Annotated in this window: 90 protein-coding genes and 3 pseudogenes (2 of these 93 only partly in view); 45 read left to right on the forward strand and 48 right to left on the reverse strand. The window is 75.5% G+C overall.

Annotation, left to right across the window (positions count from 1 at the left end):
- The 3 genes from GTY84_RS00265 to GTY84_RS00275 form a co-directional block, all read right to left on the reverse strand.
- Nucleotides 1-3: the 5' end (the start) of a hypothetical protein gene (locus GTY84_RS00265; protein ID WP_161223947.1), read on the reverse strand. Its footprint begins 561 nt before the window's first position; the window shows 3 of its 564 coding nt (coding positions 1-3); the start codon lies at nucleotides 1-3; the stop codon falls past the left edge of the window.
- A gap of 35 nt (nucleotides 4-38) precedes the next feature.
- The gene (gene murQ / locus GTY84_RS00270; RefSeq protein WP_161223948.1) at nucleotides 39-989 is read right to left on the reverse strand and encodes an N-acetylmuramic acid 6-phosphate etherase; all 951 of its coding nucleotides are present in this window, start codon (nucleotides 987-989) and stop codon (nucleotides 39-41) included.
- Between the two features lie 224 nt (nucleotides 990-1,213).
- Nucleotides 1,214-2,173: a MurR/RpiR family transcriptional regulator gene (locus tag GTY84_RS00275; protein WP_161223949.1), complete on the reverse strand. Its 960-nt coding sequence runs from the start codon at nucleotides 2,171-2,173 to the stop codon at nucleotides 1,214-1,216.
- Between the two features lie 54 nt (nucleotides 2,174-2,227).
- On the opposite strand from GTY84_RS00275, the gene GTY84_RS00280 reads away from it, so the two are divergent.
- Together GTY84_RS00280 and GTY84_RS00285 are read left to right on the forward strand one after the other, a co-directional pair.
- On the forward strand, nucleotides 2,228-2,611 hold the full coding sequence (locus tag GTY84_RS00280; RefSeq protein WP_161223950.1) for a hypothetical protein: 384 nt from the start codon (nucleotides 2,228-2,230) through the stop codon (nucleotides 2,609-2,611).
- Between the two features lie 9 nt (nucleotides 2,612-2,620).
- A pseudogene (locus GTY84_RS00285) lies at nucleotides 2,621-2,878 on the forward strand (DUF4031 domain-containing protein); the annotation flags it as partial.
- A 182-nt stretch (nucleotides 2,879-3,060) separates the two neighbouring features.
- Here the strand turns inward: GTY84_RS00285 and GTY84_RS00290 are convergent.
- Both GTY84_RS00290 and GTY84_RS00295 read right to left on the reverse strand, forming a co-directional pair.
- Nucleotides 3,061-4,110: a GNAT family N-acetyltransferase gene (locus tag GTY84_RS00290; RefSeq protein ID WP_161224050.1), complete on the reverse strand. Its 1,050-nt coding sequence runs from the start codon at nucleotides 4,108-4,110 to the stop codon at nucleotides 3,061-3,063.
- 106 nt (nucleotides 4,111-4,216) lie between these two features.
- Nucleotides 4,217-4,879: a hypothetical protein gene (locus tag GTY84_RS00295; RefSeq protein WP_161223951.1), complete on the reverse strand. Its 663-nt coding sequence runs from the start codon at nucleotides 4,877-4,879 to the stop codon at nucleotides 4,217-4,219.
- A gap of 461 nt (nucleotides 4,880-5,340) precedes the next feature.
- Between GTY84_RS00295 and GTY84_RS00300 the strand changes: the two genes are divergently transcribed.
- Nucleotides 5,341-6,021, forward strand: coding sequence for a maleylpyruvate isomerase family mycothiol-dependent enzyme (locus GTY84_RS00300; protein ID WP_161223952.1), 681 nt, complete (start codon nucleotides 5,341-5,343; stop codon nucleotides 6,019-6,021).
- 439 nt (nucleotides 6,022-6,460) lie between these two features.
- Entirely contained in the window at nucleotides 6,461-7,156 is a 696-nt protein-coding gene (locus tag GTY84_RS00305; RefSeq protein ID WP_161223953.1) for a copper homeostasis protein CutC, read from the forward strand.
- Between the two features lie 783 nt (nucleotides 7,157-7,939).
- Here the strand turns inward: GTY84_RS00305 and GTY84_RS00310 are convergent.
- Nucleotides 7,940-9,994 (reverse strand): AAA family ATPase, encoded by a 2,055-nt coding sequence (locus GTY84_RS00310; RefSeq protein ID WP_161223954.1) that lies wholly within the window; start codon nucleotides 9,992-9,994, stop codon nucleotides 7,940-7,942.
- Nucleotides 9,995-10,878: 884 nt separating this feature from the next.
- Between GTY84_RS00310 and GTY84_RS00315 the strand changes: the two genes are divergently transcribed.
- On the forward strand, nucleotides 10,879-11,064 hold the full coding sequence (locus GTY84_RS00315) for a hypothetical protein (RefSeq protein WP_161223955.1): 186 nt from the start codon (nucleotides 10,879-10,881) through the stop codon (nucleotides 11,062-11,064).
- Between the two features lie 403 nt (nucleotides 11,065-11,467).
- Here GTY84_RS00315 and GTY84_RS00320 read toward each other — a convergent pair whose 3' ends face one another.
- The 3 genes from GTY84_RS00320 to GTY84_RS00330 form a co-directional block, all read right to left on the reverse strand.
- The gene (locus GTY84_RS00320) at nucleotides 11,468-13,111 is read right to left on the reverse strand and encodes a DNA repair helicase XPB (RefSeq protein WP_161223956.1); all 1,644 of its coding nucleotides are present in this window, start codon (nucleotides 13,109-13,111) and stop codon (nucleotides 11,468-11,470) included.
- 87 nt (nucleotides 13,112-13,198) lie between these two features.
- Nucleotides 13,199-13,369 carry a hypothetical protein gene (locus GTY84_RS00325; RefSeq protein WP_161223957.1) on the reverse strand — a complete coding sequence of 57 codons (171 nt, stop codon included), beginning with the start codon at nucleotides 13,367-13,369 and terminating at the stop codon, nucleotides 13,199-13,201.
- A 714-nt stretch (nucleotides 13,370-14,083) separates the two neighbouring features.
- The gene (locus GTY84_RS00330; protein ID WP_161223958.1) at nucleotides 14,084-16,861 is read right to left on the reverse strand and encodes a helicase C-terminal domain-containing protein; all 2,778 of its coding nucleotides are present in this window, start codon (nucleotides 16,859-16,861) and stop codon (nucleotides 14,084-14,086) included.
- A 118-nt stretch (nucleotides 16,862-16,979) separates the two neighbouring features.
- On the opposite strand from GTY84_RS00330, the gene GTY84_RS00335 reads away from it, so the two are divergent.
- On the forward strand, nucleotides 16,980-17,996 hold the full coding sequence (locus GTY84_RS00335) for a hypothetical protein (protein ID WP_161223959.1): 1,017 nt from the start codon (nucleotides 16,980-16,982) through the stop codon (nucleotides 17,994-17,996).
- A gap of 199 nt (nucleotides 17,997-18,195) precedes the next feature.
- Here the strand turns inward: GTY84_RS00335 and GTY84_RS00340 are convergent, their stop codons facing one another.
- The gene (locus tag GTY84_RS00340) at nucleotides 18,196-18,468 is read right to left on the reverse strand and encodes a hypothetical protein (protein ID WP_161223960.1); all 273 of its coding nucleotides are present in this window, start codon (nucleotides 18,466-18,468) and stop codon (nucleotides 18,196-18,198) included.
- Between the two features lie 151 nt (nucleotides 18,469-18,619).
- Between GTY84_RS00340 and GTY84_RS00345 the strand changes: the two genes are divergently transcribed.
- Nucleotides 18,620-19,003 carry a cold-shock protein gene (locus GTY84_RS00345; RefSeq protein ID WP_161223961.1) on the forward strand — a complete coding sequence of 128 codons (384 nt, stop codon included), beginning with the start codon at nucleotides 18,620-18,622 and terminating at the stop codon, nucleotides 19,001-19,003.
- Between the two features lie 100 nt (nucleotides 19,004-19,103).
- Here GTY84_RS00345 and GTY84_RS00350 read toward each other — a convergent pair whose 3' ends face one another.
- From GTY84_RS00350 to GTY84_RS00365, 4 genes are read right to left on the reverse strand one after another with little or no spacing between them, the layout of a single operon-like run.
- Nucleotides 19,104-19,955: a 1,4-dihydroxy-6-naphthoate synthase gene (locus tag GTY84_RS00350; protein ID WP_161223962.1), complete on the reverse strand. Its 852-nt coding sequence runs from the start codon at nucleotides 19,953-19,955 to the stop codon at nucleotides 19,104-19,106.
- Nucleotides 19,942-20,706, reverse strand: a complete 765-nt coding sequence (locus GTY84_RS00355) for a futalosine hydrolase (protein WP_345943293.1) — start codon at nucleotides 20,704-20,706, stop codon at nucleotides 19,942-19,944. Before GTY84_RS00355 ends, GTY84_RS00350 begins: the two co-directional genes overlap by 14 nt.
- Nucleotides 20,707-20,753: 47 nt before the next feature.
- Nucleotides 20,754-21,266: a DUF2771 domain-containing protein gene (locus GTY84_RS00360; protein WP_202548912.1), complete on the reverse strand. Its 513-nt coding sequence runs from the start codon at nucleotides 21,264-21,266 to the stop codon at nucleotides 20,754-20,756.
- A gap of 58 nt (nucleotides 21,267-21,324) precedes the next feature.
- The gene (locus GTY84_RS00365; RefSeq protein ID WP_161223964.1) at nucleotides 21,325-22,713 is read right to left on the reverse strand and encodes an MFS transporter; all 1,389 of its coding nucleotides are present in this window, start codon (nucleotides 22,711-22,713) and stop codon (nucleotides 21,325-21,327) included.
- A gap of 532 nt (nucleotides 22,714-23,245) precedes the next feature.
- On the opposite strand from GTY84_RS00365, the gene GTY84_RS00370 reads away from it, so the two are divergent.
- Complete coding sequence (locus tag GTY84_RS00370) at nucleotides 23,246-24,172, forward strand: DUF3027 domain-containing protein (RefSeq protein ID WP_161223965.1); 927 nt, start codon at nucleotides 23,246-23,248, stop codon at nucleotides 24,170-24,172.
- Nucleotides 24,173-24,223: 51 nt separating this feature from the next.
- Here GTY84_RS00370 and GTY84_RS00375 read toward each other — a convergent pair whose 3' ends face one another.
- From GTY84_RS00375 to GTY84_RS00390, 4 genes are all read right to left on the reverse strand, one after another.
- Entirely contained in the window at nucleotides 24,224-24,955 is a 732-nt protein-coding gene (locus GTY84_RS00375; RefSeq protein ID WP_161223966.1) for a DUF5825 family protein, read from the reverse strand.
- A 25-nt stretch (nucleotides 24,956-24,980) separates the two neighbouring features.
- On the reverse strand, nucleotides 24,981-26,894 hold the full coding sequence (locus GTY84_RS00380) for a RiPP maturation radical SAM C-methyltransferase (protein WP_161223967.1): 1,914 nt from the start codon (nucleotides 26,892-26,894) through the stop codon (nucleotides 24,981-24,983).
- A 143-nt stretch (nucleotides 26,895-27,037) separates the two neighbouring features.
- On the reverse strand, nucleotides 27,038-28,831 hold the full coding sequence (locus GTY84_RS00385) for an alpha/beta fold hydrolase (RefSeq protein WP_161224052.1): 1,794 nt from the start codon (nucleotides 28,829-28,831) through the stop codon (nucleotides 27,038-27,040).
- Nucleotides 28,832-28,893: 62 nt separating this feature from the next.
- On the reverse strand, nucleotides 28,894-30,276 hold the full coding sequence (locus GTY84_RS00390) for an MFS transporter (RefSeq protein WP_161223968.1): 1,383 nt from the start codon (nucleotides 30,274-30,276) through the stop codon (nucleotides 28,894-28,896).
- Between the two features lie 456 nt (nucleotides 30,277-30,732).
- On the opposite strand from GTY84_RS00390, the gene GTY84_RS00395 reads away from it, so the two are divergent.
- A complete protein-coding gene (locus GTY84_RS00395) occupies nucleotides 30,733-33,981 on the forward strand; it encodes a molecular chaperone Hsp90 (RefSeq protein ID WP_161223969.1) in 3,249 nt (1,082 codons plus the stop codon).
- 137 nt (nucleotides 33,982-34,118) lie between these two features.
- On the opposite strand, the gene GTY84_RS00400 is transcribed toward GTY84_RS00395, so the two are convergent.
- Together GTY84_RS00400 and GTY84_RS00405 are read right to left on the reverse strand one after the other, a co-directional pair.
- Nucleotides 34,119-36,530, reverse strand: a complete 2,412-nt coding sequence (locus GTY84_RS00400) for an HAD-IC family P-type ATPase (RefSeq protein WP_161223970.1) — start codon at nucleotides 36,528-36,530, stop codon at nucleotides 34,119-34,121.
- A 98-nt stretch (nucleotides 36,531-36,628) separates the two neighbouring features.
- The gene (locus GTY84_RS00405; RefSeq protein ID WP_161223971.1) at nucleotides 36,629-36,898 is read right to left on the reverse strand and encodes a DUF2530 domain-containing protein; all 270 of its coding nucleotides are present in this window, start codon (nucleotides 36,896-36,898) and stop codon (nucleotides 36,629-36,631) included.
- A gap of 375 nt (nucleotides 36,899-37,273) precedes the next feature.
- Here GTY84_RS00405 and GTY84_RS00410 point away from each other — a divergent pair, with 375 nt between their 5' ends.
- Complete coding sequence (locus tag GTY84_RS00410; protein ID WP_161224053.1) at nucleotides 37,274-38,731, forward strand: NCS2 family permease; 1,458 nt, start codon at nucleotides 37,274-37,276, stop codon at nucleotides 38,729-38,731.
- 112 nt (nucleotides 38,732-38,843) lie between these two features.
- Here the strand turns inward: GTY84_RS00410 and GTY84_RS00415 are convergent, their stop codons facing one another.
- Nucleotides 38,844-39,056: a DUF397 domain-containing protein gene (locus GTY84_RS00415; RefSeq protein WP_161223972.1), complete on the reverse strand. Its 213-nt coding sequence runs from the start codon at nucleotides 39,054-39,056 to the stop codon at nucleotides 38,844-38,846.
- Nucleotides 39,053-39,883: a helix-turn-helix transcriptional regulator gene (locus GTY84_RS00420; protein WP_161223973.1), complete on the reverse strand. Its 831-nt coding sequence runs from the start codon at nucleotides 39,881-39,883 to the stop codon at nucleotides 39,053-39,055. Before GTY84_RS00420 ends, GTY84_RS00415 begins: the two co-directional genes overlap by 4 nt.
- A gap of 277 nt (nucleotides 39,884-40,160) precedes the next feature.
- Between GTY84_RS00420 and tgmA the strand changes: the two genes are divergently transcribed.
- From tgmA to tgmC, 3 genes are read left to right on the forward strand one after another with little or no spacing between them, the layout of a single operon-like run.
- Complete coding sequence (tgmA, locus tag GTY84_RS00425) at nucleotides 40,161-40,433, forward strand: putative ATP-grasp-modified RiPP (protein WP_237531933.1); 273 nt, start codon at nucleotides 40,161-40,163, stop codon at nucleotides 40,431-40,433.
- 14 nt (nucleotides 40,434-40,447) lie between these two features.
- On the forward strand, nucleotides 40,448-41,407 hold the full coding sequence (tgmB, locus tag GTY84_RS00430) for an ATP-grasp ribosomal peptide maturase (RefSeq protein ID WP_161223975.1): 960 nt from the start codon (nucleotides 40,448-40,450) through the stop codon (nucleotides 41,405-41,407).
- Nucleotides 41,400-42,521, forward strand: a complete 1,122-nt coding sequence (gene tgmC / locus GTY84_RS00435) for an ATP-grasp peptide maturase system methyltransferase (protein WP_161223976.1) — start codon at nucleotides 41,400-41,402, stop codon at nucleotides 42,519-42,521. The genes tgmB and tgmC overlap by 8 nt, the downstream gene beginning before the upstream one ends.
- A gap of 234 nt (nucleotides 42,522-42,755) precedes the next feature.
- Here the strand turns inward: tgmC and GTY84_RS00440 are convergent, their stop codons facing one another.
- A complete protein-coding gene (locus tag GTY84_RS00440) occupies nucleotides 42,756-42,938 on the reverse strand; it encodes a ribbon-helix-helix protein, CopG family (protein ID WP_202548914.1) in 183 nt (60 codons plus the stop codon).
- A gap of 158 nt (nucleotides 42,939-43,096) precedes the next feature.
- Between GTY84_RS00440 and GTY84_RS00445 the strand changes: the two genes are divergently transcribed.
- Complete coding sequence (locus GTY84_RS00445) at nucleotides 43,097-43,534, forward strand: MarR family transcriptional regulator (protein ID WP_161223978.1); 438 nt, start codon at nucleotides 43,097-43,099, stop codon at nucleotides 43,532-43,534.
- A gap of 26 nt (nucleotides 43,535-43,560) precedes the next feature.
- Nucleotides 43,561-44,925 (forward strand): MFS transporter, encoded by a 1,365-nt coding sequence (locus GTY84_RS00450; RefSeq protein ID WP_161223979.1) that lies wholly within the window; start codon nucleotides 43,561-43,563, stop codon nucleotides 44,923-44,925.
- A 175-nt stretch (nucleotides 44,926-45,100) separates the two neighbouring features.
- Here GTY84_RS00450 and GTY84_RS33275 read toward each other — a convergent pair.
- Nucleotides 45,101-45,594, reverse strand: a pseudogene (locus GTY84_RS33275) (GNAT family N-acetyltransferase).
- A gap of 312 nt (nucleotides 45,595-45,906) precedes the next feature.
- Here GTY84_RS33275 and thpR point away from each other — a divergent pair.
- Nucleotides 45,907-46,482: an RNA 2',3'-cyclic phosphodiesterase gene (gene thpR / locus GTY84_RS00455; RefSeq protein WP_161223980.1), complete on the forward strand. Its 576-nt coding sequence runs from the start codon at nucleotides 45,907-45,909 to the stop codon at nucleotides 46,480-46,482.
- 411 nt (nucleotides 46,483-46,893) lie between these two features.
- On the opposite strand, the gene GTY84_RS00460 is transcribed toward thpR, so the two are convergent.
- Nucleotides 46,894-47,616: a ScbR family autoregulator-binding transcription factor gene (locus GTY84_RS00460; RefSeq protein ID WP_161223981.1), complete on the reverse strand. Its 723-nt coding sequence runs from the start codon at nucleotides 47,614-47,616 to the stop codon at nucleotides 46,894-46,896.
- Between the two features lie 929 nt (nucleotides 47,617-48,545).
- On the opposite strand from GTY84_RS00460, the gene GTY84_RS00465 reads away from it, so the two are divergent.
- Nucleotides 48,546-49,499, forward strand: coding sequence for a ScbA/BarX family gamma-butyrolactone biosynthesis protein (locus tag GTY84_RS00465; protein WP_161223982.1), 954 nt, complete (start codon nucleotides 48,546-48,548; stop codon nucleotides 49,497-49,499).
- A gap of 612 nt (nucleotides 49,500-50,111) precedes the next feature.
- Nucleotides 50,112-50,810 (forward strand): N-acyl homoserine lactonase family protein, encoded by a 699-nt coding sequence (locus GTY84_RS00470; RefSeq protein WP_161223983.1) that lies wholly within the window; start codon nucleotides 50,112-50,114, stop codon nucleotides 50,808-50,810.
- Nucleotides 50,811-51,069: 259 nt separating this feature from the next.
- Here GTY84_RS00470 and GTY84_RS00475 read toward each other — a convergent pair whose 3' ends face one another.
- The gene (locus tag GTY84_RS00475) at nucleotides 51,070-51,747 is read right to left on the reverse strand and encodes a GDSL-type esterase/lipase family protein (RefSeq protein ID WP_161223984.1); all 678 of its coding nucleotides are present in this window, start codon (nucleotides 51,745-51,747) and stop codon (nucleotides 51,070-51,072) included.
- Between the two features lie 88 nt (nucleotides 51,748-51,835).
- On the opposite strand from GTY84_RS00475, the gene GTY84_RS00480 reads away from it, so the two are divergent.
- Nucleotides 51,836-52,858 (forward strand): esterase-like activity of phytase family protein, encoded by a 1,023-nt coding sequence (locus tag GTY84_RS00480; RefSeq protein WP_161223985.1) that lies wholly within the window; start codon nucleotides 51,836-51,838, stop codon nucleotides 52,856-52,858.
- Nucleotides 52,859-52,982: 124 nt separating this feature from the next.
- Here GTY84_RS00480 and GTY84_RS00485 read toward each other — a convergent pair whose 3' ends face one another.
- Nucleotides 52,983-53,957 carry a TetR/AcrR family transcriptional regulator gene (locus GTY84_RS00485; RefSeq protein WP_161223986.1) on the reverse strand — a complete coding sequence of 325 codons (975 nt, stop codon included), beginning with the start codon at nucleotides 53,955-53,957 and terminating at the stop codon, nucleotides 52,983-52,985.
- Between the two features lie 117 nt (nucleotides 53,958-54,074).
- Here GTY84_RS00485 and GTY84_RS00490 point away from each other — a divergent pair, with 117 nt between their 5' ends.
- The 7 genes from GTY84_RS00490 (at nucleotide 54,075) to GTY84_RS00525 (ending at nucleotide 59,550) form a co-directional block, all read left to right on the forward strand.
- On the forward strand, nucleotides 54,075-55,160 hold the full coding sequence (locus tag GTY84_RS00490) for an ATP-binding cassette domain-containing protein (RefSeq protein ID WP_161223987.1): 1,086 nt from the start codon (nucleotides 54,075-54,077) through the stop codon (nucleotides 55,158-55,160).
- Nucleotides 55,157-55,999, forward strand: coding sequence for an ABC transporter permease (locus GTY84_RS00495; protein WP_161223988.1), 843 nt, complete (start codon nucleotides 55,157-55,159; stop codon nucleotides 55,997-55,999). Before GTY84_RS00490 ends, GTY84_RS00495 begins: the two co-directional genes overlap by 4 nt.
- Nucleotides 56,000-56,246: 247 nt before the next feature.
- Nucleotides 56,247-56,990 (forward strand): DUF6879 family protein, encoded by a 744-nt coding sequence (locus GTY84_RS00500; protein WP_161223989.1) that lies wholly within the window; start codon nucleotides 56,247-56,249, stop codon nucleotides 56,988-56,990.
- Nucleotides 56,991-57,007: 17 nt separating this feature from the next.
- Nucleotides 57,008-57,856 carry a helix-turn-helix transcriptional regulator gene (locus GTY84_RS00505; protein ID WP_161223990.1) on the forward strand — a complete coding sequence of 283 codons (849 nt, stop codon included), beginning with the start codon at nucleotides 57,008-57,010 and terminating at the stop codon, nucleotides 57,854-57,856.
- A gap of 161 nt (nucleotides 57,857-58,017) precedes the next feature.
- Entirely contained in the window at nucleotides 58,018-58,392 is a 375-nt protein-coding gene (locus tag GTY84_RS00515; protein WP_345943291.1) for a Scr1 family TA system antitoxin-like transcriptional regulator, read from the forward strand.
- Entirely contained in the window at nucleotides 58,389-58,568 is a 180-nt protein-coding gene (locus tag GTY84_RS00520) for a DUF397 domain-containing protein (protein WP_161223993.1), read from the forward strand. The genes GTY84_RS00515 and GTY84_RS00520 overlap by 4 nt, the downstream gene beginning before the upstream one ends.
- Before the next feature lie 160 nt (nucleotides 58,569-58,728).
- Entirely contained in the window at nucleotides 58,729-59,550 is an 822-nt protein-coding gene (locus GTY84_RS00525) for a polysaccharide deacetylase family protein (RefSeq protein WP_161223994.1), read from the forward strand.
- Between the two features lie 76 nt (nucleotides 59,551-59,626).
- Here the strand turns inward: GTY84_RS00525 and serC are convergent, their stop codons facing one another.
- Complete coding sequence (gene serC, locus GTY84_RS00530) at nucleotides 59,627-60,745, reverse strand: phosphoserine transaminase (protein WP_161223995.1); 1,119 nt, start codon at nucleotides 60,743-60,745, stop codon at nucleotides 59,627-59,629.
- 173 nt (nucleotides 60,746-60,918) lie between these two features.
- On the opposite strand from serC, the gene GTY84_RS33280 reads away from it, so the two are divergent.
- Complete coding sequence (locus GTY84_RS33280; RefSeq protein WP_237531934.1) at nucleotides 60,919-64,146, forward strand: FAD-binding and (Fe-S)-binding domain-containing protein; 3,228 nt, start codon at nucleotides 60,919-60,921, stop codon at nucleotides 64,144-64,146.
- Nucleotides 64,147-64,638: 492 nt separating this feature from the next.
- Here GTY84_RS33280 and GTY84_RS00545 read toward each other — a convergent pair whose 3' ends face one another.
- Nucleotides 64,639-65,091, reverse strand: a complete 453-nt coding sequence (locus GTY84_RS00545) for an NUDIX domain-containing protein (protein ID WP_161223996.1) — start codon at nucleotides 65,089-65,091, stop codon at nucleotides 64,639-64,641.
- 304 nt (nucleotides 65,092-65,395) lie between these two features.
- On the opposite strand from GTY84_RS00545, the gene GTY84_RS00550 reads away from it, so the two are divergent.
- Complete coding sequence (locus GTY84_RS00550; protein WP_345943294.1) at nucleotides 65,396-66,292, forward strand: EamA family transporter; 897 nt, start codon at nucleotides 65,396-65,398, stop codon at nucleotides 66,290-66,292.
- A gap of 233 nt (nucleotides 66,293-66,525) precedes the next feature.
- Here GTY84_RS00550 and GTY84_RS00555 read toward each other — a convergent pair whose 3' ends face one another.
- Nucleotides 66,526-67,131 carry a hypothetical protein gene (locus tag GTY84_RS00555; protein WP_237531935.1) on the reverse strand — a complete coding sequence of 202 codons (606 nt, stop codon included), beginning with the start codon at nucleotides 67,129-67,131 and terminating at the stop codon, nucleotides 66,526-66,528.
- Between the two features lie 837 nt (nucleotides 67,132-67,968).
- Nucleotides 67,969-68,658, reverse strand: coding sequence for a pyridoxamine 5'-phosphate oxidase (pdxH, locus tag GTY84_RS00560; RefSeq protein WP_202548916.1), 690 nt, complete (start codon nucleotides 68,656-68,658; stop codon nucleotides 67,969-67,971).
- A 255-nt stretch (nucleotides 68,659-68,913) separates the two neighbouring features.
- On the opposite strand from pdxH, the gene GTY84_RS00565 reads away from it, so the two are divergent.
- The 3 genes from GTY84_RS00565 (at nucleotide 68,914) to GTY84_RS00575 (ending at nucleotide 72,861) form a co-directional block, all read left to right on the forward strand.
- The gene (locus tag GTY84_RS00565; protein ID WP_161223999.1) at nucleotides 68,914-70,014 is read left to right on the forward strand and encodes a citrate synthase 2; all 1,101 of its coding nucleotides are present in this window, start codon (nucleotides 68,914-68,916) and stop codon (nucleotides 70,012-70,014) included.
- Nucleotides 70,015-70,395: 381 nt separating this feature from the next.
- Nucleotides 70,396-71,283, forward strand: a complete 888-nt coding sequence (locus GTY84_RS00570; protein ID WP_161224000.1) for a GNAT family N-acetyltransferase — start codon at nucleotides 70,396-70,398, stop codon at nucleotides 71,281-71,283.
- Nucleotides 71,284-71,442: 159 nt separating this feature from the next.
- Nucleotides 71,443-72,861, forward strand: a complete 1,419-nt coding sequence (locus tag GTY84_RS00575; RefSeq protein WP_161224001.1) for a PAS domain-containing protein — start codon at nucleotides 71,443-71,445, stop codon at nucleotides 72,859-72,861.
- Between the two features lie 318 nt (nucleotides 72,862-73,179).
- On the opposite strand, the gene GTY84_RS00580 is transcribed toward GTY84_RS00575, so the two are convergent.
- The gene (locus tag GTY84_RS00580; protein WP_161224002.1) at nucleotides 73,180-73,935 is read right to left on the reverse strand and encodes an SIS domain-containing protein; all 756 of its coding nucleotides are present in this window, start codon (nucleotides 73,933-73,935) and stop codon (nucleotides 73,180-73,182) included.
- A gap of 285 nt (nucleotides 73,936-74,220) precedes the next feature.
- Here GTY84_RS00580 and GTY84_RS00585 point away from each other — a divergent pair, with 285 nt between their 5' ends.
- Together GTY84_RS00585 and GTY84_RS00590 are read left to right on the forward strand one after the other, a co-directional pair.
- Nucleotides 74,221-74,913 (forward strand): metal-dependent transcriptional regulator, encoded by a 693-nt coding sequence (locus GTY84_RS00585; protein ID WP_161224003.1) that lies wholly within the window; start codon nucleotides 74,221-74,223, stop codon nucleotides 74,911-74,913.
- A gap of 700 nt (nucleotides 74,914-75,613) precedes the next feature.
- Nucleotides 75,614-76,648, forward strand: a complete 1,035-nt coding sequence (locus tag GTY84_RS00590) for an alpha/beta hydrolase (protein WP_161224004.1) — start codon at nucleotides 75,614-75,616, stop codon at nucleotides 76,646-76,648.
- A gap of 690 nt (nucleotides 76,649-77,338) precedes the next feature.
- On the opposite strand, the pseudogene GTY84_RS00595 reads toward GTY84_RS00590, so the two are convergent.
- From GTY84_RS00595 to GTY84_RS00605, 3 genes and pseudogenes are all read right to left on the reverse strand, one after another.
- Nucleotides 77,339-78,903, reverse strand: a pseudogene (locus GTY84_RS00595) (transporter).
- Between the two features lie 86 nt (nucleotides 78,904-78,989).
- Nucleotides 78,990-79,766 (reverse strand): ABC transporter ATP-binding protein, encoded by a 777-nt coding sequence (locus GTY84_RS00600; RefSeq protein WP_161224005.1) that lies wholly within the window; start codon nucleotides 79,764-79,766, stop codon nucleotides 78,990-78,992.
- A gap of 178 nt (nucleotides 79,767-79,944) precedes the next feature.
- Nucleotides 79,945-80,607: a bifunctional DNA primase/polymerase gene (locus GTY84_RS00605; protein ID WP_265292889.1), complete on the reverse strand. Its 663-nt coding sequence runs from the start codon at nucleotides 80,605-80,607 to the stop codon at nucleotides 79,945-79,947.
- 275 nt (nucleotides 80,608-80,882) lie between these two features.
- Here GTY84_RS00605 and GTY84_RS00610 point away from each other — a divergent pair, with 275 nt between their 5' ends.
- Both GTY84_RS00610 and GTY84_RS00615 read left to right on the forward strand, forming a co-directional pair.
- Nucleotides 80,883-82,268, forward strand: coding sequence for a transcriptional regulator (locus GTY84_RS00610; protein ID WP_161224006.1), 1,386 nt, complete (start codon nucleotides 80,883-80,885; stop codon nucleotides 82,266-82,268).
- Nucleotides 82,269-82,469: 201 nt separating this feature from the next.
- Nucleotides 82,470-84,377, forward strand: coding sequence for a hypothetical protein (locus GTY84_RS00615; RefSeq protein ID WP_161224007.1), 1,908 nt, complete (start codon nucleotides 82,470-82,472; stop codon nucleotides 84,375-84,377).
- A 450-nt stretch (nucleotides 84,378-84,827) separates the two neighbouring features.
- Here GTY84_RS00615 and GTY84_RS00620 read toward each other — a convergent pair whose 3' ends face one another.
- Nucleotides 84,828-86,180: an ABC transporter substrate-binding protein gene (locus GTY84_RS00620; RefSeq protein ID WP_161224008.1), complete on the reverse strand. Its 1,353-nt coding sequence runs from the start codon at nucleotides 86,178-86,180 to the stop codon at nucleotides 84,828-84,830.
- 117 nt (nucleotides 86,181-86,297) lie between these two features.
- On the opposite strand from GTY84_RS00620, the gene GTY84_RS00625 reads away from it, so the two are divergent.
- Together GTY84_RS00625 and purU are read left to right on the forward strand one after the other, a co-directional pair.
- A complete protein-coding gene (locus GTY84_RS00625; RefSeq protein WP_161224009.1) occupies nucleotides 86,298-86,798 on the forward strand; it encodes a hypothetical protein in 501 nt (166 codons plus the stop codon).
- Nucleotides 86,799-86,844: 46 nt separating this feature from the next.
- Nucleotides 86,845-87,726, forward strand: a complete 882-nt coding sequence (purU, locus tag GTY84_RS00630; protein ID WP_161224010.1) for a formyltetrahydrofolate deformylase — start codon at nucleotides 86,845-86,847, stop codon at nucleotides 87,724-87,726.
- A 405-nt stretch (nucleotides 87,727-88,131) separates the two neighbouring features.
- Here the strand turns inward: purU and GTY84_RS00635 are convergent, their stop codons facing one another.
- Entirely contained in the window at nucleotides 88,132-89,523 is a 1,392-nt protein-coding gene (locus tag GTY84_RS00635; protein WP_161224011.1) for a zf-HC2 domain-containing protein, read from the reverse strand.
- A complete protein-coding gene (locus GTY84_RS00640) occupies nucleotides 89,520-90,062 on the reverse strand; it encodes a sigma-70 family RNA polymerase sigma factor (protein WP_161224012.1) in 543 nt (180 codons plus the stop codon). The genes GTY84_RS00635 and GTY84_RS00640 overlap by 4 nt, the downstream gene beginning before the upstream one ends.
- Before the next feature lie 469 nt (nucleotides 90,063-90,531).
- Here GTY84_RS00640 and GTY84_RS00645 point away from each other — a divergent pair, with 469 nt between their 5' ends.
- The 3 genes from GTY84_RS00645 to GTY84_RS00655 all read left to right on the forward strand — a co-directional run bounded on the left by GTY84_RS00645 (nucleotide 90,532) and on the right by GTY84_RS00655 (nucleotide 92,701).
- Nucleotides 90,532-90,912, forward strand: a complete 381-nt coding sequence (locus GTY84_RS00645; RefSeq protein WP_161224013.1) for an STAS domain-containing protein — start codon at nucleotides 90,532-90,534, stop codon at nucleotides 90,910-90,912.
- An 82-nt stretch (nucleotides 90,913-90,994) separates the two neighbouring features.
- On the forward strand, nucleotides 90,995-91,501 hold the full coding sequence (locus tag GTY84_RS00650) for an EF-hand domain-containing protein (protein WP_161224056.1): 507 nt from the start codon (nucleotides 90,995-90,997) through the stop codon (nucleotides 91,499-91,501).
- Between the two features lie 669 nt (nucleotides 91,502-92,170).
- Nucleotides 92,171-92,701, forward strand: a complete 531-nt coding sequence (locus GTY84_RS00655) for an ATP-binding protein (RefSeq protein WP_161224014.1) — start codon at nucleotides 92,171-92,173, stop codon at nucleotides 92,699-92,701.
- A gap of 807 nt (nucleotides 92,702-93,508) precedes the next feature.
- On the opposite strand, the gene GTY84_RS00660 is transcribed toward GTY84_RS00655, so the two are convergent.
- From GTY84_RS00660 to GTY84_RS00675, 4 genes are all read right to left on the reverse strand, one after another.
- Nucleotides 93,509-94,690, reverse strand: coding sequence for an NAD(P)/FAD-dependent oxidoreductase (locus tag GTY84_RS00660; RefSeq protein ID WP_161224015.1), 1,182 nt, complete (start codon nucleotides 94,688-94,690; stop codon nucleotides 93,509-93,511).
- Nucleotides 94,691-96,227: 1,537 nt separating this feature from the next.
- Nucleotides 96,228-96,893 (reverse strand): pyridoxal 5'-phosphate synthase, encoded by a 666-nt coding sequence (locus tag GTY84_RS00665; RefSeq protein ID WP_161224016.1) that lies wholly within the window; start codon nucleotides 96,891-96,893, stop codon nucleotides 96,228-96,230.
- 69 nt (nucleotides 96,894-96,962) lie between these two features.
- On the reverse strand, nucleotides 96,963-97,388 hold the full coding sequence (locus GTY84_RS00670; RefSeq protein WP_161224017.1) for a pyridoxamine 5'-phosphate oxidase family protein: 426 nt from the start codon (nucleotides 97,386-97,388) through the stop codon (nucleotides 96,963-96,965).
- 245 nt (nucleotides 97,389-97,633) lie between these two features.
- A complete protein-coding gene (locus tag GTY84_RS00675; protein ID WP_161224057.1) occupies nucleotides 97,634-98,269 on the reverse strand; it encodes a TetR family transcriptional regulator in 636 nt (211 codons plus the stop codon).
- A 134-nt stretch (nucleotides 98,270-98,403) separates the two neighbouring features.
- Here GTY84_RS00675 and GTY84_RS00680 point away from each other — a divergent pair, with 134 nt between their 5' ends.
- From GTY84_RS00680 to GTY84_RS00690, 3 genes are all read left to right on the forward strand, one after another.
- Complete coding sequence (locus tag GTY84_RS00680; protein ID WP_161224018.1) at nucleotides 98,404-99,159, forward strand: VOC family protein; 756 nt, start codon at nucleotides 98,404-98,406, stop codon at nucleotides 99,157-99,159.
- Nucleotides 99,160-99,705: 546 nt separating this feature from the next.
- Nucleotides 99,706-102,060, forward strand: a complete 2,355-nt coding sequence (locus tag GTY84_RS00685; RefSeq protein WP_161224019.1) for a serine/threonine-protein kinase — start codon at nucleotides 99,706-99,708, stop codon at nucleotides 102,058-102,060.
- 242 nt (nucleotides 102,061-102,302) lie between these two features.
- The gene (locus GTY84_RS00690; RefSeq protein WP_161224020.1) at nucleotides 102,303-102,887 is read left to right on the forward strand and encodes a hypothetical protein; all 585 of its coding nucleotides are present in this window, start codon (nucleotides 102,303-102,305) and stop codon (nucleotides 102,885-102,887) included.
- A 154-nt stretch (nucleotides 102,888-103,041) separates the two neighbouring features.
- Here GTY84_RS00690 and GTY84_RS00695 read toward each other — a convergent pair whose 3' ends face one another.
- From GTY84_RS00695 to GTY84_RS00715, 5 genes are all read right to left on the reverse strand, one after another.
- Complete coding sequence (locus tag GTY84_RS00695) at nucleotides 103,042-104,433, reverse strand: FAD-dependent monooxygenase (RefSeq protein WP_161224021.1); 1,392 nt, start codon at nucleotides 104,431-104,433, stop codon at nucleotides 103,042-103,044.
- Between the two features lie 6 nt (nucleotides 104,434-104,439).
- Nucleotides 104,440-105,615, reverse strand: a complete 1,176-nt coding sequence (locus GTY84_RS00700) for an MAB_1171c family putative transporter (RefSeq protein ID WP_161224022.1) — start codon at nucleotides 105,613-105,615, stop codon at nucleotides 104,440-104,442.
- Nucleotides 105,615-106,238 carry a toxin gene (locus GTY84_RS00705; protein ID WP_161224023.1) on the reverse strand — a complete coding sequence of 208 codons (624 nt, stop codon included), beginning with the start codon at nucleotides 106,236-106,238 and terminating at the stop codon, nucleotides 105,615-105,617. Before GTY84_RS00705 ends, GTY84_RS00700 begins: the two co-directional genes overlap by 1 nt.
- 393 nt (nucleotides 106,239-106,631) lie before the next feature.
- Nucleotides 106,632-106,835, reverse strand: coding sequence for a hypothetical protein (locus GTY84_RS00710; RefSeq protein ID WP_161224024.1), 204 nt, complete (start codon nucleotides 106,833-106,835; stop codon nucleotides 106,632-106,634).
- Between the two features lie 211 nt (nucleotides 106,836-107,046).
- On the reverse strand, nucleotides 107,047-109,998 hold the full coding sequence (locus GTY84_RS00715) for a BTAD domain-containing putative transcriptional regulator (protein ID WP_161224025.1): 2,952 nt from the start codon (nucleotides 109,996-109,998) through the stop codon (nucleotides 107,047-107,049).
- A 426-nt stretch (nucleotides 109,999-110,424) separates the two neighbouring features.
- On the opposite strand from GTY84_RS00715, the gene GTY84_RS00720 reads away from it, so the two are divergent.
- A complete protein-coding gene (locus GTY84_RS00720; protein WP_161224026.1) occupies nucleotides 110,425-113,028 on the forward strand; it encodes a bifunctional FO biosynthesis protein CofGH in 2,604 nt (867 codons plus the stop codon).
- Between the two features lie 256 nt (nucleotides 113,029-113,284).
- Entirely contained in the window at nucleotides 113,285-113,848 is a 564-nt protein-coding gene (locus GTY84_RS00725) for a hypothetical protein (RefSeq protein WP_161224027.1), read from the forward strand.
- 77 nt (nucleotides 113,849-113,925) lie between these two features.
- Here GTY84_RS00725 and GTY84_RS00730 read toward each other — a convergent pair whose 3' ends face one another.
- Nucleotides 113,926-114,102: the 3' portion of a DUF397 domain-containing protein gene (locus tag GTY84_RS00730; RefSeq protein ID WP_161224028.1), read on the reverse strand. Its footprint extends 12 nt past the window's final position; the window shows 177 of its 189 coding nt (coding positions 13-189); the start codon falls outside the window, past its right edge; it ends in the stop codon at nucleotides 113,926-113,928.

Below are 114,102 nucleotides of genomic sequence, written 5' to 3' on the forward strand. Positions count from 1 at the left end.
CATGTCCCTCAGGGTCGCACACGGCGGGGCCCCGCACCTCAGCCGTGCGCCGCCGCCAGGGCGGAGCGCAGCCGGCCCCGGGAGTCCTCCAGGAGGCGGGCGGCGGTGGCGGCGTCCACGTCGGCCAGCAGGGCGAGTATGGCGTGCTTGACCTCGCCGTCGGCGGCGTCCAGGGCGCGTTCGATGTCGTCGTCTGCCGCGCCGGTGGCGAGGGCGACGATGCGGTGGGAGCGGGCGCGCAGCTTCTCGTTGGAGGCGCGGACGTCGACCATCAGGTTCCCGTAGGTCTTGCCCAGCCGGACCATGGTGATCGTCGACAGCATGTTGAGGACGAGCTTCTGCGCCGTGCCGGACTTGAGCCGGGTGGAGCCGGTGATCAGCTCGGGGCCGACGACCACCTCGATGCCGTGGTCGGCGGCGGCGGCCAGCTCGCTGCCGGAGTTGCAGGCCAGGCCGACGGTGAGGGCGCCGAGCGACCGGGCGTACCGGACGGCGCCGACGGCGTAGGGGGTGCGGCCGGAGGCGGAGACGCCGACCACGGTGTCGTCGGCGGTCAGGGCGAGGGCGTCCAGGTCGGCGCGGGCCAGCTCGGGGGAGTCCTCGGCGCCCTCGACGGAGGTGACCACGGCCTCGGGGCCGCCCGCGATCAGGCCGACGACCTGGCCGGGGGCGGTGTTGAAGGTCGGCGGGCACTCGGAGGCGTCGAGCACGCCGAGCCGCCCGGCGGTGCCGGCGCCCGCGTAGACGAGCCGTCCGCCGCGGGACATCCGGGCGGCGACGGCGTCGACGGCGGCGGCGATTTCGGGCAGCCGCGCGGCCACGGCCGCGGGCACGGCGGTGTCCTCGCCGTTCATCAGCCGGGCGATCTCCAGCGTCGGCATCCGGTCGATCTCGGCCAGCTCGGGGCGGAACGCCTCGGTGGTGAGCGTCTCCAGCTGGTCGCGCAGGCCGGGATGCGGGTGGCGGGGGGTGCGGGAGGTGGAGGTCATACGGGGTGGCTCTCTCCGTGCGGTGCGGTGCGGTGCGAGGTGGAGCGGTGCTGTGCGAGGTGGTGCGGCGGGACGGGTCCCCCCGGTTCCGTCGTCACGTTCCCCCGTTCATCCGGAGGGCGGGCCGCCGGCGGACGGGAGGTGACGGCGGGGCCCAGGGTCTTTCGTTTGGACGAGGTGCGGCGCCAGGGCCCGCGAGCCCGGCATGATCCAAACGAGAGGCCCTAGCGGCCGGTGCCGCCGCGGGGGGCGTGGCGGTGGGCCAGGGCCTCGTAGGAGGCGGACAGGGCCGGGCCCGCCGTGTCGTAGGTGCGCTGGGCGACACCCACGAACAGGCAGTCCACGACCAGGAGCTGACTGGTCCGGGAGGACATCGCGGCGGGCCGCAGCTCGCTCTCCCGTGCGGTCGAGGTGGTCAGTACGTGGTCGGCGTACTGCGTGACCGGGCCGTCGGGGCGGCCGGTGACGGCGATGGTGGTCGCGCCGCGCTCGAAGGCGACCCGGAGCGGCTCGATCACGTCGCCCGTCGACCCGGAGTGGGTGATGGCGAGCGCGACGTCCCCGGCGCGGAGCTGCACGGCGTTGGTGACGGCGAGGTGCGGGTCGCCGGGGGAGTGCGCCAGCAGCCCGATGCGCAGCAGCTTCTGGGTGAGGTCCTGGGCGACCAGCCCGGAGGCGCCGATCCCGTAGGCGTCGATGCGGCGGGCGGTGGCGAGCGCGGTGACGGCGGCGCCGAGCTGCGCGGTGTCCAGCCCGGCGGCCGTGTCGGCGAGGGTCTGCTGCTCGTCGTGGGCGAGCTTGGCGACGACGTCGGCGATCGGGTCGTCGACGGCGATGTCGGTGGTGATGGCGGGCGCGCGGCCGGACTGCTGCTGGGCGGCGAGCCCGGCCAGCGCCAGGCGCAGGTCCCGGTAGCCCGGGTAGCCGAGCAGGCGGGCGGTGCGCACCACGGTCGCCTCGCTGGTGCCGGTCAGCTCCGCGAGGCCGGTGACCGTGAGGGCGGCGCAGCCCGCCGGGTCCTGGGCGACGGCCTCCGCGACGCGCTGCATGGAACGGGTCATCGACGGCGTCAGCGTGCGCACCTTGGCGGCGAGGGCGGCGGGAGCCGGGAGGGTGGCCCGGGAACCGCCGGGAACGGTGGCCGCGGCCGGTGGGGCGAAACTTTCCTTCAGGTCATCGGTCACTAATGAAAGATATTTTCGTTATGGTGCCGGGTCAAGAGTGCGCACAATGGAGGCATGGACCCGATCAGCCCCCTGGAACAGGCGCTGCACGCCGCCCGCGCCCTCGTCCTGGCCGATCTGGTCGCGGGACGGGTGGCGGAGGCGGACGTCGTCTCGCTGGTCGAGGCGGCCGTCGCCGGGCGCCGCTGGTGGGTCGAGCAGTGGCCGGAGGGCGCCGGGTTCGTGGCCGGACTGGTCGCCCAGGACGTGCAGGACGCCCTGCTTGAGCGGTACGGCCGCTGGCCGCTCTGCCCGGTCTGCGGTTCCGGCGACCCGCACGCCCTGGAGGTGGAGCCCGAGCTGGGCCCGGACCCGCGCTGGGTGTGCCACCGGGCCGGTGTCGTCGTCGCCCCCGTCGGCTCGCTGGGCGCCGCCCTCGGCGGCCCCCCGCCGTCGTAGGGGGTCCCGGTGGCGCTCTACATCGATCCGCCGACCTGGCCGGGGCACGGCCGCCTCTGGTCGCACCTCGTCAGCGACGTCTCCTACGCCGAGCTGCACCTGTTCGCGGCGGCCCTCGGCGTGCCGCGCCGCGCCTTCGAGCGCGACCACTACGACCTGCCCGAGCGGCGCTACGCGGACGCGGTCGCCGCCGGGGCCCTCCAGGTGAGCAGCCGCGAGGTGGTGCGGCTGCTGCACGGGGCGGGGCTGCGGCGGCGCAAGGGCGCGCCGGGGGCGGCGGGGCCGCCGGGCCGGGTACGGTCCGGGCCGCCGGGCCCGGTGCCGTCGGGGACGCCGGGTGGTCCCGTGCTCCCGTCGGCGCGTCCGGCGCCGGGGCCTTCGGCGGGGCCTTGGGCGGTCCCGGGCGGTCCGTACCCGTGGCCCCCGCCGGGCGGCGCGTGTCCGCCGGATCAGCCGGGGAGTTCGTAGACCAGCAGGCCCGTCTCCTCCTCGCGCCGGGTCAGGACGTATCCGGCGCGGGTGAGGACGGCCTGCGAGGCGGTGTTGCCCGGCTCGGTCATCGCCAGCAGGCGGGTGCCGCCCTCCCGGGCCGGCGGCCACGCCGACAGCGCGCGCAGCGCCTCGGTGGCGTACCCCCGGCCCCGGCCGTCCACGGCGAGGTCGTAGCCGATTTCGGCGCGGTTCTCCCCGTTCGGCGGGCCGTGGAAGCCGATGGCGCCGACCGCGCGCCCGTCCTCGGCGCGGACCAGGACGAAGACGCCCCACTCGGGTCGGTGGGCCCCCGCCTCGTACGCCGTGACCAGCATCCGCGAGGCGTCCCGGGTGCCCTGGAACGGCCCGCTCGCCACCCAGTCGAAGCCGCCGTCGCCGCCCGTGGCGAGGTCGAGGGCGGCGGCGGGGGTGAGGCCGTGGAGGCGGAGGCGCCCGGCGGGGAGGACGAGGTTGTTGCGCCACTCCCAGACGGCGGGCCGGGTCCGGCCGGGCAGCTCGCCGCGGCCGGTGGCCCACAGCAGCGTGCTCAGGGGGTCCGGGCCGGGCGGCACGTGCGGGAAGATCCGGGTCAGCGCGTACGCGCACAGCTCGGCGGACGGCTCGTGGACCAGTCCCAGGCCCGTCGCGATGTCATGGGTGTGCGCCAGCACCTCGGTGACGCCCATGGCCGCGAACCCCTCGCGGCCCGCGCTCCGGTGGGGGTGGGGGTGGAAGGCGCGGGCGTCGGCCGGTGCGGTGGCCGCGGCGGCGGCCAGCAGCGCCCCGGCGGTCTCCAGGACGTGCAGGACGTCCGCGGGTCCGGTGCCCTCGTCAAGGGTGATCCCGAAGGGGACGCGGGCGTCGGCGGCCCGCACGGCGAGCCGCCCGGCGTAGGCGAAGAGGGTCTCGGCCAGGTGCTCCGCCGTGGTGCGGCAGCTCCACTCCGGGCCCGCCGCCGGTGTGCCGTCCCAGTCCCGGTCCACCGCGGTGCGCAGCAGCGCCACGGAGCCCGCGACGGCCTCCGTCACCCGCGCCGCGGCCAGCTCCCCGCCCCTGCTGCGGGCCGGGTCCCCGCCCGCGCCGTGCCCCGCGGCTCCGTCCGTGTCCCGCCCCGTCGTCACCATGGCCGGGAGGCTACGGGGCGGACGCGTCCCCGGGCGAGAGGATTTCCAGTTCGGCGGCGAGGTTGTAGCGGGCGGTGGCCTCCCAGGCGTCCCGGCCCCGGGGGGTGTGGAACAGCCGGGGCAGGGCGAGGAGGCGGCGCAGGACGTCGGACCGCCCGGCGCGGAAGGCGTCGGGGGGCACGAAGTGGTACTCCTCGCGGACGGCCGCCGTGTACGCGGCGTACGCCGAGGGCGGCGAACCCAGAACGGCCAGGTCCGCGTCGCACAGCACCTGTCCGTCGCGGTCGTCGCCGGCCGGGTCGTGAGTGGCGGTGAGCAGCACCAGCCGGGCCACCTCGGCGGTCCGCCCCGCCCCCGCCCCGGCCTCGGTCAGCGCCCGCCGGGCGAGCCGCGCCGAGCGCTCCTCGTTCCCGGACAGCTCCGGCCGGTACACGGCGTCGTGGAACCAGGCGGCCAGCCGTACGGTGTCGGGGTCCGCGGCGTACTCGGCGAGGGCGTCCACGTGGTCGAGGACGGCGGTCAGGTGCGCGGTCGTGTGGTAGCGCCGCTGCGGTTCGCCCCATCGTCGCAGCAGGTCCTCGGCGTACGGCTCGGCCGCGGGTCCCGCCCCGGGCCCCCGCACGGCGTCCAGCACCCTGACGAACCGCCCCCGCAGGGCGTCGGCGTCGGTCATGGGCCCATTCTGGCGCCCGGGGGACGCCCGCACATCCCGGCGGGGGCCTCCGGCGGACGTGCGGCTCCGGCGGACGCGCGGCTCGGGCGGGGCCGTCCGCCGGGGGCTCGTCCGCCGGGGGGACCGGCCGCCGGGGGGACCGGCCGCCGGGGGGACCGGCCGCCGGGGGGACCGGTCCCTCCGGCGGTGCGGGTTCCGAGGGTGCGGGGCCCGGTGGCCGGGGGCCCGGAGGTGCCGGTTCCGGACGGCCCCGATCCCGGCGGTGCCGCGGCCGGTGCCCCGGGCCCCGGGTTCCTCGGGCCCGCGCCTCTCGGGTCCGGCGTTCCTCGGGTCCGGCGTCCCCCGTCCCGCGCCGGAGCGGCGTCCTCCGGTCCGGCGCCCCCTCCGGTCCGCGCGTCCGTGACGGGGCGGGAGCGCGGGACCTCCCCGCGCGGGGCGCCCCCCGCCCCTACCGTGGCCGCATGACGACTCCCGCTGATGTGCACGACGTACGCGATCCCGCCCTCCCCGGACGGCTCCTGGAGGCCGAACGGGACGAACTGCTCCCCCTGTTGCGCTCCCGCTCCGCGGACGACCTCGCGCTGCCGGTGGCGGCGTGCCCCGGCTGGACGGCGCGGGACCTGCTGGCGCACTGCGCGGCGGCGTTCACCCGGGTCCTGGAGGGGCGGCTGGAGAAGGGCGTGTTCACGGCGGAGTCCAACGAACGGGACATCGCCGAGCGGGCCGGCTGGGACGTCCCGCGCGTCCTCGACGAGTTGGAGCGCGGGATGACCGGGGTCGGTCCCCTGATCGCGCGGGCGGACGGGGTGCTGGACCTGCTCGCGCTGGGGGAGTGGGTGCACGCCGGTGATCTGCGCGAGACCTTCGGGGTGCCGGGGGCGTACGCGGGCGCGGGGCTGGTCCACGCCCTCCCGCTGCTCGCCCAGGTCACCCGCGTCCAGGACCATCTCCCGCTGCACGCCGACCTCGACGACACGGACGCCCCGCTGCGCCTCGGCGCCGCCCCGGGCGACCGGACCCCGGCCCGCTACATCGGCCCGGCCCCGGTCCTGGTCCGCCTCTACGGCGGACGCGCGACGGCGCCCTCCGGCTACGAGCTGGCGGGGGCGACGGCGGAGGAGCTGAGCCTCTTCGGCTGGTGAGGCACGGGCCCGGCGCGGGTGCGGGTGCGGGTGCGTGCCGGGCGCGGGTGCGGTGCGGTGCGGGTGCCGCGTGGTGCGGCGGGGCCGGGTGCGCGGCGCGGGCGCGGTGGCCGGGCCGGACCGGCACACGGATCGGCCACGGTCCGGACGGGGCCGGGCGACGGCCGGACGAGGTCCGGGTGACGGTCGGGCGAGGGGCGGGCGAGGGGCGGAAGCGGGTCCGGTGTGCCCCGGTTCCGCGTCCGGTGTGTCCCGGTCCCGTGCCCGGCCGTCGGCGGGGGCGGCGGCGCGGTGCCCGGGAGGGTGGCCGAAGGACGACGGAGGCGGTGGGAAACGGGGGCTGCGCGGTTTCCGAGGGGGCCCCTACGGGGCCTGTCGGGGTTTAGTCTTTGATTGGACTAGACCTATAGCAGCCCACGAAGCCGACGAATGGGGTCCCATGAGCAAGCGAGCAGTCCTGGAGGTGATCGCCCTCGACGTCGAGGACGCGGTCGCCGCCCAGGCCGGAGGCGCCGACCGCCTCGAACTGGTCACCGACATGGCCGCGGACGGTCTCACCCCGTCGACCGGGACCGTCGCCGCGATCCGCGCCGCCGTCGACATCGACCTCCGGGTGATGCTGCGGCTCGCCGACGGCTTCGCCGCCGGTGACGTCGACCGGCTCGCGGAGCTGGCCGGGGAGCTGCGGGAGACCGCCGGGGCCACCCAGTTCGTGCTCGGCTTCCTCGGCGCCGACGGCGATCTGGACGTCGACGCCGTGGAGCGTGTCGCCGGGGCCCTGGACGGCTGCCGGTGGACCTTCCACCGCGCCATCGACCGGGCCGCCGACCGCGACGCCCTGCGCAAGCGGCTCGCGGACTTCCCCGGCCTGGACACCTATCTGACGGCCGGTGCCGCCGACGGCGTCGACGAGGGACTGGCCACCCTGATCGCCGAGGCGGAGCGGCACGGCGAGCACGGCTACGAGCAGCAGCTCCTCGTCGGCGGCGGCCTGCGCCTGGACCACGTGCCCACGCTGCTGGAGGCCGGCATCGACGGTTTCCACATCGGCGGCGCGGCCCGTCCGGAGGGCTGGGACGGCCCGGTGTCGGCGGAGTCGGTCGCCCAGTGGCGGGCCGTGCTGGACGCGAAGTGACCCCCGGTGGGGAGGCACCGGGCGGCGTGCCCGGTGCCTCCCCACCGACGCGCCGTCCCCCGGAGACCCCGGGCGGACCGGGCAGGGCGAGCACGCGCCGCCCGGCGGCCGTGGGCGCCCGTCGTCCGGTGCGGGGCCGTGTCCGACGGGGCGCGGGCGGCCGTGGAGGCCGTGACGACCGGGTGCCGTTGAGGCCGCGCTGACGCTCGTGGCCGCGACCGGGCCCTCGTGACGGTCGTGGCCGCGGTTCGTACGGCCGGGCCGCCCGGGGTGGGGTTCCGCCACCCCTGCCCGGACTTCCGGGCCCTCGCCCGGCCACTGGTGCGTGCTCCGCGCGCTCCGCGTGGGCGCGGAGGCGGGCGGGGCGCGGCGGGGCACGACCTCCGGGGCGCCACGGGGGCTGTCGGGGTTCCGTACAGGTGGGCCGATCGTCCACCGGGGCCTCGGGAGCACCGTCGCGCCCACGGGAGCGCGCGAGCGGCGGCACGGGTGTGCCCGGACGGACCCGGCCTGGGCGGGGTGTGTCCGGTGCCCCGTGCGCGGACGGCCGCCGGGAGCGGCGGTGCGGCGGCGTCCACCGGGTCGGCCCGCACCGGACGGACCCGGCCCGCAGCGCGGCCCGGGACACCCGCCCCGGTGCCCACGGGCGGTCCGGGACGGCTCTGCGGGACCGTCCCACGGTGCCCGTCCCCCGGCGCCCGGCGGACCGGACCCGGACCGGCCCCGGGCGGGCACGGGGCGTCCGGGCGGGGAGGACGTCCGGACCGCCCGACTCCGTGCCGCTCAGCCCAGTTGGGCCGGCAGGGCCGCCGCGTGGGTGACGATCAGACCCGAGACGGCGCGGGTGAGGCAGACGTAGAGGCGGCGCAGGCCCGTGCGCTCGTCGGGTTCGCCGTCGACCACCGCGCCCGGCTCGTCCAGGACGACGTAGTCGTACTCCAGGCCCTTGGCCAGGGACGCCGGGACCAGGGTCAGCCGGGACTCGCGGGTGGTCTCCTCACCGGGGGCCAGGGGCGCCAGGCCCGCCGCGGCGAGCGCCCCGGCCAGCTCCGGCACGCGCGCGTCGGCGGCGATCAGGCCGACCGAGCCCTCCCGGGCCAGCAGCTCCCGGCAGGCACCGGTCACGTCGTCCGTCCCGGTGGCCGCGCGGACCTCGAAGAACCCCGGGTTCTCCCGCACCGACTCCACCGGAGCCAGCCCCGGCGCGATGTGCGGCAGCAGCCGGGAGGCATAGGCGATCACGTCCGTCGGCACCCGGAACCCGGCGGTCAGCTCCTCCACCACCGCGTCGGCCTTGCCCAGGTGGGCCAGCGCCTCCGCCCAGCTCCGGGTCGCCCACGGCGTGGTGCCCTGCGCCAGGTCGCCCAGCACGGTCGCGGAACCGGTGGTGCAGCGCCGCCCCACCGCGCGGTACTGCATGGGGGAGAGGTCCTGCGCCTCGTCGAGGACCACATGGCCGAGGGAGGGGGTGCGCTCGATCAGGTCGGCGGCCTCGTCGATCAGCACCGCGTCGGCGGGCGACCAGCGGGCCGACCGCACCGACCGGGCGGGCCGCGCCCACAGCAGCGCCTTCTGCTCGTCGGCGTCGAACACGCCCTCGGCGTGCTCCGCCAGGTGGTCCGGGTCGGAGAGCAGCCGGTGCACCAGCTTCGCCGGGTCGGCCTGCGGCCAGACGGTCTTCACCGCCGCCTTCACGGCGGTGTTGCGGGCCACCGCGTCCTGCACCCGGTCGTCCGGGGCCTCGCCCGCCCGCTCCATCCGCACCAGCACGGCGTGCGCGATCCGCTGCGGGAGGGCCTCGCGGGCGGCGCCGTAGCGGATGTCGCGCTCCAGCAGCCCGCCGACGATCTCCGCCACCTCGTGCGCGGGCAGCCGCCAGTGCCGCGAGCCGCGCACCACCACGACCGGCTCGGCGGGCGGTGTGATCCCCGCGTACAGGGCCCGGCGCAGCACCAGGGCCATCCGGGCGTCGCCCTTGACCGCGGCGGTCGCGGGGTCGTCGGTGCCGCGCACCTCGACGTGGGCGACCAGGTCGTCCACGGTGGCCTGCCGCACCGTCAGCTCGCCCAGCGCGGGCAGCACCTGCTCGATGTAGTGCAGGAAGGAGCGGTTCGGGCCGACGACCAGCGTGCCGGTGCGGGCCAGCCGCTCGCGGTGGGCGTAGAGGAGGTAGGCGACCCGGTGCAGGCCCACGGCGGTCTTCCCGGTCCCCGGGCCGCCCTGGACGCAGACGCTCCCGGAGAGTCCGGCGCGCACGATCTCGTCCTGCTCGGGCTGGATCGTCGCCACGATGTCCCGCATCGGGCCCACGCGCGGCCGCTCGATCTCCCGCTGGAGCAGTTTGCTGGTGGCCGCTGCCTCCGCCGGGTCGGACAGGCGCTCGTCCTCGTACGCCGTGAGGTCGCCGCCGGTGTAGCCGAAGCGGCGGCGGAGCCCGATGTCCATCGGGTCCTTGGCGGACGCCCGGTAGAACGGCTGCGACACGGGTGCCCGCCAGTCGATCACCATCGGGTCGCCCGCTGAGTCGTGCACATGGCGCCGCCCGATGTAGAAGCGCTCGCCCCCGGCACCCTCGGCCGCCTCCGCGCCCGGCGCGTGCAGGTAGTCGAGGCGGCCGAAGAACAGCGGGGTGCCGCTGAGGTCGGCGAGCGCCTTGACGCGGTCCTCGATCTGGCGTTGCAGCACGGCGGCGTTGACCCAGTTCGCGGTGACGTCGGCGATGTCCAGGGCCTCGGCGTCCTCCCGCATCGCGCGCAGCGCGGACCGGGAGGAGACGAGGTGGGCGCGCTCCCGGGCCAGCGGGTCGTCGGGGGCGGGCGGGGGCACGGGCGTGGACAAGGGGGCTCCTTCGGACGGCCTGCGGGGTGGACGGCGCGGGGGCGGCACGCGCTGCGGCGGCCCGGTGTCGCGCGGGAACCGGCCGGTTTCCGTCCGGACGGAGGCACTCCGTGGAGGAGGCGGGGAAGAGCGGGATTCTAGGCGACGGCGGTCGGCGGACGCCAACGGGTTTTCCCGGGGCGGGCGGGGAGGCGGCGGGTGCCGGCCGGGGGTGCCCGCAGACCCGGCGGGACACCGCCCGCCCCAGCCCGCCCCCGGCCCCGGCACGTGCGGCGCGCCGCGCATCCCGGCCCGGGGACGGTGCCGCGCCGCGCATCCCGGCCCGGGGACGGTGCCGCGCCGCCTCCTCGGGGCCCCGCCGTGGCCCCAGGGGCTGCCCCGTTCTCTCGCGCCGGAACCCGCGCGCCAGTCATGCGGCTCCGGGGCCCGCCGCCCGGTGCCGTGCCGTAGCCGCCCGTGCCGTAGCCGCAGGACCGTGCCGCCGCCGTCCGGGTCGGCCCGCCCTGCCCGGAGCCCCCGTCCTGGCGGACTCCGCTCCGCAGGCCCGGGCCCCGCCTCTCCGCCCGTTCCTCTCCCACCCCCCCTTCCTCCCCCAGGTGTCCCTTAGGGCCTCTCGTTTGGATCAGGCCGGGCTCGCGGGCCCCGGCACCGCACCTCGCCGCGTTGTCGTCGGTCGCCAGGGCTCCGCCCTGACTCCCTCCTCCGCCTTGCGATGCACGGCACCAGATCCCGCTCCCTGATCCGGCCCGATCCAAACGAAAGACCCTAGGGGACAGGGACGCCGGGGAGGGGGCCCTGGTCCGTCCGGGGGCGTACGCGGGGGCGGGTGGATTTCGGTCTGCGGACCGATGCCGGACGCATGCCCGGAATATCACCATGGAGGCATGAGCGCAGCAACCGTCTCCCCCGTCCCGGCCCCGGCCCGACCGGCCGGTGCCACGCCCGTGACCGGCAGCCACCGGCACCGCCTCGGCGATGCCTTGCGGGCCGCCAAGGTGCTCGTGGGCGCCGCCTTCGACGTGGTCCTCCTCGGGGAGTACGGCGAGGAGGCCGGCGTCCGCCGCCGCTGACCCGGCCCTTCGCCGTCACCCTCCGCCGTACCGCCGACCGTCCCGGACGCACCGACGTCCCGGCGTACCGCCCCGTTCCGGATACCGCCGTCCCGGCGCACCACTGCCCCGGCGCACCACCGCCCCGTTCCGCGCACCGCCGGTGCCGTCCCGTCCGGTGTGCACGGTCGCTCTGCCGCCCCGCGCGCACGGTCACCCCGGCGTCGGGCGTCCGGCGTCCGGCCCCGCGCGCGCCGCGCACCGGGTGGTGCCGGTGCCGGTGCCGGTGCCGACGCCCGCCCGGCGGCGCCCGTCCGGGCGCTCGGCCTCGCGTACCGCAGGCCCGCGGCCCCGCCGTGTGCGGGGCTCCTTGCCGGAGCCGGAGCCGGAGCCGGAGCCGGAGCCGGAGCCGGAGCCGGAGCCCTCAGCCTTCGGTCAGGAGTTCGTCCGCGTCCATGATCCGGTAGGCGTAGCCCTGTTCCGCCAGGAAGCGCTGGCGGTGGGCGGCGAAGTCCTGGTCGATGGTGTCGCGGGCGACGACCGAGTAGAAGTGCGCCTGGTGGCCGTCGGCCTTGGGCCGCAGCACCCGGCCGAGCCGCTGGGCCTCCTCCTGCCGGGAGCCGAAGGTGCCCGAGACCTGGATGGCGACCGTCGCCTCCGGCAGGTCGATCGAGAAGTTCGCGACCTTGGAGACCACGAGCACCCCGATCTCCCCGCGCCGGAAGGCGTCGAAGAGCTTCTCCCGCTGGGCGTTGGTCGTCTCCCCCTTGATCACCGGCGCGCCCAGGTGCTCGCCCAGCTCGTCGAGCTGGTCGATGTACTGCCCGATGACGAGGATCTGCTGCCCGGCGAAGCGCCGCACGATCGCCTCGGTCACCCTCCGCTTGGTGGCGGTCGTCGCGCAGAACCGGTACTTCTCCTCCGGCTCGGCGGTGGCGTAGGCCAGCCGCTCGGGCTCGGTGAGGTTGACCCGGACCTCGACGCAGTCGGCGGGCGCGATGTAGCCCTGCGCCTCGATCTCCTTCCACGGCGCGTCGAACCGCTTCGGCCCGATGAGCGAGAAGACGTCCGACTCCCGCCCGTCCTCGCGCACCAGGGTCGCCGTCAGGCCGAGCCGCCGCCGCGCCTGGAGGTCGGCGGTGAACTTGAAGACCGGCGCGGGGAGCAGGTGCACCTCGTCGTAGATGATCAGCCCCCAGTCGCGGGAGTCGAACAGCTCCAGGTGCGGGTAGACGCCCTTCCGCCGGGTCGTGAGCACCTGGTACGTGGCGATGGTGACCGGGCGGATCTCCTTCTTCGTCCCGCTGTACTCGCCGATCTCGTCCTCGGTGAGCGAGGTGCGCCGCACCAGCTCGTGCTTCCACTGCCGGGCGGAGACGGTGTTGGTGACCAGGATCAGCGTCGTCGACCGGGCCTGCGCCATCGAACCGGCGCCGACCAGGGTCTTGCCCGCGCCGCAGGGCAGGACGACCACCCCGCTGCCGCCGTGCCAGAAGTTCTCCACGGCCTGCTTCTGGTACGGGCGCAGCGCCCAGCCGTCCTCGGCCAGCTCGATCGGGTGCGCCTCCCCGTCGACGTACCCGGCGAGGTCCTCCGCGGGCCAGCCCAGCTTCAGCAGGGTCTGCTTGATCTGCCCGCGCTCGGAGGGGTGCACCGCCACCGTGTCGGCGTCGATCCGGGCGCCGACCAGCGGGGCGATCCGCTTCGACTTCAGCACCTCCTCCAGCACCGGGCGGTCGGTGGTGGTCAGCACCAGCCCGTGCGCCGGGTGCTTGCTGAGGGTCAGCCTGCCGTAGCGGTCCATCGTCTCCGCGATGTCCACGAGCAGCGCGTGCGGCACCGGATAGCGGCTGTACTGCACCAGCGCGTCCACGACCTGCTCGGCGTCGTGCCCGGCAGCCCGCGCGTTCCACAGGCCGAGCGGGGTGACGCGATAGGTGTGGATGTGCTCCGGCGCCCGTTCCAGTTCCGCGAACGGAGCGATGACCCGGCGGCAGTCGTCGGCCTGCTCGTGGTCGACCTCGAGCAGCAGGGTCTTGTCGGACTGGACGATCAACGGACCATTCACGGGCGGCACACCTTTCGCACGCACAGACGGCCGGACGTCGGTTCGGCCAATCGTCCAGTGTGCCTGATCGCGGGGTGCGCGGTCCGGCTACGGCAACGTGACCTTGTCGGCTCCCGGTGTCCCGGAGGCCGCGGGGCCGGGCGGGGGCGGGCCGGTTGCGCCCGGGGCGAGGGCGCCGATCAGCGCGGCGGCGGTCACCACGGCGGCGACGGAGACGGCGACGGCGGAGCGGGTGGTGTCGGAGAGCTGCGCGCACATGGGGGGCCGGCCTTTCGGAGGGTGCGGAACGCGGTGCGTCCGGTGGCTGCCCGCGCCGAGCGGCGCCGATGCGCGGAGCGGGCGGAACTCCCCCGCGCGTGGGAACCGCGCGGCGTGGCGCGCATGGACCGGCGCGTACACCCGTACGGCGCAACGGCGGCCGGAGCCGAGCCCGCGACGCTCCGTGCGCCCGGAGCCGCGCCTGCCCCCGTGCCCCCGGAGCCGCGCCCCGGAGCCGCGCCCGTGCCGTGCGCCCGGAGCCGCGCCCGCCACACCCCGTGCGCCCGGAACCGCGCCGGAGCCGCGTCCGTTTCGTGTTCCCGGTGGCGCACCGTCCGTTCCGTGATCCGGGTGCGGGCCGCCCGGCCCGTGCTCCCGGCGGGACGTCGGCCCGTTCCGGCGTCGGCCGGTCGGGGCGAGTACCGCCCGGTGCCCCGTCGCGGCCGTGACCGTCCGGCCGGGGCCCGGCCCAGACCCGGCCGCCTGGCGGCGTACTTGCCGGCTCCGGGCTCTCGGCGGGGGATTCCGGCCGGTTCCGGTCCCCGGCCGGGGACCGGTCCCGGGCCTCCAGAGGGGCACGGGTCCCTCCCGGGCGCCCGGGAGGGACCGCAGTGAACTGCCGTCCCCGGCCCCGCGGGCCGGCCCGTCCCCGGCCTCGCCGCTCCGGCCGGCCCGTGCCCGGCCCCGTGGCCCGGCCCGCCTCGACCACCCCGGTCAGGGCACCTCGTCCGCGAGTTCCGCCACGCCCGTGATCCGGTGCAGCGGATAGGTGCGCACCTCGTCCGCCGTGTGGTCGTACGCCGTGACGAAGCCGCCCTCCACGCCGACCGGCGCGATGACCCGCTGGCTGGCGGCGCCCTCGGCGTTGACGTAGCCGATCCACAGCGTCCCGCCGGTCAGGACCGCGGCCTGCACCGTCGCGAGGGTCTCGGCGGCGCCGGTCCGGGGCAGCTCCCCCGGCCCGGTGGCGGCTCCCGAGCCGTCGGCGGCGGGCTTGCGCGGCGCGGTGGCCGCCAGGTCGCCCGCCCGGACGGCGCGGACCGCGGCGGCGAGCAGGACGTCGTCCGGCACCGGCGGCCCGTCCGGGACCGGCTCCGGCGGGGTGCGCGGCGGGGTGCGGCGGGCGTCGGCGCGGGTGATCAGCACATCGCCCGCGGCGGACTCGGCGGCCGGCGCGAACCCCATCGACCGCAGCCCCTCCAGCAGCGCCCCCGGGTCGGCCTGCGCGGCCAGCACGGTCGGCGCCAGGCGGCGCAGGCCCAGTGGGGCCGCCCGCTTGTCGGCCAGGATCTCGCTGAGCAGCGCGTCGTCGTCGCAGCGCACATACGCCGAGGCGGAGCCCACCCGCAGCCGCCCGTGCCGCCGGGCCACGTCGTCGATGAGGTACGTGAGGGGCTGCGGGACCGGCGTACGGGAGTGGGCGGCCAGGAAGGCGTGCAGGTCGGCGGCGGTGCGCCCGGAGTCCAGGGCGCGCCGGACGGAGCCGGGGGTGAACCGGTAGACCGTGGCCCCGCCCTTGGACTCCACGTCGGCCAGCACCCCGAGGACATCGGCCAGCGGCCGCTCCAGCGGGCCCGGCGCCACCGCCGTGAGGTCGGCCTGGAGCAGGACGTGGTCCAGCGGCTCGGGAAGCAGCGGGGCGAGCAGCCGGGCGGCGCGCACGGCGGCGGCCGCCCGCTCGGCCGCCGTCGGGGGCGCCGTCACCGGGGGCGTGCGGTGGTGCACGGGGAGCTTGTCACCGGGGCCCGCGGGCGCCCCGGGCTCCGGCGGCTGTCCGTCGGCGGGCGCCGGGTGGTGCGCTCCGGCGGCGACCGGCCCGCGCGCCCCGGACCGCGCGGAACCCCGGCCCCCGGCGCCCCCGGCCCCACCGCGCGTGCCCCCGGCCCCACTGCCCGCGCCCGCTCCGCCGCCCGACGCGCCTGTGCCCGACGCGCCCGCACCCGCGTCGCCCGCGCCGGAATCCCCGGCGCCGGTGCCCTCCGCGCCGGGTGCGGGGGCCTCGGGCGCGCCGGTCAGCGCGCGTCCCGGCGCCGACAGCGCCCCCCGCCCGGTGATCCCCAGCAGCTCCGCCTCCGACAGGGTCCACCGGGCCAGCAGGGTGCGCGGATCGTCGTCCGCCCGCTCCCGCCGGTCCCCGTGCGGCGGGCGCTCCCAGTCCAGCCGGGCCAGCAGCGAGCCCTCGTCCGGCGCGGAACCCTCGGGGAGCCGGGCCAGCAGGCCCAGCACCCGCCGGCGCACCTCGGGCGCCGCCGAGCGGTCCAGGCCGGGGCCGAGCGCGGAGAGCGTGCGGTCCTTGGCGTCCCGGCCGCCGACCAGCCCCGGCGCCCGGGTCGCCGTCAGCCAGGCCCCGGCCAGCCGCGCCCAGCGCTCGGCGGTCGGCAGCTCCCGCCACTCGTCGTAGGCCGGGGTCGCGGCGTACCGCTCGTCGGCCTCGCCGTCGGAGGCCAGCAGACCCGCCGCGTACGCCAGCTCGGCCCAGAAGGCGGCCACCGGTTCGGGCACGTCCAGCGCGGCGGCGGTGCGCTTGAGGTCGCGCACGCTCAGCCCGCCGGCCCGCAGCACCGTGGGACCGCCCTCGTCCCAGTCCTTCAGCAGCTCCTCCACCGTGGCCAGCGCCGTCAGCGCCTGGCCCGCCGCGGTGGCGTCCACCACCCGGGGCGGGTGCGCCGCGGCGGCCTCCACGGCGGGCGGCAGCGGCTCCGGCGCGCGGTGCGCCCGGCCGCCGCGCAGGTGCAGGGCGGCCTCGCGGGGCAGGACGACGGTGCCCGGCGCGGTCGGCAGCAGCAGCCCGCGCTCCAGCAGTCGGCGCAGATGGGGCGCCGGGTCATGGGTGACCTGCCCGTACGGCGGCCCCCACACCAGCCGGTCCAGCACCTGCCGGGACTCCTCGGGAAGTCCGGCGAGCACCCCCGCCATCCGGCGCCGGTCCGCGAACAGGGCGGCCAGGGCGGCCACCGCGGACACCGAGTCGTGCGTCGAGGCCAGCCCGACGGCGGCCAGGATCTCCTGCACCCGGCCCGGAGACATGCCCGCCGCGGCCTCCCGGACGGTGGGTCCGAGCCCCGTCGGCGAGGGGTGGCGGGCGGAGGGGGCGAGCAGCTCCCGGGCGGTGCGCACCAGGCGCAGCCGGTCGTCGCCGCCCCACACCAGGGCCTGCTCGCGCAGCCCGGCCAGGGCCCGGGGGAGCGCGGCGGTCACGGCCGGGTCGGCGTCGTCACCGGCCATCAGGGCGAGCAGTTCGGCGTACGGCGCCGGGTCGGCGGCCACGGCCAGCGCCTGCGCCGTCTGGAGCGCGAACCGGTCCAGCCGCTCCAGCGCCCGCACCACCGAGGCGCGGGTGCCGGCCCGGGTGGCGAGCTGGGTGAGGTCCGTGGGCACGGGGGTGACGAGGTCGGGCCGGCTGCGCAGGAGGGCGGCCAGGGAGGCGTCGTCCCTGCCGCGGAGCGCCTCCGCGAGGGACCGGGGGGCCGCGGGCTTCTCCTCGGTGCTCATCGGCCCAACTTAGCCGGTGTCCCGTGCGGCGAGCAGTCGTGCCGCCGGGCCGCCCCGGCGCGGTGAACCGGTACCTTCGTGCCTCGGAGCACCACAACGCACCGGCCCGGAGGGGTTCGTGGGGATCGAGAGCGACCAGGTCGTCTACGAGTATCTGAGCCGCGTCGGCGACGTGGCGCAGCAGCGGCAGCTGCCGTCCGCCGCCCGGATGCGGCTGGTCGCGGACCTGCGCGAGCGGATCGACCGGCACCGGTCCGGGGCCGCCGGGGACAGCCCCGCCGCCGTGCGGCGGATCCTGGACGGGCTGGGCAGCCCCGACGACCTGGTGGAGGCGGCCGGAGCGGCGGTGCCGGGGGCCGCGGGCGGGGCGCCCCCGACGCCGGCGCCCGCCGTGCCCGTGCAGCGGGCGGACGAGCCCTCCGCCGGGCGCCGGGACGCGGGCCCGCGCGGCGCCGCGCCGTCCCCGGGGGCCGCCGGGACCGGGGCGGCGGGGCCGGGGGCCATGGCGGGGGAACGCGCCGAACGACGGGAGTGGTGGCGGGTGGAGGGGCCCTCCGGCGGCGCCGGGGGACCGTTCGGCACCGTCGGGGGCCCGTTCGGGGCCGGTGACGGCGTGCCGGGGTTCGTCGGCGGCGTGGAGATCCCGGAACTGCTCAGGCCGCCGCCGTCCGGGGACCCGGACGAGGACGACGCCGAGGACGGCGGGGCGCCGGACGGCCCCGGGGCGGAGGCCGCGGGCGGCGAGCCCGGCGGGTCCGCCCGGCGGTTCGGGCTGCCGCGCCTCCGGTCGGCCGGAGGCGTGCGGAACCCCCTGCTGCTGACGGGGGCGGCTCTGCTGGCCGCCGGGGCGCTGCTCGGCTCGCTCGTCCCGCTGGGCCTGGGCTGGCTGATCGCCTACTGCTCGCGGCGGCTGACCCGGGAGCAGTCCCGGTGGGCGGTGCTGGGGCTGCCCGGCACGGTCGCCGCCGCGTCCGCCGTCTGGCTCTGGGGGCGCGCGGACGGCCGCTGGGGCGATCCGGTCGCGCAGGGAGCGATGCGGGACGCGGTCGCCGAGACCTGGCCCTGGACGCTGCGGGCCGCCGCCGTCGCCACGGCCCTCTACCTCCTCTGGCACGCCCGCCGCCAACAGGGCTGACCCGGAGGGGTCGCACCCGGCCCTCGGGGCCGGCCCCCAGGGGTTCGCACCCGGCCCCTCCTGGCCTGCCCCGAGGGCCCTCTCCGGGCAGACCTCGGAGCCCCTACGGAGGGTCCCCGAGGGGCCCGGGGGCGCTCCGGCCGGTCCCGGGGCAGCACGGGATGGGGGAGGGGGCGCTACGGGGTGGGCGAAGGGGTCGCTACGGGGTGGGCGAGGGCGCTCCTCCGGTCAGCGCGCGCGTCCGGCGGCGCCCCGCCGCGACGGACCGCAGGACGCCCGCGCCGGCGATGAGGAACCCGACGCCCATCAGCATGCTCAGGCCGAACATGTAGACCGGGAACGGCGTCGTCCCCATCAGCAGCGGGGCCACCGTGATCAGGGCGGCCACGGCGCCGACGAAGAAGACGACGGCTCCGGCGCGGACCAGCCGGTCGCCGGGCCCGGAGGGATTCGCTTGGGTTTTGTCAGCCACCCCACCAGGGTAGTTCCCACCCCGAGGGGACCGACCGGCGGACGTCTTGTCACCGGCCCCCGGAGCATTTGCCTGGACACCGGCGGGTCCCACGACCCGCCCGAGTGCTGTCATGAGCGGTTTTCCGACGAACACGAGGACGAGGACGGACGTGCCCACCGGCAAGGTTAAGTGGTTCAACAGTGAGAAGGGCTTCGGCTTTCTCTCCCGCGACGACGGCGGTGACGTCTTCGTGCATTCCTCGGTCCTCCCCGCCGGGGTCGAGGCGCTGAAGCCCGGCCAGCGCGTGGAATTCGGTGTCGTCGCAGGTCAGCGCGGTGACCAGGCGCTTTCCCTGACGCTGCTGGAACCGGCGCCGTCGGTCGCCGCGGCCCAGCGCCGGAAGCCCGACGAACTCGCCTCGATCGTGCAGGATTTGACGACCCTGCTCGAAAACATCACCCCGATGCTGGAAAAGGGCCGTTATCCCGACAAGGCGGCGGGAAAGCAGATCGCCGGTCTGCTGCGCGCGGTCGCGGACCAGTTGGACGTGTGAGCCGCTGTTCCGCGCCCGCGGCCCGGACGCGCTTTCTTCGGGGCCTCTCGTCTGGATCAGGCCGGGCTCGCGGGGTCCGGCCTGATCCAGACGGAAGACCCTAAGGGAATTCCAGCGCGTCCGGGCCGAGGGCCGGTACGAGTCCCTCGGCCGCCGCGCGGGTCAGCAGGTCCCGGACGGCCGCGTAGCCGTCCTCGCCGAGGTCGGCGGTGAACTCGTTGACGTACAGCCCGATGTGCTGGTCGGCGACGGACGGGTCCATCTCCTGGGCGTGCTCCATCACATAGGGCCGCGAGAGCGCGGGGTCGTCCCAGGCCGCGCGGACCGAGGCCCGGACGGAGTCCGCGAGCCGGGTCAGCGCCCCGGCCCCCAGCGACCGCTTGGCGATGATCGCGCCCAGCGGGATCGGCAGCCCGGTGGTGCTCTCCCAGTGCTCGCCCATGTCGGCGATCCGGTGCAGCCCGTAGTCCCGGTAGGTGAAGCGGGCCTCGTGGATGACGAGCCCGGCGTCGACCCGGCCGTCCCGCACGGCGGGCATGATCTCGTGGAACGGCATGACCACGATGCCGCCCACCCCGCCGGGCACCGCGTCCGCCGCCCACAGCCGGAACAGCAGGTACGCCGTCGACGTCTCGCTCGGCACCGCCACCGTGCGGCCGCGCAGGTCGGCGCCCTCCTCGCGGGCCAGCACCAGCGGCCCGCAGCCCCGGCCCAGGGCCCCGCCGCAGGGCAGCAGGGCGTACTCCCCGAGGACCCTCGGCAGCACGGCGTAGGAGACCTTCAGGACGTCGTACTCGCCGCGCTCGGCCATGCCGTTGGTGATGTCGATGTCCGCGAAGGTCACGTCGAGGGCGGGGGCGCCGGGGACCCGGCCGTGGGCGAGGGCGTCGAAGACGAAGGTGTCGTTCGGGCAGGGGGAGTAGGCGATCCGCAGGGCTTCACCGGTGGTCATGTGTGGTCCAACTCGTCAGGACGGTCCCGGGCTTCCCCGGCCGTCTCTCCGGTCCTCGGGGCCCGTCCGGCTCCCGGGCGTCCCCCGGCCCGCCGAGCGCGGCGAAGGCCGCCGTGAGGGCGGCGAGGGCGTCGCCCACCCGCCAGGCGGCGCGGTCGCGCGGGCCCACCGGGTTGGAGACCGCGCGCAGTTCCAGTACGGGCACCCCGTGGGCGGCGGCGGCCTCGGCGACGCCGAAGCCCTCCATGGCCTCCGCGAGGGCCCGCGGATGCCGGGAGCGCAGCAGGTCGGCGCGGGCGGCGGTGCCGGTCACCGTGGAGCCGGTCAGTACCGTGCCGGGGCGGGCCCCGGTGGCCGCGGCGACCGCGCGCACCAGGGCGGCCGGGGGGCGGTGGGTGACGGTGCCGAAGCCGAGGTCGGTGACCGGCAGGAAGCCGTCGGCCGTCTCGGCGCCCAGGTCGGCGGCGGTGATCTCGTCCGCGACCACCAGCGAGCCGACCGGCGCCCCGGGCGCGAAGCCGCCGGCGATGCCGGCCGAGACGACCAGCCCGTAGGAGGCGCCGCCCAGGGCCGCGGCGGTCAGCGCGGCGGCCGTGGAGGCGGCGGCGAGCGCGGGGCCCACCCCGGCGGCCAGCAGGTCCCAGCCGTGCGGCAGCCGGTGCAGCACGGCCCCGGGGCGGATCACCTCGGTGACCGGGCCCGGGAACGCGCGGGCCACCGCGTCCCGCTCCGCGGGGACCGCGGTGGCCACCAGGACGCGGGGCGGGGCCCCGGGGCCCCGCGCGGGGGCGGACCCGGTCAGTCCGCCTTCTTCAGCTTGAACACCCACACCGCGGTGATCTTCTCGCTGTCCGCCTTGCCGTCGCGGGCGGCGATGGCGACGTTGGTGGAGTTGCCCTGGGCGCCGTACTGGGCGTTGAAGAAGACGCTGCCGGGAACGGTGGTGTAGGTCTTCTTGAAGTCGTTGACCAGTTGCTGACCGTTCATCAGGATCGTCCAGCGCTTGTCCGCGATCTTCGGGTCGACGCCGAAGCGCACGGTCTCGTCCGGGTCGACCGTGATCGTCTTGGCGTCCTTGTCCTTCAGGCACGCGGTGATCTGCGCGTCGGAGAGGGCCTTGCCCTCCCAGCCGCAGGCGGCCTGGGAACTCACCGAGTCGGAGCCGACCGTGATCGTCGACACCGGGGTGGGCTCGTCACAGGCGGACAGCAGGAGCAGTCCTGCGGAGACGGCGCCGACGGTGGCGACGGCACGGCGGCGTCGCACAGCGCGGTGTCCGGTAGCGGCTGCGCCGCGGGGCAACGTGGTCATGGCGAAAGGCTATACGGCGCCCGGGGCCCGTTCCCCACCTGGGGGCGGCGTGCCGTGCTCACGCCACCCTCGGCCGCGCGGTGCCGCCGTGCCGTGCCGACGCGATCAGCCCCCGTACGGTCGTCAGCCAGCCGGCGGCCACGATGGTGGCGCCGACGGCCAGGCCCAGGGTGCCGTTGAGCGGCAGCGCGATGCCGACGGCGCCGCCGAGGACCCAGGAGACCTGGAGCAGTGTCTCCGAGCGGGCGAACGCCGAGGTGCGCACGTGCTCGGGCACGTCCCGCTGGATCAGCGCGTCCAGGGCCAGCTTGGCGAGGGCCTGGGCGAAACCGGCGACGGCGGCCAGGCAGGCCACCAGCACGGCGCCGAAGAACACGGCGGCCGTCACCGCCGCGCCGGCCAGGATCGCGACCACCGTCACGATGATGATCTCCGGCGCCCGCGACCTCAGCCACGCCCCGACCGCCGTGCCCAGGGCGTTCCCGGCCCCGGCGGCCACGCCCACGATGCCCAGCGAGACCGCCGCGCTCTGTCCCGTCATCGGGTGCACGCGCAGCAGGAAGGCGAGGAAGAAGATCAGGAAGCCGGTCAGGCAGCGGATGGCGGCGTTGGCGGCCAGCGCCAGGGTGACCGCCGGGCCGACCGTGCGCAGCCCGGGGCGCCTGTTCTCCGCGCGCCGCGGCCCGTGCAGCAGGTGCTCCTCGGCGGCGAGCAGGGCCCGGCCCTCGCCCCGCGCGGAGTCCACCTTGGGCGGCAGCGTGAACGACAGGAAGGTCCCCGCCGCGAAGATCACGAAGGCGCCGTAGAGCGGCCAGCGCGGGCCCACCTGCTGGAGCCCGGCCGCCACGGGCGCGGCGATCCCGGTGGCGAGCAGCCCGCAGAGCGTGACCCGGGAGTTCGCCTTGACCAGGGAGAAGCCGGGCGGCAGCAGTCGCGGCACGACCGCGCTGCGGACCACGCCGTACGCCTTGGAGGCGACCAGGACGCACAGGGCCGCCGGGTACATGCCGAGGCTGCCGGTGACGACCGCGCCGGACAGCACCAGGGCGAGCAGGGCGCGGGCGCCCATCGCGGTGGCCATGGCGGCGCGGCGGCCGTGCGGCACGCGGTCCAGGAGCGGGCCGATGACGGGGGCGAGGAGCGTGAACGGGGCCATGGTGATGGCCAGGTAGAGGGCGACCCGGCCGCGGGCCTCGTCGGTGGGGACGGAGAAGAAGACGGTGGAGGCGAGCGCGACGGTGATCATCACGTCGCCCGCGCCGTTCACCCCGTGCAGTTCGATCAGCTTGCCGAGGCCGGACTCGCCGGCGCCGTGCGCGTGGGTCGCCCGGCGGATGACGCGCGCCGTCGCGCTCACCGGCCGCCGCAGGGCACGGCCGACCGCGCGGAACCACCCGGGACCCCGTCCCCGGCTCCCGCCCTTGAACTCCGTCCGTGCGGCTGCCACTCCGACATAGTGCCCCGCCGGGAGCCGATCTAGCGCGGCCCGGACCCGGACGGACGCCCCGGGGGCCCCGCCGGGCGGGGTGCGGGGCTCTCGGGGGCGCCCCCAGGGGAGGCCGGGGCGCGCCGGGGGCGCACCGGGGGACGGACCCGGGGGGCGCTCCCCGGGGCTGCCCGGGGCCGCCCCCGGCGGGGCCGGGGGACACGCCCGGGCGCCACGGGGCCGTTTCCGTCAGGGGCGTGGGGGGTGTTCACCCCTGGGGCGGAGGAGCGTCCGGCGGTCCGGCGGGGGGAGCGGGGGGCGGTGGAAAAGCCCGTCGGTGTAGGCCCAGCGCAGATGAGCAGGTAGCGTGCGTAGCTGCGCCATGGCGAACGTTCTCGGCCGCGCGCCTTACGGTCATCCCGCAGAATGGATGACGTAGGCGCGCCCGAGGGCGACAGGGCGCGGACGTCGACGCGGTCCACAGGTCCGCTCCGTCCGCCCCTCGCGGACAGGGGCGCACTCGTGAGACGGCGTATGGAGAGAAGCGATACCTGTGAGCGCAGCGACAACGCGAAGCCGCACCCCCGACCGCCTGTGCGCCGAGGCGGTCGATCTCGCCCGCGCCGCCGCCGAGGAGGTCGCCGCGCCAGGAGTGGTCGGCGAACACGAGGGAATGGTGTCGGAGGGCGACCGTGTCGTCACCCACTACTTCGCCTCCAAGGAGATGGGCTACCGCGGCTGGCGCTGGGCCGTCACCGTCGCCCGCGCCTCCCGCGCCCGGATCGTCACCGTGGACGAGGCGGTCCTGCTGCCCGGCGCCGACGCCCTCCTCGCCCCCGAGTGGGTGCCGTGGAGCGAGCGGCTGCGCCCCGGGGACATGGGCCCCGGCGATCTGCTGCCCACCGACGCCGAGGACCTGCGGCTGGAGCCCGGCTGGTCCGGCGAGGACGAGCCGCCGCCGAACTCCGCCGTCTCCCACGAGATGGCCGACCTCGTGGAGGCCGAGGACGCCGAGCTGACGGCGGGTCCGCCGGCCGGTCTGACGACCACTCCGGCCCGCGGCACCATCGCCTCGGTGGCCGAGGAGCTGGGCCTGCGGCGCGCCCGCGTCCTGTCCCGCTACGGCCTGCTGGCCGCCGCCGAGCGCTGGGAGGAGGCCTTCGGCCCGAGGACCCCGATGGCCCAGGCGGCGCCCGCCCCCTGCGTCTCCTGCGGCTTCCTGGTCCGCATCGGCGGCTCGCTCGGCCAGGCCTTCGGCCTCTGCGCCAACGAGTTCTCCCCCGCGGACGGCAGGGTCGTCTCCCTCGCCTACGGCTGCGGCGGCCACTCCGAGGCCGCGGTCATGCCCCGGCCCCCGCAGCCCCCGCCGCCGGTGATCGACGAGACCCGGGTGGACCCGTTCCCGCTGCGCCCGGCCGCGGACTCCGGTTCGGTGCCGGAGGGCGAGGACGCGTTGGCGGCGGAGCTGGGCCACTCCTGAGGGCCGCCCCGCCGCTCCCGCCGCCCCCGGCGCCTCCGGCGGGCGCGCGGGTCAGATCGTCATGGACTCCTGGAGCCAGCGGTCCACCCGGTACGGCACCCACCAGGAGAGGACGCCGATGTCCAGGACGAGCCGCTCGCCCCGGAAGTCGTCGAGCACCGCGGGCCGCACGGAGCCGGCGGGCGCCCCGTACGCCAGGCGGTCGATGGCCGTCCGGTACTCCGGTTCGTCGGCGGTGAAGCGCCGCAGCTCGCCCCAGCGGCGGTCGCGGATCTGCACGAAGCCGGGTCCCACCCGCCAGAGGCACTTGCAGAGGTAGTGGCCCCGCCGCCAGGCCCGGAGCGCCTCCCCAGGGTCCCCGGCCTCCCCGGCCGGGCCGCCCCCGGCGGTGCCGTCGCTCCTCTCGGCCCCTTCCGGTTCCGTCCGCCCGTCGTGGCCGTCGAGGCGGCGGGGCGGCTGGAGGTGGCAGAGCACCCGCCAGGCGTCCACCGCCCGGCCGAGCCGCAGCTCCCAGTCGACCAGGACGGCCCGTGCCGTCAGATCCCGCACCAGGCTGAGCGCGGCCACGGTCCGGGCGGCCCGCTCCGGCCCGGCCTCGCCGGTGAGGTCCACGGTGCCGGGCAGCCTCACCCGGCGGGCGCCCAGCCGCCACAGGCGCTCGGCGGCGCCGCCGGGGTCGCCGGACGGGTCGACCTCGCCGAGGAACATGCCGGGCAGCCCGCAGGCCGCCGGATCGTGGTCCCGCCAGGCCAGGACGGGCGGCGGACTCGGGACGGCGCTCATACGGGGTCTCCTCCTCGGGACGCGGTCATACCCGGACGGGTTCGGCCGGGGCGGCCTGTTCGGGGTGGGCGTGGTGCGAGAAGCCCAGCCGCAGCAGGTCCCCGTTGACGGCGGCCGGGGCGATGTGGACGTACTGCCCGCCGTCGGTGAAGACGAGGCCGAGACCGGTCCAGGACTCCAGGAGGCGCCGTACCGCGGCCTCGTCCCGGGCGGCCCCGGGCGCCGCGCGGGACGCCTTGCGGGCCAGGGCGGCGGCGGTGTGCGGCTGGTCCAGGAGCCGGAAGGCGGCCAGTTCGAAGGGGTCGGTCAGCTCCGCCGTGCGCCAGTCGAAGGCGCGCCGCCGGGAGACCAGGACGATCCGGTCGCCGAGGTCCTCGTGGGTCAGCCGGGCGTCGGCGTGGTGCTTCCTCCAGGCGCCGAGCGCGTCGTTGAGGGCGGTCACCGTCGGCCCGCCGATGCCCCGCTCCGGTGCCTCGAAGACGTAGGCGAGGTCGTACAGGTCCTCCTCCGGCAGGTCGTAGGTGAAGCGGTAGTGCGCCTCGGGGCGCAGTCCGGTGAAGCCGAGTTCGGGACGCTCGAAGTAGGGGCTGAAGCGCTCGATGGCGATGCGCGCCGACAGGTCGACCGGCGGGTCGAGGTGCTCCAGCGCCGGGAGCTGGGCGATCACCGGCTCGTAGTCCGCGGGAGTCTCGCCGGGGAAGCCGTGCAGGTAGTTCCAGGTGACGCAGAGCCCGGTCTCCGCGCCGTCGCGCAGCATCCGGACGTTCTGGCAGCCGCTGACGCCCTTGTCCATCAGGTCGAGCACCCGGTCGTTGAGCGACTCGATGCCGGGCTGGACGTAGATCATTCCGGCCTCGGCGAGGAGCTTGAGCTGGGGGCGGCGCATGTTGGCCTTGATCTCGATGTGCAGCCGCAGGTCGTAGCCGCTGGCGATGATCCGGGGCAGGACGGTCGTCAGATAGCCCATGTCCAGGATGTTGTCGACCACGTACATGTCCAGCACCTGGTGGCGGCGGGCCAGTTCGACGATCTCCTCGTAGAAGGTGTCCGGGCTCTTGGAGCGGAACTCCATGAAGGAGCCGTTGAGCCCGCAGAAGGTGCAGTGGTGCTTCTCCCCCCACCAGCAGCCGCGCGCGCCCTCGACGACCAGTTTGGGCTCGACCCAGTGCCGCGCCGCCGAGGCGGCCAGCCGTTCGAAGTAGCCGGTGTAGTCGGGCGGCAGGATCGCGGCGGGCGGCAGCGGGCGGGTGGCCATCGGGTTGGCCGTGCTGGCACCGTCCGGGCCGCGGTGGCACACCCCCGGCACCCCGTCCGCTCCGGTGCCCTCGGCGAGGGCGGTGAGGAGCTGCGGGAAGGCCGCCTCGCCCTCGCCGCGGACCACGTGGTCGACGAAGGGGAAGACGCGGTGCACGGCGGCGCCCTGGGCCCCGTCGCAGTTGGCCCCGCCGAGGACGGTGACGATGTGCGGGGCGAGCCGCTTGATCCGCCGGGCGGCGGCGAGGGCGGCGGTGTTCTGCTGGAACGTGGAGGTGAAGCCGACCACGTCAGGCTCCGCCGCCACGATGCGCCGGGCGATCTCGTCGACGAACGCGGGCACCGCCTCGTGCAGCGCCAGCGACATCCGCAGCCGCGCCGTCCCGAGCTTGCCCCGCATGGCCGAGACGAACTCCTCCTCGCGCCAGTGCGGATCGTCGTAGAGGGCGGAGGAGAACACCCAGTCACCGCAGCCCAGGAAATAGGAGGAGAGCGAGTAGTACTCGTAGTCGGCGGCGGTGAATTCGGTGCGTTCGGTGATCCAGTCGGTGAATTCCAGATTGGCGTGCAGGACGTCGGCCACGGCGCCGGGCACGCGTTCGTCCACGCTCCGTTTGAGGATTCCGAGCGCGAGGGACGGGAGGTCGATCGGCGACCAGGGCATGTTGACCAGCAGGACACGCATGTCGGCTCCTCGGAAGGGAACCGGCCGGCCCGGCGGCGCTCCGCCGGACCGGCCGGTCCGGGTGTCAGTCCTCGTCCGTCTCCTCGGCGTTGCGGAACGGGACGGTGATGCTGATGCCGATGCCCGGCTTCCGGTTCTCCTCGTCACCCGCGAGCGGGTCGTTGTGGATGATGTCCTTCTGCATGGGATCTCCTCCCTTCGGTGCCGGATGGGATGGTGCGGTGCTCCCCGTCCCGGTCGGGGCGGGGGGTCCTGGACGGGTGCCGCGCGGGGCGGCGCAGTTCCCGGTCGAGGAAGGCCACGGCCCGGCGCAGCACGGTGACGTGGTCGCCGCCGTCGTAGCCGTCGTGGCCGGAGTCGAGCCACAGCTCCTCGTGCCGGACCCCGGCGGCGCGCAGCGCGGCCAGGTAGCCGCGGATCTGGCCGGGCGGGCACTTGGCGTCGTGGACGGCGGCGGCCACCAGCAACGGGGCGCGGACGTCCGCGGCGTACCGGATGGGCGAGCTGCGGGCGTAGCGGTGCGGGACCTGCTCGGGAGTGCCGCCGAACAGCCGTTCGTCCAGGGCGCGCAGGGCGGGCGTGGCGGTGCGGTGGGCGGCCACGGTGTCGGCGACGGGCTTCACCGCGACCCCCGCCCGCCACAGGCCGGGCCGGGTGCCGAGGGCCAGCAGGACGAGGTAGCCGCCCCAGGAGGTGCCCCACAGCCCGGTGGCGTCGCCCCGGATCAGGCGCCGTGCCACCAGGTCGGCCCGGACCGAGGCGAGGTCCTCGACCTGGGTGAGGCCGACGCCGGAGCCGTGGGCGTGCCGCCACCGCGGGCCGTACCCGGTCGAGCCGCGGTAGTTGACCCGGACCACCGCGAAGCCGGAGGCGACCAGGGAGTGGACGGTGCCGTCGTAGGCGTCGCGGTCGTGGTCGGCGGGGCCGCCGTGGACGAGGAAGACCGCCGGCACCGGTGACGGCGGACCGTCGGGCAGGCTCAGCAGGGTGTGCACCGGTCCGTCCGGGCCCGGTGTCCAGAGGTCCCGGTGGCTGCCCGGGACGGGGCCCGCGGCGGGCAAAGCGGGCAGCGCGGTGCCCCGGGTGGAGCGGAGCCGGGGCGGGTGGGCGGTGTCGGTCCACAGGTAGTGCAGGTCGCCGCCGGGGCGGTCGGCGGCGTCCAGGAGGGTGCCGGGCGGGGTGGGGACCGGGACCAGGGTGCGGGCGGCGAGGTCGGCCCGGTGCAGGTGGGAGCGGCCGTGCCGGTCCTGGCGGACCAGGACGGTGCGGCCGTCGGCGCTCCAGCCGGCGGTGATCTCGGTGTCGAAGAGGCACCACTCGTGCTCGGCCGTCCCGGCCCGCTCGCTCCAGGTGCCGAGCAGGTACCCGTGCGGGCGCTCCCGCACCAGCAGCAGGACGTCCTCCCGCGCGGGGGAGCCGGGCTCCGGCGCGGGGGCGAAGCCCAGCGGCCACAGCCGGGCGCCGGGCGGCGAGTCCAGGGTGGCGCGGACCTCCCCGTCCGGGGTGAGGACGGCGACGGCGCCGGGTGCGGCGAGGGCGATGAGGCGTCCGTCGGGGGTGGCGCCGGTGAGGGTGGCGGGGCCCTCGACGCGCAGCGCGGTGCGGGCCGCGCCGCCCCGGGGGCCGGAGTGGACGGTGGTGCCCCCGGTGTCGCCGAGGGCTATGACGACGGTGCCGTGGTCGCCGACCGCGAGGCCCCGCGGCAGGCCGGGCGGCAGACCGGTCAGACCGGGCCGGTCGGGGCCGCCCGCGAACGGCTGGTACCACCACCGGCCCGAGCCCCGGGCGTCCTCGTCGAACCACCAGACGCACGCGTCCCGGTCCACCGCGCCGTGCAGGGTGCCGCCGGGGCGCCGGGTGACCTGACGGGCGCGGCGGGTGGCGGCGTCCCAGGTGAACACCTCGCACCGGCCCTCGGCGTCGGCGGTCAGCACCATTTTGGCCGGGGCGCCCGCGGACACCTCCGGCAGCGCGGCCCGGTAGACCCGGTAGTCCCCGCTCACCCGGCCCGCCCGGCCAGGGCGCCGCGCACCGGGCGGCGGGTGGTGTGCGCGGCGAGCAGCGCCAGGGCCGCGCCGCAGGCCAGGGCGGGCGCGCCGGTCGTCAGCCGGTCGGTGAGCAGCCCGGCCAGCACCGGCGCCAGGGCGGCGGCCCCGGTGGTCGTGGTGGCCAGCACCGCGCCGGTGCGGGCCTGGAGGGCGGGCGCCGTGGCGCCGAGGGCGCCCGTCTGGAGGAGCACCGAGGCGACCGGCATCACCAGGCAGACCAGGGCGAACAGCAGCCCGTACGCCCAGGCGCCGGTGACGGTGGCGAGGAGGACGGCGAGCGGGACCAGCAGCCAGGTCACGGCGGGCACGATCCGGGAGGCGCCGAACCGCTCGGCGGCCCCGGGCGCGGCCAGCGCGCCGATGAGCCCGGCCGCGCCGGAGGCGGCGAGGACGGCGCCGAGGGCCGCGCCCCCGTGACCGCCCCGCTGGAGGGTGAAGACGGCCTCGTAGTAGAGCATCACCACGACCAGGTTGACGGTGGTGCACCAGAGCACGACCAGGCGCAGCAGCGGGGTGGCCCGCACCAGGCGCAGCCCGGCCGCGGCCTCCCCCGGCAGGCCGCCGCCGCGCCGCCGGGAGCGGCCCGGTCCGCCGCTCCGGCGCGTGTCCCCCTCCGCGGCCGTGTCCCCCTCCGCGGCCGTGTCCCCGCCCGAGGCCGTGTCCCCGCCCGGGGCCGTCCTCCCGTCCGCGGGGCGGGGGGCTGCCGGGTCCGCGCGGTCCGGTCCCGGCGCGGTGAGGTCGGAGCGCATGGCGCGGACGCACAGCGCGCCGATCACGTAGGAGAGCGCGTCGGCGGCGAACGGCAGGGCCCGGGAGAGCTGGTAGAGCAGGCCCCCCAGGGCCGGGCCGACGATCAGTGAGCCCTGGTCGGCGGCGGCGAGCCGGGAGACCACCCGGCCCTGTTCCGGGCCGGGGCAGAGCAGCGCGACCGTGCCCCTGGCGGCGGCGTCGAAGGAGGTGGTGGCCACCCGCTCGGCCAGGACGGCGGTGAGGATCAGCGCGATCGGCGGGCTGCCCAGGGACAGGGCGAGGCCCAGGCCGCCCATGGCGAGCGCGGCCAGGGCGGAGGCGGCGAGCATGACGCGCTTGCGGGCGCCCCGGTCGGCGGGCACCGCGACGAGCGGCGCCAGCAGCAGCCCCACGGCCGTGGAGACGCCCGCGATCAGCCCGACCGTCCGCGGGGGATGGCCCAGGTGCAGCAGGAGCAGCGGCAGTACGGCGCCGGTGGCCTGGCTGCCGATCCCGTCGGCGGCGTTGGCCCACCACAGGAGCCGGACATCGCGCTGCCCCGCGCCGCGGCGGGAGGGTGGTGCGGTCGACGCTGGCCGTTCCACGACACACCTCACCCTTGTGGCAGAGCGATGGAGAATGTGTGAAGGAGCTGAAATCGGTCTGGAGCCTAGGGGCACTCCGGGGGCCCGGCAAGACTCCTTTCGCCGATGGCTTGATTCAGTTGCCACGCATCTGTACGGACCGATTCCCTCCGGAGGCGCGGAAAGGAGGTGATCATTTCTCCGGGAGAGCGCTTTTCTCCTTGTTCCGGGAGGAGGCCCGGGAATTCCCGCGCCTTTCGCGCACCGCCCGCCCGTTCTCCGGGAGCCCCGCGGACCGCGGGGGGGACCGGCCGTGCCGGACCGGGGGCGCGGTTCCGCCGGGGTACCCGGCCCGCGTCCGCCGGTGCGTACCCGCCGTTCCCGCCGGTGCGTTCCCGCCGGTGGGAATGCGTCCCGCGCCGGGCGGGGCGGTACCTTCGAGCTCACGCCGACGAGGGCCGATGAGGAGAGATGACCGTGAGCATGTTCGTGCGGCCCGCCGCCGAGGGCGCGGACCCGTTCGGTACCGCGCGGCTGCGGCGCGGGGTGCTGGACGCCTGGGCCGCGAGCCCGGCCCGGTTCCGCGAGGACGCCAACGCCGAGGAGGACCTCGTCCTCGGCGGCTACCGCGACCGTCTGGTCGTCGAGCTGGCGCAGAACGCGGCCGACGCCGCCGCCCGCGCCGGGGTGCCGGGACGGTTCCGGCTGACCCTGCGCGACGGCGTCCTGGTCGCCGCCAACACCGGAGCCCCGCCCGACGCGGCCGGCGTCGAGTCGCTGTCCACGCTGCGGGCCTCCGCCAAGCGCGACGCCCCCGTCCCCGGCGCGAGCGGCCCGGACGGCCCCGGCGGTGCCGGGGGTCCGGAGGGGCCGGGCGCCGCCGTCGCCGTCGGCCGGTTCGGCGTCGGCTTCGCCGCCGTCCTCGCCGTCACCGACGAGCCCGCCGTCATCGGACGGCACGGCGGGGTCCGCTGGTCACTGCCGGAGGCCCGCGACCTGGCCGCCGGGACCGCCCGGCACAGCCCCGGCCTCGGGGACGAGATCCGCCGCCGCGACGGCCATGTGCCGCTGCTGCGGCTGCCGTTCCCCGCCGAGGGCACCGCCCCCGAGTCCTACGACACCGTCGTGATCCTTCCGCTGCGCGACACCGCCGCCGCCGACCTCGCCGAGCGCCTGCTGCGCACCGTCGACGACGCGCTGCTGCTCGCCCTGCCGGGGCTGACGGAGGTCGTCGTAGAGACCGGTGACGAGGTCCGCACCCTGCGCCGCCGCGCCGACGGCGCCCTCACCGCGGTCGAGGACTCGCGCGAGGGCACCACCCGCTGGCGCACCGCCTCCGCCCACGGCCCGCTCACCCCGGACCTGCTCGCCGACCGGCCCGTCGAGGAGCGGCTGCGGCCCCACTGGTCGGTCACCTGGGCCGTGCCCGTGGACGCCGACGGCGCCCCCGCCCGCCCCAGCACCGAGCCCGTCGTGCACGCCCCCACCCCCAGCGAGGAACCGCTCGGCGTGCCCGCCCTGCTCATCGCCTCCTTCCCGCTGGACTCCACCCGGCGGCACACCGCGCCCGGCCCGCTGACCGACTTCCTGGTCCAGCGCGCCGCCGACGCCTACGCCGGGCTGCTCGCCGACTGGCGGCCGGTCGGCCCCGGCCTCGTCGACCTCGTGCCCGGCCCGCTGGGCGGCGGCGAACTCGACGGCGCGCTGCGCCGGGCCGTCCTCGAACGGCTGCCCCGCACCTCCTTCCTGCCCCCGGCCCTGCCCCCCGGCGAAGGCGACGACGGGGACGCGGACGGCAGCGGCGGGGGGGCGGACCGCCTCCCCGAAGCGCTGCGCCCCCGGGACGCCGAGATCGTCGAGGGCGCGGGCGCCGCGACCGTACGGGTCCTGGCGGAGGTGCTGCCGACGCTGCTGCCCGCCGGGCTGGAGCGCCGCGCCGAGCTGCGCGCCCTCGGCGTGGCCAGGCTGCCGCTGAGCGACGCCATCGACCGGCTCGCCGGGCTGGAGAAGGCCCCGTCCTGGTGGTGGCGGCTCTACGACAGCCTCGCCGGGGTCGACCCCGAGCGGCTCTCCGGGCTGCCGGTGCCGCTGGCCGGGGACGCCCCCCGGGGGTTCGGCACCGGCGCCGTCCGGACCGCGATCGGCCCCCGCCAGGTCCTGCTGCCCTCCCCGGACTCCAGCGCCCTCGACCCGGAGGTCCTGGCCCGCCTGGGCCTCAAGGTCGCCCACCCGGACGCCGCGCACCCGCTGCTGGAGAAGCTCGGCGCCCTGCCGGCCACCGCGCGCGCCGTGCTGACCACGCCGCAGGTGCGGGCCGCCGTCGCCGCCTCCCTGGACGACGACGGCGGGGCCGCCTGGGAGGAGGACACCCTCGACGCCGAGGAACTCGCCGACACCGTCCTCGGCCTCGTCCGGGACGCCGGGCTGGACGCCGGGGAGGAGCCCTGGCTGGGCGCCCTCGCCCTGCCCGACGAGGACGGCGAACTCGCCCCCGCCGGTGAACTCGTCCTCCCCGGCGGCCCGTTCGCCCGGGTGATGCGCGAGGACGAACTCGCCGCCGTGGACGCCGGACTGGCCGCGAAGTGGGGTCCCGAACCGCTCGCCGCCTGCGGCGTCCTGGTCACCTTCGCCCTGGTGCGCGCCACCGACGTCGTCCTGGACCCCGACGAACTGGAGCCCCGGGACGGCGACTTCGCCGAGCCGGACGACGCGGGGCTGCTGGACGCCGTGGACGTCTGGAGCGAGGACGTCCTCGACCGCTTCCCGGACAGCCCCGTCCCGCCCGTCGCCACCGAACTCGTCGCCGTGCGCGACCTCGACCTCGTCGACGACGACCGCTGGCCCGAGGCCCTCGCCCTGCTGTCGCGGCCCCCGCTGCGCGACGCCCTGGTCCAGCCGGTGCGGGTGCTGCTGCCCGACGGCACCCATGAGACCGTGCGCCCCTACACCGCCTGGTGGCTGCGCGGCCACCCGGTGCTCGGCGGCCGGCGCCCGGCCGGACTGCGCGCGGCCGGCGGCGACCCGCTGCTGCGCGGCCTGTACGACGAGGCCGACGCCGCCGGCTTCGAGGACGAGCAGGTGCTCCGGGCACTCGGCGTCCGCACCTCCGTCGCCGCCCTGCTGGACGAGCCCGGCGGCGCGGCGGAGCTGCTGGACCGCCTCGCGGACCCCGGCCGCCCGGTCACCGCCGCCCAGCTCCACGCCCTGTACGGCGCCCTGGCGGAGCTGGACCCGGACCGGGTGACCCTGCCGGACGAGGTCCGCGCGGTGGTCGACGGCCGGGTCCAGGTGGTGGACGCCGCCGACGCGGTGGTCGTCGACTCGCCCGACCTGCTGCCCTTCACCGCCGGGGTGCCGCTGCTGCCGGTGCGTCCGGCGCGCGCCGCCGACCTGGCCGAGCTGTTCCAGGTGCGGCGGCTGAGCGACTCCGTCAGCGGCACGGTGGACTCCGAGGGCACGGAGCACGATGTGCCGGAGGCGGTGCGGGCGCTGCTGGGCGCGCGCACCCCGCGGTCCTACGTGGAGCACGGGGAGCTGGTGGTGGACGGGACCGCCGTCGACTGGCGTCTGACCGCCGACGGCGTTCCGCACGCCGCCACGCTGGAGGGCGTGGCCGCCGCCCTCGCCTGGGCCACCGGGCAGTGGCCCCGCCGCTTCGAGACGGCGGCCCTGCTGGAGGACCCCACCCGCACGGAGGAACTGTCCCGGGACCGCTGGTTCGACTGACCCCGGCCGCCGGGCTCCGCCCCACCGGGCCCGGTCCCCGCCCGGCTCCGCCCCCACCGGGGAGGGCCCAGCCGGGGCCCCACCGGGGCGGCCCCGGCTCCGGGCCCCCGCCCCTCCGGGGGCGGCCCCCGGAGGGGTCAGCCCCCGGCGCGGCGGTCCGTGTACCGCCAGACCGCTTCCAGGACGGCCGAGGCCACCACCGCGACGGCGACCGCCGTCCACGGCATCGCCGTGCCGACCAGCCGCAGGGCGAAGACGTCCTGGAGCCAGGGGACCGCCAGGACCACCAGGAAGGCCCCGCCCATCGCCGCGACCAGGGCCACCCGCCACCAGGTGTAGGGGCGGGCGATGATCGCCAGCACCCACATCGAGACCAGGAACAGCGTCAGCGTCGCCGCGCTGGTCTCCGCCTCCAGCGCGTCCGCCCCGGTGTAGTGGCTCCGGGCCAGCAGATACGTCACGAAGGTCGCCGCCCCCGCCACCACCCCGCCCGGGACGGCGTACCGCATCACGCGCCGCACGAAGTGCGGCCGGGCCCGCTCCTTGTTGGGGGCGAGGGCCAGGAAGAAGGCGGGCACGCCGATGGTCAGCGTGGACAGCAGCGTCAGATGCCGCGGCAGGAACGGGTACTCCACCTGCGAGCACACCACCAGCACCGCCAGCAGCACCGAGTACACCGTCTTGACCAGGAACAGCGTCGCCACCCGCGTGATGTTGCCGATGACCCGGCGGCCCTCGGCCACCACCGACGGCAGCGTGGCGAAGCTGTTGTTCAGCAGCACGATCTGGGCCACCGCCCGGGTGGCCTCCGAGCCCGAGCCCATCGCCACGCCGATGTCGGCGTCCTTGAGGGCGAGCACGTCGTTGACGCCGTCGCCGGTCATCGCGACCGTGTGCCCGCGCGACTGGAGGGCGCCCACCATGTCCCGCTTCTGCTGCGGGGTGACCCGCCCGAAGACGGTGCCCCGGTCCAGGACGGCGCCCATCTCCTCCCGCCCGGCGGGCAGCCGCCGCGCGTCCACCGCCTCCCCGTCGAGACCGAGCTTCGTGGCGACCGCGCCGACCGACACCGCGTTGTCCCCGGAGATCACCTTGGCCCGCACGCCCTGCTCCGCGAAGTAGCGCAGGGTCCCGGCCGCGTCCGGCCGCAGCCGCTGCTCCAGCACCACCAGCGCGGTCGGCACGGCCCCGTCCCCGGCGCGCGGGTCGTCCAGCTCCCGCGCGGCGCGGGCGAGCAGCAGCACCCGCAGCCCCCGCTCGTTGAGGCGCCCGGTCTCCGCGAGCGCCGGATCGTCCTCGGCCAGCAGCACGTCGGGCGCCCCCAGCAGCCACGCGCCGGACGACCCGTCGCCCTCGCGGAAGGCGGCGCCGCTGTACTTGCGGGCCGAGGAGAAGGGCAGCGTCCCGGTGCGGTGCCAGTCGCGGGCGGGCCCGTCGGCGGGGAAGGCGTCGATGATCGCCTGGAGGGAGGCGTTGGGCCGGGGGTCGGACGTCCCGAGGGCCGCCAGCACGGTGCGCACGTACGCCTCGTCCGCCCCGCCGAGCATCCGCAGCCCGGTCACGTCCATGCCGCCCTCGGTGAGGGTGCCGGTCTTGTCCAGGCAGACGGTGTCGACCCGGGCCAGGCCCTCGATGGCGGGCAGCTCCTGCACGAGGCACTGCTTGCGGCCGAGCCGGACGACCCCGATCGCGAAGGCGACCGAGGTGAGCAGCACCAGCCCCTCGGGCACCATCGGCACGATGCCGCCGACGGTCCGCGCGACGGAGTCCCCGAAGGCGTTCTCCTTCACCACGAGCTGGCTGATGATCAGCCCGATCGCGGTCGGGACCATCATCCAGGTCACGTACTTCAGGATGGTGGAGATCCCCGTCCGCAGCTCGGAGCGGACGAGGGTGAAGCGCGACGCCTCCTCGGCGAGCTGCGCCGCGTACGCCTCCCGGCCCACCTTCGTGGCCTGGAAGGCGCCGCCGCCCGCGACCACGAAGCTCCCCGACATCACCGGGTCCCCGGGGCGCTTGACCACCGGGTCGGCCTCGCCGGTCAGCAGCGACTCGTCGACCTCCAGCCCGTCCGCCTCGACGCACACCCCGTCCACGACGACCCGGTCGCCGGAGCCGATCTCCAGCACGTCGCCGAGCACGATCCGCGAGGTCCGGATCTCCACCGCCGTCCCGTCGCGGCGCACCGTCGGGCGCGCCTCGCCGATCACGGCCAGCGAGTCCAGGGTCTTCTTGGCCCGCCACTCCTGCACGATGCCGATGCCGGTGTTGGCGATGATCACGAAGCCGAACAGGCCGTCCTGGATGGGCGCCACGACCAGCGTGATCACCCACAGCACGCCGATGATCGCGTTGAACCGGGTGAAGACGTTGGCGCGGACGATCTCGGTCAGCGAACGGCTGCTGCGCACCGGCACGTCGTTGACCTGGCCGCGCGCCTCCCGCTCCGCGACCTCGGCGGCGGTCAGCCCGGTCTCCGGCGAGGTGGCGGTGACGGGGTACGCGGGGTCGACCACGGCGTCGGGGGCGTCCGCGTCTGTATGCGTCATGCTCCGACGGTACGTGCGGCGCTCCGGCTCCACCCCCCGAGGGGGTGGGAAGTCGGCCCCGGCGCCCTGGGCGCCTCCCGGGCGGTGCCGGGGCGGTGCTACGGGGCGGTCGCCGGGGGACCCGCTGCCGCCGCGCGCCTGATCGCGGCGTCCCGCTTGCGGACGTACCAGATACCGATGAGCCCGAGGCCGCCCCCGGCCAGGCAGGTCCACACCCACCAGGCGTGCCCGCGGTCGTCGAACCAGCCGTAGAAGGGCACCTGCGCCAGGAAGAGGACGAACCAGATGACGGTGCCGCCGGTGATGGTCGCGACCACGGGGCCCTCCAGGGGCTCCGGCGCCTCGTGCGTAGGTGTCCACTTCGCCATGCGTACAGCTTACGAGGGGGCTCCGGCGGGCGCGCCGGGGCCGTCCCGTCCGCCGTCCGCCGCTCCGGTGTGCCGACCGGGTGCCGGCAGGAACCGGCCCGGGCGGCGCCTGGTGTCCGCCTGGTGTCCGCCTGGTGTCCGGCGCGGGGTGGGGCGCCGCACGGGGGCGCGGCACGGGGGCGCCGCACGGGGGCGCCGCACGGGGGCGCGGCACGGGGGCGCGGCACGGCAGGAGTCCGCACAGGAATCTACGCGCGGAGATGGCGCGCCACGGGCTCATACCTTCATACTGAACCCGTTTGTCTCTGACCACTTTCATTCGTAGGAAACACCAAGCGGGCATGGGGGAGACCTGCTGGTGACATGAGGTTCAGCATGTCCACCCCGGCCTCCGCCCAGGTACCCCCCAGTCCCGAGCCCCCCGACGCGCCCCGGGCGCCGCAGGGTTCCCTCGACCGCTACTTCCGTATCTCCGAACGCGGCAGCACCCTGCCGCGCGAGATCCGCGGCGGTTTCGCCACCTTCTTCGCGATGGCCTACATCATCGTGCTGAACCCGATCATCCTCGGCAACGCGAAGGACGTGTACGGGAACCACCTCGACAACGGGCAGCTCGTCACCGCGACCGCCCTGACGGCGGCCTTCACCACGCTGCTCATGGGCGTGATCGGCAACGTGCCGATCGCGCTCGCCGCCGGACTCGGGGTGAACTCGGTCGTCGCCCTCCAGCTCGCCCCGCGGATGTCCTGGCCGGACGCCATGGGCATGGTGGTGCTCGCCGGGTTCATCGTGATGCTGCTGGTCGCCAGCGGTCTGCGGGAGCGCGTGATGAACGCCGTGCCCTACGGGCTGCGCAAGGCCATCTCGATCGGCATCGGCCTCTTCGTCATGATCGTCGGCCTGGTGGACTCCGGGTTCATCAGCCGGATCCCCGACGCGGCCGGCACCACCGTCCCGCTCCAGCTCGGCAGCGGCGGCCAGCTCCACGGCTGGCCCGTGCTGATCTTCGTCCTCGGCGTGCTGCTGACGCTCGCGCTGATCGTCCGCAAGACGCCCGGCGCCATCCTCATCTCCATCGTCGTGATGACCGGCGTCGCCATGGTCGTCCACGTCCTCGCGGACATCCCCTCCTGGGGCCTGACCACGCCCGAGTGGCCCGGCAACCCGCTCTCCACGCCCGACTTCGGGCTGATCGGCCAGCTCAGCCTGTTCGGCGGCTTCGGCAAGGTCGGCATCCTGACCGGTGTCCTGTTCGTCTTCTCGGTGCTGCTGTCCTGCTTCTTCGACGCCATGGGCACGATCATGGGCGTCAGCGACGAGGCCAAGCTGACCGACGCCCAGGGCCAGATGCCCGGCATCAACAAGGTCCTCTTCATCGACGGCGTGGCCGTCGCCGCGGGCGGCGCCAGCTCCTCCTCGGCCACCACCTGCTTCGTGGAGTCCACCGCAGGTGTCGGCGAGGGCGCCCGCACCGGCTTCGCCAACGTCGTCACCGGCGGGCTGTTCACCCTGGCGCTGTTCCTCACCCCGCTCGCCACGATGGTCCCGGCCCAGGCGGCCACCCCGGCGCTGGTCGCGGTCGGCTTCCTGATCCTGGCCGGTTCGATCGGGGAGATCGACTGGGCCGACTTCACGATCGCCATCCCGGCCTTCGTGACGATGGTGATGATGCCGTTCACCTACTCGATCACCAACGGCATCGGCATGGGCTTCATCGCCTTCTGCGTGCTGCGCCTGGCGGCCGGGCGGGGCCGGGAGGTGCCGCCGGCGATGTACGCGGTGTCGGCGGTCTTCGCCTTCTACTACCTGATGCCGGCCCTCGGCCTGACCTGACCGGGCCCCGGCCGTGACGGCGGCCCCGCGTTCCTTCGGGGAGCGCGGGGCCGTCCGCGTTCGCTCACCGGCCCCGGCGGGACGGCACGGGCGCGCGGGTCGGTGGGGGCTGTCACCCGTGGCGCCTGGCGAACCTCACGAGACCGGCGAACCCCTCGCGGGTCAGGGCCAGGTGGGGGCCGTTCGGGTCCTTGCTGTCGCGGACCAGGAACTCTCCCCTGGCCGCCGCGTGTTCGGGCGCCCACTCGACGCACTGGCCGCCTTCGCCACCGCTGTACGTGCTCTTGACCCACCGCAGGGGCCGGGAGCCGTGCGTGCTGCTCATCTGGCGTACTCCTCCGCGATTTCTCGTATCCGAGCCAAGGACTCCTCGGGGCCGCGGGCGGAAGCCCGCAGACGCTCGTATGTGGTGCGCGCGTTGTCCACCGCCGTCGCGGAGTCCGTCATGTGCCCCTGCCCCCTGCTCTCCGAGTACAGGACTGTTGCCCCGTCGTCGGGCGTTAGCAGGGTAAACGGTAGGGATGAGGCGGGGGCACCCGCGTCGAAGCGCAGGACTTGGAGCGTGACGTGGGGGTTTCCTGCGGCCGAGACGAGGTGGCGGAGCTGGTCGGCCATGACGGCCCGGCTGCCCACCTCCGTCCGTAGCGTCGATTCGTGCAGGATCACCCAGAGCAGGGGCGGAGCATCGCGCTCCATGATCTCCCGGCGGGTCAGCCGGGCCTCGACCCTGGTCCTGATCCGGTCGTCGGCCTCGCGCGGGTGCGTGGCCCGGAACGTGGCTTCCGCGTAGGCCGGAGTCTGCAGCATGCCCATGATCAGCGCGTTGGAGTAGTCCTCGATCCGGCTGGCCTGCCTCTCCAGGTTGACGTAGGGCACGAACCAGCCGGGATGCCCGCGCTCGCTCACCCGGACCAGCAGCCGGGCGAAGTAGCCGGAGGTGTGGAAGAACCGGTCACATCCCTCGGCGAAGTGCATCGACGGCAGTGCCCTGCCGTTCTTGACCTTGGACACGTACGGCTCCTTGTATCCCGTGAAGTCGGCCAGCTCCCGCTGGGAGGCTCCCTTGTGGGCCAGGGCCGCCACCACCTCACGCCCGAACCACTCAAGGCCGTTCGCGGGCTCACCGTCCAGTTCGGGTGACGGTTCGGTCATGCGTTCAACTCCCTTTCTTTCCAAATGGTTTGGAAAGCCTCCCGGGCTGTCGGGCGTACGTCCGGCCGGTGATGCTGGGAGTGCACAGCGTAAGTACCCGCCCCGCACGACGGGCGAGCGGCCAACGGCATACGGAGCGGCAGCCATGACGGCGCAGACAGCGGAGAGGGAACCACCCCCGCCCCGGTCGGACCGGCGCCCGCACCCTGGGACGGGCAGAGCGCCCGCCGGGGCGGGTCCCGCGCGCCCCACCGCAAGAAGCGACCAAGGAGGAGACTTGCGAACGAGCCTCGCACGTACGAAGACCACCGCGCCGACCCCGTGGGGGCTGCGCCGTATGGTCCCGCTGCGCAACGGTGCTCCCTCGCCGTGGCGGTACGTGGGCATCGACCCGGCCACGCAGACCGGCCGATGGGCCGGGGAGGACGGAGCGATGACGCCGGCCGAACTCGGCAAGCACGGCACGAGTGTGAACACCTACCCGCCCACACAGGTCGGCAAGGACGGCAAGGTGGACGGCGACTCCGGTCACGACGCGACGCAGGACTAGGGGGTGGGAGCGCCATGGACCAACGCCCGGTGCTGGTCTGCACGGAGTTCGAGGACGCAACCGCTGACCTGGTCATCGCGGAGCTGAACCGGCGCCGGGTTCCCGTGCTCCGGTTCGATCCGGGGCGCGACTTTCCGGCGCCCGTGGTGCTCGCCGCGCGCGTCGGGGCGGAAGGCTGGGACGGGCGCGTGACGGTCGGGGAGCGTACGGCGGATCTGTCCGCCGTGCGTTCCCTGTACCACCGTCGGCCGAGTCCTTGGCCGACGCACAGCGACGAGCAGACGACCCGGTTCGCCGCGCAGGAGAACCGGCGCGGTCTGGGCGGCGTGCTGGGCGCGCTGTCGGGGTGCCTGTACCTGAGCCATCCACTGGCCATCGCGAGGGCGGAGTACAAGCCCGCGCAGCTGTCCGCCGCGCTCCGGACCGGATTCGCGGTCCCGGCCACCCTGATCACGAACGACCCGACGGAGGCCAGGGCGTTCTGCGCCGCACAACCGACCGTCTACAAGCCGTTGCACGCGGGGGTGTACGAGGTCGAGGGCGAGCCCGCCGGAATCTGGGCGGCTCCGGTAGGGGCGGGCGAGGTCGACGGCGCGGTGAGCCACAGTGCGCACCTGTTCCAGGCGCAGGTGCCCAAGGTGGCGGACGTGCGTGCGGTCGTCGTCGGCGAGCAGGTGTTCAGCGCGCGGATCACCGCGCCGCCCGGGGTCGTGGACTGGAGATCCGAGTACCTGAGCCTCGCCTATGAACCGGTCACCTGCCCGGACGGGCTGCGTGGGGCTATGGTGCGGTTCCTCGCCGCTTTCGGGCTGAACTTCGGCGCCTTCGACTTCGCCGTGACCGGGGACGGCGCGTGGTGGTTCCTGGAGTGCAATCCCAACGGCCAGTGGGCGTGGCTCGAGGACGCGGCCGGACTGCCGATCACCACCGCGATCGCGGATCTGCTGGAGAACGGAGCGAGTCAGCATGAGTGATCCCCTGGCGTCGGAACACCTACGGGCCGACCTCGTGCGGCGCCTGTCCGAGAACGGCGCCCTGCGCAGCCCGGAATGGGCCGCGGCCCTGTTGGCGGTCCCCCGCGAGGCGTTCCTCGCGCACGGCTGGTTCGAGTACGAGGAGGGCGGCTGGTACCGGCCCGCGGCCGGGGACTCCGCGGAAGGACTCGCGCGGATCTACGAAGACGACACTCTGGTGACGCAGGTGGCCGGGGGCGTCTTCCCCGACCAGGTCGAGGGGCGCGTCGCCGCGGCCCCGTCGTCGTCGTCCACTCTGCCGAGTCTGGTCGTGCGCATGCTCGAAGACCTGCGGGCGGCCGAGGGGACGCGCGTCCTGGAGATCGGCACGGGCACGGGCTACTCGACCGCGCTGCTGTGCCATGCCGTCGGCGAGGACAACGTGACCACGGTCGAGGTCGACGCCGAGGTGTCCGCCCGTGCCGGGATCGCGCTCGCGGGTGCCGGGCACTGGCCCGCCCGCGTGGTCGGTGACGGACTGGCGGGCTGCGAGGAGGGCGGCCCCTACGACCGTGTGATCGCCACGTGCGGTGTGCACACGGTGCCGGCCGACTGGCTCGCGCAGACCCGCACCGGAGGCGAGGTCCTGGTCACGGTCGGCGGATGGATGCACGCATCCGAACTCGTGCGGCTCACGGTCGCCGACGACGGCACGGCCGGCGGCCGGGTTCTCGGCGGGCAGGTCTCGTTCATGCTGGCCCGCCCCCACCTGCCGCCGCCGCCGGGTGTCCTGCCGGACCTCGACGAGGGCGACGCGGTGCCCGCGGAGCTGGGCGCGGACGCGCTCGACGACTGGACCGCCCGCTTCGTCGCGCAGTCCGCCGCGCCGCGCGCCCAGCGGCTCACGCTCGTACGGGACGGCCGGACGGAACACGTCGTGATCGACGTGGACGCCGGGGCATGGGCGGCCGTCTTCCAGGACGGTGGCCGGTGGATGGTCCGGCAGGGCGGGCCGACGCGTCTGTGGGACGAGATCACCGAGCGTGTCACGCGGTGGCAGGCGGACGGATGCCCTGCGGCCGACCGCATGCGGCTGCACGTCGGCCCCGAGGGGCAACGTCTGACCTGGGCGTGACCGCGGGCCGGCAGGACCCGGTGCTCCGGACCTCCACTGCGGGCACCTCCGGTGAAACGGCCCCCTCTACGGGGGACCCGGTGGCCACGCCATCCGCGTCGGGCCACTACCGCAGGTGCGGCTTCCGGACCGCCGTGAGTCCTGTCGGTGGTCCTCTCCCTCTCCTTGCCCGGTGACGGCCCCCGGGCCGACCCGCCCCCCGGCCCCGGGGCCCGGAGGAGCGGGGACCTGGCGTCAGCCGACCCCGTAGAACCGTTCCGTCTCCTCCACGGAGGACTGGAACCGCTGGTCGAAGTCGTCGCGAACGAGCGTCCGGACGACATAGTCCTGGACGCTCATCCCCCGTCTCGCCGCGTGGTGCCGGAGCCGGTCGAGCAGTTCCCCGTCCACGCGCAGGCTGAGCACACTCGTCCCCATGCCCACGAGGGTCACCCCGGGAAGCCGGGCGGTGCCCCGGATTCCGCGGGCGGCTCACTCGTAAGGGTGATACCCGGCGGGGTGCGTGGCGGGCATCACGGGCGGAGGCCGTGATGAGCGGTGGTATTTCGCAAGACTAATGAGTTACGCTAAGAAACATGCCGGACCTCAAGCGCGGCGACGACGCTGCCGCCGTGAACTCCCTGCGTTCCGCCGTGATGCGGCTGTCCCGTCGCCTCAAGCACCAGCGGGTCGACGAGTCGCTCAGCCCCACCGAGATGTCGGTGCTCGGCACCCTCTCCCTCTGCCGCAGCGCCACCCCGGGTGAGCTGGCCCGGAGGGAACACGTCCAGCCGCCCTCGATGACCCGCATCGTGGCGCTGCTGGAGGCCAAGGGGCTGGTCCGGCTGGAGCCGCATCCCGAGGACCGCCGCCAGAAGGTCGTGACGCAGACCGAGCAGGCCGTCGTGATGCTCGACGAGAGCCGCCGCAAGCGGAACGCGTTCCTGGCCACCCTGGTCGAGGGGCTCGACGAGGACGAGTGGGCGAAACTGCGCGAGGCCGCCCCCGTGCTGGAGAAGCTCGCACACCTGTAATCCCCATCGCGAGGAGGCGAACCCTGTTGAGTACGGGACCCGGAGCAGACTCCGCCCCCGCACCCCATGGACACGACACCGCGGCCGCTCCGCCCGGCGCCCGCCGCCGCAACGGGATGTTCGCCTCCCTGGGCGTCCGGAACTACCGCCTGTTCTTCCTCGGGCAGGCGGTCTCCAATGTCGGCACCTGGATGCAGCGCATCGCCCAGGACTGGCTGGTGCTCACCCTCACCGGCTCCTCGGCGGCGGTCGGCATCACCACGGCCCTGCAGTTCCTGCCGATGCTCTTCCTCGGCCTCTACGGCGGCGTCCTGGTCGACCGGCTGCCCAAGCGGCCCGCCCTGCTGTTCAGCCAGTCCGCCATGGCGGTCAGCTCGCTCTTCCTCGCCGTCCTCACCCTCAGCGGCCAGGTCCAGGTCTGGCACGTCTACGTCGCCGCCTTCGCCCTGGGGCTCGCCGCGGTCATAGAGAACCCGGCCCGGCAGTCCTTCGTCTCCGAGCTGGTCCGGCCCGACCAGCTCCAGAACGCCGTCAGCCTGAACTCCGCCAACTTCCAGTCGGCCCGCCTCGTCGGCCCCGCCGTCGCCGGACTGATGATCACCGGCGTGGGCACCGGGTGGGCGTTCCTCGCCAACGGCCTGTCCTTCGTGGCGCCGCTCACCGGGCTGCTGATGATGCGCTCCCGCGAGCTGCACCCCGCCCGCCGCACCCCGCGCGGCAAGGGCCAGCTCCGCGAGGGCCTGCGCTACGTCGCCGGGCGGCCCGAACTGACCTGGACCATCGTCCTCGTCGGCTTCATCGGCACCTTCGCCTTCAACTTCCCGGTCTTCCTCTCCGCCTTCGCCGACGACGTCTTCCACGCGGGGGCGGGGGTGTACAGCCTCTTCAACACCCTCATGGCCGTCGGTTCGCTGGCCGGGGCGCTGCTCGCCGCCCGGCGCGGCACGGCCCGGGTGCGGGTGCTGATCGCGGCGGCGGCGGGCTTCGGGCTGCTGGAGATCGCCGCGTCGGCGGCGCCGGAGCTGTGGATGTTCTCGCTGCTGATGGTGCCGCTGGGGATCTTCGGCATGACTTTCAACGTCACCGCCAACACCAGCATCCAGATGACCACCGATCCCGCCATGCGGGGCCGGGTGATGGCCCTCTACATGATGGTCTTCCTCGGCGGCTCGCCGGTCGGCGCCCCCGTCGTCGGCTGGGTCACGGACGTGTACGGCGCCCGCACCGGCCTCGCCGCCGGAGGTGCCGTGGCGGCGCTGTCCGCCGCCGCCGTCGGCCTGGTCATGGCCCGCGTCGGCAACCTCCGCCTGAGCCTGGGCTGGAACGGGGGCCACCCGAGGCTCCGCTTCGTCCCGCGCGAGCGCCGGGAGGAGCTGGCACCGGTGGCGTGACGGGGCCGGGGGCCTCCCGGCGGGGCGGGGTACGGCGCCGGGGCGGGGGCGGCGTACGTCGCACCGCGTCCCGTGCGGCCCGTCCCGAGCGCCGCGCTCCGTGCACCGCGTCCCGAGCGCTCCGGCCCGTGCGCCCCGTCCGCCGGGCCACCGCGGGCACCGCGCGGCCGTCGGCCTACCGTGTCCCGAACGAGATCCAGACGTCGGGCGGCAGGTCCGGGCGGTGCGGGACCGGCCTGCGCTCCTCGGTCCACGCCTCCCGGCGATCTCCCCGGCCACCCGCCGCCAGAAGCGGACGGCCCCCGTGTTGGCGTCCTGGAAGGCGACCTCCCAGGGCCCGGGGTACGCGGCGACCAGCTGCCGCGCGGCGCTCAGGCCGACCCCCGACCGACGGGCCCCCCGCACGACGAAGAAGCTGTTCAGCACGCGCTTCGGGCCGTCCAGCCCCCGGACGACGGCGAAGCCGGCCGGGCGGGAGTCGAGGATCACGAGGTGGGCCGCCCACCCGGGATCGGTGAACGCGCGCTCCAGGCGGTCGGCGGCGAAGGTCCCGTCGGCGTCGGGAAGGGAGCCGGACAGCTCCGACATGTCGTGGCGGAACAGCAGCCACAGCCGCTCGGCCACGGGCAGGTCGGCGGGGCGCGCCGGGCGGACGGACGGCTGGGGCACAGCAACCTCCACGGGTGCGTTCGACGGTCCCCGGCCGCGTGTGAGGGCCCGGCACGGGAGGATTCTGGCGCCCGGGGCCCCTTCGCCGGAAGTCCGGCCGGTGCGGGACGGCCGGTGCGGGGAGGTGCGTGCGGGACGGGCCGGTGCCGGAGAACCGTTGCCAGGAGAGGGCGGGCCGGAAAGCCGGCGCGGGACGGCCGCGTGCCGGGAGGGGCGGGTGCCGGGACGCCGAGTGCCGGGAGGGGCGGTGTCGGGACCGCCGGGTGGCGGGAGAGGCGGTACCGGGACGGCCGGCGGCGGCAGACTGGGCGCATGAGACTCTTCGCCGCCGTCCTGCCCCCCGAGGAGGTCCTCGCCGCGCTCGACGCCGAGGTGGCCGCGGTGCGGGGGCTGCCCGGCGCGGACCGGCTGCGCTGGACGGAGCGGGCGGGATGGCATCTCACGCTCGCCTTCTACGGCGAGGTCGCCGGGGATTCGGTGCCGGACCTCACCGCCCGGCTGGAACGGGCCGCCCACCGGACGGCGCCCTTCCGGCTCGCCCTGCGCGGCGGCGGGCAGTTCGGGCGGGGGCGGGCGCTGTGGACGGGGGTGTCGGGGGATCTCGCCGCCCTGCGGCTGCTGGCCGGGCGCGCGGAGTCGGCGGGCCGCCGGGCCGGGGTGGCGGAACCGGAAGGGCACCGCCGCCACCGGCCCCACCTCACCGTGGCCCGCGCCCGCTCCGCCACCTCCGTGGGCCCCTGCCTCGCGGCACTGGACGGGTTCGAGGGCCCGGACTGGACCGTGACGGACCTGGCGCTGGTCCGCAGCGATCTGCCGAGGTCGGGCGCGCCGGGCGAGCGGCCCCGCTACCGGACGGTCGCCCGCCCGCCGTTCGGCGGCGCCGGTTAGGCTCGGGGGCGTGGACCCGAAGAGCCGTAACCGGATCATGGCCGTAGTGCTGGTGCTGATGCTCGTCGTCGTGGTGGTGGCGGCGCTCCGTTAGCGTCCGGCGTCATCGCGCGGCGGCCCCGTCGTGCCCGGCGTGCCCGTCCGGCGGTGCCGTTCCGGAGGCGACCGGGTGCCGGAGCCGGTGGTGCCGACGCGGGCCCGTTGTGTCGGCGCGGGCCCGTGCCGGGTGCGTTGGGCACGACCAGGGGGGAAGCAGGGCGGGCTCACGGGCCGCCGTACCCGTCGCGCCGCCGTCTCCGGCGGGCCGGGGCCCCGGAACCGGGGCGGGCGCGGGGTGAGCGACCGGGGTGACCCGTGGACCGGGGCGACCCGTAGGGGATTCCCGCGCGGTACCGCGAGGCCCGGGGCCCGTCAGGGGAGTCCGTCGGCAAGGGGTGCCCCGGCCCGGCTCCCGTGCCCGGCGGGCTCCGCGCCGTCGTCCCGGTGACCGGTCGCCGACGGCACCTCCTGCCCGGGTAGCCGTACGCCCTCGCCCGAGGGGGACGCGTCCAGGCGGGGCAGCAGTCCCGGGGTGGCGAGCCCGGGCAGCACCAGCCGCCACATGGCGGAGATCCGCAGGGGCAGGTCCCGCCGGTCGCTGTAGGCCTGCGACACCACCTGGAGCCCGGTGAAGGCGCTCACGATCGTCGCGGCGACCTCGGCCACATCGGTGCCGGGCAGCAGCTCGCCCCGCCGCTCGGCGCGGCGCAGCAGGTCCTCCATGGCCCTGATCGCCTGGTCGTAGGGGGCCCGCGCGGAGGAGGTGAACGAGGACTGCTCCACCGTCAGCCGCACGCTGGCCCGGAGCACCGTGTCCGTCTTCAGCCGGTGGGCGAAGCTCAGGGTCAGGTCGATCGCGCTCTGGAGCCAGGTGCGGCGTTCCGGGACCGTCAGCGCCTCGCCCTGCGCCTCGACGAGCGCGGTGGCGATGGCCTCCTTCGAGGGGAAGTGGTAGTACAGGGCGCCCCGGGTGAGCCCGGCCCTGGAGAGGATCTCGTTCGTGCTCGCCGCGTCGTAGCCGCGCTCGCCGAACACGTCCGCGGCGGCCTCCAGGATCGAGTGCCTCGATCGAATACCGCGCTCTTGTCGGGCCATGACTCGCGATTCCTTACCCGCAGCAGAACATACAAGCCTGCCTGCATAGTAGTGGTGCCCGGGGTCTCCTCCCCGGCGCATGCCCTTCCCCGCCGCCTCCGGACGGCCCGGCGGGGCGCCGCGACGCCGGGCCGTGTGCCGGCCTCGGACCGCCCGGGTGGGCGTCCTCCGGGTGTCTCCGGTGGCTTCCCCCGGGTGTCCTCGGGGGTGCGGAGCGGGGCCGGCTCAGGGGCCGCCGGTACGGGGGCCGGTGCCGCGGTCGGCGGTGGGGCTCCGGGGAGGGAGGGGCCGGAGGGCCGTGGTGCCCGGGGAGGGGGCGGTGCCGGCGGCCGGGCCGGGGGCGGGCCGGTGGAGCCCGCCGGGCCTTGCGGGGCGGGCGGTGGGGGCGGCCGGGGTGGTGGGCGCGGCGGGGGTCCGGGAGCCGTCGCGCGCCGTCGTGGCCGGGGTGGCGGGGGGAGGGTCCGCCACCCCGGAGGAGGGAGGGACGGTTCCTTCGGCGCGGCGAGGTCCGCCCGCGTGAACGGCCTGCCGGCCCATCGGCCCCTCCCGGTATTTCACGGTGACCGTCTGTCCGATCACTGGCGGTGACAGTAACAGACAGGCTTGCCTGCTTGTCAATGTGCTGTCCGTGGAACGAAGGGGTGAAGGTACCGAAAAGCGGACCGCCGTACCGGTGGGTCCGCCGCCCCGCGATGCCCGCGCATCCTGTTTGTCATGCCACGTCGTCAATGTTCTGGTCATGCGGTGGCAACTTTCGCTTCGGGCGAGGGGAGCGGGCTGTCGGTATGGTCGCCGGAAGGTGCTCCGCTCTCCTTGTAAAAAAGACCAGCCTGTCTGTACTTTGTGGGCGTACGCATTGCAGGGCGACGGGGGGAGTCCAGGCGCGCGTCCACGCCTGCCCCTGTCCCGACCAGGCAGGAGTGCCGCGCATGCTGACTTCGTTCGAAGGCACCGGGAATGAGGCCGCCGCCTTAGGGAGCGGTCCCCTGCTCGCAACGGTTCCGCGTGGATACGTGCACCGGGCCTCCGTGGCCGAGGTGCTGCTCACCGGCTGGGAGTCGGACACGGCCGCGGCGGCGCCGGGCGCGCCCGAGCGGTTCACGGTGCGGGCCCAGTGGCCGCGCAGCCACGCCCTCTTCGCCCCGGCCCACGGCCACCAGGACCCGCTGCTCCTGGTCGAGACGATCCGTCAGACCGGGAGCCTGCTCTCCCACGCCGAGTACGGGCTCCCGTTCGGCCACCAGTTCGTGATGTGGGACATCTCCTTCACCGCCCTGCCGTCCGCCTTCGCCGTCGGCCCCCGCCCGACCGACGTCGAACTGCGCGCCGAGTGCGCCAACGTCGTCCGCCGGGGACGGACCCTGGCCGGCATGCGGTACGGGGTGACCGTGCTGCGGGACGGACTGCCCGTGGCGACCGGCGGCGCCCGCTTCAGCTGCGCCAGCCCCGCCGCCCACCGCAGGCTGCGGGGCGGACGGCCCACCACCGTCGCCCAGCGCCCGCCGGTACCGGTCGGCGCGGCCCGCGTGGGCCACACGGACCCGGACAACGTGCTGCTCGCGGCGACCCCCCGGGAGAACCTCTGGACGCTGCGCGTCGACACCGACCACCCGGTCTTCTTCGACCACCCCGTCGACCACGTCCCCGGCATGATGCTGATCGAGGCCGCCCGCCAGGCCGCCCGCGCCGCCGTGGGCCGCCCCGACGCCCTCCTGGTCGACCTGCGCAGCGAGTTCACCCGCTACGCCGAACTCGACGCCCCCTGCCTGATAGAGGCGAGGGTGCTCCGCCCGGAGACGCCGCGTGAGCTGAGGGTGGACGTGTGGGGCACGCAGGAGGGGGAGCGCGTCTTCACGGCGGAACTGCGGCTCGCCCACGGGTGAGCACGAGGGGGGCGCACTGGACGAGGCGGCACCCCCCACCCCACCCGGGGCCCACCGCGCCACGCGGCACGGTGGGCCCCGGGCGGCCTTGGCCCCGTGCGCGGGCCGCAGTTCCTCAGGCTCGGCCTCCTGGGTCTCCCCGGGACCGACCCCGCGTGCGCGGGGATCACAGGGCCTGCGGGCTGGCACCGATCTCCGCAGCGAGACCACCCCCGCGTGCGCGGGGAACACTACGATCCCGCGATCGGGCCGCGGGGGTGGGAGGGGCCACCCCCGCGTGCGCGGGGAACACAGGCCGGGGTCGGTGACGGACCAGGCGGGTATGGGACCACCCCCGCGTGCGCGGGGAACACAGGAGCTGACCTGGGGCTTTATTTGGGCTGAGGGGGGATTTTACTCGCTTTACCTGACTCCGACTTATGGGGCATAAGCGTCCTGTTGCCTGCTCGTGGGTTCCTCGGGCTCCCGGGGATCATACGGGCGCCCCACGTGGGCCCCTTCGTGGGTCGGTGCTGCCACCGCCCCCAGCCCCCGGCCCCCGTGCCGCGACACGGTTCTCTGCCGTCGGCAGAGCCGGACGTCCGGCGGGCGGCCGGCTGCCAGGATGACCGCATGGGACAGGACATGGCGCTCCGTCGGCTCGACCTCGGGTATTTCGTCCGGCCCGCTTCGGAGACGGGCGGCCCGCATCCACGGGTCGAACCCGTCCTCGCCTACCTCGTGCGGCACGGCGACGGACTGCTCCTCTTCGACACGGGCATCGGCGCGGCGGACCCCGCGACGGAGGCGCACTACCGGCCCCGGCGCCGTGACCTGCGGCAGGCGCTGGCGGCGTCCGGCGTGACCCTGGACGACATCTCCCTGGTCGTCAACTGCCACCTGCACTTCGACCACTGCGGCGGGAACCCCCTCCTCGGCGGCACGCCCGTCCTCGTGCAGGAGGCCGAACTGGCCGCCGCGCGCCGGGGCGGCCACACCTTCGAGGAACTGGTCGACTTCCCCGGCGCGGTCTACGAGGAGATCGCCGGGGAGGTCGAGGTCCGGCCGGGTGTGCGGATCATCCCGACGCCCGGACACACCGAGGGCCACCAGTCGCTGGTCCTCCGGCAGGACGACGGCACCGTGGTCCTCGCCGGGCAGGCGCACGACTTCGCCTCCGAGTTCGCGTCCGATCAACTGGCCCGCCGGGCGGAGCTGGACGGAGTGGAGCAGCCGCTGCCGCCCCGCCCGCCCTGGCTGGACCGGCTCGCCGACCTCGATCCGCGCCGCGTGCTCTTCGCCCACGACTGCTCCGTCTGGGAACCGTCGTGACCCGGAGCCCCCCGGCCCCGACTCCCCGTCTCGCGCGGCGCGTTGCCCGCCCTCCGCACCAACGGGCCGGTCGCGGCCGGGGATCGCGCGTACGTGGCCGGGGATCGCGCGTACGCGGCCGACCGCAGGACATCCGCGGCCGACGGCAGGACATCCGCGGCCGATCCGCAGGACACCCGCCCGGCGCGGCTCCGCCCCCGACGTCCGCGCGGCGCGGAAGCACGGCCGAAGACCTCCCCGCGCCCCGCCGAACCCCCGCCTACACCCCCTCGTAAGGCCCCCCGACCCCCCACTCCTCCCACAGCGCCTCCGCGAAGGCCGCCGCCATGCGGTGTTCGCCCTCGGTGTTGGGGTGGGTGCCGTCGTGGGTGTCGGTGCGGAAGTCGTAGGCGGGCGGCGGCGGGACCAGGGCGAGCGGCGACGCGGCGGTGTCCAGGTCGACGACCGCCTTGGCGAGGAGTTCGTTGAAGTGGGCGACCTGCTCCGCGAACGACGCGTCCGCCTCCGCCCGGACGTTGTGCAGCACCGGCAGCACCGCGAGGTGGACACGTGGGTTGGCCGCCCGCGCCCGCGCCACGAACTCCCGCGCGTTGGCCGCCGTCTGCTCCGCGTTGGTGTAGAAGCCGAGGTCGATCAGGCCGAGGGAGACGAGGAGGACATCGGCGCGGTGGGCGCGTACCGCGTCCTGGACGAGCGGGGTCATGTGGTGCCAGCCCTCGCCCCAGCCCGCCAGGTGCGCCCGGGGGAAGTCGGGGTCGGCGTAGGCGTACGAGACGGGGGCGTCGGCCGCCGGGTCGTGCAGCGCCTCGCGCGGGCCGACCAGCGTGAAGGGGCCGCCGTACGCCGCGCACAGGTGCCGCCACAGCCAGTAGCGCCAGGTGTGCTGGCCCGCGCTCCCGATCGTCATCGAGTCGCCTACGGCCATCAACCTGAGCATCCGCTCATCATGGACGATTTCCCTGGTCGACGCGATGTGACCCCGGACACCCGGCGTGAACCGCCGGACGGGATGGCACTCTTGGGGAATGCGCCGACCCCTCGCCCTGCTCGTCGCGGCCCTTCTCGCGGGCGCGTCCGCCCTGCCCGCCGCCGCCCACGCCGCCGAGGGGGACGCGGCGGCCGGCGGGATCCCCGGCTCCGACGGGTTCACGATCAAGGACCCGCGCATCACCGAGTCCAGCGGGCTCGCCGCCTCGCGGCAGCACCCCGGCGTCTACTGGACCCACAACGACCAGGACACCGGTCCCTACCTCTACGCCGTGGACGGCGCGACCGGCGAGACCGTCGCCCGCGTATCGATGGCCGGGGTCGGCACCCCCCGGGACGTGGAGGCCATCGCGATCGGCCCCGGCAACCGGATCTTCGTCGGGGACATCGGCGACAACGACGGCGTGACCTGGCCGTACGTCTGGATCTACGAACTGCCCGAGCCGGCCGAGCTGAAGGACCAGACGATCCGGGCCACGCAGTACGTCGTGAAGTACACCGACGGCAGCCGGGACGCCGAGTCGATGGTCGTGCACCCCACGACGGGACGCGTCTACATCATCGACAAGCAGCGGGACGGCGGTCATCTCTACGAGGGCCCCGCGAAGCTCTCCGCCACCGGCGCCAACGTCTTCCGGCCCACCGGGTCCGTCGACCTCTGGGCCACGGACGCCGCCTTCTCCCCGGACGGCGAGCGGCTCGCCGTGCGCGGCTACCTGGGCGGTGCCTGGTACGACTGGAACGGCGGCGACATCCGGCGCCGGGGGCGGATCAGCGTGCCGTTCGGCCAGGGGGAGTCCGTCACCTACACCGTCGACGGGGCGAAGCTGCTGCTCGGCATGGAGGGGCTGCGCAGTCCAGTCCAGGCCCAGGACGCGCCCGGCGGCGGGGGCGGCGGTGAGGGTGAGCGGCCGGGCGGGAAACCGGCCGCGCGGGGGAGGGACGACGGCGGTGACGGCGACACGGCGACCGGGGGCGGCACCCTCGGGATCGGCTCGGTCGCGCTGATCGTCGGCTGCGTCGCGGTGTTCGGCCTGCGCCGGCTGTTCCGGCGCCGCTGACCCCTACGGGCCGGGGCGCCCGGGTGACCCCTACGGGTCCGGGTGACCCCTACGGGTCCGGGTGGCCCCTACTGGCCCGGGTCACCCCTACGGGCCCAGGCGACCCCTACTGGCCCGGTGACCCCTACGGGCCCTGAGAACCCTTAGGACCCTGAGAACCCTCAGGACCGGGGGATTTCCGGGAGCCCGAGGAACCCTGACCCCCGGACCCCTGGGTCTTCCGGGTTCCCCGGGAGGGACGTCCGGGCGGTGTCGGGGCTGTCCCGGCGGCGCGGTCACCGGAGGGGGTGTCGGCGGCGCACGATCCGGGCCCGCCCGCCGGGACGCGGGTGCCGGTGCCGCCCTCCGCCGCCCGCCGCGCCACCAGGATCTCCAGACCGTCCAGGATCCGCTCCAGCCCGAACCCGAAGTGGTCGAAGCCGGTCGCGAAGGCGTCCGCGCTCAGGGAGGCCAGGACGGGATAGCGCCCGCTGGTCATGGCCCGCTCCAGCACCGGGCGCTGGGCCTCCCAGAAGCGCTCGTCCGTCAGCCCCGAGGTGCGCTCCGCCCGCTCCTGGTACACCTGGGTCCGCGCGGCGCCGACCACGTACCCGTCGATCATGATGATCACCGACACCAGCTCGGGGTCGGACAGCCCCATCGGCCTGATCCGGGTGAGCACCTTCTCCATGCCGTCGAGCGCGCTGGGTCCGAGGATCGGCCGGGACTGGTTGACCTCCAGCAGCCAGGGGTGGCGCCGGTGCAGCGCGAGGGAGGCATGGCCCAGGGCCTCCAGCGCCGCGCGCCAGCCCCCGCCCCAGTCGCCGGGGGCTTCCTCGGAGGGGCGCTGGACGCGGTCCAGCATCAGGTCCAGCAGCTCGCCCTTGCCGGGGACGTAGCGGTAGAGGGACATCGTGCCGGTGCCCAGCTCGGCGGCGATCCGCCGCATCGAGACGGCGCCGAGCCCCTCCCGGTCCGCGACCCCGACGGCGGCCTCCACCACCCGGTCCAGCGTCAGCCCCGGCTTCGGGCCCCGGCTCGGGCGTGGGCCGGTGTCCCAGAGCAGGTCGAGGGTGCGGGCGATGTCACCGCTGCCGCTGGTCTCCGTACCGCTGGTCATGGGGGCAGTTTAAAACCGCCGTCCCGGACCGCCTTCCGTTCCGCTCCTAAAACTGAGTACGGTGTACGCGCAATCGGGTACGGTGTACCCAGTTAAAAGCGGAAGGGGGACCGGACCATGGGCGAGCCATACGGCGGGGCCGTGGGGCCCGTCGCACCCGGCGGGGGCGGCGGAAGCGGCGCGGACGGCGAAGGGCACGGCGCGAGCCGTCGCGGCGCGAGCGGTGATGGCGTCGGCGGCGACGGATACGCGGTGCTGGCCGAGGCACTGGAGAAGAGGTACGGCGGCAAGCACGCCCTGAACGGCTTCGACCTGGCCCTCCGCGAGGGCACCGTGCACGGCCTGCTCGGCCCGAACGGCGCCGGGAAGACTACGGCGGTGCGCATCCTGGCCACGCTGGTCGGCCTCGACGGCGGCCGGGCCCGCGTCGCCGGTCTCGACGTGGCCCGCCGGCCGCGCGAGGTGCGGGCGCGGATCGGCCTGACCGGGCAGTACGCGGCGGTGGACGAGGTGCTCACCGGGCGGCAGAACCTGGAGATGTTCGGCCGCCTGTTCCATCTCGGCGGCCGCGGGGCCCGGCGCCGGGCCGCCGAACTGCTGGAGCGGTTCGACCTGACCGGGGCCGCCGACCGGGGCGTCGACGAGTACAGCGGCGGCATGCGGCGGCGGCTCGACCTGGCCGCGTCGATGATCCTCTCCCCGGCGGTGCTGTTCCTGGACGAGCCGACGACCGGGTTGGACCCGCGCAGCCGCGGCGAGGTCTGGGACGCGGTGCGGGCCCTCGTGGCGGGCGGCACCACGGTGCTGCTGACCACGCAGTACCTGGAGGAGGCCGACAGGCTGGCCTCGCGCGTCACCGTCATCGACCAGGGCCGGGCCATCGCGGACGACACTCCGGACGGGCTGAAGACCCTGATCGGCGGGGACTGCGTCGAGGTCGTCGTCCGGGAACGGGCCGACATCCCGGCCGCGGTGAAGGCCGTCGCCCGGTTCTGCGAGGGCGAACCGGAGCCGGACGAGGAGGCGTTGAGCGTGCGCGCGCCGGTCGCCGACCGGGTCGCCGCCCTCACCGGGGTGGCCCGCACCCTCCAGGACGAGGGCGTGCGGGTGGAGGACATCGGACTGCGCAGGCCGAGCCTCGACGACGTCTTCCTGCGCCTGACCGGACACCGTACGGACCGTGGGGAGGAGACGGCGGCATGAGCGTGCTGACCCCGGCGGACGCCGGGACGGGAGCCGTGGCGGAGGGAGGGCACGGCCGCCTGTACTGGCTGCTCGCGGACTGCGCCAACGTGGTGCGCCGCGGCATGACCCACTACCGGCGCCGGCCCGTCAACATCGCCTGGCAACTGGGCTTCCCGATCCTCTCCGTCCTGCTCTACGGCTATGTCTTCGGCAGCGCGATGCGGGTGCCCGGCGGCGGGGACTACCTGGACTTCCTGATGCCGGGCATGTTCGTGATGTCCATGGCGTTCGGCTTCGTCAACACCGCGACGCTGGTGGTGCACGATTCGACCAAGGGCGTCATCGACCGGTTCCGTTCCATGCCGATGGCCTCGCCGGCGGTGGTGGCGGGACGGGGGATGACCGATCTCCTGGTGGCCTGCGCGGAGTTGGCCATCATGATGCTGACGGGACTGGCCATGGGGTGGCGCCCGGAGGGCGGTTGGGGGTTCCTGGGCGCGTTCGGCCTGCTGCTGTGGCTGCGGTTCGCGCTGATCTGGCTGGGCGTGTGGCTGGGGCTGCTGGTTCCCAACCCCGAGGCGGCGGGCGGGCTGTTCGCGGTGGCGTTCCCGCTGACGATGATCTCCAGCATTTTCGTCGCCCCCCAGTTGATGCCGGACTGGCTGGGCAGACTGGCCGCCTGGAACCCCCTCTCCTCCACCGCCGCCGCCACCCGCGACCTGTTCGGCACGCCGGTGGCCGGCGCGCACGACTGGATCGGCGGACACGCGCTGCTCATGGCCTGGGTCTGGCCGGCCGTCCTGACGGCGGTCTTCCTCCCCCTCGCGGTACGCCGCTTCCAGAGCCTCGGCCGGTAGGGAACCGGGACCACCGTCCCGCAAGTCACCCACCCGGCCCCGGCCCCGGCCCCGGCCCAGGCCGAGGCTCTGGCCCCGGCCTTCAGCCCGGCCCCGGTTCCGGCCCTCGGCCCGGTTCGTCCGGTGGAGGGCCGGAGAATATGCGCGACTATTCTCCTGTGGTCACGGAGAACGCATGGACATTCACTCAGTGGAATCGCCAGGCTGTGATCACTCGCCCACCGGGGCGACGGAGAGGGGATCGGCGATGCCGCGACGGTTACGGTTCAACGGGGCGGGCGGGGGCGGCTGCCCCTCCGTGCACGAGGACGTGGACAGCGGGGAGGTGATCGTGCACGGTCCTCCGCTCACCGACCCGGAGGACATCGCCCAGCTCAGGCATCTGTCGGAGGGGGAGGTCGCGATCGTGGTCCCCCGTGAACTGCTGGTCGACTGGACCCCGAAGGAGAGGACGCGGCAGGTGCGGACCATCGGTCTGGACGAGTTCAGCGGCCTGTTCGGCAGGTTCGAGCACACCGCGTGGCGCCTTGAGACCCGCCGCCGGTACGCGAGTGACGAAGCGACCGACACCTACCGGCAGTTCGTGGAGACCGGGCGGGTCGACTGGACGTACGACAACCCGTACTGCCGGAAGATCCGTGAGCAGACCTCGCAGGGCAAACGGGTGGAGCGGGTCCGCATCGTGGACCAGGAGCCGACCGTCGGGCAGCGCTATCTCCTCGACAACGCGAGGCGGAACAGCGGTATGGGCGAGGACATCCGCAGCATGTGGCGGGCCGACGCGGACCGGCTCCGGCTGCCCGCCGAGGACTTCTGGCTGTTCGACAGCCGGCTCATCGCCGCCCTTCGGTTCGACGAGGGCGATCGGCTCACCCATGTGGACCTGATCACGGAACCCGCGGAGGTGGTGCGCTGCGGGATGATCCGGGATGCTGCATGGCATCACGCGGTGCCGTGGGAGCGGTTCGCCGCGCACCTGCCCGATGCCTAGGACGTGAGCGGACACCGGTGAGTACGGACTTTCAGCGGGCACGCGAGGAACTGGGGCGCAGACTCCGGGAACTGCGCGTCGACAGCCCTCTGGGCCGACTCACCGGTACGGAGACCGCCCGCCGGGCGGGCTGGCCGCAGTCGAAGGTCAGCAAGCTGGAGAACGGCAGGCAGACCCCCACGGACGACGACCTCCGCATGTGGGCGGAGGCGGTGGGGCAGCCTGCCGTTTACCCGGAGTTGCATGCACGTCTCAAGGGTCTCGAAAGTCACATCAGGTCCTGGAAGCGCCAGTTGGCGGCGGGACATGCGCCGGTGCAGGAGAGATGGAACAGCCTCGTCTCAGGTGCTCGCACACTTCACACGCTGAGCAGCGCGGCCGTCAACGGGATGCTTCAGACCGCCGACTACGCCCGATGCGTCTTCGATTACCACGCCACTCTGCAGAACGCCCCCCGGGACACCGAGGCGGCGGTGCGCGCCCGGATGAAGCGGCAGGAATGGCTCTACCGACCGGGCAAGCAACTCCATCTGCTCATGCCCGAGAGCGTGCTGCGCGTGCGCATCTGTCCACCGGAGGTACTGGCGGCCCAACTCGACCGCCTGCTCGGCCTGGTGGGGATGGACGCTCTGAACCTGGGCATCCTGCCGTTGGACGCGCCGCTTCGTCTGATCATGGGCAACTCGTTCTCCCTGCTGGACGAGCGACTCGTCGTGATGGAGGACTGGCACGCCGAAATCTGGCTCGACGACGCCGAATCGATCAGCCTGTACCGCCGAGTGTGGGACACCCTCGCGGAGTCCGCGGTGTACGGGACCGAGGCGCAGCGGGTGATCAGCCGCGTCAGACGGGGCCTCACGGGCTGACCCGGTCGTGGTGGGCCGGCCGGCCGGGCTCGGCGGGGGCGGCCGCACGTGCCCTGGCTCCGCCGGGGACCAAGGACCCGGAGGGCCCGGCCGCATCCGACGGTTCGAGGGCGATCCGTGCCCAGACGCACTTGGTGTAGAAGAGGGTTGTCGAGGGCGAGGTGAAGTACTCTGCCGTGCTATGGGAGGCGACCATTGAGTACCCCCTCATGGACACGGAGACCCATCTTGGGCAACTGTCCGCGATCCTTGAGTTCGCAGGTCAGAAGAACGTGGACGTTCATATCCTGCCGTTCGGCGCGGGTACGCTGACTGCCGCGTTCTCCGCCTTCTCGGCCTTCAGCTTTGATTCGGAGTCAGAGATTGAGGCGGTCGCCATGGATGACGTGATGAACTCCTCGGTCATCGAGTCGCGGCGTGACCTTGATTCGTATTCAAGCTCCTACGACATGATGCTCGCGTCATCACTCACGCCAGAGGAGAGTATGAAACTCGTTCGCCGCAAGCTTGAGTCCCTCGGGAAGGGCGAGAAGTGACCGAGATCGTGGGAACCTTCCGTAAGTCGTCGTATTCCTCGCAACTGGGCGAGTGCGTGGAGGTCGCCGACACGGCCGCCGGCGGTCGGGCCGTCCGTGACAGCAAGCGGCAGGACGGCCCCCTGCTCACCGTGTCCGGCGCTACCTGGCGCGCCTTCCTGCGCCGGTTCGCGTAGAGAAGGCGGCCGTCGCCCCGTCCTTCCGGTCGGCCTGGACATGACCCGAATTGTCATCGATTGGTAACGGGAGCATCCCAGGCGCCCGATCGCGCATCCTCCCTGGTGGCCGCGCGGCGGCCGAGGAACCGGTGGGGAATCGCGAGGACGGTGGGCGGACATGGGGCGGTACACGGGTGGGCGGGACTGGTACGGCAAGATGCTCGGGGCTGCGGTCGGGGTGACGCTGCTCGCCACCGGCGCCTCGGTGTGGTCCGCGCAGGCCGGCGCCGTGCACGCGTCCGGCAAGCCCGGTAAGGCGGGCCCGACCGCCTCCGCAGCACCCGCCCGCCCCGGCGGCTCCACGCCCCCCAGGAGTCCCGGCACCGGCGTCACGCCTGTCGACGCGGGCATCGCGCACGCCTCGGACCGGGGGCCGCGCGGGGTCAACATCACCATCGACGACGGCCCCGACCCCACCTGGACGCCCCAGGTGCTCGCGCTGCTGCGGGAGCACGGCGTGAAGGCCGTGTTCTGCGTGACCGGGCTCCAGGCGCGGGCGCACCCCGGCCTGGTGAAGGAGGTGGTCGCGGCAGGGCACCGGCTGTGCAACCACTCGGTGTCGCACGACACCGCCATGGACGGGAAGTCCGAGGCGTACCAGTCGCGGGAGATCCTCGACGCCGAACGCATGATCGTCGAGGCGTCCGGTGGCGTGCGGCCCCTGTACTACCGCGCGCCCGGCGGCGCGTTCACCCCGTACAGCCGTGGGGTCGCCGCCTCCCGGGGGATGCGTCCGCTGGGCTGGAACGTGGACACCAAGGACTTCGAACGGCCGGGCGCGGACGCCATCGTCGCCACCGTCGAACGCGAACTGCCGAACGGGCCCACGCTCCTGTTCCACGACGCCGGGGGCGACCGTTCCCAGACCGTCGCCGCCCTGCGCCGCGTCCTGCCCCGGCTCAAGGAGCAGGGCCGCGTCTTCGGCTTCCCCGTGCGCTGAGCGCCGGTCCGCGACGCGGAAGGGCGCCCGGCCGGCGGTACCGGCGGGGCGCCCTTCCAGCGGTGCGGCGGGGCCGCTACAGCTTCTCGATGACGTGGTCGACGCAGCGGGTCAGCGCCTCGACGTCCGCCGGGTCGATCGCCGGGAACATGGCGACGCGCAGCTGGTTGCGGCCCAGCTTGCGGTAGGGCTCGGTGTCGACGATCCCGTTGGCGCGCAGCGCCTTGGCGACGGCCGCGGCGTCCACCTCGTCCGCGAAGTCGATCGTGCCGATGACCTGCGAGCGCTTGGCCGGGTCGGCGACGAACGGGGAGGCGTACTTGGACTCCTCCGCCCAGGAGTACAGGCGCGACGAGGAGTCCTTGGTGCGGGCCGCGGACCACTCCAGACCGCCCTGGCCGTTGATCCACTTGAGCTGCTCGTTGAGCAGGAAGAGCGTGGCCAGCGCCGGGGTGTTGTACGTCTGGTTCTTGCGGGAGTTGTCGATCGCCGTGGGCAGGCTGAAGAACTCCGGGATGTGGCGGCCCGACGCGTGCACGCGCTCGGCGCGCTCGATCGCGGCCGGGGAGAACACGCCGATCCACAGGCCGCCGTCGGAGGCGAAGGACTTCTGCGGGGCGAAGTAGTAGACGTCCGTCTCGGAGACGTCCACCGGCAGGCCGCCGGCGCCCGAGGTGGCGTCGACCAGGACGAGGGCGCCCTCGTCGGCCCCGGCCACGCGCCGGATCGGCATGGCGACGCCGGTCGAGGTCTCGTTGTGGGTGAACGCGTACACGTCCACGCCCGCCTCGGCGTGCGCCTCCGGGTGGGTGCCCGGGTCGGAGGCGACCACGGAGGGGTCGGCCAGCCAGGGGGCGAGCTTCGCGGCCTTGGCGAACTTGGAGGAGAACTCGCCGAAGGTGAGGTGCTGCGAGCGGTTCTCGATCAGGCCGTGGGTCGCGATGTCCCAGAACGCGGTGGAGCCGCCGTTGCCGAGGACGACCTCGTAGCCGTCCGGGAGGCGGAACAGGTCGCCGATGCCCTCGCGGACCTCGCCGACGAGGTTCTTGACGGGAGCCTGGCGGTGGGAGGTGCCCAGGAGGGACGTACCGGTGGCGGCCAGGGCGTCCAGCGCCTCCACCCGCACCTTGGAGGGACCCGCGCCGAATCGACCGTCCGCGGGCTTGATGTCAGCAGGAATCTGGATCTCAGCCACGACGGGAGCGTAGCGCCTCGGCGTAACCGTACGGAGACATGTCCGTCGGATGAGACACGATCCACTGGGCGCGAATCTGTGGAGAACATGTGGATAACTTGTGGACGGTGGCGGGACAGGAGAGTTTTCCACAGGCTTTCGTCACGGAGGGTGGCGGGGTGCATGCTGTACGTATGACGGATCTGGAGGCGGTGCTGCGCGGTGCGGTCCGGGGCGAGGTCGGTTTCGACGCCGCGTCCCGGGCGCTGACGACCATGGACGCGTCCAACTACCGGCGGGTCCCCCTCGGCGTGGTCGCCCCCCGGGACGCCGACGACGTGGCGGCCGTGCTGGAGGTGTGCCGCGAGCGCGGCGTGCCGGTCGTGGCCCGCGGCGGCGGCACCTCCATCGCCGGCCAGGCCACGGGCACGGGCGTGGTCCTGGACTTCACCCGGCACATGAACCGGCTGGTCGCGCTCGACCCGGAGGCCCGCACCGCGGTGGTGCAGCCCGGCCTGGTCCTCGACCGGCTCCAGGAGGCCGCGGCCCCGCACGGGCTGCGCTTCGGCCCCGATCCGTCCACCCACGGCCGCTGCACCCTCGGCGGCATGATCGGCAACAACGCGTGCGGCTCCCACTCCGTCGCCTGGGGCACCACCGCGGACAACGTGCGGGAGCTGTCCGTCCTCACCGCGCGCGGCGAGCGGCTGCGCCCGGGCCCGGGGTGGGCCGGGGCGCCCGACGGGCTGCGGGCCCTCGCGGAGGCGGAGCGGGCGCGGCTGCGCACCGGCTTCCCCGACCTGCCCCGCCGCATCTCCGGGTACGCGCTGGACGCGCTGCTGCCCGAGCGGGGCGCCGACGTGGCCCGCTCCCTCTGCGGCTCCGAGGGCACCCTCGCCGTGCTCACCGAGGCGGTCGTCCGGTTGGTCGGGGCGCCCCGCGCGCGGGCCCTGGCCGTCCTCGGCTACGCCGACGAGACCGCGGCGGCGGAGGCGGCGGCCGGGCTGCTGCCGCTCGGCCCGCTGACCGTGGAGGGCATGGCCGCCGACCTCGTGCCCGCCCCGGCCGCCCTGCCCCGCGGCGGCGCCTGGCTGTTCGTGGAGACGGGCGGGGAGACGCCCGCCGAGGCCCGGACCAGCGCCGAGGCGGTCGTCCGGGCCGCCGACGTGCTCGACGCCCGCGTCGTCACCGACCCCGCCGGGCAGCGGGCGCTCTGGCGGATCCGCGAGGACGCCAGCGGCACGGCGACCCGGATGCCCGACGGGTCGGAGGCCTGGCCCGGCTGGGAGGACTGCGCGGTGCCCCCGGCCCGCCTCGGCGGCTATCTGCGGGACTTCCGGGATCTGCTCACCGCTCACGGGCTGCGCGGCACCCCTTACGGGCACTTCGGGGACGGCTGCATCCACGTCCGCGTCGACTTCGACCTGCTGACCCCGGCCGGCATCGCCCGCTTCCGGCGCTTCTCCGAGGAGCTGGCCGGGCTCGTCGTCGCCCACGGCGGCTCCCTCTCCGGCGAACACGGGGACGGCCGGGCCCGCGCCGAGCTGCTGCCCCGCATGTACGGCGCGGGGACGGTCGCCGTGTTCGAGCGCGCCAAGACCGTCTGGGATCCGGACGACCTGCTCAACCCCGGCATGCTGGTGCGCCCCGGCCCCCTCGACGCCGACCTCCGCTTCGCCGTCCTGCCCGGCCGCCCCGTCGACGTGGCCTTCGGCTACCCCGCCGACGGCGGCGACTTCTCGGCCGCCGTGCGCCGCTGCGTCGGCGTCGCCAAGTGCCGTACGGCGACGGCGGAGGAGGCGGCCGTCATGTGCCCGTCGTTCCGGGTGACGGGGGAGGAGGCGCACTCCACCCGGGGGCGGGCCCGGCTGCTGCACGAGATGCTCGCCGGGGAGCTGATCACCGACGGCTGGCGCTCACCGGAGGTCCGGGACGCGCTCGACCTGTGCCTGTCCTGCAAGGGCTGCCGTTCTGACTGCCCGGTCGGCGTCGACATGGCCACCTACAAGGCCGAGTTCCTGCACCACCACTACGCGGGCCGCCGCCGCCCCGCCGCCCACTACGCCCTGGGGTGGCTGCCGGTGTGGCTGCGCTGGGCCGCCCGCACCCGCACGGCGGGGCTCCTCGGCGCGCTCGCGGGGGTACGGCCGTCGGCGGCGCTCGCGAAGCGGATGGCAGGCATCGCGGCTGAACGGGACCTGCCCGCCCCGGCGGCGGAGCCGTTCAGCCGCTGGTGGCGAAGGCGGGGCGGCCCCCTCGGCGCGGCGGGGCGGGCGGGGGGCGGGCGAGCGGCGGACACGGGACCGGCCGACGCCGGACCGGTCGGTACCGAGCCGCTCGGCTCCGGATCGACGGGCGTTGGGTCGACCGGCACCGGACCGGCCGGCGTTGGACCGGCGGCCGTTGGATCGACGAGTTCCGGGTCGGTCGGCGCCAGGCCGGTCGGCTCCGGATCGGCGGGCGTCGGAACGACCGGCGCGGGACCGGCCGACGTTGGACCGGCGGCCGTTGGATCGGCCAGTTCCGGATCGGTCGGCACCGGGACGGTCGGCACCGGGACGGTCGGCACCGGGACGGTCGGCGCCGGGCCGGGCGGTGTCCGATCGGCGGGCACCGGGGAGCTGGTCGTGCTGTGGCCCGACACGTTCACCGAGTACCTGTCGCCGTCCGTGGGCCGCGCCGCCGTCCGGGTGCTGGAGGCGGCGGGGCTCCGGGTGGTGCTGCCGCCGACCCTGCGGACCCGCGGCCGGGCCCTCGGCGACGGCGGCGGGCCGGGGACGGCCGCCGCGCTGCTGACGGCGCGCCGTGGCCGGGTCTGCTGCGGACTGACATACGTCTCCACCGGCCAGCTCGACCGTGCCCGCGCGGTGCTGCGGCGCACCCTCGACCTCATGGCGCCGGTCCTGGAGACGGCCGCCCCGGTCGTCGTCCTCGAACCGAGCTGCGCCGCGTCGCTGCGCACCGACCTGCCCGAGCTGTTGCACGACGACCCCCGGGCAGCCCTGCTCGCCTCCCGCGTCCTCACCTTCGCGGAGACGCTGGAGCGCCATGCGCCGCACTGGAGACCCCCGGTACTCGACCGACCGGCGGTCGGCCAGACCCACTGCCACCAGCACGCGGTCCTCGGCGACGGCCCCGACCGCGCCCTGCGCGCCGCCGCCGGTCTCACCGGCGAGCTGTCCCGCGGCTGCTGCGGCCTCGCGGGCAACTTCGGCTTCGAGGACGGCCACTACGCGGTGTCGGCCGCCTGCGCCGAGGAGCGGCTGCTGCCGGCGGTGCGGCGGGCCCCGGACGGCGCGGTGGTCCTGGCGGACGGCTACTCTTGCCGGGTCCAGTTGGAGCAACTGGGCGGGGTCCGGGGCCGCCACCTCGCCGAGGTCCTGGCGGACCCGCTGGAGGAGGAGGGGAGCGGCGGAGCGTGACCCGGGGCGGCGGCCCGGCGCGACCGGACGGCCGCCGGGGTGCCGGTCGCGGGCCCGTGCGGTTCGAGCCGGTGGCAGAGCGGTCCGGCCGACCGTCCGGCCGTCCACCGATTCGGGTCGGCCGACCGGTTGGGGCTGCCCACCGGTCAGAGTCGGCCCGCCGACTCGGTGTGGGTCGGTTGGCCCATGCCGTCCGGGGCACCGGTCTCTCAGCCACGGGTTCGGTCCGGCCCGCCTATCCCGCCGATCCCGCCTCCCCGGGCGGTGGGTCGGCCGATCGGTCCGGGCTGCCCGCCGGTCAGGCCCGGCCCCCCGGTGAGGCCCTGGCCCGCCGGACGGCCGGTCCCCGGCAGAGACTCCGGTGTGGGTCGGTCGGCCCATGCGGTCCGGAGCATCCGTCCCTCGGCCACCGTTTCGGTCCGGCCCACCGCCCCGAGTGGGCCCTGGAGCGTGCCTCCCCGGGCGGTTCCGGTGCGCGCCGGTGGGTGTGTCCTACGGCGTGGTCTCGCCGCGGACCAGTGGACGGCAGACCGGCTGGATCTCCTCGGGGAGTTCGTCCGGCCGGCACCAGCGGGCCTCCAGGATCTCGAAGGGGTCCGGGCGCAGCTCGCCGCCGAGCAGCCGGGCCTCGTAGGCCACCTCCAGCCGGGTGCGCAGACCGCTGGTGAGGAGGACGAGGGCCCCCGCCTCCACGTCGAGGCCGGTCTCCTCCTTTACCTCGCGGACCAGCGTCCCCCGGAAGTCCTCGCCCTTACGCGCGAAGCCGCTCGGCAGCCCCCACTGGCGGCCCGGCGGCCACATCCGGTGCCGCAGCAGCAGGACCCGCCCCTCACCGTCGCGGACGACACCGGTCACGCCGACCACGAACTTCGCGTTCAGGCACCACATGATCCGGCTCTGCAGCGGGCGCAGCGCGCGCCAGACGCGGGTGACGAGTCGTCTCACGGGACCTCCGGGCTCGGGAGCGGGGGCGGTACGGGCTGTGCGGACGCTACTCCGCGACGCCGCCCGCCGGGCCGTCGGCCCCGCCCGCCGGACACGGCCGCGTTGACAGCGGAGTACCCCGGCGACGACAGTTGCATGGCGGGGTGACGTACTTGTACGTACGCACCTGTATGCGTCCACCCCGGTGGACCCCGGCGTACCGGGACATGTACGAGCCGCACCGTGAGAAACCGTCCTTTCCGGAGACCAAGTGAGCACGCCCAGCCCCGCCCCCGGCACCCCGACCGCAGTCGTCGACGGGGCGGTGCCGTCCGGCGGGCCGCAGCCCGCCGCGGGCCGCCGGGGCTCCCTCGGGCCGGTGGGGCTGGTGCTGGCCGGCGGGCTGTCCGTGCAGTTCGGCGCCGCGTTGGCGGTGGGCCTGATGCCGCGGGCCGGGGCGCTGGGCGTGGTGACGCTGCGCCTGGCAGTGGCGGCGGTCGTGATGCTGCTGGTGTGCCGGCCCCGGCTGCGCGGCCACTCCCGCGCCGACTGGGGCACGGTCGTCGTCTTCGGCATCGCCATGGCCGCCATGAACGGCCTCTTCTACCAGGCGGCCGCCCGCATCCCGCTCGGCCCCGCCGTCACGCTGGAGGTGCTGGGCCCGCTGGCGCTGTCCGTCTTCGTCTCCCGCCGCGCGCTCAATCTGGTGTGGGCGGCGCTTGCCCTGGCCGGGGTCTTCCTGCTCGGCGGGGGCGGCTTCGACACCCTCGACCCGGTCGGCGCCGCGTTCGCGCTGGCGGCGGGGGCGATGTGGGCGGCGTACATCATGTTCAGCGCGCGCACCGGCCGCCGCTTCCCACAGGCGGACGGGCTGGCCCTCGCCATGGGCGTCGGGGCGTTGATGTTCCTGCCCCTGGGCATCGCGGAGTCGGGGACCAAGCTGATCGAGCCGGTGACGCTCGGGCTGGGCGCCGGGGTGGCGCTGCTGTCCTCGGTGCTGCCGTACACGCTGGAACTGCTGGCGCTGCGGCGGCTGCCCGCGCCGACCTTCGCCATCCTGATGAGCCTGGAGCCCGCCATCGCCGCGACCGCGGGCTTCCTCATCCTCGACCAGGCGCTCACCGCCACCCAGTCCGCCGCCATCGCCCTGGTCATCGCGGCCAGCATGGGGGCGGTGCGGACCCAGGTGGGACGGCGCCGGAACGCGGCCCCGCCGCAGTAGCGCCCTTCGGTCGGGCCCTGGCCTCCGCCCCTCGCCACTGCCCCCGGCCTCAGTCCCGATCCCGGCCTGCTCCGGGTTGTGGCCCGGTCCGACTGAGGCGGCGGCCCGCTCCGGGCGTGGGCCCGTTCGGGAAGCGGGCCGGTCGTGCCGACCCGGGTGGCGGCCCGTTTCGGATGTGGGGCTGCCCCGGACGTGGGACGGTTCCGTTCCGGTCCGCTCGCACGTCGGCACGGTCAGGGAATCCGTCCGTCCGCCGCCACGGCGGCCCGGTCGGCCAGGTCCCCCCACGGGCGCGGGGCGAGGACCGGCACGCCGGCCGCACGTGCCCGCGCGGCGAGCAGACGGCCGTAGAGCACGCTGACGCGGGCGCGGTGGCGCTGCGGTCCTGCCTCCGGCTCCCGGTCCAGGTAGTTGGCCGTGACGCGCTCCTCGTCGTCCTCGTGGAGGAAGACCGCGCGGACCGGGCCGCCGGGCGCCGTCACCGGGGGCAGCAGGTAGTCGCCCTCCAGGACCACCGGGGTGCCGGTCTCCACGTGATTGGCCACCACGGCGCCGACCGCGGGGGCGAGTGCCTCGGCGATGGCGAGCTGCTGGGCCGCCACCGACGCGGGCGCACCGTGGGCGGCCTCCGGGTGGACGCGCCAGTGGTGCACCTCGGGCAGGTGCTCGGGCAGGGTCACCGCGAGGAGGGCCTCCACGATGTCGTCGACCTCCACGAGCGGGACGCCGTACCGCCGGGCCAGCGTCCGGGCGACACCGGTCTTCCCCATCCCCGAGGCGCCCCCGACGACCAGCACCCGCCAGCCGGGCGCGGCCTCCGCCCCTTCCGTACCGTTCATCCGGGCAGGGTAACGGCCGTCCGGCGGCGGCCCGGGGACCGGGGTGCGGGCGTCCGCCGGGCCGGGAGCCCGGTGTCCCGGTGCCTCGGTGCCTCGGTGCCTCGGTGCCTCGGGGACGGTGGGCCGAAGCCGGAAGCCGGAAGCCGGAAGCCGGAAGCCGGAAGCCGGAAGCCGGAAGCGGTAGCCGAGCAGAGCAGGGCAAGGCAGGTACCCGGCCGGACCCGGGACCCGCCCCCCCGGGCCGGGACCCACGCGGGCCATGGGCCCGCCGTGCCCGGGGGCTCACCGGAACCAGGGGTTCATCCGGGCCAGGGACCCACCCGGACCAGGGAAGCGCGCGGGCCGAGGATCCGCCGGGACCAGGGGCTCATCCGGGCCGGGGACCTACCGGAGCCAAGGCGCGCCTGGGACATGGGCCCGCTCAGGCCCGTGACCCGCCGCCTCCGGGACCCGCCCGAAGCAGGGACCCACCTGGGCCAGGGCCCCACCTGGACCAAGGCCTGCCTGGTCAGGGACCCGCCAGGGCAAGGGACCCACTGGAACCAGGGAACCGCCCCGGTCAGGGACCCACCCGGGCCGGTGACCCGCCGCCTTCGGAGGTCGCCCGAACCAGGGGCCCATGCGCGTCAGGGACCCACCGGAGCCGAGGCCCACCCGGACCAGAGGCCCACCCGCGCCAGGAACCCGCCAGGACCAGGAAGGCACCAGCCCGGTCAGGGACGCGCCCGGTCAGGGGCCCGCCCCGGTCAGGCCCCCCCGGTCGGGAACCCCGCCCCCCGGTCGGGAACCCCGCCCCCCGGTCGGGAACCTCGCCCCCCGCCAGGGACCCCGCCCCGGTCAGGGGCTGAGCCGTTCCACCCGCCAGCCGCCCCCGTCCTCCGCGGCCGTGTAGCACAGCCGGTCGTGGAGGCGGTTCTCGCGGCCCTGCCAGAACTCCACCGTCCGCGGCACCACCCGGAAACCTCCCCAGTGCGGCGGCACCGGGACCTGCTCGCCCTCCGGGTACCGGGCCGCCAGCCCGGCGTAGGCCGCGTCCAGCTCGTCCCGCGAGCCCACCACCGAGGACTGGGCGCTCGCCCACGCGCCGAGCTGCGAGCCGTGCGGCCGGGTCCGGAAGTACGCGGCCGTCTCGTCCCGCCCGGTCCGCCGCGCCGTTCCGCGGACGATCACCTGCCGGGCCATGGGATGCCAGGGGAAGAGCAGCGAGACGTACGGGTTCGCGTCCAGCTCGCGGCCCTTGCGGGAGCCGTAGTTGGTGTAGAAGACGAAGCCCCGCTCGTCGAAGTGCTTCAGCAGCACCGTGCGCGAGCTGGGACGGCCCTCGGCGTCGGCCGTCGAGACGACCATGGCGTTCGGCTCGAACAGCCCCCCGTCCGTCGCGGCCTGCTTGAACCAGCGCGCGAACTGCTCGAAGGGCGTGGCGGCCAGCTCGGGCTCGGAGAGTCCCTCGGCCCGGTACTGCTTGCGCATCGAGGCGAGAGCGAGGGGGATGGCATCGCGGTCGGTCACATCGCCATCCTGCCGCATCGCCCGCGCCCTCCGCCGGGAAATGGCACTGAGTGCCGCTCCCCCTCCCCAAACGTGGCACTCCGGGATATCGTGCTGGTTCCGGCCCCGCTCGGATGACCGCCTGCCGAACGGGGCATCACAGGGATGACCGCACGACGACGGGACGCGGACGCGAGCCGCACGAACGGCCGCGGACCCTCCGCTCCGGTCCGCCTCACCCGGCGGTCCGAACCGGCCCGGTCGCCCCGCATCACGATCACGAGGAGCCGCCTGATGTCCGATTTCATACCCGGGCTTGAGGGAGTCGTCGCGTTCGAGACGGAGATCGCCGAGCCGGACCGGGAGGGCGGGGCGCTGCGCTACCGCGGCGTCGACATCGAGGACCTGGTCGGACACGTCTCCTTCGGCAACGTCTGGGGCCTGCTCGTCGACGGGGCCTTCGCCCCCGGCCTGCCGCCCGCCGAGCCCTTCCCCCTCCCCGTGCACACCGGTGACGTCCGGGTGGACGTCCAGTCGGCGCTCGCCATGCTCGCCCCCGTGTGGGGCCTGAAGCCCCTGCTGGACATCGACGCCACGCAGGCCCGCGACGACCTGGCCCGCGCCGCGGTCATGGCCCTGTCCTACGTCGCCCAGTCCGCCCGCGGCCAGGGCCTGCCCATGGTGCCGCAGCGGGAGATCGACAAGGCTCACTCGATCACCGAGCGCTTCATGATCCGCTGGCGCGGCGAGCCCGACCCGAAGCACGTGGCCGCCGTGGACGCCTACTGGACCTCCGCCGCCGAGCACGGCATGAACGCCTCCACCTTCACCGCCCGCGTCATCGCCTCCACCGGCGCCGACGTGGCCGCCGCCCTCTCGGGCGCCGTGGGTGCCATGTCCGGGCCGCTGCACGGCGGCGCCCCCTCCCGGGTCCTCGGCATGATCGAGGAGATCGAGCGCACCGGGGACGCCGGGGCGTACGTGCGCCGCGTCCTGGACTCCGGTGAGCGGCTGATGGGCTTCGGTCACCGCGTCTACCGCGCCGAGGACCCCCGTGCCCGCGTCCTGCGCCGCACCGCCCGCGAGCTGGGCGCCCCGCGCTACGAGGTCGCGGAGGCCCTGGAGAAGGCGGCGCTGGAGGAACTGCACAGCCGCCGCCCGGACCGCGTCCTGGCGACCAACGTCGAGTTCTGGGCCGCCATCGTGCTGGACTTCGCCGAGGTCCCGGCGCCCATGTTCACCTCGATGTTCACCTGCGCCCGCACCGCGGGCTGGTCGGCGCACATCCTGGAGCAGAAGCGCACCGGCCGACTGGTCCGCCCCTCCGCCCGCTACGTGGGACCGGGCGGCCGCGACCCGCGCGACATCGAGGGGTACGACGGCATCGCCCGCTGAGCCCGCCGCCCGGCCCGCCGGGAGCCCGGCCGGAGCCCCTGGGGGCGCCCGCAGGGCACGCCCGGGACGCAGGCGACCCGCGAGTCGGGTTCCTCCGGGGAGGAGCCGGCCGGACGTACCGGCGACTCGCGGGTCGGGTGACTGCGATGGACTGGCCGGCTGCGCGCTCGCGCGCTGGTCCGGCACCGCACAGGTGTGGTGACGGGCCGCTAGCCCGCGGCCACCTCTTCCGTCCGGTCGTTGCTCATCTGCCGAACCACCTCCTTTCCGAAGTGGGAGCAACACTAGGAACGGCTCCCCGCACGTTCAACCGGTTTTTCCGGCGAGCTGTCGTGGATCAAGCATTGAACGCGTGTGCGCTGGTCACCTAGCGTTCGCCGTATGACACGGACACGACGGTGGACGGTATCGAGCGGCTCGGTGTTCGAGGAGCGGATCGGGTACTCGCGGGCCCTGGTCGACGGGGAGCGGGTGTACGTCTCCGGGACGACCGGGTTCGACTACGCGACCATGACCATCCACGACGACGTGGTGGAGCAGACCGAGCAGTGCCTGCGGAACATCACGGAGGCGCTGGCCGGGACGGGGTGCACCGTCCTGGACGTGGTGCGGGTGCGCTACATGCTGCCCGTGCGGGAGGACTTCGAGGCGTGCTGGCCCGCGCTGCGCCGGGTGTTCGGCGAGGTGCGGCCGGCGGGCACGATGACGGTGTGCGGGCTCGCGGACGAGCGGATGCGCATCGAGATCGAGGTGGACGCCCGGCGCGCCCGGCTCACCCCGGGCGACGGGCGCGGGCTGCGGATCGAGGCCGTCGGCGGGGACGGGCCCGGCGCGGGAGCCGGGGGCGAGGGGGCCCCGCCGGAGGACTGGCGCGCGGTGCGCGACGCCGTCGGACCGGCCGCGGCGCCGACGGCCGCCGGACCGGCGCGGCCGGACGCGCGCGACCTGCGGGCCACCGCCTACCTGGGCGGGCTCGCCGTCGGCTGCTCCACCGTGCGGCCGCCCGCGGACGGCGGGTCGACGGCGACCGCGACCGTCGGGGTGCTGCCCGCCTTCCGGGGCAGGGGCATCGGGACGGCGCTGTTCGAGGCGGCCCTGGCACGGGCCCGGGAACGGGGCGCCGGAACGGTGCGGACCGAGGTCCCCGCGGCCGACGGGGACGGGCTGCGGTTCGCCCGGGGGTGTGGTTTCGTCGAGCGAAAGCGGTATGTGCCGGACGGCGGGAGTGACGAATGGGTCGAACTGTGGTTGGCGCCCCGCGCCTCCTGAGCGCGCCGCCCGCCGGAATGGCGGCGGGTATGGCGCTGACCGGGGTGAATGCCGGGTTTCCGCGGCACGACGATTTCCGCAATCTTCCGGGAAATCCGTGTGTGCTGCATCACGTTCGAGTTGAATGATGTCCAGTGACGCAGCCTGCAGGGGGTCCAGGTGAGTGCTTCCCGGCGTAGTGGTGGGGCCACCGACGAGCTGGGCCCGGACGGGCCGGAGCGGCCCGGCCGGGTCGGCGCCGACCTGCTGGCCGCGCTCCTCGACGGCATGGACGCGGCCCTGTGCGCCTTCGACGCCGAGGGGGTCGTCACGCACTGGAACCGCGAGGCGGAGCGCATCCTCGGCTGGAGCGCCGCCGAGGCCGTGGGACGGCAGGGGTTCGCCGGATGGGCCGTCCGCAGCGCGGACGCCCCCGAGGTCGAGCGGCGGCTGCTCTCCGCGATGCGGGCCCCCGGCCGTCAGGTGCACGAGTTCGCCCTGGTGACCAAGGACGGCGGCCGGGTCCTGGTGCGCACCCAGTCGGCGGCCGTGCGCGGCCCGGACGGGGCGCCCGCGGGGGTGTACTGCGCCTTCAGCGAGGTGCACGCGCAGATCGACCTGGAGCGCTCCATCGCGCTGAGCGAGGCGCTGCTGGAGGGGGCGAGCTGGGGCGTCGTCCTGGTCGACGTCGACCTGCGCCCGGCGGTCGTCAACGCGTACGCGGCCCGCGCGCTGGGCGCCGGGCGCACCTCGGTGCTGGGCCGGCCGCTGGGGGAACTGCTCTCGCAGGGCGCGGAGGAGCTGGAGAACGCGCTGACCCACGTCCTGGCCGAGGGCGCCCCGCCCGCCCCGGCGGAGATGTGGGTGGGGGTGCGCACCCCGGAGGGCGAGCGGCGGCGGTGCTGGCGCAGCGGCTTCGTGCGGCTGGCCTCCCCGCTGGCCGAGGAGCCGGTGCCGCTGGGCGTGGGCTGGCTCTTCCTGGACGTGACGGAGGCGAAGCGGGCCGAGCAGGAGGGCGCGCTGCTGCGGTTCCGGACCAACCAGCTCCACCGGGCGGCGCGGGCGGCGGCCGAGTGCGAGGACCCGGCCGAGGCGGCCACCGTCCACCTGGACTTCGCGCTGGCCGGGTTCGCCGATCACGCGCTGGTCGACCGGGTCGCGGGCGGTCCCCGCCGGGAGCCGGGGGACACCGCGGAGGGCGCCGCCCCGGTCCGGCTGGTGCGGGTCGCGGCCACGCCCTCGGGCGCGCCGGGGCCGAGCGCGCCGGGCGGCGCGGCCGGGCTGCCGGTGCGGTACGCCCCGGGGCACCCGGCGGTGCAGAGCGTGGAGCGGGCGGGGCCGGTACGGGCGAGCGCGGGCCTCGGCGCGGTGCCGGAGGAGCGGGCGAAGGCGTGGGCGGCGACCCGGCAGTGGCCGGACGGCACGGTGCACGCCCTGTGCGCCGTGCTGCGCAGCCGGGGACGCACCCTCGGTGCCGTGACGTTTCTGCGCAGCTCGGGCCGGTCGCCCTTCGAACGCGCCGACGTGACCTACGCGGAGGCGGTGGCCGCCCACATCGCCACCGCCCTCGACCTGGCGGGCGAAACGGCGGAGGGCTAGGGCCTCTCGTCCGGATCAGCCCGGGCTCGCGGGGGCCGGCCCGATCCAGACGAAAGACCCTGGCGGCCCGGAATGGGCCGGGGCGGCCGGAGGGGCCGCTCGGCGGGGTCGGACGCGGGCTCGGCCGGGCGGGGCGGAGCCTCCGCGGGCACCCACGTCCACGTGCGCGGACGCATGGGGCGCGCGGACGTGCGGGCGGCGGAGAGGGGCGGCGCGGAGCGCGGCCCGGGGTCCCGGCGCCGCCTCCCGCACCGCCGGGACTCCGGGCCTGACCGCCGTGCCGCCTCCCCGCACCGTCCCTTTCCCGGGCGCGGCGGATCAGTTGTGGTAGAAGATCCGGTCGCCGTACTCCTTCATCACGCGGTTGTTCCAGTCGTGGCCGCCGTCGACGTTGCCGGAGCGCAGGAGCGGGGGCTCGATGCCCCGGTCGGCGAGGACCCCGGCGGCGGTGGCCATCACGGACTGGAGGAGCGCGGTCGTCACGGCGGTCGAGGCGGGGGCGAAGGGCGCGGCGACGGTGTCGAGGCTCAGCTCGGCGTCCCCGACGGCGATCTTGGAGTCCAGGACGAGGTCGCAGTGGTCCTTGAGGAAGGTGCCCGAGGTGTGCCGGGAACTGGTCTCGTCGGCGTAGGCGACCGACGTCACGCCGATGACCCTGACCCCCTTCGCACGGGCGTCCACGGCCATCTCGACGGGCAGCGCGTTGCGCCCGGAGAGCGAGATGATCACCAGGACGTCGCCCGCGCGCAGCGGGGAGGTGTCCAGGACGGCGCCGGCCAGTCCGTAGACGCGCTCCAGGGCGGAGCCGAGGGTGGCCGGCACGACGTCGACACCGACCGCGCCGGGCACCGCGAGCAGGTTCATCAGGGCCAGCCCGCCGGCCCGGTAGACCACGTCCTGGGCGACGAGGGAGGAGTGGCCCGCTCCGAAGGCGAAGAGGCGCCCGCCGTTCTCGACCGTGTCCGCGATCAGCGTGCCGGCCGCCCCGATGGCGTCGGCCTCCTCGTCACGGACGCGTCGCAGCAGATCGATCGCCGCGTCGAGGAACTGGCCGGCCAACTTGCGGTCGCTCATGCGGGGGCCCCTTCGGTGGTGGCTGTGTCGCGGATCACCGTGCGGTCTGGACCACTGCGGTGTCAATACGACGGTACGGCCGTACCGCGACGGGGTACGGTGCCCCGCCACCGACCCCGCCACCACCCCCCGGCGCCGCCCCGGCGCGGGTGCGCGCGCCGTGCCGCCGCGGCCCGGTACGGCCGGAGCGACACGGTTGTCCGTGGTATGCGTCAGTATTGATGCCAGGGCCAGCGCACGCGCCGGTGGGCCTCGGCTCCCGGCAGATCACATCAAGGGGCACGTATGTCCGGACTGATCGACACCACGGAGATGTATCTCCGCACCATCCTGGAGCTCGAAGAGGAAGGTGTGGTCCCCATGCGTGCCCGGATCGCGGAGCGGCTCGACCAGAGCGGTCCGACGGTCAGCCAGACGGTGGCGCGGATGGAGCGCGACGGCCTGGTGGCCGTGGCGGCCGACCGCCATCTGGAGCTGACCGACGAGGGGCGCCGCCTGGCCACCCGGGTCATGCGCAAGCACCGCCTCGCGGAGTGCCTGCTGGTCGACGTGATCGGCCTGGAGTGGGAGCAGGTGCACGCCGAGGCCTGCCGCTGGGAGCACGTGATGAGCGAGGCGGTCGAGCGCCGCGTCCTGGAGCTGCTGCGGCACCCGACCGAGTCCCCCTACGGCAACCCGATCCCGGGGCTGGACGAGCTGGGGGAGGCGGAGGAGGCCGACCCCTTCCTCGACGAGAGCATGGTCTCGCTCGCCGACCTCGACCCGGGCGGCGAGGGCAAGACGGTGATCGTGCGCCGCATCGGGGAGCCGATCCAGATGGACGCGCAGCTCATGTACACGCTGCGGCGGGCGGGTGTGCAGCCCGGCTCGGTCGTCAGCGTGACGGAGTCGGCGGGCGGCGTCCTGGTGGGCAGCGGCGGTGAGGCCGCGGAGCTGGAGGCGGACATCGCCTCCCACGTCTTCGTAGCCAAGCGCTGAACCCCGCGGAGGGCCCGCCGGTCCGCCCGGCGGGCCCTCCGCGCCGCAGCGCCCGCCATCCGCGGTGCCGCGGACCGGAGCGCGGCACTCCGGGGCGTCCCGTGCGAGGCTGTCCGCGGGACGCGGGGCGCCGTCGTCGCACTGCCCCGTTCAACCGGGGGGCGGGCCCGGCGGCCCGGGCGCGCTCCGGTGTGACGGGCGCGCTCCGCTGTGCCGGGCTCCGGCCCGTGCACCGGTCGTGCCCGGGTCCGGCCCGGTGCGGCGGGAGGGCGTACGGACCGCCGTCGGGCGTACGGGAACGCGAGCGTGGATCAGGGGGCCCGGTGGCCCGGTGGTGCCGGGCCGGCCGGAGAGGGGGTGGAGGGGCGTGCCGTCGAGACGGAGAGGGCCCCGGCGCTCGAAGGCGCCGGGGCCTGTCCTCCCCTGTGCTGACCCGGAGCCCCGAGCTCTCAAGGTCACTTCCCGCGGACCGGTTTCCCCGAGCGGCCCGCCCCCCGCTGGAGATCTCCCCGCGGCGGAGGTGGTCAATCCCCGGGGGCTGTCACTCGATTGAGCGGTGTTGTCCAGCGAGACAGTGATGTCGAATAACCATTCGATACTCTGCGGGTGCCCCGCACAAAGGGGCGGCCCGCACGACCGGCGCAGCACATCAGAGCGCGACAGGCGCGACAGGGCGCGACACTTGGGGGTGCCAGGACCTATGGCGCGGCGTATCGACGTGATCGGGGCGGGTGGTCTCCGTCTCGCGGCATGGGAGTTCGGTGACCCTCCCAAGCCGGACGACTCCGATCGGTCCGGGGGGCCCGACGGGGGCCACCGGGGCGACGGGGCGGAGGGGGCCGGCGGGTCCGACGAGCCCGCTGACGGGGGTGACGAGCCCGGCGCGTCCGGCGGGGCGGGCCCGTCCGGCCGGGGCCCCGGCGTTCTGTTACTGCACGGACTGATGGGCCGGGCCTCGCACTGGGCGCCCACCGCCCGCTGGCTCTCCGCCCGCCACCGCGCCGTCGCGCTCGACCAGCGCGGGCACGGCCGCAGCGACAAGCCGCCGCAGGGCGCCCACACCCGTGAGGTCTACGTCGAGGACGCCGAGGCCGCGCTGGAGCAGCTCGGGCTCGGCCCCGCCGTCCTCGTCGGCCACGCCATGGGCGCGCTGACCGCCTGGCAGCTCGCCGCCAAGCGGCCCGACCTGGTCCGCGCGCTGATCATCTGCGACATGAGGGCCTCCGCCCTCGGCGGTGCCTCGCAGCACGTGTGGCGGGAGTGGTTCCGGGCCTGGCCGGTGCCGTTCGCCACGCTGGCCGACGTCCGCAAGTGGTTCGGTGGCGACGACCCGTGGATGGAGCACCCCAACCCCGCCCGGGGCGAGTTCTACGCCGAGGTGATGGCCGAGTCCCCGGACGGCTGGCGGCCGGTCTTCGACCCGGAGCACATGCTCCGCACCCGCGAGACCTGGGTCCACGACGCCCACTGGGAGGAGCTGGCCCAGGTGCGCTGTCCCACCCTGGTCGTCCGCGGCCTCGACGGCGAACTCGGCCGTGCCGAGGCCCAGGAGATGGTCCGCGTCCTGCCGCGCGGCCGGTACGCCGAGGTCGCCGACGCCGGCCACCTCGTCCACTACGACCAGCCGGAGGCCTGGCGGGCGGCCATCCTGCCGTTCCTGGACGGCCTCGGGGAGGCGGGGGAGGGCGTCGAAGCCGGGGGGACCGGGGTGCCGGAGAGCACCGGGGCCCCGTAGGACGGGGCCGCGCGGCGGAGCCCCGGGCCGTGCGCGGCCCCCGGGGCCGCCGAAGCCCTGGGGCGGGCGTGGAACACGGGTCCCGTTTCCCGGGGCCGGGGTGGCTCCCGGGCCCGTCCGCTCGGGTCCCGGTGACCCGGGCTCCCGGTCGTCCGGCCGACGGTCTTCCGGCCTTTCGTTCAGGGGCCTTGCGGCCCGGCCTTCCGGGTTCCGAGTCCTGGTCCTCCGATCCCGGGTGCCCTCTCGGCCTCCCGAATCCGGTTCTCCGGGGGCGACCCCAGGTCCGGTGTCGTGGGACCGGCGCCCCGGGACCCGTGGATGTCCCCCGAGCACCGTGCCGCCGGAGCCCCGGGGTGCGAGACCCGAGGGGAATTCCACCGGGGTGAGAGCCCGGATTCCCGGGAAGTCCCAGGGCGGAGCAGGAGCCGGTGGGCCTGGGCCGGAGCCGTGGCCCGGAGCCGTGGGCCGGGTTCGCGCGGTGCCGGGGCGGGGCGGAGTGGGACGTGCGGGCACGGAGCGTGGACCGGGCCCCACGCTGTGCCCGGGCCGGGCCTGCGCCGTGCCCGGGGCGGGACCGCCCGGTGCACGCCCGGGCGGGCACCGCAGGCGTGGCGCGGGGCGGGGGCCGGGGCGTGGCACGGGCGGTCCGGGGCGGTGTGGCGCGGGCGCCACCCCGCCCCGGACCCGTCCTCACCCCTTGCTGACCGCCGCCAGGATCTCCGGCAGCCGCGCGGCTGCCCGCGGTGCCGCCACCCGCAGCCCGAGCAGGGTGATCGCGGCGCCGTACACCGCGCCCACCGGCAGCACCAGCCACTCCAGGCTCTCGCCGGCCGAGGAGACGTGCAGCCAGACCGTCAGGGCGATCACCGGCGCGCACAGCAGCGCGGCCGCCAGCATCCCGCCGAAGATGGAGAACCAGGCGAGCCCCACCTGACCGGGGGCGACATTGCGGTGCCCCTCCTGCGGAACGGAGTAGGCGAAGCGGGCGGAGGCCCACGCGCCCGACGCCAGCATCGCGCCGAGCAGCGCGAAGGACAGCCCCAGTGCCCGCGGCAGCTTCCCCCACTCGCCCAGGACCGCCGTCGTCAGCACCGTGACCGCGGTGGCGTACGGGAGGGCCACCAGCAGCAGGGCCAGCGCACGCCCGCGCAGCTCGACGTAGGCGTCCCGGGGCGAGGAGATCGTCATGGCGACCATCCAGAACGCCGACGAGTCCTGCCCGAACTGGTTGTACATCTGGACGCCGAGCCTGCCCGCGGCGAAGCAGGCGAAGTACACCGAGCCGGTGCCCTGCCAGGCGTTGAACAGCGGCACGATCACTCCGATGGCCAGCGAGGTCACCCAGGCCGCCTTGGTCTTGGGGTCCCGCCACACATAGCGCAGGGTGCGCTCCATCACCGTGCCGGTCCGCCCCGGCGGCAGGAACCGGGCGAGCCCCGACGTGCCCCGGGCCCGGCCGGAGCCGCCGTCGGCGGCCCGCACCGTGGAGCCGTCCGGCGCGGTCATCAGCCGCACCAGGTGCCCCGCCCACATCCGCAGCAGCAGCACCAGGGCCACCGCGGTCAGCGCGAGCTGGGCCAGCGCGGTCCCGTACGCGCCGTCGCCCGCCGCCCGTACCGCGCCGACGGCCGACGCGGGCGGCACCCACCCCAGCACGTCCGCGACCGGGTCGAGCTGCCCCAGCCCGGAGGCGCCGAGCCGCTGCACCCCGAAGTTGACGAGCTGGGCCCCGATCGCGATGACCAGGCCGCTGAGCACCGCCAGGTCCCGTCCCTTGCGGCTGGTCAGCAGCCGTACGTTGGCGGCGGCCACGGTCCGCGCCAGCGTCACGCAGACCAGCGGCCCCAGGACCGCGCCGACCGCCCCGGCCAGCCAGGCCGCCGGGCCGTGCGCCAGGGCGACCACCGAACCGGCGAACACGCACAGCGTGAACAGCGGCCCGATGCCCACCAGCGAGGACACCAGCAGCGCCCGCACCAGCGGCCGGGGCCGCAGCGGCAGCATCACCAGCCGGGTCGGGTCGAGCGTCTCGTCACCGCCGGGGAAGAACAGCGGCAGCACCGCCCAGCCCAGCCCAGCCCCAGCACCGCAGCCAGCACCAGCACCGGGCCCGCCGCGTGCGGGTACCCGCGCAGGGCGACCAGACCGATGAGCTGGAGCACGGTGAACAGGCCGACGAAGACGGCCGAGGCGACGAAGACGGCCCGCCGCCCGCCCGACTGCCGCAGCCCGTTGCGCAGCAGCGACAGCTTCAGCCGGACGAAGACCGGGGTGAGGGCGGGGGCGGGCGGCGGAGCGGGGGACGGGGGCGCCGGTACCGCGCCCCGTGCGCCGGCCGTGCTCACCGGGCACCCCCACCGAGCCAGTCCAGCGCCGCCCCGGCGTCCCGGCCGCCCGCGCCCACGAGTTCGAGGAACGCCTCCTGGAGCGAGGCCGCCTCCCCGCGCACCTCCGTCAGCGGACCGGTGGCGCGGATGCGGCCCGCCGCCATCACGGCCACCCAGTCGCACAGCGACTCGACCAGCTCCATCACGTGCGAGGAGAACACCACGGTGGCGCCGGAGGCGGTGTAGCGCTCCAGCACGCCCCGGATGGTCTGGGCCGACACCGGGTCGACGCCCTCGAACGGCTCGTCCAGGAACAGCACCTCGGGGTTGTGCAGCAGCGCGGCGGCCAGCCCGATCTTCTTCCGCATGCCGGTCGAGTAGTCCACGACCAGTTTGTGCTGCGCCCCCGCCAGATCGAGCACCTCCAGCAACTGGGCGGCCCGCTTGTCGACCTCGGCGCCGGGCAGCCCCCGCAGCCGGCCCGAGTAGGCGAGCAGTTCGCGCCCCGACAGCCGCTCGAACAGCCGCAGTCCCTCCGGGAGGACCCCGATCCGGGCCTTCACCGCGACCGGGTCCCGCCACACGTCGTGGCCGGCGATCTCGACGGTGCCCCGGTCGGGCCTGAGCAGCCCGGTGACCATGGACAGCGTGGTGGTCTTCCCGGCCCCGTTGGGTCCGACCAGCCCGATGAACTTCCCCGCGGGCAGTTCGAGGTCGATGCCGCCCACGGCCACCTGCTGGCCGAACCGCTTCCACAGCCCCTGTACGCGCACGGCGCTCGTCGTCACCATTCGTCTCCCTCCGTCAAGCCGAAACCCTACGGTGGGAACCCCTCCCGGGGGCCGGACGGGACCCGGGGGCAACGGCGGGGCCGCCCCGGCGGAGCACCGGCGGAGGACAGGCGGAGGACAGGTGCGACGGCGCGGGGAGCGCGGGACGCGGTGGTGCGTTCCCCCTCCGCGGCGGCCCTCAGCGCTCCCGGGCGCAGGCGTACGCCAGCGGGGCGATCAGCTCCGCCGCGTCCGGCAGCCAGCGGTTCGCCGCCGTCGGCCGGCACACCCAGCGCACCGACCCCCACGCCCCCCAGCGGGTCGGCGGCGCCGCCACGTACCCGCCCGCGCCGAGCACCGCCAGGTCCAGGGTGGCGGGCGCCCAGCCCAGCCCCCGCACCAGGTCGGGCACCTTCGCCGCGGCACCCGGCAGCACCAGGAACCGCATCCGCCGATCCGGCGCCGACACCACCGGACCGGGCGCCGGTTCCCTGCGCTCCATCCGGGCCAGCGCCAGGAATCCGGCGGTCTCCGGCACCTCGATCACGTCGAACGACCGCCCCGTGGGCAGCAGTACGGACGCCTCCGGCCGCTCCCGCCACATGCGGCGGGCCACCGTCGCGCTGCCGGTGGCCTCGGCCGCCCAGTCCGCGCGCGCCGGGTGCGCGCCGGGGGCGGCGCACCCCGGATCGCCGCACGAGCAGTGCCAGGCACCGCCGTTCATTTCCAGCCAGGTGCCCGGGCACACGTCCCAGTGGCACTCCTCCGCGTAGCGCGCGGCGGCCTCCGGCGCCCGAACACCCCGGTCCCCGCGGCCCGCGACGGCCCCGGCGCCCGTGAAGGCGGTGATGGTCTCTTCCACACGGGTTCCAACTCCCCGTGATCATCGGGGGTTACGGAGCGGGGCGCGCGGGGATGGAGCACCGGTCCCGTCTCCGGGGCGCATGGGTGCATCTCCGGGGGCGCGCGGGAGGAACCCGGGCCCGCTCCGGGTAACCAGCCCTGGGGCCGGCAAGCCGCCGTCACCCCGGCAATCCGCGCAAGATGCGCAAGGCTCGCATTGTCGGCACGTCGACGGGGCAGTGATCCTCACGGTCGGATCGCAGGGTTCCGCCGAGACAGCATGGGGGTTACGGCATGGCCGCAAGGCCTCTCGTGGCACGGCAGCCGAACGAACGGCTGCAGGCGCTCATTCAGGAGGCGGGGTGCTCGAACGCCGGGCTCGCCCGCCGGGTCAACATGTGCGGGGTCGAGCACGGGCTCGACCTGCGGTACGACAAGACGTCCGTGGCGCGCTGGCTGCGCGGACAGCAACCGCGCGGCCGGGCACCGGCGATCATCGCCGAGGCGCTGGGCCGCAAGCTCGGCCGGACGGTCACGATCGACGAGATCGGCATGGCCAACGGCAAGAACCTGGCCTCGGGGGTCGGCCTCCAGTTCTCCCCGACGGTGCTGGGGGCCATCGAGCAGGTCTGCGAGCTGTGGCGCAGCGACGTGGGGCGGCGCGACTTCCTGGCCGGATCCTCGGTCGCGGCGTCCGCGCTGGTCGAGCCCAGCCGCGACTGGCTGATCTCCACCCCCGACCCCCAGGTGTCGCGGGCCGCCGGACCGCGCGTCGGCCGGGCCGACGTGTCCGCCGTGCGGTCGATGACCCAGTCCCTCGCCGAACTGGACCACGAGTACGGCAGCGGGCATGTCCGCCCGGTCGTCGTGCACTACCTCAACAGCGTCGTCTCCGGGCTGCTCGCGGGCTCCTACCGGGAGGCGGTGGGACGGGAGTTGTTCGCCGAGGTCGCCCGGCTGACCGAACTGGCCGGGTACATGGCCGTCGACACCGGCCAGCCCGGCCTGGCCCAGCGGTACTACATCCAGTCCCTCCGGCTGGCGCAGGCCGCCGGGGACCGCGGCTACGGCGGCTATGTCCTCGCCGCGTCCATGAGCCACCTGGCCGCGCAGCTCGGGAACCCGCGTGAGATCGCCCAGTTGGCGCGCGCCGCCCAGGAGGGCACCCGCGGCCGGGTGACCCCGCGCACCGAGTCGATGTTCCACGCCGCCGAGGCGCGCGGGCACGCCCTGCTCGGGGACGCGCGGTCCGCCGAGGCCGCCGCCGGACGGGCCGTCGGGGCGATGGAGCGGGCCGAGGCCGACACCGGGGACGACCCGGTGTGGATCGCCCACTTCGACGGGGCCTATCTGGCCGACGAGTTGGCCCACTGCCACCGGGACCTCGGCCAGGCCGAGGCGGCGGCCCGGTGCGCGCGGCAGTCCCTGGCGGGCCATCCGGAGTCCCGGGTGCGCAGGCGGGCCATCGGCCTGGTCCTGCTGGCCACCGCGCAGGTGCAGCAGCGCGAGGTCGAACAGGCCTGCCAGACCGCGCTGAAGGCCGTCGACCTGCTGGAGACCCTGCGCTCCAACCGGGGCGCCGAGTACCTGGAGGACTTCCAGCAGCGGCTGGAGCCGTACCGGGAGGAGGCGGTGGTACGGGAGTTCGGGGCGCGGCTGGAGCTGGCGGCGGCGGCGTGAGCGGCCGTCCGGCGGGAGCGTGAACACCCGGGGTACGGGCCCGTGATGAGCGGGCGGGGGCGTCAACAGCGTGTCCCGGCCCGGTTCTGTTACCGCCGTCACAGGGAAGGGGGCGGGGTCCCGGGCGGCGTGGCAGCGGGCTCCGGGGACCCGGTAGCGTGAGCCGACGATTCCGAAGATCCCCCATTCGTAGGAGTCCCGGTGACGCAGAGTGGACAGGGCGAGGAGCCCTCGGCGCGGCATGCGCGCGAAGGCATCGTGCTGCCCTCGGACGGCGGTGAGCCCGTACTGCCGGGACCCGCCGACGGGCCCGGCGGCCCCTACGCGGGCCCGCCCGCCCCGGCCTCCGCGCCGCACGGCGGCCAGGCGTGGGACCAGCCGTGGGGCCCCGGGCAGCAGCAGCCGCCCCCGGCCCCGAGCTGGCCCGCCCCGCCCGACACCCCGGGCTGGGGCGCGCCGGAGCCGGCCCCCTCCTGGCCCGGCGAGGGCGCGGGCCCGGCGTCCTTCGGCCCCGGACCACTGCCCCCCGAGGCCCCCCGTCCGCCGTCCCACGGCACCGTGCCGCCCCCCGCCGGCCCGCAGGGCCACGGCGCGGGGCATCCGGGCGGCGGCCACGGGCTCCCGCCCGGCGGGCAGGGCTTCGCGCCGGGCCCGCAGGGGCCCGCCGACGGCGCGGGGCAGGCGTACCCGCAGGGCCCGGCGTATCCGCAGGGCGGACCGGCGTACCCGCCGCACGGCCAGGACCCGGCGGCCCTCCACGGCTCCGCCCCCGTCGGTCCCGGACGGCCCGCCTACGGCTACCCGCACGTCCAGCAGGGCCCGCCCGGCGGTCCGGCGCAGCCCGGCTACGGCTATCCGCCGCCGGTCCAGGGCGCCGCGCACCCCGCCCCCGGTGCCCTGCCGCCCGGTCCGGGCGGCGCTCCCGGCGGGTTCCCCGGGGCCGACGAGGGCGCCACCCAGTACCTGCCGCCGGTCCCCGCCGGACCGGACGAGGGGGCGACCCAGTACATACCCCCGGTGCCCGCCGGGCCGGACGAAGGGGCCACCCAGCTCATACCGCCCGTCGGGCCGGGAGCCCTGCCGCCCGAGATGCCGCCCCCGACGTCCCCCGGCGGTGCGCACCACCCCGGGCACGCGCACCCGGCCGCCCCGGGGGCCGGCCCGGACGCCGAGGCCACCCAGTACATCGCGCCGGTCCCCGGCGGCCCCGGCCCTGTGCCGCCGTACGGCGCCGGGCCCGGCGCGGAGGAGGAACCGGCGCGGCCCCCGGCGGAGTTCGACAGCCTCTTCCGCAGCGGCCCTGGGGCGGACGGCCCCGCCTCGGCCACCCAGCAGATGCCCCGCTTCGAGGAGCCCCCGGCGCCCCCCGCCGCCCGCGGCGGCCACGCCCCGCCCGGGCCCGGCGGTCCGGGGGGCGGCGGCCGGAGACGTGCTGCGGGGGCCCGCTCCGGCGGCGGGCGCTCCCGCAGCAAGGTGCCGCTGATCGCGGCCGTCGGCGTCGGCCTCGCCGTCGTCGGGGTCGGGGCCGGTGCCCTGCTGGGCGGCGGAGGCGGCGGCGACAAGGGCGCGGGGCGGACCGTGGCCGCCACGGCGCCCCCCGCGGCCGACGAGCCCTCCGCCACCCCCTCCGAATCCCCCTCGCCCACCGTCGACCCCGTGCGGCAGCAGGCCGAGGCTTTGGACAAGCTGCTGGCGGAGAGCGGCAGCAGCCGGGCCACGGTGATCAGCGCCGTGTCCGACGTGCAGTCCTGCGAGAACCTTCCCCAGGTCGCCAAGGACCTGCGCGAGGCGGCCGAGCAGCGCACCGGGCTGGTCACCGGCCTCGGACAGCTCTCGGTGGACCGGCTGCCCCGACACGCCGAGCTGACCGACGCCCTCACCAAGGCGTGGCAGGCCTCCGCCTCGGCGGACAACCACTACGCGGCGTGGGCCGACCAGGTGGCCGGGCGCAAGGGCTGCAAGAAGGGCCGGGCCCGCACCACCGACCAGGCCCAGGCCGGCAACCGGGCCAGCGGCACCGCCAGCGCCGAGAAGGCCAGGGCCGCCGGGCTCTGGAACAAGATCGCCAAGAAGTACGGGCTGACCACCCGCCAGCCCACCCAGCTCTGACCCCCACCCAGCTCTGACCCCCACCCAGCTCTGACCTCCGCCCCGGCACCTCCGGGGCCCTCGGCGGCTCCCGCCCGGGGCGGGGCGGTGACCTCCCGGCGCGGGGTGGTCCGGCCCGGTTCACCGGGGGCGGCTCTCGCCGCCGCCCGGCCCGGAGGGGCGTCGGCCTCCCCTCGCGAGGTGGTCCGGTGGTCGTCCGGCTCCGTGGGCGGGGCCGACGCCCTCCGGCTCGGGGGACGGCCCGGAACCTGCCCCACATCTGCCCGGCTCCGGTGCGGCGCGAGGGTCCTCGGTTCCGGGGCCGTCCGGCGACCGTTCCCGTCCCTCGTTCCCGGGGCCGGGCGCCCGTCCTGTGCCGGGGCCCGGTGACGTTCCGTTCCGGCAAGACCCCGGTACCCGTCCGGTTCCGGGGTGGCCCGGGAGCGCCGGGGGCGGCACGGTACGGCCGGCTCAGCCCGCGTAGCCGTCCCGCAGGATCGCGGTCGTGTCGAGGGTCTCCGCGCGCGCCGAGACCAGCTTCCCCTCCCGTACGACCTGCAACGTGACCTCGGTGTTGACCAGCCGGGGGAGGCCGACGGCCGCCAGCCTCTCCTGGAACCGCCACCGCAGCGTGGGGGTCAGCCCGCCGGTGTCGATCTTCAGCCCGTCGTTGAGGGCACGGGTGAGGGCGTGGGCGGTCACCTCGCCGCCGCCGAGCGACTCGACGGCCTCCCTGAGCACGCTGTACGCGATCCACGTCGTCTGCACCCCGGCGTCCGCCGGGTCGACCGCGTTGTCGCCGAACGCCTGCTCCCGGATCACCCGCTTCATCCCCTCCCAGCGCGGATCGCTCACCACCGGGTACCACCCCGCGATGTACGAGCCCTCGTACGGCCCGGACGCGCCGCCGGAGGCGTTGACCGCCGTCTGGTCGGCGCTGCCCAGCACCGTCGCCGTCCGCACCCCGGGGCGGTCCCGGCCGGCCCGGCGGAAGGAGTCCATGAAGGTGACGGTGCGGTCCCCGAGCACCGGGACCACGCAGCCCGGCCGCCGCGCCCCGTCCGTCGTGCGGCGCAGCGCCTGCTCCGCCTGGTGGTCGTAGGCGGTGGCGTCCTCGGCGGCGCGCTCGTCGTGGGCCGGGCCGTGCCCGCCCGAGGTCAGTCCGGAGTCCAGCAGCGCGGGCAGCCGGTCCCCGGCGAGGGTGTCCGGGCGGATCAGCGCGACCGGCCCGCAGTCGCGGGCGAGCACGTCGCCGAGCCCCGCCAGCAGCGTCGGCTGGCCCCCGTTGACCGGGTAGGACAGGGGGCTGGTGAACTCCGCGCCGGTGACGCCGTAGCCGCCGATGTAGGGGATGCCGGCGCCCTCCAGCACCGTCATGAAGGAGTCGGGGTACTGGCTGTAGGAGCCGACGACCGCGACGGCCCCCTCCTCCACCGCGCGCCGGGCGCACTTCGCGGCGCTCACGTTGTCGTTGCGCTCGTTGCAGGTCAGGACGTTGAGCGGGCGGCCGTTCAGCCCGCCGTGGGCGTTGACCCAGCGGGCGTAGGCGAGGGCGAGGGCGGGCATGCCGGGCTTGTTGGTGGCGCCGGTCTCCTCCGGGGCCCAGGTCATGACGGTGACCGGGGCGTCCCCGCCGCCCCCCGTGGCGCCGGGGACCACCCCGCAGCCGGCCGTCAGCGAGACGCACGCCAGCAGCGCGCCCGCGGCGAGCGTGCCGGAACGGACCCGCCCGGAACGCCCCGAACGCCCGGGGCGGCCGAGGGGTCCGCGGGGTCCCGAACGGTCGCGGAGGAAGGTGCTGCGCGTGCGTCGCCTGCCGGTCATGGTCACGCACGATTCCGTCACGCGGATAACCTGGAAGTGACCCCCGGACAATGCGTGGTGACACCGGCGTGAATTGCGGGGGCGAATGGGGTTCTGGTGAAGGGGAACGTACGATCGATGACCGTGCAGGGTTCGGAGAACACTTCCCGTCGTGGCCGTCGCTCCTCCACCATGGGCGGCATGCCACTCAACGACATGCCGTGGTGGCGCTGGCGCAGCCAGGTGCGCTCCGCGCTCCACATGCTCTCCGCGCCCGACTTCCAGCGCGAGGTCTGGCTGGCCGGCACCCCCGGCTACGGTGACGTCACCGACGCGGTCTACCGGCTGGTGGAGGACACCTGGCTGGACCACTGGTCCGCCGAGAAGTACGTCGGCACGATCTTCCGCGACTCGCAGGAGGCGGCCCTCGTCGACACCGCGGTGCTGCGGGTGCTGCGGATCATGCACCAGGTCGGCCCGGACGCGCCGGTCGCCGCCTACCTCGAGCACGCGGACTGGCCCGAGGCGATACGGGCGGCCCGGGACGCGCACGTGCGGCTGGCCGCCAGCGACGGGGAGGACCCGGACGCGGAGCCCCGCAGCCTGGAGGCGCTCTCCCTGATGACCCGGTCCGTCTGACGGAACGGACCCCGCCGCCGGGACCGGATATGGGACCCTGTCCGGCATGAACGAGCAGTCCGCCCCGTCCGCCGCCCAGGCCGCGCAGTACGTCCTCACCCTGTCCAGCCCCGACAAGCAGGGCATCGTGCACGCCGTGTCGAGCTACCTGTTCATGACCGGCTGCAACATCGAGGACAGCCAGCAGTTCGGGGACCACGACACCGGGCTGTTCTTCATGCGCGTCCACTTCTCGGCCGAGGCGCCGGTGACCGTGGAGAAGCTGCGCGCCAGCTTCGCCGCCATCGGCGACTCCTTCCACATGGACTGGCAGATCAACCGGGCCGACCACCGCATGCGCGTCGTGCTGATGGTGAGCCGGTTCGGGCACTGCCTGAACGATCTGCTCTTCCGGGCCCGGTCGGGGGCGCTGCCGGTCGACATCGCCGCCGTCGTCTCCAACCACACCGACTTCGCCGAGCTGGTCGGGTCCTACGGCATCCCCTTCCACCACATCCCCGTCACGCGGGACACCAAGGCGGAGGCGGAGGACCGGCTGCTGGAGATCGTCCGCGAGGAGGACGTCGAACTCGTCGTCCTCGCCCGGTACATGCAGGTCCTCTCCGACGACCTGTGCAAGCGGCTCAGCGGCCGGATCATCAACATCCACCACTCCTTCCTGCCGAGCTTCAAGGGCGCCAAGCCCTACCACCAGGCGCACGCCCGGGGCGTGAAGCTGATCGGCGCCACGGCGCACTACGTGACGGCCGACCTCGACGAGGGCCCGATCATCGAGCAGGAGGTCGAGCGGGTCGGCCACGACGTCACCCCCGACCAACTGGTCGCCGTCGGCCGGGACGTGGAGTGCCAGGCGCTGGCGCGGGCCGTGAAGTGGCACGCGGAGCGGCGCATCCTGCTCAACGGGCGCCGCACGGTGGTCTTCGCCTGAACCCGGGCGCCCCGGGGCTCCGGGGCGCCCGGGGTGTGCGCGGCGTCGGGTGCCCAGGGCACGGGGCGTGCGGGGTGCGGCGTGCCCGGGGTGTCCGAGGTCCGGGGCGTCCCGGGGGTCCCGGGGGTCCCGGAAGTGTCCGGGGCACACGACGTCCGAGGCGTGCGGTGCCCGGGGCGGCCGGGAGCACCGTTCCGCGCCCGGTAGCGCGCCGTGTCCGGCGTGCGGCCCCGCGCCGGGCCGGGGCGGCACGGGGACCCGGGCCCGCCGAGCTGCCGCTCCCGGGCGTCCGTCCCGCCGACACCTGGCCCGGACGGACCCGGCCCGGACGGACCCGGCCCGGACGTGCCCGGCCCGGACCGGGCGAACGGCGTCCGGCGGCGTGCCCGGCGTCCGCACCCGCCCCTACATCCGGCTGAGGCTCGCCGTCGCGAACAGGACGTCCCTGATCGCCTCGCGGTCCCCGGTCTGCCCCGCCGCCGCTTCCACCGGCGCCACCCGGCCCGCCGCCAGATGGCAGAACTCCACGTCGTCCAGGGCGACATGGGCCACCTCCCGCGCGGCGGAGCCCGCCGGTCCCGGCGCGTCCAGCGGGATCAGCCACTCGCCGCCGCCCAGCCCCTCGATCTCCAGCCGCAGACTGCGCCCCGGCGCCCCCTCCGCCGCCGGGAGCGTCCCGGGGCCCGGCCCGGCCGGCCCCGACCGGCGGCGCTCCGCCAGCGCCTCTGGCAGCATCCGGGCGGCCAGGTCGATCATGCGGTGCAGATGGGGCGGCGCGGGCGGCCGGTAGGGGTAGTGCACCGCCTCCGCGATGTCCTGCGCGTGCACCCAGCACTCGAACGCCCGGTCCAGCAACGCGTCCCGCAGCGGCAGCGCGAAGTCGCCGTAGGAGACCGGCGACCCGCCCTCCGCGCCACCCCCGCCGCCGGTGGCCGACACGGTGCGGACGATGGCGTGGGACTGCTCGCGCCAGGGACCGCGCACCGCGCCGGCCGAGGGGGCGGGTCCGGCGCGGTCGCGGGCCGCGCGGGCCTCCGCGGCGCCCTCCCGGGCGGACCGCGTGGCGTCCCAGTACGCCTCGGTGCGGCCGGCCGGGGCCGGGGGCGGCGCGTGCCCGCCGCCCAGCGGGTCGGGCAGCCCCAGCGCGACCGCGACCAGCCCGTCGACGCTCAGCAGATGCCCCAGCACCCCGGCGACGGTCGTCCGGCGGCTGGCCCCGCCGTCCGCCGTGAACCAGCGCAGCCGCACCGGCGCGTGCCACTCGGCGTCGCCGATGTCCTGGAGCAGCGCGTCCAGCCGCGCCGTCTCGGCGTCGTACGGCGCGGCCCAGCCGGGCACCGGGACCCGCGGCGGGCGCCGCTCCAGGCAGCCGCTCAGGACGCGGGCGCGCAGCGCGGGGTCCGGGTCCAGGCTCTCCGGGCGCCGCAGCAGCCCCACCGCCTCCCGCAGCCGCCGGGCCTCCTCGGCGCAGGGTGGGCACTCCCCGAGGTGCTCCTCGACGGCCGCCGCCTCCCCGGGGGAGCAGGCGGCCAGCGCCCAGGCGCCGAGCAGGGAGGTCAGGAGGTGGTGGTCCGGCACGGGGTACTCCGCCTCGGGTGCCTCGGGTGCCTCGGGTGCCTCGGGTGCCCGCCGTCCGCCGTGCGCCGGGCCCGCCCCGTTCTCCGCGGGCGCCCGGGGCAGCGGTATGCGCGGCGCCGAGGCCGTCCCCTCGGGGCCGCCGCGCCCGGCCCGCGCGCCGTGCGTGTCCGGCGTGCCGTGCTCGTCGTCCGCGCCCCGCGCGCCGTGTGCGCCGCTCACGCGGCCCCACCGTAGCCGGGCGGGGCGCCGGGGGCCGCGGCGTTCCGGGCGGTGGACAGCAGTTGCAGCCCCAGGCGCAGCCGACGGCGCGCCTCGTCGTCGCTCACCCCGAGATCGGCGGCGGTCTGCCGGTAGTCCCGGCGCTGGAAATGCGCCAGTTCCAGGGCGGCGCGCAGCGGGGCGGGCATGGACTGGACGATGTAGTCGGCGCGGGCCGCCACCGCCGCCGCGCGCACCGTGCGCTCCACGTCCTCGGCCGTGCCGGGCCCGCCGCCGGTCAGCGCCGCGGTCTCGGTGGCCCGCAGCCGCCGCACGGCCATGCGGCGGGTCAGGTCCGCGATCCAGGAGCGCAGCGGGCTCCGCCGGGGGTCGTAGGTGTCCGGATGCTGCCAGACATGGGTGAAGACCTCGCGGGTGAGGCGGTCGGCGGCCTCCTCGTCGTCCAGGACGCGGTGCGCCAGCCCGTGCACCAGCGAGCCGAACCGGTCGTACAGCTCCCCCAGGGCCGCCGCCTCGCCGCGCGCCAGCCGCTGCCGCATCACCCGGTCCCAGGGCCACGGGGACCCGCTCCGTCCCGGTCCGCCGGGCCCGTCCCCGCCGTCCGGAGCCGCCCCGGGGTCCCGCGGTGCTCCCCGCTCGCTCTGCGCCATGCCGGGCCTCCCACCCCTGTCGTCCCGGTGTCCGGTGCGCGGTCACCGTCACCACGAATGTAGTCGTCACCGCGTGCCGTACACGCCCCTTTTGCGCAATGCACGCCCCCGGCGGACCGCTGGTGGTAATGGACGCCTACCCTCCACTGTGTGACCGGAATCGATCGAACGGGATCGAAACCATCTGAAACAAGCCTGTTCCGGCCGGAGGCCGTTTTCCCCCCGGCGTTTGTGGGAACGGCCGGTGGGCAGGCGCGCGCCCGGGGAACACGGGCGCGGGCCCCGGGGTTCCGCTCAGGGGGCCCGTTCCCGGGGGTCCCGGGGTTCCGGCTCCTCCGAGCACCGACGGATGAAGGGCATGGTGGTGGCGTTCAAGGTGACCGGCGGTGAGCGGGGCGACTGGGCCGTGCTCCAGGTGTCGGGCGAACTGGACCTGGCGACCTCGCCGGTGCTGCGGCAGCGGGTGCACGACGCGGTCGCCGAGGGGCGGCACAGCCTCGTGCTGGACCTCTCCGAGGTGCTGTTCTGCGACTCCAGCGGGGTCGGCGTCCTGATCGCGGCCCGGCGCCTCATACGCTCCTGCCGGGGCCGGCTGCGGCTGATCCTGCCCGCCCAGGGAGCGGTCGACGGCTCCCACGTCAACCGGGTCCTCGGCGCGCTCGGGGTGCGCAGGCTGTTCGACGTGTACCCCGATCTGGCCTCCGCCACGGGGGAGGGTCCCCGCTCGTTGTCCGCATAGGGCCGCACCCGGCGGCCCCGGCGTCGTACGCTCCGTGGCGAACGGACGCACCGACGTCACCCATGAGGCGGCCAGGAGAGACATGGTCAGCAGCGAGTACGAGCACAGGATCGCCGCGCGGTTCGCCACCTTCGACCAGGACGGCAACGGGTGGATCGACCGCGAGGACTTCAGCGCGGCGGCCAAGGCCCTGCTCGGCGAGTTCGGGACCGCCGCCCGCTCCGAGCGGGGGCAGAACCTCTACGCCGGAGCGGAGGCGTTCTGGCAGGGCATGGCCGGCATCGCGGACCGGGACGGCGACCAGCGCATCACCCGCGAGGAGTTCGTCACGGGGGCGGTGAAGCGACTGCGGGACAACCCCGAGCGGTTCGCCGAGATCGCCCGCCCCTTCCTGCACGCGGCCCTGGACCTCGCCGGAGGCGGGGGCCGGGCCGCCGTGTCCGACGTGGCACGCGGGCTCACCGCCCTCGGCGTGCCGGGGGACACGGCCCGGCCGGTCGCCACCGCGCTCGACGCGGACGGCGACGGCGAGGTCGGGGAGGCGGACGTCGTCCCGGCGTTCGCCCGCTACTTCACCGTGCCCGAGTAACCGTGCCCGAGTAGCCGTGCCCGCACCACCCCCCGGCCGACCGCCGCGGGGGCGGTGCGCCGGGGGTGCGCGGTGACGGGGTTCCGTGGTGCGTCGTCACCCCGCGTCCGCCCGGCCGGACCCTCCGTCGGCGGAGCCGCTCCTTCCGGGTGCCACCGGGCCGGGCCCGACCCCTGTCGACGCACCTTCACGACCCGTACATGCCACCGATCGTGGCGCAAGGATATGACGCGCAGTGATCTGCCGGCGTGATCGCCGGACCGGACCTCAGGCCCAGGCCGTCACAGTACGGAGTCGGCCGCGCCCCGGCGGCGTGGGTGCGGCGCGAGGAGCGCGCGGCGTCCGCGCGGCCGGACGGGACTCCGCGACCGGCGGGTGCGCACCCCTCCCCGCGCGGCTGAACTGCCCCGGGGGGCCGTCTGTTCGACTTCCCGGGCGGCGCGTCGCACAGTGTGCCGCACACGTACTCCTTCGCGCGGGAATATGCCCGAAGCCCTTGTTGATGTGACGCACCGTCAATCATGCTGTCCTGCGGGGAATTCACGGTACGTGACCCCCGACGTGGCCGTGGTACCGGCCATGCAGGAAATGGCTTCGATCGTGGCCGCCGTGGGGCGCGAGCCCCGGTGTCCGCCGGTTCGGATGGTGTGAGCGGTGCAGGTGCTTCAAGTGCAGCTGGATATCCGGCCCGACCCCGCAGAAGTGGGGCGAGCCCGACGGTGGGCCCGTTCGCGGCTCGCCGGTTGCGGGATACGGGCCGATGAACCGCTGGCCGAGACCCTGATCCTGCTCGTCTCCGAACTCGTCACCAACGCCGTCGTCCACACCGGGCGCCCCGCCGTACTGAGGCTCCGCCTGCCCGGCACCACGACCGGGGCCGGGGCGGTCGCCGGGGGGGCCGGGGCCGTCGGGGAGGCCGGACCCGTCGGGAGCGCCGCCCCGGGCCTGCCGGTCCGGCTGGAAGTGGACGACTCCTGCGACCTCGTGCCCGTGCCCCGCTGCGTGGACGGCGACGCGACCGGTGGCCGGGGCCTGGCCCTCGTCGACGGGCTGGCCGACCGCTGGGGCTGGAGCCGGGAGGCCGGCGGCAAGCGCATCTGGTGCGAGCTGGACCCCTGCGCAGGGCGCCCGCCCGCCCCGCCCCCGTGCCCCGGAGGGGGAGCGGTGTCCTACGAGGGGCTGGCGTTCGAGACGGTGTAGCGCACGCGCGGCATGCGGGCCGAGGGATGCGCCGGGACCGTGCCCCCGTGCGCGTCCATCACGAAAAGGGGCATACGCGGCACATCCCCGAGGCCCTGTTGACGGCTCGTGACCGGTTCTTCACCCTTGGACGAGCGATTCGCCGCGAGGGGACGGCGAGGGCTCGGTGACGGGGCCCTCGGCGAGTGTGGGTCGTGATTCGGCGTCGGCTCCCCCCTGCCTGCCTGCGGGCGGGGGCCGGGGGCGGGAACGCCGGAGTCGGGTGGCGGCGCGCGATGCCGGGCTCGGGGCGGACAACGCCGCGCCGCCGACCGATGAACCCCGTGGGCGGGCGATTGCCGTCCACAGGGTGTGGACAACTTTGGCCGGGCGGGGCGGCACGCGCGGTGGGTGCGGCCACCGGTGCCTGCGTCCTCGGTCCGGTATGTCCGACGAGTACGCGCCACGGACGTTCGGACCGGGACCGGGTCGGGCGGGCCGACGCGGCGGGGTGCCGGGCGTGGGTTCACGGTCTTACGGACCGCCGGACGGCCCGATGAGCGGGGCCGCCGGAGCACCGGATGAGCGGGGCCGCGGGCCGCCGGAGCGCGGAGAGGCGGGGCCCGCGTTGCCCGTGACGCTGTTCGCGCCGCCCGTGGCGGCGTCCGCCGGAACGCCCGGTGCGGCGGCGGAAACCGCGGGCGACGTCGGGCGCGGCGGCACGGACCGAGTTGGGGGACGGCCCTGAGGGCCTGCCCCAGTAACGGCCTCGGGCCACAGAGCCGTTGGCACGCCCCACCCCACCGCACCGGCCCTCCCGTGACCGTCTCAGGTGGCCAACCGGGACACCTCGGAGGCGTGGGCCTTGGCTATCGCACCGGCTATCTTCTCGGCGTCCAGGGAGAGTTCGCGGAGCATGCCGCTGATGGGGTTGGTGAACCCGGTGAAGTAGAGGCCGGGCGCGTTGGACGGCGTACGCCGCCCGCGGGCCAGAGGGCGGCCGTCGGACCCGAGGACCCGGAGATGGCCCACGAGGTCCTCCAGGCTCCGGCGGTAGCCGGTCGCCGCGATCACCGCGTCCGGGGTGATCCGGGCACCGTCCGCGAGCAGCACTCCGCCGCCCTCGAAACCCTCCACCGCGGCCACCACCTCCACCCGGCCCGAGCGCACCGCGTCGACCAGGCCGACGTCCAGCACCGGCACCGACCCCGCCGCCACCCGGCGGAAGGGGCCCGCCTCCGGTCTCCGCAGCCCGTACTCCGACAGGTCGGGCACACTGACCCGGGCCAACTGCCGTGCGACCCCGTCCATCAGCGCCGCCGGCAGCCGACGGCACAGGATCCCCGAGTACTGCGTGGGCCACCCGGCGGTCGTCCGCCGCATGATGTTCGGCGCCGTGCGCACCGCCAGCCGGACCCGGGAGGCGCCGCCCTCCACCAGGTCCACGGCGATCTCCGCCCCGGTGTTGCCCACCCCGACGACCAGCACGTCCCGCCCGGCGTAGGGGGACGGCTCCCGGTACTCGGCGGCGTGCCGCAACTCGCCCCCGTACTCCTCCCGCCCCGACCAGCCCGGAACGTACGGCGTGCGGTTGTAACCGGTGGCCACCACCACCGCCGCACCCGTCAACTCCCGCCCACCGGTGCCCCGCAGCAGCCAGCCCTTCCCGTCGGGCGCCCGCTCGACCCGCGAGACCTCGACCCCGGTGACGATCTCCAGCTTGTGGTGCTCGGCGTACTTCTCCAGGTACCGCACCACGTCGTCCCGGGTCGGCCAACGGCCGAAGCGGCGCGGCATCGGCAGGCCGGGGAGGGAGGACTTGCGCCGGGTGGTGTGCAGACGCAGCCGGTCGTAGTGGCGGCGCCAGGAGGAACCGACACTCCCGGTCCGCTCCAGGACGACGGCGCGTACGCCCCGCGTACGGAGCGCGTGGGCGACGGCGAGGCCGCCGGGACCGCCGCCGATGACGTAGACGGGGCGCGCCCCGGCGGGCGGGGAGGAGTCGTGCATGCCGTGAGCGTAATCTCGCGGGCGCTTGATGGGTATCGGTCAAGGCCGGAATCGGTTGCGGATCGGTCACGAAACCCGGCGTGCATGGCCGTGGGGGAGGGGTTCCGGAGCGTTGCTCAGAGCGGTGCTCACCCGGGGGAGCGCTGCTCTCTCGGGAGAGAGTCGCTCTCTGCCGCGTGCACTGCTCTCTTCGGTGTGCGCTGTTCGCTCTGGTGAGCGCTGTCTTCGTCGGTGGGCGCCGCTCTCTCGCGTGAGCGGCGCTTCCGCTGGTGAGCGCTGCTCCCCTTTGTGAACGCCGCACTCTTCTTCCTGGGGCGGTGCTGGTGTGCCGGGTTGGCGGGGTGCCTGGTGAGCACTGCTCTTTCTGGCGTGCATCGTTCGTTTTGGTGAGCACCGCTTCCCTTGGTGGGCGGTGTTCGCTGTTGTGAGCGCCGTCCTCTTTGGTGAGCGCCGTCTTCTTCGGCGGCACTCGTCTCTTCGGTGAGCGCCGTTCTCTTCGGTGAGTGCCGTTCTCTTTGGCGGGCACTGGCCTCTTCGGTGAGCAGTGTTCGCCTTGGTGGACACTGCTTCCGTCAGTGAGCGCCGGTCCATCGGAGAGCACTGGCCCCTTTGGTGAGCAATGCTCTCTTGAGAGGGCGCCGGCCCCGCTGGGGCGCCGGCTCTGCTGGAGAGTGTCGGCCTCATCGGTGAAGCCGGACCTCTGAGGGGGTGCTGGCCCTATTGGTGAGTACCGGACCTATGGGAGAGCGCTGGCCTCATTGGTGAGCGCCGCTCACGTTGGAGAGCGCTGTCCCCACTGGTGAGCGCCGCTTGCTTCAGTGACCGTTGTTCGCGCCGGTGAGCGGTGGTCGCTTCAGCGAGCATCGCTCACATTTGGGGATGCCGCTGCTGTGTGAGCACTGCTCATGATGGCGAGCACTGTCCGCGTTGGTGAGTGCCCTTCGCCCATGGTGAGCATTGCTCGCTTCAGTGAGCGCTGCTCTCCTCTGCGTGCACTGATCTCGCGCGCGTGAGCGTTGCTCATGGTTGCGGGCACTGCTCGGGGCCGTGGACGCTGCTCTTGTGCGAGCACTGCTCACGGATGCGGACGCTGCTCTTGTGTGAGTGCTGTTCATGGTTGCGGGCGGTTCGCGCCGGTGAGTTTCGGTCCGTCTGTTTTGGGGCGCTGTGCAATGTGGTGAACATTGTTGCCCTCAGTGTTCACGGATTTCGGTGGCACATCGCCCGCCGCCTCGCCTCGCCCCGCCGCCTCATCCCGCTGTGCCCGCCCCGGCCGCGCACATCCCCGCTGTGCCGGCCTCCGCCGTGCCGGCCTGTTCTGTGCCCACCTCCGCTGTGCCGGCCTCCGCCGTGCCGGCCTGTTCCGTGCCCACCTCCGCTGTGCCCACCTCCGGCGTGCCCGACTGTCCCGTGCCCACCCCCGCTACGTACCCGCCGTACGTGCCCCGCCGTACGCACCGCCCCGTGGCGCTCCTTTCTCCTCCCCGCGGCGCGTGTCGCGCTCCACTCCGTACCTCCCGGCTCCTTCGTCCCCGGCTCAGGGCCACAACAGGTGGGTTCCCCATCCCGACTCCGCGCGGCGGTAGGTGAGCCGTACGTGACGGCGCTGGGCGTCGCCCTGGAAGAACTCCACCTCTTCGGGGCTCAGGTGGTAGAGCGTCCAGGAGGGGACGGGGGCGTCCGGTTCGCGCTGGGCGCGTTCCCAGGCGGCGGTGGAGGCGCGGGCCAGTTCGTCCACCGAACCCAGGGTGGCGCTCTGCCGTCCCGTCAGCGCGGCGGCCAGCGCGCCGATGGAGCGGGCGTGCAGGTCGGCCTGCCCCTCCGGGGACGGGGCCACCGCGACCGGACCGCGCACCCGCACCTGCCGGCCCAGCACCGGCCAGTAGAAGGCGAGCGCGGCGTAGGGGCGGGCGATGAGGTGGCGGCCCTTGCGGCTGTCGGCGTGGGTGGCGAAGGACCAGCCGTCGGAGTCCGCGCCGTGCAGCATCACGATCCGTACGTCCGGCCAGCCGTCCGCGTCCGCCGTGGCGAGGGACATGGTGTGCGGCTCGGTCTGCCCGGCGGCCACGGCGTCGGCGAACCACCGGGCGAACAGGGGAAGGGGGGCGTCGGGCGCGGTGGCCGGGTCGAAGGGGGTCAGTTCGGTGACCGCCGGGTCCCACACGCGCAGTGACTTCAGCAGCTCGTGAAGATCGGTGTGCATGGGCCGATTGTCACGCGGCCCGCGGTCCCGCCGGGTGGACTCCGCCATGTCATACCCGTCCGAGATATGTCATACCGTTCCGAGGTCGGAGGACACCCAGTGCTCCGGGCGCATCCGGATGACGACCTGGTCGCCGTGGTCGGCGGTGGCGTAGTCGACGTAGCCGTCGACCTTCTCGGCCGGCAGGTAGCGCGTGGCCATCTCGCGCAGGGGGGCCGTGTCGGCGGGGCTGGTGTCGGTGACCGGTCCCTCCACGGAGACGTAGCGGATGGTCGGTTCGACGCGGTCGATCATCAGGGAGAACCGGCCCGCGGACTGGATCAGCCGGTTCTTGCGGCTGTCGGCGCCGGTGAGGATCCACACCTCGCCACCGGGCGCGTACTGGTACCAGATGGGCACGGTCAGCGGGGCGCGGCCGGGGCCCGCGTCGACCGAGAGGGCGGCGATGTGGGGTTCGGCCAGGAAGGTCTCGCGCTCTTCGCGGGTCAGGGCCATGACTGTTCCTCCAGCGGTGGCGTGGTCGGCGCGACGCGTGCGGACGTCCCACTCAACACCGGCCGAGGGCACGGTGATTCCCGGTGGGGCGGTGGACGGCCGGTGGGGGGTTCGGCAGGGATGACAGGCTGCTGCGTTCCCATGGGCGGCGACGGCCACCGCGGCGCCCGGCACGGCGAGGGGCCGGGAGGGCGGCGGGAGGACGGAGGAGCGGCGTGCGGGCGCGGGGCCGCGCCGGGCGCGCGCTACTTGGTGGGCCTCTTGCCGGTGACGCCCAGGTAGGTCAGCAGTGCCAGGCTCGGCTTGAGTTCGGACTGCTTCACGCCCCACGACGAGAAGCTCTTCTGGTGCGAGGCCACGGCGGAGAGCATGACGACCAGCGCGCCGGCCGCCGCCGAGGGGTTCACGTCCTTGTCGACCCGGCCCTTGGCCTGGAGTTCGGCCACGGCGTCGGCGAGCGAGGAGTGCACCGAATTGAGGATCCGGGTGCGGATCTTGGCGAACCGCTTGTCGCCCTCCGCCGCGCCCAGGTCGATCACCCGGAGGATCGCGTCGTTGCGGCGCCAGAAGTCGAGGAAGCCGTCGACGAGTTCCTGGGCCGTCTGCCAGCCCGCCTTGCCGACCCAGGAGCGGTCGGCCGTGAGGTCGGCCAGCGCGGAGCTCTCGGCGGCCATGTGCTCGGCCAGCTCCAGGACGGCTCCCTCGACGTCGGGGAAGTACTGGTAGAAGGTCGCGGGGGAGGTTCCCGCCTTCCGGGCGACGTCGATGACCTTGACGTCCCGGTAGGGAGAGGAGCTGAGCATGTCGCTCAGGCAGTCGAGCAGTTTCTGCCGGGTCGCCTGCCCTCGCTGACCGGCAACGCGGCCGTCCACGGTACGCACTTGTCCTGTCATGCCGTCAGCTTACCGACGGGCGGAGGTAGCGCGATTCGGCCGACTGCAAATGGGGTGTGCGGGTGAGTGGAGCACGGTGTGCCTGGTCTGCGCGGTGCGGGCCTCGCGGTTACTTTGGCGACATGGCCGAAAACGGTGCGTCCCCACGGAAGGCTCCGCGCTCCCCCGAAGGGGTCCCCTGCTGGGTGGAGGCGCAGCTCTCCGACGTCGGTGCGGGTAAGCGGTTCTATGGTGAATTGTTCGGTTGGGAGTTCACCGGGAGCGGTTCCGGCGCCCCCGTGCGGGCGCTGCTGGACGGCGAGCCCGTCGCCGCGATGGTGCCCAAGACGGACGGCCGGATGCCCACCGTGTGGACGGTGTACTTCGCCGCCGACGACGCCGGGGCGCTGGCGGCGCGGGTCCGGGCGGGGGGCGGCCAGATCGTGGTCCCGCCGCGGCCGACGGCGGGGATGGGCACCACCGCCCTGGTCGCCGACCCGCAGGGCGCGGTCTTCGCCCTCTGGGAGACGGGCAGCGACGGGCCCTCCGGCTTCTCCGGCTTCGGGCGGCGGCACGAGCCGGGCGCCTTCGCCTGGGCGGAGCTGTACACCAGGGACACGGAGGAGGCGAACACCTTCTACGGCGGCCTCTTCCACGAGGCGCTGTTCGGCGCGGACGCGGACCCCGACTTCGGGCGGGCCCCGGTGGTCGACGTCTTCCCCGCCGAGATGCCCCCGCACTTCCTCGTGCACTTCCTGACCCGGGACTGCGAGGCGGACCTCGGCACGGTGGCCCGGCTGGGCGGGCGGGTGCAGGTCCCGCCGTTCGAGACGTCGTACGGCGGGGTGGCCGTGGTCACGGACGACCAGGGGGCGTCCTTCGCGCTGCTCCAGCGCTGAGCCCCGCCCGGCATGGGCGGCGCGGTGTGCGGGCGGCGTCGGCGGTACGGGCGTGCGGGCGTGGGCGGCGCGGTGTGCGGGCGGTACGGGCGTGGGCGGGCGGGCGGCGCGGGGCGGCCCCTCGCGCGGCACCCGCGGCCGCCCCCTACCGATGGCGGACCGGTCACCCCCGGCGGCGGTCGTTCACCCTCCGGAACCACCCGGGCCCACCGCTCCCGCGCCCCGCCGGGCCCCGTCCCGGAAGGCGTCAAAGTCGCCCGCAGTCGCACAAGATCACCCGTATCCGCCCAGGACGGCCCCCGAAAGCGCCCGGAAGCCCCCGAAAAGCGCCCCGAAGCCGCCCGCAAGTGCCTCCGAGCGCCCCGTGCGGTCCCACCGTTCGCCCGGGATTACCACGAGACACCCCGATTGTCCCCAGGTTCGCCACCAGAGCTTCGGGCAGGAACAATCGGGGTGCGTGCCGCCTTGGCGGTGCGGTGGTGAGACGCTGCACTTCGGCCGCGTACACATATGGTGGCGCGGCTCGTACGGGGAGGTGGCAGGCAAGTGGTGGATCAGCTGACGCAGCACGATCCGCGGCGGATCGGGCCGTTCGAGGTGCTGGGCCGGCTCGGGGCCGGCGGCATGGGGCTGGTCTATCTCGCGCGTTCGGCCTCCGGCCGCCGCGTGGCGATCAAGACGGTCCGGACGGAGCTGGCCGAGGACCAGCTGTTCCGGGTCCGCTTCACCCGCGAGGTGGAGGCGGCCCGCGCCGTCTCCGGCTTCTACACGGCCGCCGTGGTCGACGCCGATCCCCGGGCCGCCGTGCCGTGGCTGGCCACCGCGTACGTGCCCGCGCCCTCGCTCGAGGAGATAGTGAGTGAGTGCGGGCCGCTCCCGGCCCAGGCGGTGCGCTGGCTGGCGGCGGGTGTCGCCGAGGCGCTCCAGTCCATCCACGGCGCCGGGCTGGTCCACCGCGACCTCAAGCCGTCCAACGTCCTGGTCGTCGAGGACGGCCCCCGGGTGATCGACTTCGGGATCGCCTCTGGTGTCTCCAACACCCGGCTGACCATGACGAACGTCGCCGTGGGCACCCCCGCCTACATGTCGCCGGAGCAGGCGAAGGACTCGCGCAGCGTCACCGGCGCCAGCGACGTGTTCTCGCTCGGCTCCATGCTGGTGTTCGCCGCCACCGGGCACCCCCCGTTCCACGGCGCCAACCCGGTCGAGACGGTCTTCATGCTGCTGCGCGAGGTCCCCGACCTGGAGGGGCTGCCGGACGAGCTGCTGCCGCTCATCGAGTCCTGCATGCAGATGGAGGCCACCGCCCGGCCCAACCCGGCGGACCTCCAGGCCCAGCTCGCCCCGCACCTGTTCGGTTCCGGCTCCGACGACAGCGGCACGGCCTCCGCCTGGCTGCCCGAGGAGGCCGTCGGCCTGATCGAGGCGCGCCGCGGCGGACGCCCCGCTCCTCGTCCTTCCGGCCAGCCGGGCGGACGCGGTCCCGGGGGAGGGCGCACGGCGCCTCCGCCCCGGCCCGAGCCCGCCGTCACGGCGCCGCCGGTGCCCGCGCCCCTCGGCGCCCCGGACACCGGGCCGGTGCGGCTGGCCGGGGTGTCGGTGCCGATCGGCCCGGGGCCGCGCGTCGCGGACATGCGCGCCGCGGCGGTCGCGGCGCCCCCGCCGGAGGCCGCGCTGGCCGCCTCCTGGTCCCGGCCGCGCCCGGGGGCGCCCGGCGCCGACCCGGCCGTGCCGCCGCCGGTGCCCGTGCCGTCCCCGGAGGCGGCGGCGCCGGGCTGGCGGCCCTGGCGGTTCCGCATGTCCAACGACGTGTGGGGCACGCCGTCGGTGGCGGAGGACCTGGTCTACGTCACCTCCTTCGAGGTGCACGCCCTGGACGTGGCCACCGGCCGCCGCCGCTTCAAGACGCGGGACGTGGCCTGGTCGATGGCGGTCGCGGACGGCCGCATCCACGCCTCCGACGGGCCCACCCTCTTCGCGCTGGACGCCCGCGAGGGCGCCGACCTGTGGCGGGTGCAGACGGATGCCTGGGTGTACTCGCTCCAGGCGGACCGGGGCACCGTCGTCACCGCCACCCGCGGCGGCGGGGTGCAGGCGTGGGAGGCGTCGAACGGGCAGAAGCTCTGGGAGGTCACCGGAGCCCAGACCGACTTCGAGACCCCGGAGGCGGGCGCCGCCGTCCACGACGGCACGGTGTACCTCTGGCAGGACGCCCGGCTGCGCGCCCTGGACGCCCGCACCGGCGAGGAGCGCTGGACGTACCCGATCGGGGACGCCGCCTCCTGCGGCGGGGTGCCGGTCCGGGTGACCCGGGCGCCCGACGGCTACGTGTACGTCGCCGCCGGGACCCGGGCGCTGGCCCTGGACGTCGCCACCGGCCACGTCCGCTGGCACTTCGAGGCCCCGGCGGTCTTCCTCTCGCCGCCCGCCTTCGTCCCCGGCCCGGCGGTGACCGGCGGCGGGGTGTACCTGGCCGACTACCTGGGCACGGTCTACGCCCTGGACGCCACCGACGGCCGCGACCGCTGGCGGATCGCGACCGAGGCCCGCTCCGGGACCGATCCGGTGCTGGTCGCCGGGGGGCATGTGCACGTGGGCAGCGGCAAGGGCCTCTACACCCTGGACGCGGTGACGGGCACGCCCAAGTGGCGCTTCCAGGCGGGCGGCGACATCGTCGGCGCCCCGGCGGTGGCGGCGGGCCGCATCCACTTCGGCTCCACCGACCACCTGCTGTACACCCTGAAGGCCGATGACGGGCGGCTGCGCTGGAAGCTGGCGACCGGTGGCGAGATCACCGGGTCACCGGTGGTGCGCGACGGGATCGTGTACGCCTGCAGCAAGGACCGCTGTGTGTACGCGCTGGACGCGGAGAAGGGGACGGGCACGGCCCGCACGGCCTGACACCCGCCGCGGGCACCCGGCCCGTCCCGCCGCGGGCACCCGGCCCGTCCCGCCACCCGTACGGCCCAGCGTCCACGACGGGCACTCGCCCGGCCCGACGCCCACCCCGCCCGGCCCCGCCCGGCCCCCACCCCACCCGACCGCGCGGCCCCGGGACCGGCCGGCACGCCCCCGGTTCCGCCCCCGCACGCCCGTGGCCCCGCGGTGACGTGCTCGTGACAGGTGTTGACTAGCGTGAACGCATGAGGAAACGGGGACGGACGCTCAGGTTCACCGCGGTCTCGGCGCTGGTGGTGCTCAGCCTGACGGGCTTCACGGCGGGCCGCCACGGCGGCGGTCATGGCGGCGGTCACGACGGCGGGGGCGGATGCAGCAGCGGCAGCCAGGACCACGACGGTTCCTCCTCGTCGGGCGGCGGCGCTTACAAGGAGGACGACGATGACGACGGCACCGGTGGCTACGGCGGTAACGGCTACGGCAACGGTTACGGCGCCGACCGCGACGACGACGACCGGGGCGGCGGAAGCGGCGGCGGGGACAGCGGCCTGAGCCCCGCCACGGTCGAGCTGGTGAGCTGCGCGAGCGACGAGGACCCGTACGCCACGGTCGAGGTCACCAACCCCAACGGCGGCGAACAGACCTTCACCGTCACCGTGCTCTTCCGGAACGCCGGGGACACCACCATCCAGGAGGTGTCCGGGGAGGCCACCGTCCCGGCCGGTGAGGTCGCCACCGTGCGCCTGGAGTTCGACGCGGCGACCGCGACGCCCGGCGAGAAGCCCGACCACTGCGAGATCGAGGACTCCCGGCCCCTCCCGGAGGCGTGAGCGGACCCGGCGGCGCGAGGGAGCGCCGCCGGGACGACGGGGGCGGGGCGCCACCGGGACGGCGACGGCGGCGACAGGGCCGGCACCGACGAAGGGGACCCCGCCGGAGTGGCGCCGACCCGCGCCGGAACGGCCCCCGCGGACCCGGCCGGCGTCAGCGCAGGGCCGCCCGGCGCTCCTCCTCGGTGATCGGCGGGCCGTCCAGCGGCGGCCGCTTGGGCCCGAACAGCATCGGCACCAGCATGTCCGCCGAGAACAGCCGCGTCGGCGGACGCTCCATGCTCATCACGTCCAGCAGCGCCCCCATGGCGCGCGGGCTGCGGGCGCCGGTGGAGACGGCCCGGTCGACATAGCGGGCGAGGAACCGCTCCGCCGCCGTGGGGGGCGTCTCGGCGGCGCCCGGGTAGAACGCGTCCTGCCCGACCGCCAGCCCCCAGGCCCCGGAGACCGGGCGGGCGGTGGCCCGCTGGAGGGCGCGGGCGGTGCCGGGCGCGGTGATCCCCCGGCGGCGCAGCACCCCGCGCAGCGCGAGGGCGCCCTGCGCGGCGACGGTCAGGCCGTGCCCGTAGACGGGGTTGTAGCCGGCGACGGCGTCGCCGACGACGGTGAAGCCGTCGGGCCAGCGCTTCAGCTTCTCGTAGTAGCGCCGCCGGTTGGCGGTGCTGCGGGTGACGGCGACGTCACCCAACGGCTCGGCGTGGCGCAGAAGTTCGCCGATGAGCGGATCGGACAGGCCGAGCGCGAAGGGCACGAAGGCGGCGGGGTCGCCGGTGGGTTCACCGCCCCGGGTGCCGCCCAGCGTGACGACCCAGCGGTTGCCCTCGACGGGCAGGATGACGCCGCCCTGTCCGGGTGCCTTGGCCGGGTTGGCCTGCACGTTGATCAGGGGGAAGTCGCCGTCGGCGGGGGAGCGGTAGAGCCGGGTGGCGTAGGTGAGCCCGGCGTCGACCTCCCGTTCCGTGACCAGGGGGAGCCCCAGGTCGGTCAGCCAGCGCGGGGCGCGGGAGCCGCGCCCGGAGGCGTCCACGACGAGGTCGGCGCCGAGGACGCGCTCCTCGCCTCCGGTGCGCACCAGGACGCCGGTGACCCGCCCGGCGGTGCCCTCCAGGGCGAGCGCCGAGCTCTCCTGGAGCAGGGTGATCCGGGCGTCCTTGACCACATGGTCGCGGACCACGGAGTCCAGCAGGTCGCGGGAGCAGACCAGATTGTGGTGACCGGTCGCCAGGAAGCGGCGGAACCACACCTCGTTGGGCGCCCGGGACACCATGTCGCTCATGATGTGCACGAGCCGGCCGCCCCGGCAGACCACGTCCTCGACCAGCCCGGGCAGCAGGTCCCGCAGGGCCCGTACGCCGCCGCTCCACACCAGGTGCGCGTGGCGGGCCTGGGGCACGCCCCGGCGCGGGTCGGGCCCCTCGGGCAGCGCGTCCCGCTCGACGACGGTGACCTCGGCGAACTCGGTGAGCACGGCGGCGGCGAAGAGCCCGGCCGCGCTGGCGCCGATGACGACGGCGCGCGGCCGGTGGACGACTGGGGTGTCAGGCATGGGCGTTCACGCCGCTTTCTTTACGGCCACCCGCTGGCGGATGGTGGCGATGGCGCGCCGTCGGCGGAGGGCGAGCGAGATGGTGCCGACATGATCGCTGACGTCCGGCCCGATGCCCACAGGCTGTCCATGGCCGCTCGCGGGGATCCCGGCCGTGTAGGCGTCGATGGCGTCGCGCAGGGCGACGGCGCCGGCCAGGTCGCGGGCCCGGCCGTCGTCGTGCCGGGCCCGCGCCTCGGCCAGGGCCCGCGCGTGGACGTCGTGGGGGAAGTAGGGCGCGAGCAGCCGCAGGGCGTCGTGGATGCGCTGCTGGCGCTGGAGGACCCGCAGGTCCAGCGGCACCCAGAAGCCGAACCGGGCCTGCGCCGCCGCCGGGGCGAGCACCCGCAGCTCCCGCCAGAGGGGGCGCAGCCGCCGGTACTCGCGCTGGTCGCGCAGGGTGTTGCGGAGGGCGGGCCCGGCCTGCGGGACGATGAACCCGGCGGCCATCAGGGACGCCTGGAGCAGCGCGAACGGCGGCGCGACCACGGTGCTCAGGACGTCCCAGTCGGTGCCGGTCCAGCGGGCGCCGACGGCGAGCAGCTTGGCCACGTCGAAGCCCAGTCCGGAGGCGAAGCCGCTGAGCAGCAGGACGACACCGGACTTCACCCAGCGGTCGCCGACGGCGGGGTACCACTGCCGGAGCATCCGGGTGGCGACGACGCCGGTCACCGCGTGGGCGCCGATGTAGAGCAGGATGTGCTCGCGCATCCAGGGGGTGCCCGCGTAGTAGGTGTCCAGGTCGTAGATGCGCGGCTCGGGCACGTCGGCCAGCAGGAAGGTGACCCAGAGGCCGACGACGATGCCCGCGTAGACCCAGTAGACCCGGCGGGTGGCGCGGCGGCGGCGCTCCGAGGGCGGCTCCCGCCAGCGCATGATCATGGTGAGGCCGGTGGCGCCGGAGGCGGTGAGGAAGGAGTAGGCCCAGGGCGAGGCGAAGTTGGGGACGCCCGTCCAGTGGTTGAGCCGCTCGATGTTGACGGGGGTGATGACGACCAGCACCAGGGTGGCGCAGGCCAGCAGCACGGTGGTGGCCCGCACCTCGGGGTTGCGCCAGGCCCGGACGCAGGTCGGCAGCTTCAGCAGGACGGCCAGGGCCAGCAGGGCGGTGGGCAGAGCGTAGGGGATGTGGGGGAAGCCCATCAGAGCAGGCGTCCGCCCCGGTTGGTCAGCGACAGGTTCATCCGGCCCTCCACGGTCGCCGGGGAGACGGGTCCCTCGGCGTAGCGGCCGTGCACCCAGGTGCGGACCTCGCGTCCGAACAGCAGGCCGAACGTTTCCGCATCGACCTCGTGCTCGTCCGCGGAGTCGGCGCGGGCGGCGACGGCGACCAGGGCCTCGCGGGGCACCTCGACCGCCTCCTCCGCCAGGATGTGCTCGGCGGCGCGGCGCAGCGCCTCGGGCGTGAGGGCCTGTCCGGTGGGCGTCATGGCCCGCGCGGCGGCGGGCAGCCCGGCGACGTGGTGGCCGCAGCCGCCCTGCTCCTCGTGCCAGAGCTCATGGCCGAGGATCACGAGCTGGGCCTCGGGCACGGTGCGTTCCTCGACGACGATGACGGAGCGGTCCCCGAGGTCCAGCAGCATCCCGGAGACCGGGATGTCGGGCGGGAAGGCCCGGAAGACCAGTTCCACGGGGCGTCCCGCGCGGGTGCTCATGGCACGGCAGAACGCCCGCATGACCGCCTTGGCCTCCGCGGGCCGGGGGACCGACGCGGCGGCCTCCTCGGCGAGGGCGGAGAGCAGCGACTTCATCGCGCGCGGGCTCATCGGCCGGATTCTCCCTCCCGGGCGTCACCGACGTGGCGTCCTTGACAGGACACGACGGTAGAGCCGCCGGGGGTGCCAGTTCGAGTGCTTCGAACTCTTGACGCCAAAGGTTGGCCGGAAACGCACCCCCCGGACGCCCCCCGCACGGCCCCTCCGGACCGCCCCCCGGACGGTCCCCGGGGCGGTCCTCCTCGGCCGCTCCCCCGAGCGGCCCCCGGCGCCCCGGCGGTTCCCCCCTCCGGTCGGCCGCCCCGGGCCCGGTCCCCCGACCGGTGCTCCCGGGGCGGCCGACCGGCGTGCCCACGGCGGTCCCCCGACGGCCGCGGCGGCTCCCCCTTGGCGCCGCCGCGACCGTCTCCCCCGTGATCCCCCGTTCCCCCGTGCGGAGAAGGTCTACTTGCCGTCCCGGCCCAGGGCGGGCGGGGAGGGCATGTGGTTGTCCATCGTCCGGATGGCCTGGACCGGCGGCTGCTCGGCGGCCGGGTCGGCCGGGATCTCCGGGACGGGCGGCACGATCACCGGCTCCTTGCCGGGCGGCGGGGCCGGCATGTGGTTGTCCAGGCTCCGGATCGTCTCGTCCTTCGGCGTGTCGCTCATGGGCTTCGCTCCTGAATCTGCGATGGGGCTGAGAACGCCCGCCCGGAAGCTCCCCCGATGGGCCACCGGACGGGCGTGGGAGCCGCACCCTAACCGGCCGGCCCGCTGGTCATTCCGCCTGCCCCCCGACGCGACGGCGTGACAGGGACCAGCGTGCCGGACGGAGATAAACGAACGCTGAACGCCCGCGGCACGCCCGCGGACCCCGCGGTCACCCCGTGGTGGTGCGCGCCAGCAACGCCCTTACGGTCGCGGCCTCTTCCGCGTCGTTCTGCTCGTAGAGGCCGAGCGCGTCCCGCCAGCAGGCCCGCGCCCGGTCCGCCTGCCCGAGCGACGACAGCGCGCGCCCCAGCAGCACCAGCACGTTGCCGCGCATCCGGTCGCCGCCGATGCACCCCAGGGCCAGGGCCTGTTCGGCGTGCTGGGCGGCCGGCGAGGGCCGCCCGGCGCTCAGGTGCACCTCCGCCAGACGGTAGTTGGTGGCACCCTCCCACAGCCGCTGCCGGTGGACGCCGAAGAGGTCCAGCGCCTCCGTGAACTGGGCCAGCGCCTCGTCGTGCCGTCCCCCCTGGCTCAGCGCCACGCCCACCGCGAAGTGGCCGTTGGCCAGCCGCATGGTCCGGCCCAGCTCGGCGTAGACGGCGAGGCCCTGGCGGGCGATGTCCACGGCCGCCTCGACGTTGCCCATGAAGAGTTCGGCACGGGAGAGGTTGGACAGGGCGGAGGCCTCCCCGGCCCGGTTGTCGGTCGACCGGAAGCCCGCTATCGCCTGCCCGAACAGGGTCTTGCCCTCGGCGTAGCGGCGCTGGTGCAGGCAGACCAGTCCGCGGTTGTTGGCGACCCAGCTCGCGGCCGTCGAGTCCCGGGCGGAGCCGGCCAGTTCCATGGCGCGGCGGGCCTGCTCCTCCGCCTGCCGGATGCGGCCGGAGACCAGCAGCACATCGCTGAGGACCGTCCGCGCCCGCCCCTCGGCGCGGTCGTCCTCCGCCGCGCGGGTGGCCTCGCACATCGCCCTGGCCGTGGTCTCGTACTGGTGCGAGTTGGCCCCGGACTCCGTGAGGTCCTTCGCCGCCCACAGCAGGTCCACGGCGCGGCGCAGCCGGTCCGTCCCGGCCGCCTGGCGCACACAGGCCAGCAGCGCGGACGCCTCGGTGTACAGCCAGTCCAGCGCCGCCGGGGCCCCGGCGAAGGCCAGCCCCGGGTACTCGGTCGCCGCCAGCCCGTCCACCAGCCGGTCGCCGGGCCGCTCGATGGCGTACACCGCGGCGGCCGTGGCCAGGTAGAAGTCCAGCAGCCGGGACAGCGCCGCCGCCCGCTCGCTCGGCGGGTGCTCGTCCCGCTCCGCGCAGGAGCGGGCGTAGAGCCGGACGAGGTCGTGCAGCCGGTAGCGGCCCGGCGCCGCCGACTCCAGCAGCGAGGTGTCCACGAGGGACTCCAGCACGTCCTCCGTGTCCTCCACCGGCAGGTCCAGCACGGCGGCCGCGGCCCGCAGGGAGATGTCCGGGCCGTCGGCCAGGCCCAGCAGCCGGAAGGCGCGGGCCTGCGCCGGTTCGAGCTGGCCGTAGCCCAGCTCGAAGGTGGCCTTGACCGCCAGGTCCCCGGCCTGCAGCTCGTCCAGCCGGCGCCGCTCGTCCGCCAGCTTCGCCGCCAGCACCGACACCGTCCAGGTGCGCCGGGAGGCGAGCCGCGAGGCGGCGATGCGGATGGCCAGCGGCAGGAAGCCGCAGGCCGCGACCACGTCGAGGGCGGCCTTGCGCTCGGAGCCGACCCGCTCCTCGCCGACGATCCGGGTGAACAGGGCCAGCGCCTCGTCCGGCGCCATCACGTCCAGGTCGACCAGATGGGCCCCGGCCAGGTCCACCATCCGCACCCGGGAGGTCACCAGCGCCGCGCAGCCGTCGGTGCCCGGCAGCAGCGGGCGCACCTGGGCGGCGTCCCGGGCGTTGTCCAGCAGCACCAGCACCCGGCGGCCGTCCAGCACCGAGCGGTACAGGGCCGCCCGCTCCTGGAGGGAGTCGGGGATCGCCGAGTCGGCCGTGCCCAGGGCGCGCAGGAAGGAGCCCAGCACCGTCTCCGGCTCGGCCCAGCCGGTCCCGGCGCCCATCAGGTCGACGTACAACTGCCCGTCGGGGAAGGCCGCCCGCGCCTGGTGGGCGACGTGCACCGCGAGGGTCGTCTTGCCGACGCCGCCGATGCCCGCGAGGGCGGACACCGCCATCACCCGGCCCTCGGCGGCGCTGCCGGACGCCGACGCCAGCACCTCGCCCAGCTCCCGCACGAAGGAGGCCCGACCGGTGAAGTCCGGCACGGTGGCGGGCAGTTGCGCCGGGCGGACCAGGACCGCCGCGGGCTCCCCGGACGGCTCCGCGGGCTCCGCCAGCGCCGGATCGGCCCGCAGCACCCGGTTCTGCAGCTCCCGCAGCTCCGGGCGCGGGTCCACGCCCAGCTCCTCCGCGAGCAGCCGCCGCGTGTCCGCGTACACCGCCAGCGCCTCGGCCTGCCGCCCGGCCCGGTACAGGGCCAGCATCAGCAGCTCGCGCAGCCGCTCCCGCAGCGGGTGCTCCGCCGTCAGCGCGGTCAGTTCCGAGACGGCGGGCGAGTGCCGGCCCTGCTCCAGGTCCAGTTCGAGCCGCAGCTCCAGGAGCTGGAGCCGCCACTCCTCCAGCCGCACCCGCTGCGCCCGCGCGTACGGTCCCGGCACCCCCGCCAGCACCTCGCCGTCCCACAGCGCCAGCGCCCGGCACAGCTCCTCGCGGGCCCCGGCCAGGTCCCCGGCGGCCCGGGCCTTCTCCGCCTCGGCGGCCCGCTCCTGCGCCACCACGAGGTCCAGCGCCCCGTCCGCCAGGCCGCGCACGGCGTAGCCGCCCGACTCGCTGACCAGCACACCGGGGGTGAGCACCTTGCGCAGCCGGGACGCGTAGGTGCGCACCGCCGCGAGCGCCTGCGACGGCGGCTCCGCGCCCCAGAGGGCGTCGATCAGCTCGGGCGCGGTCGCCGTGCGGCCCTCGCGCAGCAGCAGCGCGGCGAGCAGCGCGCGCTGCTGGGGCGAGCCGGTGGGCAGCGTCTCCTCCCCGTGCCAGGCGCGCACGGGCCCGAGGACAGCGAAGCGCAGCGCGGCCGTACCGGGGCTCCGCTGCTCCGGTACGCGCGTCACACCGTCCATGCAGTCCCCCTAGGCTTCCTCAGCAACCAGGTCAGTTTGCCTTGTTCATGCCGACCTCGTCAGCCGTGGGAGACGCCGATCACAGGTCCCTCACGGGCTCTCCCGCCGTCGCGGACCCCGGTGCCGGGCCGCGCGCCCGCCCACCGGGGCCGTCCCGGCGGAACGGTGCGGGCGGGCGGCGGGCACGGGGGAGCGCTCCCGCGCGCGCACCGGGCGGGCGGCCGTCACCGCCCCCGCCGAGGCGCCCGGTCGGGGAACGCGGACGTCAACTCGACGACACTGAAAGAAGGCTGACGGGGCGCCAGGAGGTGGTGCGCGAGGACGGGCTCCCTCCCTCGCCGACCGCTCCCGCGGTGCCGGGGACACCGCCGCGCTCCGCCTCCCGGCCCGCGCCCCGGCCGGGTGCCCCGCTCGTATGCTCGACGAATGACGACTTCCGTGAATTCCGGGAACGGGCCCGCAGATTCCTCCGGCCCCACCGAGAACTCCATGCGTCGCGCCCTCAGGCGCGCCCGGGACGGTGTCGCCCTCGACACGGCCGAGGCCGCAGTGCTGCTCCGGGCGCGCGGCGAGCACCTGGCCGATCTGACCGCCTCCGCCGCCCGGGTCCGGGACGCGGGCCTGGAGGCGGCGGGACGGCCGGGCGTCATCACCTACTCGAAGAGCGTCTTCATCCCCCTCACCCGGCTCTGCCGGGACACCTGCCACTACTGCACCTTCGTCACCGTCCCCGGCAAGCTGCGCCGCGCCGGCCACGGGATGTTCCTCTCCCCGGACGAGGTCCTCGACATCGCCCGCAAGGGTGCCGCGCTCGGCTGCAAGGAAGCCCTGATCACCCTCGGCGACAAGCCCGAGGACCGCTGGCCCGAAGCCCGGGAATGGCTCGACGCCCGCGGCTACGACGACACCATCGCCTACGTGCGGGCCGTCTCCATCCGCGTACTGGAGGAGACCGGTCTGCTGCCGCACCTCAACCCGGGCGTCCTGACCTGGACGGACTTCCAGCGCCTCAAGCCGGTCGCCCCCTCCATGGGCATGATGCTGGAGACCACCGCCACCCGCCTCTGGTCCGAGCCCGGCGGCCCCCACCACGGCTCCCCCGACAAGGAACCCGCCGTACGGCTGCGGGTGCTGGAGGACGCCGGGCGCTCCTCCGTCCCCTTCACCTCCGGCATCCTCATCGGCATCGGCGAGACCCCCGAGGAGCGCGCCGAGTCCCTGTTCGCGCTGCGCCGGATCGCCCGCGCCCACCACGGCGTCCAGGAACTCATCATCCAGAACTTCCGCGCCAAGCCGGACACCGCGATGCGGGGCATGCCGGACGCGCAACTGGACGAACTGGTCGCCGCGGTGGCCGTCGCCCGGCTCATCATGGGCCCCTCCGCCTGCCTCCAGGCCCCGCCCAACCTCGTCGACTCCGAGTACGAGCGGCTGATCGGCGCCGGAATCGACGACTGGGGCGGCGTCTCCCCCCTCACCATCGACCACGTCAACCCCGAGCGCCCCTGGCCCCGGATCGAGGAACTCGCCGCCAGGTCCCGCGCGGCCGGCTTCGCACTGCGCGAACGGCTCTGCGTCTACCCGGAGTTCGTGCGGCGCGGCGAGCCGTGGCTCGACCCGAGGCTGCGCCCCCACGTGGCCGCGCTGGCCGACCCGGAGACGGGCCTGGCCCGCCCGGACGCCGTGGTCGTCGGGCGCCCCTGGCAGGAGCCCGACGAGGTCTTCACCGCCACCGGCCGCACCGACCTGCACACCGCCATCGACACCGAGGGCCGCACCGCCGACCGCCGCGAGGACTTCGACGAGGTCTACGGCGACTGGGCCGCCCTGCGCGAGGCCGCCGCCCCCGGCATGGTCCCCGAACGCCTCGGCACCGATGTGCGCGGCGCCCTGGCCACGGCCGCCGACGACCCGGAGCGGCTCACCGACGACGAGGCGCTGGCGCTGCTGCACGCCGACGGCCCCGCCCTGGACGCCCTGTGCCGGATCGCCGACGACGTGCGCGCCGCGGCGGCCGGGGACGACGTCACCTACATCGTGACGCGGAACATCAACTTCACCAACGTCTGCTACACCGGCTGCCGCTTCTGCGCCTTCGCCCAGCGCCGCACCGACGCCGACGCCTTCACCCTCTCCCTCGACCAGATCGCGGACCGCGCCCAGCAGGCGTGGGAGGTGGGCGCCGTGGAGGTGTGCATGCAGGGCGGCATCCACCCGGACCTGCCCGGCACGGCGTACTTCGACATCGTGCGCGCGGTGAAGGCCCGCGTCCCCGGCATCCATGTGCACGCCTTCTCCCCGATGGAGGTCGTCAACGGCGCGACCCGCACCGGGCTCTCCGTCCGCGAGTGGCTGACCGCGGCGAGGGAGGCCGGACTGGACTCCATCCCCGGGACGGCGGCCGAGATCCTGGACGACGAGGTCCGCTGGGTCCTGACCAAGGGCAAGCTGCCCGCCGCCACCTGGACCGAGGTCGTGGAGACCGCCCACGGGCTGGGCATCCGCTCCTCGTCCACGATGATGTACGGCCATGTCGACCAGCCCCGGCACTGGCTCGGCCATCTGCGCACGCTCGCGGGGATCCAGCGGCGCACCGGCGGCTTCACCGAGTTCGTCACCCTGCCCTTCATCCACACCAACGCCCCGGTCTACCTGGCGGGCATCGCGCGCCCCGGCCCCACCGCCCGGGACAACCGCGCGGTCACGGCGATGGCCCGGCTGCTGCTGCACCCCTGGGTGCCCAACATCCAGACGAGCTGGGTCAAACTGGGCGCCGAGGGGGCCGCGGAGATGCTCCGCTCGGGCGCGAACGACCTCGGCGGGACGCTGATGGAGGAGACGATCTCGCGCATGGCCGGCTCGTCCTACGGCTCCTACAAGTCGGTCCGGGACCTGATCGGCATCGCGGACGCGGCGGGCCGTCCGGCGAGGCCGCGCACCACCCTCTACGGCGAGGTCCCCGAGGAGCGCCGCCGCGCCGCCGCGGCCTCGGACGGACATCTGCCGAGGCTGCTGCCGGTGCTGGACTGAGGGCGGGCACGCCGGGCCCGCCGCAGGGGAGCGGAGGGCCCGGCGCGGTGGGGCGCCCCGCCGGGGCGTGCCGACCGGCCGGGGCGCCGGGGCGCGGTCCCCGCGGCCGGAACCGGGAGGCCGGGGCCGGGGCGGAACCGGGGGGCGGGGGCCGGGAACGGAGTCCCGGCGGGCACGGGGAGCGGGGGTCCCGCCCCAGTAGGATGATCCGACCCCGAGTCCTTCGGGGATGTCGTAGCTGAGGAGATGCGTGCCCGTGCCTGCCCGACTTCCCTCGTGGGCCTGGGTCTCCGGACTGACTGTGGGAGCGGTGGCGGCGGTGGGCTTCCTGGCCGTCAAGGCGGACCAGGGCCCGCACCCCGCCGCCCCGGTCGCCAAGCCCCGCCCGGCGGCCTCGGCGGGCGCGCACCCCGCCCCCAAGGAGACGGCCCCGCCCCCCGCCCCGGACGGTTCCGGGAGCGGACGGCGCATCGTCTACTCGCTGGGGCAGGACCGGGTCTGGCTGATCGACGCCAGCGACACCCCGCGCCACTCCTTCGCGGTCTGGCCGGGCACGGTCGACCCCGGCCCCGGCACGTACCGGATCAGCACCCGCCGCGAGGAGCCCACGACGGGCTCCGACGGCGTCCGAATAGAGCAGATCCTCTACTTCGCCCAGCGGAACGGCGTCTGGGTGGCCTTCTCCAACGCCGTCGACGGCTCCTCGCCCCCGCCCTCCGCCGAGGGCCGCACGACCGGCGGCATCCGCCTCCCGAAGAAGGCGGGCGACGCCCTGTGGAGCTTCGGCACCCAGGGCACGACGGTCATGGTGGTCGCGTAGCGGACCCGGCCCGCGCCCGCCGCTCCGGCAGGCGCACGCGCGGGGCCGCCCCCGCCGCGCCCCGGCCGACGGGTCCGTCAGTCCGCGTGCCCGCCGACGAACCCGAGGAACCCGGCCCAGGACGCGTCCGCGAAGGAGAGGCGGGCAGTGTGGGGGGTCTTGGAGTCACGGACGTGCACCGCCGTGCCGGCCAGGGCGACCTCGACGCACTCCGGGCCGTCGTTGCTGCTGTAGCTGCTCTTGAACCACTCCAG

The sequence above is a fragment of the Streptomyces sp. SID8352 genome (genome assembly GCF_009862265.1).
Classification (GTDB): Bacteria; Actinomycetota; Actinomycetes; order Streptomycetales; family Streptomycetaceae; genus Streptomyces.

Excerpts from the sequence above, each read along its gene's own strand:
- GTY84_RS00495 (WP_161223988.1), top strand. The coding sequence starts at position 55,157 with ATGAGCGTGCTGACCCCGGCGGACGCCGGGACGGGAGCCGTGGCGGAG.
- GTY84_RS00665 (WP_161224016.1), bottom strand. The coding sequence starts at position 96,893 with ATGCACACCGATCTTCACGAGCTGCTGAAGTCACTGCGCGTGTGGGAC.
- GTY84_RS00465 (WP_161223982.1), top strand. The coding sequence starts at position 48,546 with ATGCTGACTTCGTTCGAAGGCACCGGGAATGAGGCCGCCGCCTTAGGG.
- tgmC (WP_161223976.1), top strand. The coding sequence starts at position 41,400 with ATGAGTGATCCCCTGGCGTCGGAACACCTACGGGCCGACCTCGTGCGG.
- GTY84_RS00660 (WP_161224015.1), bottom strand. The coding sequence starts at position 94,690 with ATGCACGACTCCTCCCCGCCCGCCGGGGCGCGCCCCGTCTACGTCATC.
- GTY84_RS00650 (WP_161224056.1), top strand. The coding sequence starts at position 90,995 with ATGGTCAGCAGCGAGTACGAGCACAGGATCGCCGCGCGGTTCGCCACC.
- GTY84_RS00445 (WP_161223978.1), top strand. The coding sequence starts at position 43,097 with ATGCCGGACCTCAAGCGCGGCGACGACGCTGCCGCCGTGAACTCCCTG.
- GTY84_RS00620 (WP_161224008.1), bottom strand. The coding sequence starts at position 86,180 with ATGACCGGCAGGCGACGCACGCGCAGCACCTTCCTCCGCGACCGTTCG.
- GTY84_RS00625 (WP_161224009.1), top strand. The coding sequence starts at position 86,298 with ATGACCGTGCAGGGTTCGGAGAACACTTCCCGTCGTGGCCGTCGCTCC.
- GTY84_RS00385 (WP_161224052.1), bottom strand. The coding sequence starts at position 28,831 with ATGGTGCTGACCGCCGACGCCGAGGGCCGGTGCGAGGTGTTCACCTGG.
- GTY84_RS00710 (WP_161224024.1), bottom strand. The coding sequence starts at position 106,835 with ATGAGCGACACGCCGAAGGACGAGACGATCCGGAGCCTGGACAACCAC.
- GTY84_RS00480 (WP_161223985.1), top strand. The coding sequence starts at position 51,836 with ATGCGCCGACCCCTCGCCCTGCTCGTCGCGGCCCTTCTCGCGGGCGCG.
- GTY84_RS00700 (WP_161224022.1), bottom strand. The coding sequence starts at position 105,615 with ATGGGCTTCCCCCACATCCCCTACGCTCTGCCCACCGCCCTGCTGGCC.
- GTY84_RS00690 (WP_161224020.1), top strand. The coding sequence starts at position 102,303 with ATGAGGAAACGGGGACGGACGCTCAGGTTCACCGCGGTCTCGGCGCTG.
- GTY84_RS00350 (WP_161223962.1), bottom strand. The coding sequence starts at position 19,955 with ATGACCACCGGTGAAGCCCTGCGGATCGCCTACTCCCCCTGCCCGAAC.
- GTY84_RS00695 (WP_161224021.1), bottom strand. The coding sequence starts at position 104,433 with ATGCCTGACACCCCAGTCGTCCACCGGCCGCGCGCCGTCGTCATCGGC.
- GTY84_RS00295 (WP_161223951.1), bottom strand. The coding sequence starts at position 4,879 with ATGACCGACGCCGACGCCCTGCGGGGGCGGTTCGTCAGGGTGCTGGAC.
- GTY84_RS00585 (WP_161224003.1), top strand. The coding sequence starts at position 74,221 with ATGTCCGGACTGATCGACACCACGGAGATGTATCTCCGCACCATCCTG.
- GTY84_RS00470 (WP_161223983.1), top strand. The coding sequence starts at position 50,112 with ATGGGACAGGACATGGCGCTCCGTCGGCTCGACCTCGGGTATTTCGTC.
- GTY84_RS00640 (WP_161224012.1), bottom strand. The coding sequence starts at position 90,062 with ATGCGGCAGCGGCTGGCGCGCGGCGAGGCGGCGGCCCTGGGGGAGCTG.
- GTY84_RS00330 (WP_161223958.1), bottom strand. The coding sequence starts at position 16,861 with ATGAGCACCGAGGAGAAGCCCGCGGCCCCCCGGTCCCTCGCGGAGGCG.
- GTY84_RS00475 (WP_161223984.1), bottom strand. The coding sequence starts at position 51,747 with ATGCTCAGGTTGATGGCCGTAGGCGACTCGATGACGATCGGGAGCGCG.
- GTY84_RS00565 (WP_161223999.1), top strand. The coding sequence starts at position 68,914 with ATGTCCGATTTCATACCCGGGCTTGAGGGAGTCGTCGCGTTCGAGACG.
- GTY84_RS00680 (WP_161224018.1), top strand. The coding sequence starts at position 98,404 with ATGGCCGAAAACGGTGCGTCCCCACGGAAGGCTCCGCGCTCCCCCGAA.
- GTY84_RS00705 (WP_161224023.1), bottom strand. The coding sequence starts at position 106,238 with ATGAGCCCGCGCGCGATGAAGTCGCTGCTCTCCGCCCTCGCCGAGGAG.
- GTY84_RS00420 (WP_161223973.1), bottom strand. The coding sequence starts at position 39,883 with ATGACCGAACCGTCACCCGAACTGGACGGTGAGCCCGCGAACGGCCTT.
- GTY84_RS00500 (WP_161223989.1), top strand. The coding sequence starts at position 56,247 with ATGCCGCGACGGTTACGGTTCAACGGGGCGGGCGGGGGCGGCTGCCCC.
- tgmB (WP_161223975.1), top strand. The coding sequence starts at position 40,448 with ATGGACCAACGCCCGGTGCTGGTCTGCACGGAGTTCGAGGACGCAACC.
- GTY84_RS00415 (WP_161223972.1), bottom strand. The coding sequence starts at position 39,056 with ATGAGCAGCACGCACGGCTCCCGGCCCCTGCGGTGGGTCAAGAGCACG.
- GTY84_RS00405 (WP_161223971.1), bottom strand. The coding sequence starts at position 36,898 with ATGGCGAAGTGGACACCTACGCACGAGGCGCCGGAGCCCCTGGAGGGC.
- GTY84_RS33280 (WP_237531934.1), top strand. The coding sequence starts at position 60,919 with ATGACGGATCTGGAGGCGGTGCTGCGCGGTGCGGTCCGGGGCGAGGTC.
- GTY84_RS00600 (WP_161224005.1), bottom strand. The coding sequence starts at position 79,766 with ATGGTGACGACGAGCGCCGTGCGCGTACAGGGGCTGTGGAAGCGGTTC.
- purU (WP_161224010.1), top strand. The coding sequence starts at position 86,845 with ATGAACGAGCAGTCCGCCCCGTCCGCCGCCCAGGCCGCGCAGTACGTC.
- GTY84_RS00400 (WP_161223970.1), bottom strand. The coding sequence starts at position 36,530 with ATGACGCATACAGACGCGGACGCCCCCGACGCCGTGGTCGACCCCGCG.
- GTY84_RS00610 (WP_161224006.1), top strand. The coding sequence starts at position 80,883 with ATGGCCGCAAGGCCTCTCGTGGCACGGCAGCCGAACGAACGGCTGCAG.
- GTY84_RS00590 (WP_161224004.1), top strand. The coding sequence starts at position 75,614 with ATGGCGCGGCGTATCGACGTGATCGGGGCGGGTGGTCTCCGTCTCGCG.
- thpR (WP_161223980.1), top strand. The coding sequence starts at position 45,907 with ATGAGACTCTTCGCCGCCGTCCTGCCCCCCGAGGAGGTCCTCGCCGCG.
- GTY84_RS00315 (WP_161223955.1), top strand. The coding sequence starts at position 10,879 with ATGAGCGCAGCAACCGTCTCCCCCGTCCCGGCCCCGGCCCGACCGGCC.
- GTY84_RS00570 (WP_161224000.1), top strand. The coding sequence starts at position 70,396 with ATGACACGGACACGACGGTGGACGGTATCGAGCGGCTCGGTGTTCGAG.
- GTY84_RS00380 (WP_161223967.1), bottom strand. The coding sequence starts at position 26,894 with ATGCGTGTCCTGCTGGTCAACATGCCCTGGTCGCCGATCGACCTCCCG.
- GTY84_RS00375 (WP_161223966.1), bottom strand. The coding sequence starts at position 24,955 with ATGAGCGCCGTCCCGAGTCCGCCGCCCGTCCTGGCCTGGCGGGACCAC.
- GTY84_RS00490 (WP_161223987.1), top strand. The coding sequence starts at position 54,075 with ATGGGCGAGCCATACGGCGGGGCCGTGGGGCCCGTCGCACCCGGCGGG.
- murQ (WP_161223948.1), bottom strand. The coding sequence starts at position 989 with ATGACCTCCACCTCCCGCACCCCCCGCCACCCGCATCCCGGCCTGCGC.
- GTY84_RS00360 (WP_202548912.1), bottom strand. The coding sequence starts at position 21,266 with ATGACCACGTTGCCCCGCGGCGCAGCCGCTACCGGACACCGCGCTGTG.
- GTY84_RS00670 (WP_161224017.1), bottom strand. The coding sequence starts at position 97,388 with ATGGCCCTGACCCGCGAAGAGCGCGAGACCTTCCTGGCCGAACCCCAC.
- GTY84_RS00720 (WP_161224026.1), top strand. The coding sequence starts at position 110,425 with ATGACGACTTCCGTGAATTCCGGGAACGGGCCCGCAGATTCCTCCGGC.
- GTY84_RS00410 (WP_161224053.1), top strand. The coding sequence starts at position 37,274 with ATGTCCACCCCGGCCTCCGCCCAGGTACCCCCCAGTCCCGAGCCCCCC.
- GTY84_RS00440 (WP_202548914.1), bottom strand. The coding sequence starts at position 42,938 with ATGGGGACGAGTGTGCTCAGCCTGCGCGTGGACGGGGAACTGCTCGAC.
- GTY84_RS00645 (WP_161224013.1), top strand. The coding sequence starts at position 90,532 with ATGGTGGTGGCGTTCAAGGTGACCGGCGGTGAGCGGGGCGACTGGGCC.
- pdxH (WP_202548916.1), bottom strand. The coding sequence starts at position 68,658 with ATGCGGCAGGATGGCGATGTGACCGACCGCGATGCCATCCCCCTCGCT.
- GTY84_RS00580 (WP_161224002.1), bottom strand. The coding sequence starts at position 73,935 with ATGAGCGACCGCAAGTTGGCCGGCCAGTTCCTCGACGCGGCGATCGAT.
- GTY84_RS00715 (WP_161224025.1), bottom strand. The coding sequence starts at position 109,998 with ATGGACGGTGTGACGCGCGTACCGGAGCAGCGGAGCCCCGGTACGGCC.
- GTY84_RS00460 (WP_161223981.1), bottom strand. The coding sequence starts at position 47,616 with ATGGCCCGACAAGAGCGCGGTATTCGATCGAGGCACTCGATCCTGGAG.
- GTY84_RS00525 (WP_161223994.1), top strand. The coding sequence starts at position 58,729 with ATGGGGCGGTACACGGGTGGGCGGGACTGGTACGGCAAGATGCTCGGG.
- GTY84_RS00555 (WP_237531935.1), bottom strand. The coding sequence starts at position 67,131 with ATGAACGGTACGGAAGGGGCGGAGGCCGCGCCCGGCTGGCGGGTGCTG.
- GTY84_RS00325 (WP_161223957.1), bottom strand. The coding sequence starts at position 13,369 with ATGTGCGCGCAGCTCTCCGACACCACCCGCTCCGCCGTCGCCGTCTCC.
- GTY84_RS00300 (WP_161223952.1), top strand. The coding sequence starts at position 5,341 with ATGACGACTCCCGCTGATGTGCACGACGTACGCGATCCCGCCCTCCCC.
- GTY84_RS00280 (WP_161223950.1), top strand. The coding sequence starts at position 2,228 with ATGGACCCGATCAGCCCCCTGGAACAGGCGCTGCACGCCGCCCGCGCC.
- GTY84_RS00485 (WP_161223986.1), bottom strand. The coding sequence starts at position 53,957 with ATGACCAGCGGTACGGAGACCAGCGGCAGCGGTGACATCGCCCGCACC.
- GTY84_RS00305 (WP_161223953.1), top strand. The coding sequence starts at position 6,461 with ATGAGCAAGCGAGCAGTCCTGGAGGTGATCGCCCTCGACGTCGAGGAC.